General features: G+C 66.6%; 93 protein-coding genes, 3 tRNA genes and 4 pseudogenes (2 of these 100 only partly in view). 32 read left to right on the top strand and 68 right to left on the bottom strand.

The annotated features are described in order from the left end of the window. Positions 1–1712, bottom strand: the 5' portion of a protein-coding gene (locus ACOGXQ_RS14730; protein WP_419944373.1) for a cell wall-binding repeat-containing protein. 562 nt of this gene lie to the left of the window's left edge; the window shows 1712 of its 2274 coding nt (coding positions 1–1712); its start codon is at positions 1710–1712; its stop codon lies off the left edge, out of view. 523 nt (positions 1713–2235) lie between these two features. Here ACOGXQ_RS14730 and ACOGXQ_RS14725 point away from each other — a divergent pair. Further along, on the top strand, positions 2236–4515 hold the full coding sequence (locus tag ACOGXQ_RS14725; RefSeq protein ID WP_419944372.1) for a cell wall-binding repeat-containing protein: 2280 nt from the start codon (positions 2236–2238) through the stop codon (positions 4513–4515). A 481-nt stretch (positions 4516–4996) separates the two neighbouring features. On the opposite strand, the gene ACOGXQ_RS14720 is transcribed toward ACOGXQ_RS14725, so the two are convergent. After that, complete coding sequence (locus tag ACOGXQ_RS14720; protein ID WP_419944371.1) at positions 4997–7411, bottom strand: fibronectin type III domain-containing protein; 2415 nt, start codon at positions 7409–7411, stop codon at positions 4997–4999. 393 nt (positions 7412–7804) lie between these two features. On the opposite strand from ACOGXQ_RS14720, the gene ACOGXQ_RS14715 reads away from it, so the two are divergent. Beyond that, positions 7805–10018 carry a hypothetical protein gene (locus ACOGXQ_RS14715; protein WP_419944370.1) on the top strand — a complete coding sequence of 738 codons (2214 nt, stop codon included), beginning with the start codon at positions 7805–7807 and terminating at the stop codon, positions 10016–10018. A 99-nt stretch (positions 10019–10117) separates the two neighbouring features. On the opposite strand, the gene ACOGXQ_RS14710 is transcribed toward ACOGXQ_RS14715, so the two are convergent. Then, a complete protein-coding gene (locus ACOGXQ_RS14710) occupies positions 10118–13837 on the bottom strand; it encodes a cell wall-binding repeat-containing protein (RefSeq protein WP_419944369.1) in 3720 nt (1239 codons plus the stop codon). Positions 13838–13924: 87 nt separating this feature from the next. Next, positions 13925–17542 (bottom strand): cell wall-binding repeat-containing protein, encoded by a 3618-nt coding sequence (locus ACOGXQ_RS14705; RefSeq protein WP_419944368.1) that lies wholly within the window; start codon positions 17540–17542, stop codon positions 13925–13927. A 219-nt stretch (positions 17543–17761) separates the two neighbouring features. Here ACOGXQ_RS14705 and ACOGXQ_RS14700 point away from each other — a divergent pair, with 219 nt between their 5' ends. The 5 genes from ACOGXQ_RS14700 to ACOGXQ_RS14680 are packed head-to-tail and all read left to right on the top strand — an operon-like array spanning position 17762 to position 22552. Next, complete coding sequence (locus tag ACOGXQ_RS14700) at positions 17762–19117, top strand: SAF domain-containing protein (protein WP_419944367.1); 1356 nt, start codon at positions 17762–17764, stop codon at positions 19115–19117. A 7-nt stretch (positions 19118–19124) separates the two neighbouring features. Further along, the gene (locus ACOGXQ_RS14695) at positions 19125–20030 is read left to right on the top strand and encodes a type II secretion system F family protein (RefSeq protein ID WP_419944366.1); all 906 of its coding nucleotides are present in this window, start codon (positions 19125–19127) and stop codon (positions 20028–20030) included. Positions 20031–20043: 13 nt separating this feature from the next. Further along, the gene (locus ACOGXQ_RS14690; RefSeq protein ID WP_419944365.1) at positions 20044–20853 is read left to right on the top strand and encodes a type II secretion system F family protein; all 810 of its coding nucleotides are present in this window, start codon (positions 20044–20046) and stop codon (positions 20851–20853) included. A gap of 40 nt (positions 20854–20893) precedes the next feature. Then, complete coding sequence (locus ACOGXQ_RS14685) at positions 20894–21391, top strand: hypothetical protein (protein WP_419944364.1); 498 nt, start codon at positions 20894–20896, stop codon at positions 21389–21391. 24 nt (positions 21392–21415) lie between these two features. Continuing rightward, positions 21416–22552 (top strand): hypothetical protein, encoded by a 1137-nt coding sequence (locus ACOGXQ_RS14680; protein ID WP_419944363.1) that lies wholly within the window; start codon positions 21416–21418, stop codon positions 22550–22552. Positions 22553–22621: 69 nt separating this feature from the next. Here ACOGXQ_RS14680 and ACOGXQ_RS14675 read toward each other — a convergent pair whose 3' ends face one another. Continuing rightward, the gene (locus tag ACOGXQ_RS14675) at positions 22622–25354 is read right to left on the bottom strand and encodes a hypothetical protein (protein WP_419944362.1); all 2733 of its coding nucleotides are present in this window, start codon (positions 25352–25354) and stop codon (positions 22622–22624) included. Between the two features lie 14 nt (positions 25355–25368). Here ACOGXQ_RS14675 and ACOGXQ_RS14670 point away from each other — a divergent pair, with 14 nt between their 5' ends. Further along, positions 25369–25920: a hypothetical protein gene (locus tag ACOGXQ_RS14670; RefSeq protein WP_419944361.1), complete on the top strand. Its 552-nt coding sequence runs from the start codon at positions 25369–25371 to the stop codon at positions 25918–25920. A 55-nt stretch (positions 25921–25975) separates the two neighbouring features. On the opposite strand, the gene ACOGXQ_RS14665 is transcribed toward ACOGXQ_RS14670, so the two are convergent. The 8 genes from ACOGXQ_RS14665 to ACOGXQ_RS14630 form a co-directional block, all read right to left on the bottom strand. Beyond that, on the bottom strand, positions 25976–27265 hold the full coding sequence (locus ACOGXQ_RS14665; protein ID WP_419947409.1) for a CpaF family protein: 1290 nt from the start codon (positions 27263–27265) through the stop codon (positions 25976–25978). A 262-nt stretch (positions 27266–27527) separates the two neighbouring features. Further along, positions 27528–28016: a hypothetical protein gene (locus tag ACOGXQ_RS14660; protein ID WP_419944360.1), complete on the bottom strand. Its 489-nt coding sequence runs from the start codon at positions 28014–28016 to the stop codon at positions 27528–27530. 77 nt (positions 28017–28093) lie between these two features. Continuing rightward, positions 28094–30091 carry a hypothetical protein gene (locus ACOGXQ_RS14655; RefSeq protein WP_419944359.1) on the bottom strand — a complete coding sequence of 666 codons (1998 nt, stop codon included), beginning with the start codon at positions 30089–30091 and terminating at the stop codon, positions 28094–28096. Between the two features lie 350 nt (positions 30092–30441). Next, complete coding sequence (locus tag ACOGXQ_RS14650; protein ID WP_419944358.1) at positions 30442–30660, bottom strand: cadherin-like beta sandwich domain-containing protein; 219 nt, start codon at positions 30658–30660, stop codon at positions 30442–30444. A 251-nt stretch (positions 30661–30911) separates the two neighbouring features. Further along, the gene (locus ACOGXQ_RS14645) at positions 30912–32219 is read right to left on the bottom strand and encodes a HipA domain-containing protein (RefSeq protein WP_419944357.1); all 1308 of its coding nucleotides are present in this window, start codon (positions 32217–32219) and stop codon (positions 30912–30914) included. Continuing rightward, positions 32216–32488 (bottom strand): helix-turn-helix domain-containing protein, encoded by a 273-nt coding sequence (locus ACOGXQ_RS14640; protein ID WP_419944356.1) that lies wholly within the window; start codon positions 32486–32488, stop codon positions 32216–32218. Before ACOGXQ_RS14640 ends, ACOGXQ_RS14645 begins: the two co-directional genes overlap by 4 nt. A 95-nt stretch (positions 32489–32583) precedes the next feature. Beyond that, the gene (locus tag ACOGXQ_RS14635; RefSeq protein ID WP_419944355.1) at positions 32584–33033 is read right to left on the bottom strand and encodes a PIN domain-containing protein; all 450 of its coding nucleotides are present in this window, start codon (positions 33031–33033) and stop codon (positions 32584–32586) included. Then, positions 33030–33383, bottom strand: a complete 354-nt coding sequence (locus tag ACOGXQ_RS14630) for a hypothetical protein (RefSeq protein ID WP_419944354.1) — start codon at positions 33381–33383, stop codon at positions 33030–33032. Before ACOGXQ_RS14630 ends, ACOGXQ_RS14635 begins: the two co-directional genes overlap by 4 nt. A 175-nt stretch (positions 33384–33558) precedes the next feature. Between ACOGXQ_RS14630 and ACOGXQ_RS14625 the strand changes: the two genes are divergently transcribed. From ACOGXQ_RS14625 to ACOGXQ_RS14615, 3 genes are all read left to right on the top strand, one after another. Next, the gene (locus ACOGXQ_RS14625) at positions 33559–33816 is read left to right on the top strand and encodes a hypothetical protein (RefSeq protein WP_419944353.1); all 258 of its coding nucleotides are present in this window, start codon (positions 33559–33561) and stop codon (positions 33814–33816) included. A gap of 259 nt (positions 33817–34075) precedes the next feature. Beyond that, positions 34076–34342, top strand: a complete 267-nt coding sequence (locus ACOGXQ_RS14620; RefSeq protein ID WP_419944352.1) for a type II toxin-antitoxin system prevent-host-death family antitoxin — start codon at positions 34076–34078, stop codon at positions 34340–34342. Then, positions 34339–34752 (top strand): type II toxin-antitoxin system VapC family toxin, encoded by a 414-nt coding sequence (locus tag ACOGXQ_RS14615; RefSeq protein ID WP_419944351.1) that lies wholly within the window; start codon positions 34339–34341, stop codon positions 34750–34752. Before ACOGXQ_RS14620 ends, ACOGXQ_RS14615 begins: the two co-directional genes overlap by 4 nt. Before the next feature lie 61 nt (positions 34753–34813). Here the strand turns inward: ACOGXQ_RS14615 and ACOGXQ_RS14610 are convergent, their stop codons facing one another. Then, positions 34814–35377: a hypothetical protein gene (locus ACOGXQ_RS14610; protein ID WP_419944350.1), complete on the bottom strand. Its 564-nt coding sequence runs from the start codon at positions 35375–35377 to the stop codon at positions 34814–34816. A gap of 281 nt (positions 35378–35658) precedes the next feature. Between ACOGXQ_RS14610 and ACOGXQ_RS14605 the strand changes: the two genes are divergently transcribed. Continuing rightward, complete coding sequence (locus ACOGXQ_RS14605; protein ID WP_419944349.1) at positions 35659–35907, top strand: hypothetical protein; 249 nt, start codon at positions 35659–35661, stop codon at positions 35905–35907. Between the two features lie 102 nt (positions 35908–36009). Here ACOGXQ_RS14605 and ACOGXQ_RS14600 read toward each other — a convergent pair whose 3' ends face one another. Beyond that, positions 36010–36198: a hypothetical protein gene (locus ACOGXQ_RS14600; RefSeq protein ID WP_419944348.1), complete on the bottom strand. Its 189-nt coding sequence runs from the start codon at positions 36196–36198 to the stop codon at positions 36010–36012. A gap of 171 nt (positions 36199–36369) precedes the next feature. Continuing rightward, entirely contained in the window at positions 36370–37911 is a 1542-nt protein-coding gene (locus ACOGXQ_RS14595; RefSeq protein ID WP_419944347.1) for an ImmA/IrrE family metallo-endopeptidase, read from the bottom strand. 534 nt (positions 37912–38445) lie between these two features. Here ACOGXQ_RS14595 and ACOGXQ_RS14590 point away from each other — a divergent pair. Then, positions 38446–39117 carry a hypothetical protein gene (locus ACOGXQ_RS14590; RefSeq protein ID WP_419944346.1) on the top strand — a complete coding sequence of 224 codons (672 nt, stop codon included), beginning with the start codon at positions 38446–38448 and terminating at the stop codon, positions 39115–39117. 7 nt (positions 39118–39124) lie between these two features. On the opposite strand, the gene ACOGXQ_RS14585 is transcribed toward ACOGXQ_RS14590, so the two are convergent. Beyond that, positions 39125–44191 (bottom strand): cadherin-like beta sandwich domain-containing protein, encoded by a 5067-nt coding sequence (locus ACOGXQ_RS14585; RefSeq protein ID WP_419944345.1) that lies wholly within the window; start codon positions 44189–44191, stop codon positions 39125–39127. 285 nt (positions 44192–44476) lie between these two features. Continuing rightward, on the bottom strand, positions 44477–45223 hold the full coding sequence (locus ACOGXQ_RS14580) for a hypothetical protein (protein ID WP_419944344.1): 747 nt from the start codon (positions 45221–45223) through the stop codon (positions 44477–44479). Between ACOGXQ_RS14580 and ACOGXQ_RS14575 the strand changes: the two genes are divergently transcribed. Beyond that, positions 45192–46001 carry a hypothetical protein gene (locus ACOGXQ_RS14575; RefSeq protein ID WP_419944343.1) on the top strand — a complete coding sequence of 270 codons (810 nt, stop codon included), beginning with the start codon at positions 45192–45194 and terminating at the stop codon, positions 45999–46001. The genes ACOGXQ_RS14580 and ACOGXQ_RS14575 overlap by 32 nt on opposite strands. 470 nt (positions 46002–46471) lie before the next feature. Here the strand turns inward: ACOGXQ_RS14575 and ACOGXQ_RS14570 are convergent, their stop codons facing one another. Next, on the bottom strand, positions 46472–46867 hold the full coding sequence (locus ACOGXQ_RS14570) for a hypothetical protein (RefSeq protein ID WP_419944342.1): 396 nt from the start codon (positions 46865–46867) through the stop codon (positions 46472–46474). A gap of 88 nt (positions 46868–46955) precedes the next feature. Here ACOGXQ_RS14570 and ACOGXQ_RS14565 point away from each other — a divergent pair, with 88 nt between their 5' ends. Beyond that, entirely contained in the window at positions 46956–48185 is a 1230-nt protein-coding gene (locus tag ACOGXQ_RS14565) for an ATP-binding protein (protein WP_419944341.1), read from the top strand. A 61-nt stretch (positions 48186–48246) separates the two neighbouring features. On the opposite strand, the gene ACOGXQ_RS14560 is transcribed toward ACOGXQ_RS14565, so the two are convergent. The 3 genes from ACOGXQ_RS14560 to ACOGXQ_RS14550 form a co-directional block, all read right to left on the bottom strand. Then, complete coding sequence (locus ACOGXQ_RS14560) at positions 48247–49479, bottom strand: cadherin-like beta sandwich domain-containing protein (protein ID WP_419944340.1); 1233 nt, start codon at positions 49477–49479, stop codon at positions 48247–48249. A gap of 151 nt (positions 49480–49630) precedes the next feature. After that, the gene (locus tag ACOGXQ_RS14555; RefSeq protein WP_419944339.1) at positions 49631–54643 is read right to left on the bottom strand and encodes a cadherin-like beta sandwich domain-containing protein; all 5013 of its coding nucleotides are present in this window, start codon (positions 54641–54643) and stop codon (positions 49631–49633) included. A gap of 285 nt (positions 54644–54928) precedes the next feature. After that, complete coding sequence (locus ACOGXQ_RS14550) at positions 54929–55279, bottom strand: choice-of-anchor R domain-containing protein (RefSeq protein WP_419944338.1); 351 nt, start codon at positions 55277–55279, stop codon at positions 54929–54931. Positions 55280–55335: 56 nt separating this feature from the next. Between ACOGXQ_RS14550 and ACOGXQ_RS14545 the strand changes: the two genes are divergently transcribed. Continuing rightward, the gene (locus ACOGXQ_RS14545; protein WP_419944337.1) at positions 55336–55563 is read left to right on the top strand and encodes a hypothetical protein; all 228 of its coding nucleotides are present in this window, start codon (positions 55336–55338) and stop codon (positions 55561–55563) included. Here the strand turns inward: ACOGXQ_RS14545 and ACOGXQ_RS14540 are convergent. The 5 genes from ACOGXQ_RS14540 to groES form a co-directional block, all read right to left on the bottom strand. After that, on the bottom strand, positions 55460–58822 hold the full coding sequence (locus tag ACOGXQ_RS14540) for a cell wall-binding repeat-containing protein (protein WP_419947408.1): 3363 nt from the start codon (positions 58820–58822) through the stop codon (positions 55460–55462). The genes ACOGXQ_RS14545 and ACOGXQ_RS14540 overlap by 104 nt on opposite strands. Positions 58823–58845: 23 nt before the next feature. Continuing rightward, positions 58846–59529 (bottom strand): hypothetical protein, encoded by a 684-nt coding sequence (locus ACOGXQ_RS14535; protein ID WP_419944336.1) that lies wholly within the window; start codon positions 59527–59529, stop codon positions 58846–58848. A gap of 98 nt (positions 59530–59627) precedes the next feature. Then, positions 59628–59987, bottom strand: coding sequence for a cell wall-binding repeat-containing protein (locus ACOGXQ_RS14530; protein ID WP_419944335.1), 360 nt, complete (start codon positions 59985–59987; stop codon positions 59628–59630). A gap of 147 nt (positions 59988–60134) precedes the next feature. Then, on the bottom strand, positions 60135–61778 hold the full coding sequence (gene groL / locus ACOGXQ_RS14525) for a chaperonin GroEL (RefSeq protein WP_419944334.1): 1644 nt from the start codon (positions 61776–61778) through the stop codon (positions 60135–60137). Between the two features lie 42 nt (positions 61779–61820). Further along, on the bottom strand, positions 61821–62111 hold the full coding sequence (gene groES / locus ACOGXQ_RS14520; RefSeq protein ID WP_419944333.1) for a co-chaperone GroES: 291 nt from the start codon (positions 62109–62111) through the stop codon (positions 61821–61823). A 369-nt stretch (positions 62112–62480) separates the two neighbouring features. On the opposite strand from groES, the gene ACOGXQ_RS14515 reads away from it, so the two are divergent. After that, positions 62481–64325 (top strand): N-6 DNA methylase, encoded by a 1845-nt coding sequence (locus tag ACOGXQ_RS14515; protein WP_419944332.1) that lies wholly within the window; start codon positions 62481–62483, stop codon positions 64323–64325. Between the two features lie 16 nt (positions 64326–64341). Here the strand turns inward: ACOGXQ_RS14515 and tsaD are convergent, their stop codons facing one another. The 6 genes from tsaD to ACOGXQ_RS14485 form a co-directional block, all read right to left on the bottom strand. Continuing rightward, positions 64342–65349, bottom strand: a complete 1008-nt coding sequence (gene tsaD, locus ACOGXQ_RS14510) for a tRNA (adenosine(37)-N6)-threonylcarbamoyltransferase complex transferase subunit TsaD (RefSeq protein ID WP_419944331.1) — start codon at positions 65347–65349, stop codon at positions 64342–64344. Continuing rightward, positions 65346–66050: a ribosomal protein S18-alanine N-acetyltransferase gene (gene rimI, locus ACOGXQ_RS14505; protein ID WP_419944330.1), complete on the bottom strand. Its 705-nt coding sequence runs from the start codon at positions 66048–66050 to the stop codon at positions 65346–65348. The genes tsaD and rimI overlap by 4 nt, the downstream gene beginning before the upstream one ends. Further along, positions 66047–66745, bottom strand: a complete 699-nt coding sequence (gene tsaB / locus ACOGXQ_RS14500; protein ID WP_419944329.1) for a tRNA (adenosine(37)-N6)-threonylcarbamoyltransferase complex dimerization subunit type 1 TsaB — start codon at positions 66743–66745, stop codon at positions 66047–66049. Before tsaB ends, rimI begins: the two co-directional genes overlap by 4 nt. A gap of 57 nt (positions 66746–66802) precedes the next feature. Next, on the bottom strand, positions 66803–67300 hold the full coding sequence (tsaE, locus tag ACOGXQ_RS14495) for a tRNA (adenosine(37)-N6)-threonylcarbamoyltransferase complex ATPase subunit type 1 TsaE (RefSeq protein WP_419944328.1): 498 nt from the start codon (positions 67298–67300) through the stop codon (positions 66803–66805). A gap of 12 nt (positions 67301–67312) precedes the next feature. Beyond that, entirely contained in the window at positions 67313–68503 is a 1191-nt protein-coding gene (gene alr / locus ACOGXQ_RS14490) for an alanine racemase (protein WP_419944327.1), read from the bottom strand. Positions 68504–68577: 74 nt separating this feature from the next. Then, positions 68578–70023 carry an NAD(P)H-hydrate dehydratase gene (locus ACOGXQ_RS14485; RefSeq protein WP_419944326.1) on the bottom strand — a complete coding sequence of 482 codons (1446 nt, stop codon included), beginning with the start codon at positions 70021–70023 and terminating at the stop codon, positions 68578–68580. Between the two features lie 708 nt (positions 70024–70731). Between ACOGXQ_RS14485 and ACOGXQ_RS14480 the strand changes: the two genes are divergently transcribed. The 3 genes and pseudogenes from ACOGXQ_RS14480 to ACOGXQ_RS14470 all read left to right on the top strand — a co-directional run bounded on the left by ACOGXQ_RS14480 (position 70732) and on the right by ACOGXQ_RS14470 (position 71778). Continuing rightward, a complete protein-coding gene (locus ACOGXQ_RS14480) occupies positions 70732–70878 on the top strand; it encodes a hypothetical protein (protein ID WP_419944325.1) in 147 nt (48 codons plus the stop codon). Between the two features lies 1 nt (position 70879). Then, positions 70880–71353 (top strand): annotated as a pseudogene (locus ACOGXQ_RS14475) (IS30 family transposase); the annotation flags it as partial. A 110-nt stretch (positions 71354–71463) separates the two neighbouring features. Further along, the gene (locus tag ACOGXQ_RS14470; RefSeq protein ID WP_419944324.1) at positions 71464–71778 is read left to right on the top strand and encodes an IS30 family transposase; all 315 of its coding nucleotides are present in this window, start codon (positions 71464–71466) and stop codon (positions 71776–71778) included. An 885-nt stretch (positions 71779–72663) separates the two neighbouring features. On the opposite strand, the gene ACOGXQ_RS14465 is transcribed toward ACOGXQ_RS14470, so the two are convergent. Together ACOGXQ_RS14465 and ACOGXQ_RS14460 are read right to left on the bottom strand one after the other, a co-directional pair. Then, positions 72664–73032: a holo-ACP synthase gene (locus ACOGXQ_RS14465; RefSeq protein WP_419944323.1), complete on the bottom strand. Its 369-nt coding sequence runs from the start codon at positions 73030–73032 to the stop codon at positions 72664–72666. 12 nt (positions 73033–73044) lie between these two features. Next, entirely contained in the window at positions 73045–76938 is a 3894-nt protein-coding gene (locus ACOGXQ_RS14460) for an SIS domain-containing protein (protein WP_419944322.1), read from the bottom strand. A 218-nt stretch (positions 76939–77156) separates the two neighbouring features. Here ACOGXQ_RS14460 and ACOGXQ_RS14455 point away from each other — a divergent pair, with 218 nt between their 5' ends. The 3 genes from ACOGXQ_RS14455 (at position 77157) to ACOGXQ_RS14445 (ending at position 79104) form a co-directional block, all read left to right on the top strand. Next, the gene (locus tag ACOGXQ_RS14455; RefSeq protein WP_419944321.1) at positions 77157–77516 is read left to right on the top strand and encodes a hypothetical protein; all 360 of its coding nucleotides are present in this window, start codon (positions 77157–77159) and stop codon (positions 77514–77516) included. 20 nt (positions 77517–77536) lie between these two features. After that, on the top strand, positions 77537–78058 hold the full coding sequence (locus tag ACOGXQ_RS14450; RefSeq protein WP_419944320.1) for a hypothetical protein: 522 nt from the start codon (positions 77537–77539) through the stop codon (positions 78056–78058). 122 nt (positions 78059–78180) lie between these two features. Then, positions 78181–79104 (top strand): catechol 2,3-dioxygenase, encoded by a 924-nt coding sequence (locus ACOGXQ_RS14445; protein WP_419944319.1) that lies wholly within the window; start codon positions 78181–78183, stop codon positions 79102–79104. Here the strand turns inward: ACOGXQ_RS14445 and ACOGXQ_RS14440 are convergent. The 3 genes from ACOGXQ_RS14440 to rplM all read right to left on the bottom strand — a co-directional run bounded on the left by ACOGXQ_RS14440 (position 79095) and on the right by rplM (position 81587). Then, positions 79095–80618, bottom strand: a complete 1524-nt coding sequence (locus tag ACOGXQ_RS14440) for a phosphoglucosamine mutase (RefSeq protein ID WP_419944318.1) — start codon at positions 80616–80618, stop codon at positions 79095–79097. The genes ACOGXQ_RS14445 and ACOGXQ_RS14440 overlap by 10 nt on opposite strands. A 68-nt stretch (positions 80619–80686) precedes the next feature. Then, positions 80687–81079 carry a 30S ribosomal protein S9 gene (gene rpsI / locus ACOGXQ_RS14435; protein ID WP_419944317.1) on the bottom strand — a complete coding sequence of 131 codons (393 nt, stop codon included), beginning with the start codon at positions 81077–81079 and terminating at the stop codon, positions 80687–80689. 61 nt (positions 81080–81140) lie between these two features. Then, a complete protein-coding gene (gene rplM / locus ACOGXQ_RS14430; RefSeq protein ID WP_419944316.1) occupies positions 81141–81587 on the bottom strand; it encodes a 50S ribosomal protein L13 in 447 nt (148 codons plus the stop codon). Positions 81588–81855: 268 nt separating this feature from the next. Here rplM and ACOGXQ_RS14425 point away from each other — a divergent pair, with 268 nt between their 5' ends. Then, on the top strand, positions 81856–82182 hold the full coding sequence (locus ACOGXQ_RS14425; protein ID WP_419944315.1) for a Uma2 family endonuclease: 327 nt from the start codon (positions 81856–81858) through the stop codon (positions 82180–82182). A gap of 69 nt (positions 82183–82251) precedes the next feature. Then, the gene (truA, locus tag ACOGXQ_RS14420) at positions 82252–83037 is read left to right on the top strand and encodes a tRNA pseudouridine(38-40) synthase TruA (protein WP_419944314.1); all 786 of its coding nucleotides are present in this window, start codon (positions 82252–82254) and stop codon (positions 83035–83037) included. Positions 83038–83174: 137 nt separating this feature from the next. Here the strand turns inward: truA and ACOGXQ_RS14415 are convergent, their stop codons facing one another. The 3 genes from ACOGXQ_RS14415 to ACOGXQ_RS14405 form a co-directional block, all read right to left on the bottom strand. Beyond that, positions 83175–86210, bottom strand: a complete 3036-nt coding sequence (locus tag ACOGXQ_RS14415) for an insulinase family protein (protein WP_419944313.1) — start codon at positions 86208–86210, stop codon at positions 83175–83177. A 97-nt stretch (positions 86211–86307) separates the two neighbouring features. Then, on the bottom strand, positions 86308–86661 hold the full coding sequence (locus ACOGXQ_RS14410) for a hypothetical protein (protein WP_419944312.1): 354 nt from the start codon (positions 86659–86661) through the stop codon (positions 86308–86310). A gap of 200 nt (positions 86662–86861) precedes the next feature. After that, positions 86862–87500, bottom strand: a complete 639-nt coding sequence (locus ACOGXQ_RS14405) for a LuxR C-terminal-related transcriptional regulator (protein ID WP_419944311.1) — start codon at positions 87498–87500, stop codon at positions 86862–86864. A gap of 420 nt (positions 87501–87920) precedes the next feature. On the opposite strand from ACOGXQ_RS14405, the gene ACOGXQ_RS14400 reads away from it, so the two are divergent. Further along, a complete protein-coding gene (locus tag ACOGXQ_RS14400; protein ID WP_419944310.1) occupies positions 87921–88538 on the top strand; it encodes a superoxide dismutase in 618 nt (205 codons plus the stop codon). Between the two features lie 157 nt (positions 88539–88695). Further along, positions 88696–89634 carry an acyl-ACP desaturase gene (locus ACOGXQ_RS14395; protein ID WP_419944309.1) on the top strand — a complete coding sequence of 313 codons (939 nt, stop codon included), beginning with the start codon at positions 88696–88698 and terminating at the stop codon, positions 89632–89634. Between the two features lie 228 nt (positions 89635–89862). On the opposite strand, the gene rplK is transcribed toward ACOGXQ_RS14395, so the two are convergent. The 6 genes from rplK to ACOGXQ_RS14365 all read right to left on the bottom strand — a co-directional run bounded on the left by rplK (position 89863) and on the right by ACOGXQ_RS14365 (position 92062). Further along, positions 89863–90315 carry a 50S ribosomal protein L11 gene (rplK, locus tag ACOGXQ_RS14390; RefSeq protein WP_419944308.1) on the bottom strand — a complete coding sequence of 151 codons (453 nt, stop codon included), beginning with the start codon at positions 90313–90315 and terminating at the stop codon, positions 89863–89865. A gap of 34 nt (positions 90316–90349) precedes the next feature. Beyond that, positions 90350–91153, bottom strand: coding sequence for a transcription termination/antitermination protein NusG (gene nusG, locus ACOGXQ_RS14385; RefSeq protein ID WP_419944307.1), 804 nt, complete (start codon positions 91151–91153; stop codon positions 90350–90352). Positions 91154–91173: 20 nt separating this feature from the next. Beyond that, positions 91174–91482 (bottom strand): preprotein translocase subunit SecE, encoded by a 309-nt coding sequence (gene secE, locus ACOGXQ_RS14380; RefSeq protein ID WP_419944306.1) that lies wholly within the window; start codon positions 91480–91482, stop codon positions 91174–91176. 81 nt (positions 91483–91563) lie between these two features. Continuing rightward, a tRNA-Trp gene (locus ACOGXQ_RS14375) sits at positions 91564–91637 on the bottom strand. Positions 91638–91744: 107 nt separating this feature from the next. Then, a tRNA-Met gene (locus tag ACOGXQ_RS14370) sits at positions 91745–91818 on the bottom strand. Positions 91819–91989: 171 nt separating this feature from the next. Further along, a tRNA-Thr gene (locus tag ACOGXQ_RS14365) sits at positions 91990–92062 on the bottom strand. A gap of 85 nt (positions 92063–92147) precedes the next feature. Between ACOGXQ_RS14365 and ACOGXQ_RS14360 the strand changes: the two genes are divergently transcribed. After that, complete coding sequence (locus tag ACOGXQ_RS14360) at positions 92148–92660, top strand: N-acetyltransferase family protein (RefSeq protein ID WP_419944305.1); 513 nt, start codon at positions 92148–92150, stop codon at positions 92658–92660. A gap of 26 nt (positions 92661–92686) precedes the next feature. Here ACOGXQ_RS14360 and ACOGXQ_RS14355 read toward each other — a convergent pair whose 3' ends face one another. Next, complete coding sequence (locus tag ACOGXQ_RS14355) at positions 92687–93601, bottom strand: 1,4-dihydroxy-2-naphthoyl-CoA synthase (protein ID WP_419944304.1); 915 nt, start codon at positions 93599–93601, stop codon at positions 92687–92689. Positions 93602–93779: 178 nt separating this feature from the next. Between ACOGXQ_RS14355 and ACOGXQ_RS14350 the strand changes: the two genes are divergently transcribed. Then, entirely contained in the window at positions 93780–94658 is an 879-nt protein-coding gene (locus ACOGXQ_RS14350) for an LLM class F420-dependent oxidoreductase (protein ID WP_419944303.1), read from the top strand. A 99-nt stretch (positions 94659–94757) separates the two neighbouring features. Here ACOGXQ_RS14350 and ACOGXQ_RS14345 read toward each other — a convergent pair whose 3' ends face one another. The 5 genes and pseudogenes from ACOGXQ_RS14345 to ACOGXQ_RS14325 all read right to left on the bottom strand — a co-directional run bounded on the left by ACOGXQ_RS14345 (position 94758) and on the right by ACOGXQ_RS14325 (position 99195). Next, positions 94758–96035, bottom strand: coding sequence for a rhodanese-like domain-containing protein (locus ACOGXQ_RS14345; protein WP_419944302.1), 1278 nt, complete (start codon positions 96033–96035; stop codon positions 94758–94760). Between the two features lie 169 nt (positions 96036–96204). Beyond that, complete coding sequence (locus ACOGXQ_RS14340; RefSeq protein ID WP_419944301.1) at positions 96205–96849, bottom strand: cysteine dioxygenase; 645 nt, start codon at positions 96847–96849, stop codon at positions 96205–96207. Positions 96850–96870: 21 nt separating this feature from the next. Beyond that, positions 96871–97482, bottom strand: a complete 612-nt coding sequence (locus tag ACOGXQ_RS14335; RefSeq protein WP_419944300.1) for a hypothetical protein — start codon at positions 97480–97482, stop codon at positions 96871–96873. Positions 97483–97529: 47 nt separating this feature from the next. Next, positions 97530–97607: pseudogene (locus tag ACOGXQ_RS14330) on the bottom strand (type II toxin-antitoxin system mRNA interferase toxin, RelE/StbE family); the annotation flags it as partial. A 223-nt stretch (positions 97608–97830) separates the two neighbouring features. Beyond that, on the bottom strand, positions 97831–99195 hold the full coding sequence (locus tag ACOGXQ_RS14325; RefSeq protein WP_419944299.1) for a hypothetical protein: 1365 nt from the start codon (positions 99193–99195) through the stop codon (positions 97831–97833). Here ACOGXQ_RS14325 and ACOGXQ_RS14320 point away from each other — a divergent pair. Then, positions 99194–99238: pseudogene (locus ACOGXQ_RS14320) on the top strand (hypothetical protein); the annotation flags it as partial. The gene ACOGXQ_RS14325 and the pseudogene ACOGXQ_RS14320 sit on opposite strands and share 2 nt — an antisense overlap. A 108-nt stretch (positions 99239–99346) precedes the next feature. Here the strand turns inward: ACOGXQ_RS14320 and ACOGXQ_RS14315 are convergent. Further along, positions 99347–100123, bottom strand: a complete 777-nt coding sequence (locus ACOGXQ_RS14315; RefSeq protein WP_419944298.1) for an enoyl-CoA hydratase-related protein — start codon at positions 100121–100123, stop codon at positions 99347–99349. Between the two features lie 82 nt (positions 100124–100205). Continuing rightward, on the bottom strand, positions 100206–100808 hold the full coding sequence (locus ACOGXQ_RS14310) for a hypothetical protein (RefSeq protein ID WP_419944297.1): 603 nt from the start codon (positions 100806–100808) through the stop codon (positions 100206–100208). 114 nt (positions 100809–100922) lie between these two features. Between ACOGXQ_RS14310 and ACOGXQ_RS14305 the strand changes: the two genes are divergently transcribed. Next, positions 100923–101663 carry a hypothetical protein gene (locus tag ACOGXQ_RS14305; protein ID WP_419944296.1) on the top strand — a complete coding sequence of 247 codons (741 nt, stop codon included), beginning with the start codon at positions 100923–100925 and terminating at the stop codon, positions 101661–101663. Between the two features lie 52 nt (positions 101664–101715). Here ACOGXQ_RS14305 and ACOGXQ_RS14300 read toward each other — a convergent pair whose 3' ends face one another. The 9 genes and pseudogenes from ACOGXQ_RS14300 to ACOGXQ_RS14260 form a co-directional block, all read right to left on the bottom strand. Then, the gene (locus ACOGXQ_RS14300; RefSeq protein ID WP_419947407.1) at positions 101716–102129 is read right to left on the bottom strand and encodes a hypothetical protein; all 414 of its coding nucleotides are present in this window, start codon (positions 102127–102129) and stop codon (positions 101716–101718) included. After that, positions 102123–102530 (bottom strand): hypothetical protein, encoded by a 408-nt coding sequence (locus tag ACOGXQ_RS14295; RefSeq protein ID WP_419944295.1) that lies wholly within the window; start codon positions 102528–102530, stop codon positions 102123–102125. Before ACOGXQ_RS14295 ends, ACOGXQ_RS14300 begins: the two co-directional genes overlap by 7 nt. Further along, positions 102530–102715 carry a hypothetical protein gene (locus ACOGXQ_RS14290; RefSeq protein ID WP_419944294.1) on the bottom strand — a complete coding sequence of 62 codons (186 nt, stop codon included), beginning with the start codon at positions 102713–102715 and terminating at the stop codon, positions 102530–102532. Before ACOGXQ_RS14290 ends, ACOGXQ_RS14295 begins: the two co-directional genes overlap by 1 nt. Before the next feature lie 161 nt (positions 102716–102876). After that, complete coding sequence (locus ACOGXQ_RS14285) at positions 102877–103785, bottom strand: ISL3 family transposase (protein ID WP_419944293.1); 909 nt, start codon at positions 103783–103785, stop codon at positions 102877–102879. 223 nt (positions 103786–104008) lie between these two features. Beyond that, positions 104009–104191: pseudogene (locus ACOGXQ_RS14280) on the bottom strand (hypothetical protein); the annotation flags it as partial. Between the two features lie 449 nt (positions 104192–104640). Then, on the bottom strand, positions 104641–104940 hold the full coding sequence (locus ACOGXQ_RS14275; RefSeq protein ID WP_419944292.1) for an addiction module antidote protein: 300 nt from the start codon (positions 104938–104940) through the stop codon (positions 104641–104643). A gap of 21 nt (positions 104941–104961) precedes the next feature. Further along, positions 104962–105249 (bottom strand): type II toxin-antitoxin system RelE/ParE family toxin, encoded by a 288-nt coding sequence (locus ACOGXQ_RS14270; protein WP_419947406.1) that lies wholly within the window; start codon positions 105247–105249, stop codon positions 104962–104964. Between the two features lie 34 nt (positions 105250–105283). After that, entirely contained in the window at positions 105284–105619 is a 336-nt protein-coding gene (locus ACOGXQ_RS14265) for a hypothetical protein (RefSeq protein ID WP_419944291.1), read from the bottom strand. An 85-nt stretch (positions 105620–105704) separates the two neighbouring features. After that, positions 105705–105881 carry a hypothetical protein gene (locus tag ACOGXQ_RS14260; protein WP_419944290.1) on the bottom strand — a complete coding sequence of 59 codons (177 nt, stop codon included), beginning with the start codon at positions 105879–105881 and terminating at the stop codon, positions 105705–105707. Between the two features lie 220 nt (positions 105882–106101). On the opposite strand from ACOGXQ_RS14260, the gene ACOGXQ_RS14255 reads away from it, so the two are divergent. Continuing rightward, entirely contained in the window at positions 106102–106395 is a 294-nt protein-coding gene (locus tag ACOGXQ_RS14255; RefSeq protein WP_419944289.1) for a hypothetical protein, read from the top strand. Positions 106396–106897: 502 nt separating this feature from the next. Here ACOGXQ_RS14255 and ACOGXQ_RS14250 read toward each other — a convergent pair. The 4 genes from ACOGXQ_RS14250 to ACOGXQ_RS14235 form a co-directional block, all read right to left on the bottom strand. Next, on the bottom strand, positions 106898–107134 hold the full coding sequence (locus tag ACOGXQ_RS14250) for a hypothetical protein (protein ID WP_419944288.1): 237 nt from the start codon (positions 107132–107134) through the stop codon (positions 106898–106900). Positions 107135–107455: 321 nt separating this feature from the next. Continuing rightward, entirely contained in the window at positions 107456–108175 is a 720-nt protein-coding gene (locus tag ACOGXQ_RS14245) for an RDD family protein (RefSeq protein ID WP_419944287.1), read from the bottom strand. Continuing rightward, entirely contained in the window at positions 108172–108891 is a 720-nt protein-coding gene (locus ACOGXQ_RS14240; protein WP_419944286.1) for a hypothetical protein, read from the bottom strand. Before ACOGXQ_RS14240 ends, ACOGXQ_RS14245 begins: the two co-directional genes overlap by 4 nt. 2 nt (positions 108892–108893) lie before the next feature. Continuing rightward, positions 108894–115343: the 3' portion of an Ig-like domain-containing protein gene (locus ACOGXQ_RS14235; RefSeq protein ID WP_419944285.1), read on the bottom strand. Its footprint extends 2298 nt past the window's final position; the window shows 6450 of its 8748 coding nt (coding positions 2299–8748); the start codon falls outside the window, past its right edge; the stop codon is at positions 108894–108896.

Below are 115343 nucleotides of genomic sequence, written 5' to 3'. Positions count from 1 at the left end.
TCCCCGCTGGCAGCCGCCAGCGCCGCCGCCACGCCCACATCAGGCGGCGACCAGCCGTTCGCTATCACGAACGTGACCCCGCCGCCGGCAGCGCCGCCCAGCACACGCCGCGCCGCCGCCGCCGCGGTCGCGACACGATCCGACCCCGACACCCGCCGCACATCAGAACCCCTCGACGCCGCACGAATCTCGCTCAGCACCGCCCGAGGCACCGCCGCCGGGCCGCCCACCACCAGCACCTCAGCCGGCAGCGAATCCCTCAGCAGCCTCCCCACCTCAGCAGGCAGCCCCCCCTCAGCGGCATACACCACCGCGCCGCCCTCACGAGCCGCCAGCACCGACGCCACACCCACATCAGCAGCACTCCACCCATCAGCCACCACCAACGTCGCCACACCCACATCCAGACCGCCGCCACCACCGCCACCAGAAAAACCACCACCAGAACCAGAACCTGCACTGCCGCCAGAAGAACCACCGCCGACACTGCCGGTATTGCCCGGCGGGGTATTGCCCGGCGGGGTATTGCCCGGCGTGCCGTCGCCGGGCATGCCGTCGCCGGGCATGCCGTCGCCGGGCATGCCGTCGCCGACGGAACCACAGGCGCTCAGACCGAGGTTCTGCCCGCTCAGCAGGCTCGTCAATGCATCAGGAATGCACCCCGTCAGACCATTGCCGACCAGTTGGAGCCTCTGGAGCTTGGTCAGGTTGGCAAGCTCGGGCGGAATCGAACCCGTCAGCTCGTTTTGCGACAAGTTGAGCCACATGAGGTTGGTGAGTTCTTCCAGCTCAGTCGGGATCGAACCCGTCAGCTCGTTGATAGACAGATCAAGCTGCTCAAGGTTGGTGAGTTCCTTCAGATCAGTCGGGATCGAACCCGTCAGCTCGTTGTTGCTCAGCGAGATCTGTTGCAGGCTGGTGAGGTCTTTCAGCTCAGTCGGGATCGAACCCGTCAGCTTGTTGGAAGACAGATCAAGCTGCTCAAGGTTGGTGAGGTTCTTCAACTGAGTCGGGATCGAACCCGTCAGCTCGTTGTTGCCCAGCAAGAGCGAGGAATTGAGGTTGATGAGACTGCCCAGCTGGGTCGGAATCGAACCCGACAGACCGTTGAAGGACAGCTTCAGCCGCGTGAGGTTGGTGAGACTGCCCAGCTGGGTCGGAATCGAACCCGACAGATCATTGGAAGACAGATCGAGGCTGGTGAGGTTGGTGAGACTGCCCAGCTGGGTCGGAATCGAACCCGACAGATCATTGGCAGCCAAGCCGAGGTCGGTGAGGTTGGTGAGACTGCCCAGCTCAGTCGGAATCGAACCCGACAGATCATTGGCAGCCAAGGCGAGGCTGGTGAGGTTGGTGAGACTGCCCAGCTGGGTCGGAATCGAACCCGACAGACCGTTGAAGGACAAGTTGAGCTCGGTGAGGTTGGTGAGGCTGCCCAGCTGGGTCGGAATCGTTCCCGACAGATCACTGAACGCCAGGTTGAGTTTGACGACACGGGCGGGGTCGCCTCGGAGGACGACGCCGTCCCAGCCAGCCATATCCACTTCGACGCTCCAGTTCAGCGAGGCTTCGGTGCTGTCGCCGATGAGGGTCGGCTGAGCGGCGAGCAGGTTGTTGCAGTCGGCGATGAGGCCGGTGTTGGCCGTGGAGCCCACCACCGCAGCGGTGCCCGAGCACGTCGGAGGCGACTGCGCCGAGACAGGCCCGCCCATCCCGAGAACCGTCACGGCCGCGGCAATGAACACCGTTGCAGACAACGCCGACAGAGCCGACAGAAGTCCGTGCCTGCGGCTGGCCCCAATGCGGCCGCGGTATCTGGCTGCAACGCTGAGATAGCTTCGCTTGCAGATCTGTGCGCCATAATTGCATGAGATGGCTTCATTTGCAACCATAGTAATCTCACTCCCCCTAGGCTGTGCGCGATTTTAGTCTGCTGCACTGACCCACTCAGCCCGCTCGCTCAGCCCGAATCCACCGTTGGAGCGGGTGCGCGGAGTGTCAGCGGCCGCGGGGCGCGCAGTAATGAACCGGGCAGGCACCGGTTCGTGACGGCGGTGCCCGCGCTGGTGATCGTTGTCGCTCCTGTGCCAGATCTCGGCTTGAGCGGGTCAGTCAGGGCACAGTTGGGTATGGCATGCGCGGACGTCGCCTGTTGTTCGCGCCGGTCAGAGGACCGGCGCACCGCGCGGCGAAACCCGCGACTCACCACTAGTGCCGCGGCACTAGTATCGCAGCATGGGCAAGCATGGGAACATCGGCATAGCTAGCTCAGGCCTCGGCGCGACGCGTGTCCTGCGGGCGGCGCGTGTCCTGCGGGCGGCGCGTGTCCTGCGGGCGGCGCCGGTTCGCCCTCGCAGGTTCCTTGCGGCGTTGCTGTGGCTGCCGGTGGTCGCGGCCGTGCTCGCGCTGCCGGTCGGGAATGCGGGCGCGCAGCTGGAGCCGGACGACTGCGCGGCATCGAGCGATACGACCTGCTCGCTGACCGTGGGCGGCACCGCGGTGTCGGCTTTTCTCCATGCACATCACGATGTCGACTGGTTCGAATTGGAACTCGAGGCGGATGTCGGGTACACGGTCGCGTTCAGTCGCAACCGCCGCCTGCACGGCATATTCGACAGCAGCGGGACGCTGGTTCCCGACACGGATTTGGCTGAATGGTACGGCGAGCCCTTGTCGTACAAGGCAGCCCATCAGATAGTGCTGCCCGATGGAAAGGACATATGGGGTCGCGTGCAGATGACTTTTGTGGTGCCGACGTCGGGTACGTATTACCTCGCCGCCGGCCTGCCTGATCATTGGAAGTGGGACCGCGAAGAAAAAGAACATCAGATCGAGTACGTCCAAGAATTTCCGACGTACTGGCTGAAGGTCATCAGCCTTCCCGACGACTGCTATCAGAGCACGAATACCGCGTGCACTGCCGCGGCCGGCGCTGCCGTGGTGAGGCACTGGGATTATCCCGGAGACATCGACTGGTTCCGCATCAGCCTCTCCGCCGGCACGGCGTATCGGATAACCGTCGAGACGAGGACAGGGGATGCCGAGCGGAACAGCGGCAATCAAAGATGGCTGCCGTTGCTGTACGGCGTCCGCGATGCCGACGGCACCCATATTCCGGGCACCAGAGACGGCGTCGACCATCGCGAGGATGCGCGCTATTGGGAGAGTCCCGTATGGGCCGACTTCACCCCGTCGACGTCAGGGACCTACTACGTGTCCGCTGCAATCTACAAGGCTTGGTCAAGGACGGGCGATAACGACTTGGCGTTCGCGGTGACGGTGGTTGAGCTCGGTGCCGACGGGCAGCCGACGAGCACGCCGGCGATTCCGTGGTCGGGCGCCGAGTCGGCGGGGCAGTCGGGGCAGTCGGCGGGGCAGTCTCAGAGCGGCGAGGGTGCTCCGGAGCGGGATGGGCGTCACGATGAAGAAGGCTCTGAAGGGGAGGCCGGGAACGCAGAGGACGAGGAGGCCGGGAACGCAGAGGACGAGGAGGCCGGGAACGCAGAGGACGAGGAGGCCGGGAACGCAGAGGACGAGGAGGCCGGCGGTGCGGTTGCTGGGACGGCGACGCTGGTGGTGGCGAACGGCTGGAGTCCCGCGGATGTGGGCACGGCTGCTGTGCTGACGGCTCGGACCGAGGCGGCGGCGGTGGTGTTCACGGGGGCGGGTGCGCTGCCTTCGGCGGTGGAGCAGTTGTTGCGGGACGAGCTGCCTGCTGAGGTCGTCATCGTCGGCGGGGAGTCGGTCGTGTCGGACGCGGTGAGCGATCGAGTTCGGGCGGTGTCGCCCGGGTCGGGGGTCGCGAGGGTGACCGGCATCGACCGGGCCGGCACTGCTGCGCGCGCGGCGCGGCGGGTTCTGGGCGATCCCTCCGCTGCGGGAGGCGTTGCGTTTGTCGTGGTGAACGGCTGGTCTCCGCCTGACATCGGCGCCGCGGCGTCGCTGGCGGCGGGCAGCGAGCAGGCGGCCGTGCTGTACACGCGCAGCGGCAGCCTGCCGCCGGCCACGGCTGCGGTGCTGCGCGATTACCGGGCGGAGAGCGTGTTTGTGCTGGGGGGCGTCGATGCGGTCTCGGCCGCGGTCGCGGACGAGATCGCGGAGGCTGCGGGTGTGGCGGTCCCGACGCGGGTGACCGGCACCGACCGCGTGGGGACCGCTGTGCAGGTGGCGCGGCGTGTGCTGCACGGGGCGGTAGCGGCGTCTGAGGAGGTCACGCTGGTGGTGGCCAACGGCTGGTCGTCGCCCGATGTCGGGGTGGCGGCGGCGTTCGCGGCGGCGACCGACAATGCCGCCGTTCTGTACACCGGGAGCGGTGCGCTGCCCGCAGCGACGCAGGCACTCATACGCGCCTACCGGCCCGGCCGTGTCTTCATCGTCGGCGGCGCATCGGCCGTCAGCGCCACCGTGCGCGCAGCGATCGTCGACGCGTCCCCGACCGCCGCGGTGCGGCGCATCGCAGGCGACAACCGGATCGACACCGCCGCCCAAGCAGCCCGGCGAGTACTCGCCGACTGAGAAGCCGCCGCCCAAACCAGCACCCCCATGACAAGACGCAACCCGGCACCAGGCGGACTCGCCGGGGCGCTGGGCGCGGTTTCGGCAAGACCCCCGTTTCTGACCAGTCGGCTAGGAGGCTGGTCGGAAAGCCGCTGTTTCGGCGTTTGTCAGATGCAAACCCGCAGGTCAGGGACTTGCTGTGTCGGCAAGATCCCCTTTTTCCGACCACCCTCCTAGTGTCCCGAGTGAGGAATTCGTTGCACATAGCGGCACCAGCGTCTCGCGCTCGCCGTCGCTCAGCACCACCGGCCGTTACCGTCGAACACCCACCCAGGCTCCGATCATCGACCAAGACCCCATGATGGCGCAACGGACACTAAAACACGACTAACTAGCCACTCGGGACACTAGGAGACTGCTGAGCAATTGCCGAAATCGCCGGTTCACGGACGCCACGCCGCAGAATGCATGATGCCCGGAAGAACACTGCGACACACTGCTAGCCGGCTGTTGCGGTTGTCTCGGCGGTTCGTCGGCGTCGGTCGCTGTCGGTGTCGCGTGTCGGGTTGGAGGAGTTGACCGCCGTTATCCGGATGCTGTAGCTGACCCCCGGGCTCAGTCCTGAGATGGTGTGGCTTGTCGTGCCGAAGTAATGGAGTGGCACCGTGAGGATGGCTTGGCGGGTCGTGTCGTAGTTCTGGCCGGCGGTCTTCCATTGCACGGTGTAGGCATTGATGTCGGGTGTGGTCTGGTACAGCGGGCCGGCCCAGGACACCTCGATGGCGCCGGCGCCGCCCGGGCCGGCTTGGACGTCTTGGGGCACGCGGTTCTTGCAGCCGCCGTCCACCCACGGGTTCTTGGGCGGCGGCCCGCGGTGCTTGAGCGCGGTGACCCACATGGCGCCGCGGCCTTCCTCATGTGAGCAGTAGCCGCCGAAGAGGTGTTTCAAGTGCTCGACGATCTGCCAGATGCCGCCGTCGAGGCGGAGCAGCTTGAGGTCGGCCCACAGTTCGTCGAGGTCGATGCTTCTCATGGTCCCGTGGCTGGTGTAGCGGTCCAGGAACCACTGCGGCATCTCTCCGTTGCTGAGGCTCGTCATGAACGCGCAGGCAGCCTCGCGCCCGAACTCGGGATACCTGCCGCTGCGAGGCAGTTTGTCGCAGCCGTGAACCGTGTACGAGGCGAGGTAATCCGCGACTGCTTCTCCGTGTGAGTAGGAGTCATTCGTGACGGTCCTCCTCTCAAGCATGTACAGCCACAGCGCGGCGATCCCCAGCTTCCGCTGAGGATCGTCGGAATGAATGTGGGGATGCAGCGAGTAGTGATGCCCCAGCTCGTGCAGGATGACATTGTGGGCGTGCCGGTAGTCATGCCTCATCGAGATTGCAGGCGGCACAGAGAAGTAGAGCCCGGCGCCGTGTTTGTACTCGGGGTGGGCCACGGCATGGATCCGAGCCGGCAGCGGGTATTCGTACCATGCTTCGCGCAGCCACGGATTGGCTGCGACACGAGGATCGATGACGTTCTTCTCGATCCAGCTCTTGTACGACAGCGTCCGCGCTGTGCCCTCGAGGACTGCTATCGCAACGTCGTCCGAAATCATGGCGCTGGCACGGACATGGTACTCGGCGCCATATTCGAGGCCGCTGATGGTGTGCTGCTGCATCGTCGAAGGGACTACACGGCGCCGTGTGCTGTCGTATTCCTGATTACCGGCGCGCCACTCGATCCGGATGCCGCCCAACTCGCCGGCAATGAAGGGGTCGATCAACTGCCATGACACATGGATGTCGGCACGCTTGTCGGCACCGGCGAGTGTGAGACCGCTGCGGTCGAATACGTCGTCTTCGGTGTTGCAGCTGTTGCTGGGTCCTTGCAAGGCATGTTGTGCTGCTTGGTGGGTGCTGCTGATGCGGGTGGCGGTGCGCCCGCCGGGCAGCTGGGTCTTGACGGTGTCGCTGAGGGCGTCGGTGCTGCCGATGAGGATGATCTGCTGCGGCGCGAGGTCGACGACTGCGTAATGAGCAGGCTGCCCAGCGTCGTGCGGCGACGCCGCGTACAGCACCACGCTGTCGCCCAGCGCAGCAGCCAGCGCGGCCGCTGTGCCGACGTCGACGGGGGAATGGCCGTTGGCGATGACCGCCGCAGCGACGCACTCGCCCGCTGCCGCATTGGCGACCTCGGCGGCGGTGTGCTCACGCGCAGCGCCGGCGAGGCGCCTGCTGCGAACCTCGGCGCCGGCCGCGGCCACGGCATCGGCACGCAGCCCCGCGGAGACCGCGGCAGTCCCGCCGACCACGAACAGCCTCGAGACCCAATAGTCGCTCAGCAGCGACTCAGCGCCGCCCGCCAGCACGTCGCGGTCCGTGTACAGCACAGCGTCAGCGCCGCCCGCAGCCACCAAGCCCGCAGCCGCGCCCACATCAGCCAGCGACCAGCCGTTGGCCAGCGCGATCTCGACCTCCCCGGCCTCGCCGGGACTTCCCAAGGCCCGCCGTGCTGCCGCAGCAGCAGTCTCGATACGAGTCGCGCCCGACAACCGCTCGACCGTCGCCCCAGACGCCAGCGACATGACCTGCCACCGCAGCGTCTCGGACAGCACCGCAGCACCGCCCACCAGAATCACCCCCGACACACCGCCCTCCACACCGCCGAACACGGCACGCTCCACCACACGCTGCGCGTCCTCGCCCAGAGCATCGGCTCCCGAAGAAAGCACCAACGCATCAGCCTCCCCAGACGCCACCAACATCGCTCCCACACCGATGTCGGACAACGACGACTCGTTGGCCACCGCCAGCACCACACCATCACCGCTGCCCTCACCCTGCGCCGACACAGGCCCCGCAGCCGACCACAACAACCCACCCGCCAACACCACACACACCACAGCCCGCACACGCTTGGCGCGCATCTTCTGACTCGGGGCCGGCGAATACCGTCGCTGCCACAGCCCGCACACGCTTGGCGCGCCTGCGTCAGGGGAGACTCTGCACCATGCACTCGACTGCAGCATCCGCGCCCTCCAGCAATCCAAGCGGGCGATGCCAAGGAGGTTAGCTCCATCGGCCCCGGACACGGCTTCCCGATCATCGCCGGCCTGGCCGCCCACTCATCGAGGTGCGACCGGTCTACGGGATGGCTCGTGCGGTGCTGGCATCAGGATTCGGCGTGCTGAAATTGTCGATATCGTGGAACGTGTGTGTCGATTCCGGCGTGCTCAGACCGGCGCTGCGCTGCCGGGCGCGGGCCGGGATGATTGTTGATGGCGTCGCTTTGATGAGACGTACGTGATCATGAGACGTTCGTGATCAGCGGTTGGGAGTCGGACGGCGACGACGATCCGCAATCGGCGCGTCGCCGCAGTGCGGGCGGCGGATGGGCCTCAGACCCGCTGGGCGATCCTGCGAGCCGACGCGGAACAGACGGCGGATGGGCCTCAGACCCGCTGGGCGATCCTGCGAGCCGACGCGGAACAGACGGCGGATGGGCCTCAGACCCATTGGACGATCCTGCGAGCCGACGCGGAACAGACGGCGGATGGGCCTCAGACCCGCTGGGCGATCCTGCGAGCCGACGCGGAACAGACGGCGGATGGGCCTCAGACCCGCTGGGCGATCCTGCGCACGGGCACAGAGACGCAGACGGGAACAGTTCTCGGAAGGCCGTGCTGTCTGGGCGAGCGAATGCGGTGCGCGATGCAGCGGCGCTGTCGGCGGTGGTCGCTTGGGGCGCAGCGCTGCTGTTGCTGTGGGCGGGAGGCCCGACAGCGCAGTCCGAGGTTGCCTCGCCACCTGGCACGCGGGTCGAGGCCGCCGGGGACGCGGCTGAGGGCGGTGTCGATCCGGCACAGCAGGCAGGACCCTCTCAGCAGGATCCGATCGGGTCGCCCGGCTCGGACCGGACAGCAGCCGATGCCGTCCCACTCTCAGAAACAGCATCCGACGACCGCGCAGACACCAGCCTCAACGAAACGGGATCAGCACCGCCCGATGTCGCCGACCGGACTGGCGCCGAGTCCGCCGACGACGATACGGCCCAAGCCGACAGCACCGACCGGACAGACACCCAGACCGGCAACACCGGCAACACCGACAACACCGACCGGACAGACCGGACCGGCCAGACCGACACCGAGCCTGCCATCACCGAGACCGTGGAACCCGGCGCCGACGATAGGACCCAAGCCGACAGCACCGGCCAAGCCGACCAGACCGACACCGAGCCTGCCATCACCGAGACCGTGGAACCCGGCGCCGACGATAGGACCCAAGCCGACAGCACCGGCCAAGCCGACCAGACCGACACCGAGCCTGCCATCACCGAGACCGTGGAACCCGGCGCCGACGATAGGACCCAAGCCGACAGCACCGGCCAAGCCGACCAGACCGACACCGGGCCTGCCATCACCGAGACCGTGGAACCCGGCGCCGACGATAGGACCCAAGCCGACAGCACCGGCCAGACCGGCACCGAGCCTGCGACCCAAGCCGACAGCACCGGCCAGACCGGCCAGACCGGCACCGGGCCTGCGGCCGCGGATACGGGTGCTGCGCCGGCCGGCGACTCAGAGCTGGCAGCCGACAGATTCGTTTCGCTGTCGGTCGGCTTGCACCACACATGCGGCATTCGCGCTGACGAGACGCTCGCCTGCTGGGGCTGGAACTACTACGGCCAATCATCCCCGCCGCCAGGCAGCTTCACCTCGGTGACCGCAGGCACCAGCTCTGCGTGCGCCATTCGCACCGACAAAACGATCGCCTGCTGGGGCTCGAATGAAGATGGCCAGACGTCGCCGTCTTCGGGCACCTTCACCGCTCCCATCTTCAAAGGCGGAGGGTTCCATTGCGCCATTCGCACCGACAAAACGATCGCCTGCTGGGGCTTGAATGAGTATGGCCAGTCGTCGCCGCCTTCGGGCACCTTCACAGCAATGTCGGCAGGCTTGGGGCATTCGTGCGCCATTCGCACCGACAAAACGATCGCCTGCTGGGGCTCGAATGAAGATGGCCAGACGTCGCCGCCTTCGGGCACCTTCACGTCCGTGTACTCAGGAAACGATCATTCGTGCGCTATTCGCACTGACGGGACGGTCGCCTGCTGGGGCGGGGACACGTATGGCCAGACGTCGCCGCCTTCGGGCACCTTCACGACCATGTCTCTGAGGAGCTTTTACTCGTGCGGCGTCCGCACTGACGGGGCCGCCTTGTGCTGGGGCCGGGACGACTTCGGCGAAGCATCGCCGCCTTCGGATTACTTCGCTGAAGTGTATGCATACGCGCCGTTCGCGTGCGGCGTTCGCACTGACCGGACTGTCGCATGCTGGGGCCTGGACTACGACAACGGGGCGTCCCCGCCGCCAGGCCCGTTTGCCGCAGTGTCCATCGGCGCTCATTCTTGCGGGCTTCGAGATGACGGGACTGTCGCATGCTGGGGACGGGACCGCCACGGTCAAACGTCGCCGCCTTTGGAGGACTCGTGGGCCGGCTGCGTCGACTGCAAGAGCGAAGACCGGCGCTAGCCCAATAGCCGACGCCAAGCCGACGCTGTGCATCTGCATCCGACGGCGCACGACGCTATCCGACGGCGCACGGCGCTATGACATCGGACGGCCTGGTTTCTACGGGGTGCCGAGGATTCTGCGTGCGACGGCGGCGGCGGTTTCGACTCGTGTGGGTCCGCTGAGGCGCGAGATGCGTGCGTCCGGGGCGGCGATGCGGACGTTGTCGCGCATCCGCTCGGAGATGACTTCGCTGCCGCCGACGAGCACGATGCGGCTCGGCGGGTAGTTCCACAGCACCGAGACGGTCTCGTCGGTGAGCTCGCTGCGGTCCGCTTGCGGGGCGAACAGCACATAGGAATCAGGCGTACGCGCGCTCAGCACGGCAGCCATCATGACATCAGGCGGACGCCAGCCGTTCGCCAGCATGAACACCTGCGAGCCCGCAGGACGGCTGCCGGGCAGGCCCAGCGACTCGCGCACCGCGCCGGCCGCGGTGCCGGTGCGATCAGCCCCGGCGACGCGCTCGACGCCCGCATCAGGCACCAACTCAGCGATCTCCTCCTCGATGCCGACATCCACCACCGCCACACCGCCGACCACCACCACCCGCGCCGGACGGTACTCAGCGATCAACTCCGCAGTCGCCCCAGCCAGACTCCCGTCCGCAGCGGTATAGAGAATCGCCGAACGCTCCTCCTGCGCGGACAGCGCAGCCGCCACGCTGATGTCAGGAGAACGCCACCCATTCGCGACGAACAACGTCGCACCGGCACTGCCGGCACCCGGCGCCCCCAGAATCCGACGCGCGATGCCCGCAGCAGTCTCCACCCGCGTAGCGCCCCCGATACGAGAGAAATCAGAACCATCCGACACCCGCCTCGCCGTCGCGAACGCCGTCAAGCTCACCGCAGCAGTCCCCCCGACAGTGACCACCTCAGCAGGCCGATAATCGGCCAGCAAATCACGAGCCGCCTCCGAAAGCCGATCCCCCGCCGTGTAGAACACCGCCGACCCCTCCGTATGAGCACTCAGCGCAGCCGCAGCAGCAATATCAGGCGGACGCCACCCATTCGCCATGATCAGAATCGCCTCACCCGTCACCACATCGCCAACAGGCACCACCGCACCATCAGCCGGCGGCGCCCCGACAACACCCGCAGACACCGCCGACAACGTATACGGACCCCCGAACTCGTCCTCATACACCACCGTCGCCCGCAAGAAATGCCCCAAATCAGCACCCCCAGGCACATACCGCGACTCCAACGGCTCATCCGACTCCGCCTCGCCGTCAACCGCCTCCCACACATCACCATCCTGCGAACGCTCCCACGCCCACGAACTCACCACCACATCGTCATCCTGATCGAACAACTCCGCCGTCAACGGCACCGACACCCGCGGCATCGTCGAAGAAAGCCAGAACTCACCGTCATCATTCTCATCAACCACCGTCACAACAATGTCCAACCGGCTCTGCGCACCCAAAGAATCAGTCGCCACCACCGTCACCGGAATCACCGGCAAACTCTCATGATCCAACAACGCACTCGTCCGCAACTGACCACTCGACACATCAATCGCCAACGGCAAGCCGATCACGTCGTCAGCCATGTCACCCATGTCAGCCATGTCACCCATGTCAGCCATGTCACCCATGTCAGCCATGTCAGTCTCCGACGGCATGCCGGCCAACTCGCTCTCGAGACTGAAGGTCACCGGATCGTCGTCCAGAGCGATGAAGGGCGGTCCGATCAGCGTGCCGACGGACGCATGCTCGGAGATCTCGAACTCTGTCACTTCTTCCTCGACACCCATGCAGCTCACGTCGGCAGAAGGGGCGAGTCCGTGCTCAAGGACATCGAACTCCACCACAGGCCTCACGAACAGCGGCGCCATGTTCGCCGTCGAGGAACCCCGAACCGTGTGGTGCAGGTTGTCGTCGAGGGCGGCGTAGCTGAGATCCGCGTCGAGTTGGAAAAAGTCTCCCGTGTCCAAGGTGCCGCCGTTCAGCGTGATCGGGTCGGCCGGCAGCGAGACGCCGTCGTCGTCCCCCTCGTCCACGACCGTGTAGTCGAAGGTCAGCAGCGTCCGGCCGTCGGCATGGGTCGTCGTGGCATGCGCCGCCTGCCGCAGATTCGGCCCGACCTGCAGCCCCAGGTACGGCACGCCGCCGGCGGTGTCGACGGACACGATGTCGTCGATCGTCACCGTCACGGTGATCACCTCGCCCGTCATGTACGAGACGCTCATGGGCTGAGACGTGATCTCGATGCACACAGCTTGCGCAGATACGGCATCGAAGACCGCGTCGACGAATTCCGTCGGCGACGAAGCGCATTCGCCGTGCAGGAACCACCGATGTGGCTCCACACGGCTCGGCATCGCACTGTTCGGGCCCGTATATCTGCCGATGGGGATCCGCACGGCGCCTATCGACGAGCCGTCGTCGGCGTACACACCGGTCAGGTTGGACAAAGGCAAAGCGAACGCGCCGGAAGTCGCGGCTCCTACGAAGAAAGCGCGTTCGTACTGCTGCAGCACATAGGCCAGCCACTCAGCAGTTCCTTCGGTCCCCGCATCGACTAGCACCACCACAGGCAGATCGTCAAAGTCGCCCGCAAGATGTCCTCCACTGGTCTGAAACCTTGCGAATCTAGATTCCGTACCTGTTTGCGGTCTCCACATCATGCTTCCGACGTCAACCTCGTCCCCGAGAAATGCGGCGGCAATATGCCGCATTCCCGATCGGTTGTTGCTGTAGGTGCCTCGCAAGTCGAGAATCAGCTCGTCGATGGCATCATTCTCTATCTGGTCGCTCAGAATCAGCTGGAACAGAGCAATATCATCCCGGGGGAGACCGTTTTCGTCCAGCTGCCTCGGTGGATGATATACTGTATCGCGTTCCATCGAGTTTACTTTGATGTAGCCGACCTTGCTGGTGCCGCTGTCGGCAACCAAGCCAAAGGCCGCCGGCATGGTGTACTCCATGCCGTTCACGTCGAACGTCAGTGGCTCCTCGTCACGTACAACATCTATGCGGATGTCGATTGGCTCGATGTACCGATCTTCCAGATCCCACCATGGCGGGCAGCCATGGGAGCCGCCGACGGGAATTCGCTCAACTTCGTCTGCCGCGCCGACATCGGTGACAAATCTTGTGATGAAATCGCCCACCTGCAAGCCGGCCATATCAGCCGCTCCCCCTGCGTCCACACTGGCGACATACCACGCGCAATTCAGCCATATCGACGGCGGGTCATAGATTGAGCACGGCCTGCCGTACTCGTCGGCGAATTCGTCCTGCATGCCGAGTTCGACACTCTTGACGGCCCTGCTGATCGTGGCTCTGAATACAATGAGTTCCGGCACGGTCAACCGGTCGGTCTCGATGTCGTCGAAGAACGCCAGCATCGCGTCGGTCGCGACAAGCACCGCTCTGACGGTGTCGAGCACTTGGTCGATCTCGTCGCACACCGCCTCGAACGCTGCATGCGGCGCGTAGCACTCCGGCGCCGTCCCCGATGTCCGCTGATCGAGAGAGGCGTTCTGCACGCCCGAGACTGCGGCTGCGGCAAGCTGGGCAATCTGCTCGGCGCGCTCGTCGGAGGACTCGTCCGGATCGATGTCGAAGTGCTCATCCACAATGAGGTGGAAGGCGACGCACAGCATCAGGAAGTCCTCGGGCACCGTGGTCGTCGAACGGCATTCGGCGGGCACAGTGCTGCGGCTCTGCGGGCTCTGCGCTGCGGCCTGCGTCGGCACTATCACGATGGCGAGCGTTGCGAGAGCGAATGCCGCCAGCGCAGCGAGGCGGCGAGTGGTTCTAAATCTCACGGTGCGGAGAATACCCCCCCCCCCCCGGCGATCGGTCGTTGCCCGCTGCGGCAGGGGGGGGTTCGCTGCGGGTCCATGCTCTGGTTTCTACGGGGTGCCGAGGATTCTGCGTGCGACGGCGGCGGCGGTTTCGACTCGTGTGGGTCCGCTGAGGCGCGAGATGCGTGCGTCCGGGGCGGCGATGCGGACGTTGTCGCGCATCCGCTCGGAGATGACTTCGCTGCCGCCGACGAGCACGATGCGGCTCGGCGGGTAGTTCCCCAGCACCGAGACGGTCTCGTCGGTGAGCTCGCTGCGGTCCGCTTGCGGGGCGAACAGCACATAGGAATCAGGCGTACGCGCGCTCAGCACGGCAGCCATCATGACATCAGGCGGACGCCAGCCGTTCGCCAGCATGAACACCTGCGAGCCCGCAGGACGGCTGCCGGGCAGGCCCAGCGACTCGCGCACCGCGCCGGCCGCGGTGCCGGTGCGATCAGCCCCGGCGACGCGCTCGACGCCCGCATCAGGCACCAACTCAGCGATCTCCTCCTCGATGCCGACATCCACCACCGCCACACCGCCGACCACCACCACCCGCGCCGGACGGTACTCAGCGATCAACTCCGCAGTCGCCCCAGCCAGACTCCCGTCCGCAGCGGTATAGAGAATCGCCGAACGCTCCTCCTGCGCGGACAGCGCAGCCGCCACGCTGATGTCAGGAGAACGCCACCCATTCGCGACGAACAACGTCGCACCGGCACTGCCGGCACCCGGCGCCCCCAGAATCCGACGCGCGATGCCCGCAGCAGTCTCCACCCGCGTAGCGCCCCCGATACGAGAGAAATCAGAACCATCCGACACCCGCCTCGCCGTCGCGAACGCCGTCAAGCTCACCGCAGCAGTCCCCCCGACAGTGACCACCTCAGCAGGCCGATAATCGGCCAGCAAATCACGAGCCGCCTCCGAAAGCCGATCCCCCGCCGTGTAGAACACCGCCGACCCCTCCGTATGAGCACTCAGCGCAGCCGCAGCAGCAATATCAGGCGGACGCCACCCATTCGCCATGATCAGAATCGCCTCACCCGTCACCACATCGCCAACAGGCACCACCGCACCATCAGCCGGCGGCGCCCCGACAACACCCGCAGACACCGCCGACAACGTATACGGACCCCCGAACTCGTCCTCATACACCACCGTCGCCCGCAAGAAATGCCCCAAATCAGCACCCCCAGGCACATACCGCGACTCCAACGGCTCATCCGACTCCGCCTCGCCGTCAACCGCCTCCCACACATCACCATCCTGCGAACGCTCCCACGCCCACGAACTCACCACCACATCGTCATCCTGATCGAACAACTCCGCCGTCAACGGCACCGACACCCGCGGCATCGTCGAAGAAAGCCAGAACTCACCGTCATCATTCTCATCAACCACCGTCACAACAATGTCCAACCGGCTCTGCGCACCCAAAGAATCAGTCGCCACCACCGTCACCGGAATCACCGGCAAACTCTCATGATCCAACAACGCACTCGTCCGCAACTGACCACTCGACACATCAATCGCCAACAGCACTTCCTCCGACTCGCTCTCGAGACCGAAGGTCACCGGATCGAGATCCAAGGCAACAATGGGCCTCCCGACGTCTGTGCCGACAATGGCGTGCTCAGAGACCTCGAACACCTCATCGGGTATCAGCTGCGGCGGCATGTTCGCCGTCGAGGAGCCTCTGACCGTATGGAGCGGGTCATCGTCCAAGGCGCGGTAGCTGAGCATCGCGTCGAAATGGAAGGGGCCTCCTGCTCTGATGGTGCCGCCGTTCAGCGTGATCGGGTCGGCCGGCAGCGAGACGCCGTCGTCGTCCCACTCGTCCACGACCGTGTAGTCGAACGTCAGCAGCGTCCGGCCGTCGGCATGGGTCGTCGTGGCATGCGCCGCCTGCCGCAGATTCGGCCCGACCTGCAGCCCCAGGTACGGCACGCCGCCGGCGGTGTCGACGGACACGATGTCGTCGATCGTCACCGTCACGGTGATCACCTCACCGGTCCTGTACGACACGAACTCGGGCCGCGACGTGATCTCGACCCTTGTGATCGATGGGCGAAAGGTCTCGGTGAGCTCCTCGACGAACTCCGTCGGGCTAGGACAGCCGTCGGAAACGAATTCCCGATCGGGCACCACACCGCCGCTCGGGGTCATGCCGTCCGGACCGGTGTACTTCCCAGCGGTGAGCCGCAGCCCTCCCAACGACGACCCGTCATCGGCGTGCACGGTCCGGGTGAGGGACATGCCGAACAGGCCGGCAGTCTCGATTCCTGCGACGAGAGCACGGTCGTAATGCTGCAGCACATGCGCCAGCCACTCCGAACTTCCCTCGGTCCTCTCATCGACGAGCACCACCACAGGCAGATCGTCGGCGTCACCCGCAAGCTGCTCACCGACCGAGTTCAGGTCAAAGTCGAAGTTGGAGGTGATGGCGGCCCTGAGCCTGGTCGAGCCCAGATCGACGCCGGGCCCGAGCAGCATGCCGGCCATCGACTCCAAGGCGTCGAAGTTGTTGCCGTGCGTGCCTCGCAAGTCGATGTAGAGAAGGTCGATTTCCCGAAGCGTTATCAGCCTGTTCAAGAGCTCCCGGAATCGACGAACATCTCCGGACAACGCGGGATCCCCCATCGAGTGGACTTGAATGAAGCCGACCCTGCGATCGATCTCGCTGACGTCGACGTAGAAGCCGAGCGCCCCCGGCCTGAGGTACTCCACTCCCTCCAAGTCGAACGTCAGGCGCCCTGCCTCGCGCTGCACCTCCAGTCGAACCGCGATGTCGGTGATGTACTGCTCGTCCAGATGCGACCACGGCGTGCAGGAGGACTCTGAGAGCAGGTACGACTGCTCGGCGTGCGTGCCGGCATTGGTGAGGACTGCCCGTATGACATCGCCTGCCTGCAGGCCGGCCATGTCGGCCGCTCCTCCTTCTTCCACACTGGTGACGACCCACCAGCACACCGCCGCATAGACGTCTGTGCATGGCGTGCCGTCCTCGTGTGCGGCTTCGTACTCGAAGCCGAGTCCGACCGACAATTCGCCGGCGAACGGCGAAGCAGTCGTCGCCGCCCACGGCACCGATCTGAGCGGCGGGGGGACGCCGAAGGCAAAGTACCCAACTCTCGTCAAGTACCGCTGATACTCCGGTTCAGGCAGCCAAGCCGTCTCGGGGTCGCCGAAGAACGCCAGCATCGCGTCGGTCGCGGCGACGACCGCTGCGGCGGTGTCGAGCACCTGGTCGATCTCGTCGCACATCGTCTCGAACGCTGCGCGTATCGCCTCGGACGCTGCGATCGGCTCGAAGCACATCGGCGCCGTCCCCGACGTCCGCGGCTCGAGCGACGCGTCTCGCACGCCTTGAGCCGCAGCGGCGGCGAGCTGAGCGACCAGATCGGAGGGCGCATCCCGGTCCAAGTGCAGATCGAGGTCGACGTGCTCGTTCAAGATGCGGTACAAGGCGATGCACAGCAGCACGAAGTCCTCGGGCACCCTGGTCAACGAGGTGCACTCGCGTGTGACTCCTGCAACATCGCGAGGATGGTCGTCGTCTTTGCCCTGCGCGGCGGCCTGCGGCGGCAGCATTGCCAGAGAGATTGCTGCGAGAGCGAACGCCGCCAGCGCGGCGAGACGGCGAGCGGTTCCGGACCTCGCTCCGGATCTCGTTCTGAATCTCACAGCGCAGACGCTAGCCCAAGCATTCGCCGGCCCAAGCAGTCGACACCGACGCGAGCCTCGCCCGAGCCTCGCCGCAGCCTCGCCGCAGCCTCGCCGCACCCCGGCTGGCGTGAAGTCGGCAATCGATGAGTCGTAGCATGATGGCGAGCGGCACCGAGGACGCTCGTCCATCGCACCGGCGGTTCTCACCGGGACGGAATCGAGGAGAAGCACTGCAACGTGAGTGTCGACACCCGAACCCATGGTCCTTCGGTCCCCGCCACAGGGGACGAGCGCGAGACCGAAGGCGCCGACGCGCTCGCTGCGGACGAGCGCAAGCGATTCTCACTGTCGCCGCGGGGGCGCCGCACTGCGCTTGTCGCAGCGGGCCTCGTCGGCATGCTGGTCAGCGTCGCAGGCTTCGTCATCGTGTCGGATGCCTTCGACAGCCGCTCTGAGGTGCTCGTCGCTGCTCGCGACATCACCGTCGGCGAGATCCTCAGCGCTTCCGACTTCACGTCGGACAGCGCGGTCATGGGCGGCATCCCTCACATCCCCTACACAGATGAAGCCCCGTTCAGCTTCGACGGGATGGTCGCGACGCACGACGTCGTGGCCGGCACGCCGATCCTCTTCGACATGGTGATCGCACGTGCAGCAGGCCCTGTCGGCAACCAGCTCGAGCTGCTGGTTCCGCTGGACACTTCGCTGGAGACGACCGAGCTCAGCATCGGCGACACCGTGCTGCTGATCGACCGTGGCCAAGAGCCGTCATTGGAGGACAGCGGCAGGCCTCGGCAGGTCATCCGATCCATGGAACTGCGAGATCTCGACGGCACAAGCCTCCGATTGCTGCTGACGCCTGCCGAGTGGGGAGAGTGGCGCCAGCTGCTTCGGTTCCTGGGGGCGAGCCCGCTGGTGCGCAAAGTGCCGCTCGGCGGCGACACAGACACCTTCGCCGAGGGCCTGAACGAGGTCTGGGCAGACGAATGGGAAGCTGCTGTGGCACGGTTGCAGGAGAGCCGTCCTCCGCCCGGGCCCTTGCCCGGACCGGGCGAGCTGGAGGTGCGGCTGGGTCTCGACACGAGCCTCACGGTCACCGACGTGCGCGACGGCGACCGGGTGCTGCTCATCGACCCCGGCGCTGCGCCCGAACCGGACGACGACGGACGGCCTCGCAGCGTGATCATGGAGATGACGCTCAATAACTACGCCGCCGGCGTCATGCGGATGTTCGTCACCCCTGAGGACTGGATCGCCTGGCGGGCGCTGCCTGTACGCCTCGGCGCGAATCCGATGGTGCTGCCGATTCCGGCGGGAACCGATGTCGACGACATGCGCGCGCGCCTCGATGCAGCGTGGCAGGCGGAATGGACCGGCAACCGGCAGCTGATCCAAGACGGCACTGTGAGGAACCTCGACGAGGCGCTCGAGCTGAGCGGTGCTCAGGCCGAGGCGCCCGACCAAGCTGCTGGGGAGACGCCCGATGCCGGCGAGACCGCCGAGACCGCACCGGGCGGCGCGGAGGGCGGCGGTGTCGAGCCGTCGACCGGCGAGACCGCCGAGACCGCACCGGGCGACGGAGAAGCAGGATGAGCGCAGGATGAACATTGCGATCTCATTCGGCCTGCTGTTCGCCGGCTGCGGCCTGCTGTGCGTGCTTGCGCAGAGCGGCGCCTTGAACCGAGAGTCATCACGCGTCGACAGCGGTTCGCGCAGCCTGCGGTTGTACATGACGCTCGAGGCCCGCAAGCAGCGGCGGCGGCGCGCTCTCGGGACAGTTTCCATTGTGCAGATCATCGCGGGGACCGTGGGCCTCGCGACGGGCTGGCTCTTCACCGGCCTCGCCGGCATGGCAGTCCTGCTCGCCGGCCTCGGCGTCATGCTGCCGCCCTTCTTTGCAGCCCCGAAGCGACGCAGGCACCAGACCCGTGAAGCATTGGCATGGTCCCTGTGGTCCCGCCAGCTCGCCGAACTGGCCCGCGCCGGCTCGGGTCTTGCAGACTCGTTGCGCAGCAGCGTGGAACATGCGCCCATCGAGATTCGCCACACCATCGAGCAGATCTCCGCCAAGGCGCATGTGAGCGGATTGGAGACAGCGCTCGAAGAACTCGGCAGATCCGGTCGCATCTGGGAACCCGAAGTCGCCGCCGGGCTGAAGATGGCTGCCAAGTCGGGCGGTTCAGTCGCCGATCCGCTGCTGGACATGTGCGGACGGATCGCCGACGTGGTCGAACTGCACCGTGCTCGCACCGAAGCCGTCGTGCAGCTGTGGACGCAGACCATCGCCCTGCTGGGTCTCGCCAGCGGGATCGTCACCCTGATGTATCGCAACAACCCCACGTATTTCGAGGTCTATTCGACACCGACAGGCCAGATGGTCTTCGTGCTGATCGCGGGAATGCTGCTGATGTCCATCGGCTTCTTGGTGTTTCACTCCGTGGTGCGCGGGCAGGAATCGGTGCTGATCCCGCCGAAGCGGCGATCGCGGGCACGAGAGCCGATCTAGAGGAGTGTGAGAGATGGGTGCTGCGGGGGCAGGAGTTGCGTTCTTCGCTTGCGTGTTCATGGCGCTCGCGGGCATACGCGGCTGGAGGCGTCCGCCGAGGACGAGACCGCGCGGGCAATCGCTGGCCGAGCTGCTGCCGACGCTGAGCGAAGGCGACGAGCAGCATCTGCGCATGGCCGGCATCCCCACCGCCTATTACGCGTTGCAGCGCACGGGCGGGCTCGCCGGCGGCTTGACGGTCGGCGTCGTGCTGAGCCTCGCGACCAACCGGGGAGTGGTCGGCGCCATCGTCGTGACGCTGCTCACCTCTCTCGTCGGCTGGTTCCTGCCGCTGGTCGGCATGCGCGATACCGCCAAGCGGGCGCGGACGGAAATCGACAGCGTCGTCCGCGTGTGGATAGCTCTCGTGGCTCAGCAGGTGGCGGCCGGCGTGGACCCGACCGCGGCCATGCTCAGCGCTGCGCAGGCGGGCCAGCGCGGCAGTTGGCTGCTGCTGCACCGGTTCCTGCGAGCCGCCTTGCAGGAGACCAAGCCGGCCTGGACGGGGCTGGTCAACATCGTGGAGCGTTACGGCGTGGTCAGCCTGTCGCCGGTCGTATCGGCGCTCGGCTTGGCAGCGGAGCGTGGTACACGGCTGTCCGACGCCATCCTGGTCGCAGCGGAGACGCTGTGGCGCGACAGCATGGCCAGCGAGCGCGAGAAGGCTGCACGCCGAGCGCAGGTGATCGTGGTGCCGGCTACCGGAGTCGCGCTCTCGCTGGCCGTGATCCTGGTGTACCCGCCCTTCGCATCGCTCACCGGCGGCGTGATCACGCCCAGCTGAGTGATCGCGCCCGTCTGATGGCTCTTGTGCTGGAGGCTGCGTGACGGTTCTGGGACGACGAAGCGAACGGCCCCGCGGCGTGCGGCTGCGGCACGCACCCTGCCGCAGCGCCGACAGCCGGGGACTGGTGACTCTGGAATGGCTGCTGATCGTCGGGGCGGTCGCCGGGCTGGCAGCACTGTCGGTGCTGGTGGTCGACCGCGTGCTGGAGGGACCGACGAATGCGGCGACGGAGCCGGTCGCCCGTGTCATCGAAGCCGAAGTGCGGGCGGCGTTCATCGAGGATGCGGCGCGCGCAGCCCATGCGCGTGCGGTGACCAACAGGACGGTCTTCGGAGTCGACCGGCAGATGCCATACCGGGACCAGTGCGCGGCGATGGTCGAGGAGTTCGCCGATGTCATAGATCGGGGCCGGCCGGAATGGCTCCAGGTCCGCTGGTCGGGTTTGGCGGACGGGCGACTGATATCGACCTCGGCTTCGCTGGATCCCGCGGACCTGCGATGCCGCTTGGGGTATCGCGATGAGTTCTTCCGCTAGACGGCCATGCCGATGGTTCCTCGCGTGCGTGTGAGACGGCATCCAGGCCTGCGCCCGGCGCGGCATCGGGGACGGCATCGGGCAAGAAACGAGGCCGGTGCTGTCGTGTCGCTGTGGATGCTGCTGATGGTGCCGGTCGGGATCATGGCTGCACTCGTGGCAATGGCCGGCCCGCAGCGGCTCACTGCGACGTCATCGGCACGGGAGATCAGCAACGATCTCGCGCTGTTCGCCGCGGAGAGCTTCGAGACGACCGACCGCTGGATGGTATCGCTCAGATTCATGCCTGAGATCGTCCCGAACCAGCCGCCGACGCCTCTGACGCCGCCCCTGCCCATGGACTGCCGCATGGACGACCCGGGACCCGACGGACGGTACCAGGACACCTACGAAAGACGCATCGAACAGCACGTTTCTTCGCTCAACGCCGAGATAAATAGACTCGACACAGAGATAGCTGAACTCAACGACGAGATATTGCTACTCGACAATGGGATATTTCAACTCGACAGGATGATCGCCGGAATGCTTCCAACCGATCCGGAGCTTCCCTTGCGGCAGGACGAACGCAGAGATAAACAGGCCGAACTCGACAGCAAACAGGCCGAACTCGACACTGCACAGGCCGAACTCGACACTGCACAGGCCGAAAGGGGCAGTCTGTCGGACATTCAGAGTGATTTCGGGCAAATGCAATCAGAGTGCGAGCGCTTCGTCGAGCGACTCAGCGCCGATCTGGGCAATCTCGGCGTCGACATCGACTCGATGCGCGGCTATTACAACATCTTCGGCGACAAACGCGATCCCGAGCACTGGACACAGCCGCTGTGCAGCATCAGCGATCGTCAAGTAGGGATGGAAGCGGTTCGAGTGGCCGTGGTGGCGACTTGGCACAATGCCGGATGGGCCGCGGCGCAGGTGTGGCCCGAAGGCGCCCGCATGGCCATCGAATCAGTCGGCATAGCGGTGCGCCACATCCCCCAGACACCGCCACCGCCGGGACAAGCACCGCTCGCGCCGCCTGCTCTGGCGTGCCGAGATCTGATCGACGCCGTGACGGTGGGCGGGTTTCCCCGACGCGCTCCGACCTTCGTCCTGAGCGATGCCGGCTGGAGCGAAGACGACTGGCACACCTACCGGCGGATCACGTTCTCGGGCTGAGCCACGCCAGCGATCAGTCCGAACCCCACAAGAGCGCGAAGCCTCGAGCGGCGGCCGGAAGTTCTGCCATCAATCGTTGCGGATTGTGAGGGTCATGCGGCCGAGTTCCCTGCCTGCGTACAGACCGACATTCCGGAGCGCAGCGAGGTCGTCATCGCTGAGATGGAGCGCGGGCGGGGGCATTTCGGCAATCCGGAATACCAGCTCGAGTTCCTCCACGTCGAGATCGGGAACGTCATCGTTGTTCACGACGCTCACCATGACATAAAAGAACTCACTCGTGCACGGGTTCACCGTGTGATGCCACGGCAGATCAGCTGGGCGATAGGCTGGACAGTCATCATCTACAAGATCGTCATCATCTACAAGATTGACTGGAACATCCTCATTGATTGGAACATCCCCGCAGTGCCGCATCGGACTGAATTCTCTCGTATCGCAGAACTGCACATACCGACCGATGTTGCCGCGCTCTGTGTCCTTTTCCGGGTGTTCAAATCCGAGATCGGCATCGACCGCGGGCGTAATCAATGCGAGATCCGTCCGCGGATTGCCCGGCGACGGCAGGGTAACCGAGGTACCGTCGGGGTCGACCACGACTTCTACCACCGTATCGCACGGCAGAGGACTCAAGTCGATGCTCTTCACAAGGTGAAACCGGACGTCGCCCGACGCGATCCGGTTTCCCTCCCTATTCCCTTCAGCAATCTCGGCAGGGGTACTCTGTATGTGCAGTCGATAATCGCCATCTTTTTTGCAAGCGTGTTGTGCAACGATGGGGCTAATAGTATCCAGCTCGTCGTCGTCTTCGACTACGAACAGCTTGCAGGCATCCGGCGGAAATTCCTCCAGATCCAGATCGTCGGGCAGCGAATAGTCGGACACCCAGAAACAGACCAAGAACTCCTCGTCCGGCTCAACCCGACCATCGGGACAAATCGTCACAGCTGCCTGCGATGGCGCAGTGTACAGTCTTGCGGAGAACGAGACATCCTTGGAACCGCTGCAATCGTCGCTTCCGACGTCCATAGTAGAGCTGTTCGCGAAAGCGCGGGCAAAATACGTCCCATAACAAGGGAGCCACTCTGTGGATGACACAACGGGGTACGTGCCTCTTTCAGTGCTGAATCGCCCCACGGAGTTGTCGCCTTCTTCAAAGAAGGATTGTCTGTCAACGGTGTCATGGCAGGGTCCGAATGGATCTATGGTTTCATCGCCATCTTTCCACTGGTCGCTCCAGTGGCTGGGGATAATGTGTATGTTAAAGGTCGAGTCTGGCCCACCGCACGCTAGGTTGGTGGTGGTGCCAGGACCTTCGCAGAGAACCCCGTCCGGGACATTCGGCCTGTAACCGACAGAGACTTGAAACCGGACGATCGAATCCAAGTCGGGTGTCACAATGGGGTCGGGTGCCACAATGGACTCTGATGGCACAACGGAATTAGGCAAGAGCAAGCCGAATATATCGGTTGCTTGAGTCACACAATTGCCTGTAGTGCAGCTATGTGATATTCCTCCACCGAAGGAGTCGATTTCGAACCCATCATCGTCTTTGATCTTACCTTGCTTCATGATGTCGGATTCTACATAACGACCACCTATCAAGGCGGGTTGCGTTGTGAGCAGCAACGTCCAGCCTGACCCGCACGGCATGCGGTCAAGATGCATGTTGAACGCGAGTCCTTGGTTCTCAAGAATGAATATGTCGGTTGCCTTGCGTCCCGCATTGTACAGCGCGTCATGTCTGGCTTGATCAATGACGACACCGGGCGGCAGATCTGGATACCCAAAGAGGTCGTAAGGATCACCTTTTCTCAGTTCTTCTCGATCTTCATAGCCGCCAGGAAGGTGATCGCCATAAACACGCTGAACTCGTCGCTCGAACACGTCCACGCTGACAAATTCAACGGCCTCAGTTGCGCCGATGAATGGTGATTGTTCGTCTGATGGCAAGTTCTGCTTATTGCATGGAATCGGAGACGTCACGGGAGTCTGGACGGGTGTCGGCTGGAGCGGGGAGGGTATGGCGCATTCGCTTGTCACCGAAACTCTCAAGTCGCGGAGCGTGTCGATCTCGCCTTCCAGCCGGAGCAGCGCCTGCTGATCCGTCAACCCGCCGTGATCTCGCTGATACTCGAACTCTTTGATGTTCTCTTCGATCACCCTCAAGTGCTCTTGGCAGTCCAGCGTCGCAGCATCGCTGCGAGCGACATACACCTCAGACCCGCGGCCGCTCACCGACATGGTGGGAAACAGCCCGAAGAACGAGCCGACTCCCCCGTCGGTCTCGCAGCGATGCTCGACAGCAAGCGTCCGGACCGTGGAGCTCCCGCCGTCGCGGATGTCGAGAGCGACGTCGTCATTGATCTGAGGACCGCCGATGCACAGATCCCTCAAGCCGGGGCGGGCATCGAGCATCTCCGCGACCACCTGACCGCACTCCTCCCTCACATCGGACTCGACCGCCTCGCCGCTCTCGATCCGCGCCTCGCCGCTGGCCGCGCACGCCTGCGCCGCCGCGGCGCCCTCCTCAGCAGCAAGCTCGGACGTCAGCTGCGCACGGGCGGCGGCACCCGCCCACAGCACCAGCGACACCAGCAGCATCAAGACAGGCGTCACAAGCAGCAGCTCCAGCGAGATCGAGCCGCACTGTCCACGGCCTGCCCCCCGCCGGAACCAGCAGGTAATCTGAGACTCGCATGCCGAGACGTCGAACGCGTCGCCCTGCGAGGCCGTGCTCGCAGCGGAACCACGACGGCGAAACGCTCGCACTACTGGTCCTGTGGCCAGCGTTGCTGACATCGATTCTCCTGCTCATGGTGCATGCGTTCATCGTCTCCAACGCCCGGGCGCAAGCCGACATCGCTGCATCGGAGGCGCTGCGAGCTGCGTGGCGAGTTCTGGCAGTCGCCGACCTTCACCGCGTGGAGGATCCCGCCAGTCCGGGCGACTATGTGGACTACACAGGCCCCGGAGCAGTGACGGCGGGACTGGAACATGCGGCGCATCCCGACCGGACACGGATGCTCAACGCAGCCGACGACGCGGTGGCGCACATCGCCGCGGACTCGGGCGGATGGCGCTGGTGGACACCGAACGCGGCCCGGATACACAGCAGCTGGTGCGGATATGTCCCTGGGCCGGGGGAACCCTACGACCCCGCCCTCCACCGGCCGGAACCGGGCCACAGCGGCTGGACCCGCATCGTGGTCTCCGGCGAGGTCGTCGGCCCGCTTGCGGTGATGTTCCCGGACCGGTTCGACACCGTGTACGCGGTTGCCCAAGGCCCAGCGCTGCCGGCACCTGTCGAGACCGACCCGGACTCGCCAGACGGCCGGTCGATACCCAACACGCTGCCGCCCTGCTGAATCGACCGCCGAGCCGCTATCGGCGGTCGGCAGCAGCCCCGGCGGCCCCTGCGCCTCAGTCGTCATCGGGCCAGCCCGTCATGTCGAGGCCGCCCTCCACGATCCGCTCGACCACCTCAGGGTTGCGGGGCCGGCCCAGCAGCTCGAGCGGGCCGCCGCGTTCGCGTCGACCGAAAATGTGGTGCATCTGAAAGCGGTCCTCCACCGAGCTGACCACTTCGGCAATCGAGTTCACGCCACGGAAACCGGTTCGCGGATCGCCTCTCAGATGCACCACGAGGTGGATGACCTCGCCGGCCTCCTGAATGAGCGCCGACTGCACGCCCGGTCCCGTGGCGGTGAGGCAGTAGCGCACCAGCCGCGCCAAGGCCTGGCGAGGCGACGAAGCGTGAATCGTCGCCATCGAACCGTCCGAGCCTGTGCCGCAAGCCGACAGGAACGTGGCCGCCTCAGGGCCGCGCAGCTCGCCGACGATCACCCGGTCGGCGCCGGACCGCAACGAGCGCTTCGCCAGTTCCTCCATGGTGATCTCGCCGGAACCGTCGCTGTTGGGCTCGCGGGTCTCCACGGCGAACGTCAGCGGATGGGTCTGATCCAAGAAGAGCTCGAAAGTCTGCTCGAGGGTGCAGACGATCTCGCTCGTGCCGATCTCCGCGAGCAGCGCACGCAGCAGCGTCGTCTTGCCGGCGCCGAGCGCACCGCACACGAGCACGTTGGCGGGGGCGGGCGGGCGCACCGCCGCACGCAGGAACTCTGCGGCCTGCTGTGAGATGGATCCGCTCGCGACCAGGTTCTCCAGCCGTATCTCGCGGTGACGGTGACAGCGCACCGTCAGGAACGGCGTGCCGCAGACCGCCATGGCTGCGAACACCCGCTCGCCGGTGCGCAGGCGCAGATCGAGCAGCGGCGCAGAATTGTCGAAACGGCGGCCCGTCTGGCCGTGCGTGGTCGCCAAGTGCGCGATATAGCGGATCATGTCCGCCTCGTCCTCGAACACCGGCTCGAGGATGTGCTCCTGCTTGCCGCCGGAGAGCGCCAGGACGGCCCGATCCGGGCCGAACACGTAGATGTTCTCGACATCGCCCCGACGCAAGAAACGCTCCATGGGGCCTGCGCCGAGCAGCGCTTCGATCTGGTCGCGCAGCCACTCCAAGTCGTCGTCGGTCAGCATGCGGCCGCTCTGATCGAGCGCATGCGACTCTCGGCGGCGGACCGCGGAGAGCGCGAATGCCTCGTAGCCTCCCGGCTCGGTCTCGCCATCGGCTTCGAGCCTGAACTCTTGGACCTCCGAACGCACCGAACCCCAGATCTCGTCACGAAGCGACATCACGTCACGAAGCGACATCACCACAACGCATCCTCCTGTGCTTGGAACGCTGACCTCGGATTCGTCCAACCCGTCGTCTCACGGAGCGGCATCACCACAACGCATCCTCCCGTGCCGCCCCACAAAAAATAGTGCGTCACAAATAGTGCGTCACAAATAGTGCGTCACAAATAGTGCGTCACACCAATAGTGCGTCACACCAGATGCAGCGTCCGCGCGACGCTACTCGCCGCTTGACGCATCGGGCGACCGTCCTCACGCCCGTCACGCCGGCCGCCGCTCAGCCGGCAGGCCCGAACGTCCACATGCAGTAGCCGATCACAGCCGCCGTGCCCACCGCCAAGCTGGGACCCCATCGCACACGCGCAGCACGGCCGTGCCGCCGCAGCCCCATCAACGCGGACGGCCAAGCGGCGACAGCGCCGGCCATGAGCGCCCACCACGACCAAGCGATTCCCCACCAGCCGGCAAGGAGGCTGTTCACGATGATCAAGCGGACATCGCCATAGCCGACATGTCGAGGCCGTACTCGATAGATCACTTCGAAGAATGCAGCGACCGACAGCATGGCGCCGAGCGCCCACACGAAACGCCAGAGGTCGCCGAGGGCGAGCGCAGCCCCGCCGAGCAGCGCAGCGATGACGGCGCCTGCAGCCCACACTGCTCGGCGGGGAATGATCCCCGAACGCACATCGGTCGACGCCGCATGGACACCGAGGACGACCCAGATGCACGATGCCGCGATGACCAGTACCGCAGCCGCTGCCATACGCAGGCCGATCCTAGAGCGCTGGCAGGTGAGTTGAGCGCAGACCTCGTCCGTGCCTGCCGAGTCGGCGCGGCTGCCTATCGGGCGTTTCGACAGAGTTCCGCGGGGCTGGCGGACAGCGCGATGTCGGCACCCGAAATGTCAGCTGCGCCTATGTCGAGAGACTGCGCCTGCTGTGACGAAGCCGTGAGACCGCCAGAGGCGTCGAGGTAGCCCAGCCACCGGCACGATGCGGTCTCGCCCGCATGCACGGACACCGAAGCAGTGCCCGCAGCGCCATCGGGCACGGCGATCTCGAACGCTCCGTCTGCGCCCGTGGCCGCCCACGCCCAGAAGTCCTCGCCCGCCAGCGAGACCCACACCCCCTCGATGGGGGCGCCGCCGGGACCCGATACCGAGCCCCGAACCCGACTGCTGCCGGGCGAGGCAGCCCGCGGTCCCGAACCCGGCGTCAGGTTGATGAACCGCGAGCGGATCAGCCTTTCCTTGTCGTCGGCACGCAGATCGGCGTCCGGGAAGATGGCGTATCCGGCGAACATCAGCGCCCATGTGTCACACGTCGGAAGCCCTTCGTCGCAGCCAGGCGGATGGGGAAGCCCGAACGCGTGGCCGAGCTCATGCGCGAGGCCTCCCATGAAGCGCCCGATGGGCTGATTGGGGGAATCCTCGAGCCAGCAAGGATTGCCCACATCGCCGTCCTCGCCGACCAGGCCGTCCAAGTCCCAGCGGCCGAGGATGGTGAGGCCTCGGCTGAGGCCCCCCAGTTCGTTGTAGCCCTCCTCCTTGGGACCGCATTCATGCAGCACGTCGGCATAGACGGCCCACACGAAAGTCGTGTCGCCCTCTTTGACGGGCGCGCAGTGCTGCACGCTGTCAATGATCTTCTGCCATGAGTGCCGCCCATAGAAGGCTGCTGGTTCGCTCATCTTGCAGTGCTGGGGCAGATCGCCGTGCAACGCGAAGGTCAAACCCCCGAGTTGCTCACCGAACCACGACTGAATCTCCGTGGCAGCACGAGCAATTCCCTCGCTGTGGTCGGTGCGCGTTTCGCGATCCGACGGCACCGCGTACAGCACCCGCACCGCGAGAGCCACATCCCCCCCGGCATCGTCGCCCGCAACCGGCTCCGAATCCGGCCGCTCACCAACAACCCGGTCACCGTTGCCGAGCGGCTCCGAATCCGGCCGCTCACCAACAACCCGGTCACCGTTGCCGAGCGGTGCCGAATCCGGCCGCTCACCAACAACCCGGTCACCGTTGCCGAGCGGTGCCGAATCGCCGGTGCCGGACTCTGCGTCTGTTTCCGCGGCGGACGGCTGCACCGTCTCGACTACGCCCGGCGCGACGTAGGGTTCGGTGCCTGCTCGGTCGTCAGCGCCGACCGGCGCCGCACTGTCGGTGCCGGACTCGGCGGTTGCTGGATCCTCGATATCGGGCTCTGCTGATCCCGTTTCGCCAACGTCGGCCTCCGTCGGGCCACCGGCGGTCCCGTCCGGGAGCTGAACGGAATCGGTCGAGTCGATTGCTTCCTGGCCGAAGCCGGGCGACCCAGCCACGTCCCGCTCAGACGCTTCCGCCTGCGGCACCTGATCGGCGGCTGCCCCAGCCGCGTCCCCAGCGGTCTCGACCTGCGTGCCCGACGGCGACGCCACCTCAGACTGCGCTGTCGGGCCACCCGACAGCAACAACAGGGCCGCGCCCCAAGCGACCATCGCCACCAGCACCACCGCCACCAGCACCACCGCAGCCCGCACCGCGCCGCCGCGCCGAGACAACACGGCCTTGGACAACACGGCCTTGGACAACACGGCCTTGGACAACACGGCCTTGCGAGAATCGTCCCCGCCCTCGTCGAGGGGCCTGCGCACCGGAGCTCCCAGCGGGTCCGAAGCCCACCCTGCACCCGCGCCGCGCCGCCCCACAGGATCATCCAACGGATCCCACCCAGCACCGCCACCCGCGCCGCGTCGCCCCACAGGATCATCCAACGGATCCCACCCAGCACCGCCACCCGCGCCGCGTCGCCCCGCCGACCGCGGGTCATCGTCGCCGTCCGACGCCCAACCGCCGCTCACGAACGCCTCATCAACGCGGCGCCGTCAACGACCCGCAACGACCTGCAACGACCTGCCCGCCCATACCAGCACCCGGCAACGCTACGCCGATCTGAACACGCCGAAATCGACACACACGTTCCACGATAGCGACGATTCCAGCACGCCGAATCCTGATGCCAGCACCGCACGAATCACCCCGGCTCGGCAGCGACTCGGGTTGTCGGGTCACGGCCGGGGCGGCGATCTGCTTGTGCACTTTCGCAGCAGGTGCCAGACGGAGGCATGCAGTGTGACGTCTCGGCTCATCGCCGATCAGCCGTAGGCGGCCAAAGAGTCGGCCGGCGTCGGCTGATGGTGCGGCCGCCGCATCAGCTGTTGAGCGCGGCGGCTCGCTCGACGGTGACGGTGTACACCGTGACCGTGCCATCGGGTGCCGTCACCGTTGCCGTGATGGTGTTGGCGCCCTCCGCAAGGGCGACTTGGTGGCCGTCGGCGCCAAGGTCGGCGTCGGCGGGCGAGATGACTACGTCGGCTTCCTCATCAAACGCTGCGTAGGTGAGCGTGGCGGAACTCACGGTGGCGGCCACCGTCGCCGAGTAGTCCCTGGTCCCCTGGTCGAAGGTCCCGAAGTCGATACCAAGGTTGCCCAGCTCGACGTCAAGGTCGCCCAGGTCGATACCAAGGTCGACCTCCTGGCGACCCAGTTCAAGTCAGATCGTGACGAAGATCGCCGAACGAACCGGGTTCGCCATTACTGGCTTGCCGGCATCAGTCTTTCGGCTCTGGTTTCGATCTGGCTCGGCGCTGCCGGCGTGATCAGCTGACCGGTGCGAACGGCCTACTGGCCGGCCACGTCCGCCAAGACGGATTCGCTTCGACGGATGATCGCAGCAAGGAGGCGTGTCGCCGTGCCGCTCGACCTCGCTGCGGCCCCCAAGGCGTCCATCTCGGCTTGGAGGTGGGCGGGGGTGTCTCGGGCAATGCGAAGAACCTCGCTGGCGGCCCATTGGGGGTCAACGCCAGTGGCGCGTGCGAACTGCTGCCAGTCGTCGATTCGGGCGCCCTCGCCGACGTGGTAGCCGTCGCCCAGTGCCATAGCAAGGTGAACCTCACTGGCTGCGACATCGGTGTACGGCAGCCACGACGCCGTGTCATACATGGGCGCCAGCCGACAGACGGCGCCGGGAAGGTGCAGCAGAGCGTGATTCTTGGCATGAGCGTCGTTCGCCACGATGAACCAGCAGTACACGAGTCGTGTGAACCATGTCCGAAGATCGGTTCCGCTGTCGGTGCTGTGCGTCGCCAGGAGTCGAGCGACGTCGCCCGCCCCCGGACCGCCGTCTCGCTCGAATCTCTGAGCAGGTGAACGCCCGAACGCTTGGCAGAGGTCCTCTTGATGCACACGCGCAATGGCAGCGCCGCCGGTGGGGAGGGGGGAACGGTCGAAGCGCTCCACGACCAGCGTCTCGACGCCACCGACGAAGGCGACATCGGTACGGACCGCTTCGATTCCCAGCCGTCGTGCGGTTGCGAGCGCGAGGTGCTCGCCGATCGCCTGGCCGGGGTACAGGCGCAGCGACGGCTTGAGTATGTGCGTGGTGGGCTCGTCGCCGATCGCCTTGTGCCATCGCCGCTCGCTGCGCCGCAAGGCAAGTTTCGGCATCGTGCCTGCGAGGCTGAAGCTGGCCAGCGGATCGTCGCGCCAACCACCGAGCAGTGCTCCTTCGCTCATCTCAGCCAGCACCGCGCTGAGGTCAGATTCCGAAATGAACTCCAAAGCGGACCTGTGAGCCGACTCATCGCTGGGTTGCGTGCCGGCGCCCTCCCTCTCGAACTGGACGGCGCCAGCGCATTCGCTGCCAATCGGCGTGCTGAGCAAGTCAAACGGATCGCTCGAGACCGCCCCGACGTGCCGGCGCCATTCCTCACGCTCGACGGCTCGATCCGGCAGCAGCCCGTCGAGCCACCTCTCGACAACCGGCCCGGAATGCGGTCGAACGCTCAACGGCAGCGACAGCGACAGCGGCACGGCATTGGCCCACGCCACATAGTGGGCGTCGTACGACAAGAGGAGCCCGTCGATCCTTCGCACGACCACGGCAGCAGGCTCGCCGCCGACTCGTACGCGCAGCTCGGCAGGCGTCATTCCAGCGGTGCCACTACGTCGCTGTAGCTCAGCCGTGCCGGGTCGACCTCACGCACGACGAGCTCGCAGCCGAGCGCCGTGCAGATCTTCACCAGGCCGTCGAGCTGCATGGTCAGCTTGCCGGCCTCGGCGTCGCACACCAGCTTGCGTGACACCCCAGCTGCGTCGGCGAGTGCTTGCTGCGTCAGTTCCAGTTGTCCCCGGCGATCCGCGACAGCATTCGCCAACGATCCCGGCGTTCGCACCACAAGAGCGGCCAAGGTGGTCATGCCGTCAGTGTACCGATATGCCACTGTACGCTTACATCGATCCAGAAGTCACCGAACGCATACAATCAGTCTCGGTGTAACTGTACGCATACACACTAGCCGTCGGCCGGCACGGCTGCCGGCGCATCGCCCATGTGCTCCCAGGGGTCGATCAACCGCAGGTCGAGGCCTTCGAAGTCGGACACGTTGCGGGTGGCCAGCCCAAGGCGTCGCACGCCAGCGGTGGCGGCTATGAGCGCATCGCCCAACTCCAGGGTGCGACCGGCGCGCCGGGCATTGGCCCGCAATTCCGCGGCGTATTCTGCCTCGGCGGGGCCCACGGGCACGATACGGCGCACCGCCGACGCTATCGATCTGACGGCGCTGGCGATCGCGTCGCGGCGTCGGCCCGGCGCCATGAGCCCGATGCCGTACTCGAGCTCATGCAGCACGATCACCGACAGCCACAGGTTCGGCTCGCTCGACAGGAATGCCACCACGTTGGCGTCGGGTTCGCGCCGGACCGTCTCGGAGACGACGTTGGTGTCGAGCAAAATGCCGTTCACGAGATGTCGCTGCCGCGCCGACCAGCAGATTCGCCAGCATCATCGGCGCCGTGGTCGAAGAACGGGATCGGCCGAATCGAGCGGCGATCGGGGAGTTCGAGCTCGTAGCCCCGCGGCATGTTCTCGACGAGCCAGCGGCCGACATGCACGTCAGGCTCGGCTCGTTCCTGCCAGACATGCTCGGGAACCACCACGAACGTCCTGCGCGTGCCGATGCGCTGGGGCCCGTCCTCTTCCGCGCAGCGCAGAATGTGAGACAGGCGGGCCTTCGCCTCGGCCACCGTCCAGATGCGGTGAGACTCCGTCGCTTCCGCCGACACAACACCCCGCTGCAGCCAGTCGCCCAACACGAACTAGTCCATATTAGACTAGTTGGCCTTGCGGCACGAGCTGCTGAGACGCTCTCTACTGTCCGCAGCGGGCCGCTACCGAAGGGAACCCGCCTTGTCTGAACAAGATCGTTCTCGCCTCTACGCTTGGTGGTGCGAGTAGCTCGCCGAATACCTCATGTCTTGCCTGAGTCCTGTGCCGCTGCCCGATCTCGCCGCCAAGGACGACCTGCGCGAAGTCGAGGACGACGTGGCGCGCGTCGACGCCAGGCTCGCCCAGATCGACGCAAGGGTCGTCAACCTCGATGCCAAGGTCGACCTCCTGGCGACCCAGTTCAAGTCAGATCGTGACGAAGATCGCCGAGTGAGCCGGGTTCGCCACTACTGGCTTGCCGGCATCGGTCTGGCGGCCGTGGTGCCGATCTGGCTGGGCGCTGCCGGCGTGATCAGCTGAACACGCTGGTGCTGGCTCGGGGCGGGCGATGGCGCGGAAGGTGATCGAGAGGCGTCGCTGGGTGCTCCAGACCGACTGCCTGCTCGATTCCGGCGACCGCCGCAACGACGCCCTGCCGGCCGAGAGGTAATTTGCAATCCAAATCACAGCGCAAGTTGTGTCACTCGAGTCGCGTAACGCCCCGGCGCGGTCTGTCAACACGTCATCTGGCTAGACTGTCCGTCTAGCTGAAAACAGCCCAGAGCACTCGGAGACTGTCGTGGCCGACGCAACGCAGGCGTGGCAATTGCAAGATGCCAAGAACCGGTTCAGCGCCGTTGTCGATGCAGCGCTGGGAGGCGAACCCCAGCGTGTGACGCGGCGAGGCCAGCCCGTGGTCGTGGTGGTTGCGGTCGACGAGTTCGAGCGGCTGTGCCGGCTGGACAGCGCAGCCGCGCCGACGCTGGGCCGACTGCTTGCCGCCATGCCGACCGACGACGGCGAATTCGAGCGTCTCGAGCTGGCTCCCAGAGATGCCGAGCTGTGAGCCTCCTGCTGGACACCGACGTCCTCTCAGCGCTGCGTCGTCGTGATCGGAATCCATCGGTTGTCCGTTGGCTGGAGGTCCAGCGCACCGCCGACTTGCATCTCAGCGTCGTGACCATCGGCGAGATCGAGCGCGGCATCACACGCCAGCGAGATCGCGACCCGGCATTCGCCCGCGAACTCGCCGACTGGCTCGACAAGATCCTCACGTGGTACGGCGACCGCGTGCTTGCCGTCGACACCGGCACCGCCCGCCGCTGGGGCCAACTCTCACAGCGGCTCGGCCACACCAGTGCCGACCTCTTGATAGCCGCCACAGCACTCGAGCACGGCCTCACTGTCGTGACGCGCAACACCCGCCATTTCGAGCCGACCGGGGCGAACACCATCAACCCGTTCGAAGCGCCGTAGACACTCCAAGGGCCGACGGTGCCATCGCTGCGTGCATTGCTCAGAAAGGCCGGCCAGTCCCTCAGCCTCGCAGCCACTCCGTGACAGCGACGACTGCTGCGAGCGCTGCCACGATCTCGAAGGGCAGTGCAATGGCGATTCGCCGCAGCCGCCGGTCCAAGGTCGTGCGGTCCGCCTCCCGGTGCGCAGTCGCTTCCTTGCGATCGGCCTCGCGCTGCACCGCCATTGCCTCCCGGTGCGCAGTCGCTTCCTTGCGATCGGCCTCGCGCTGCACCGCCATTGCCTCCCGGTGCGCAGTCGCTTCCTTGCGATCGGCCTCGCGCTGCACCGCCATTGCCTCCCGGTGCGCAGTCGCTTCCTTGCGATCGGCCTCGCGCTGCACCGCCATTGCCTCCCGATCGGCCTCGCGCTGCACCGCCATTGCCTCCCGATCGGCTTCACGCTGCGCGGCCATTCTCAGCTCGAACGCGGAGAACTCTGCTGAGAGCACGGCTTCGAGGTGCCGCTTGGTCACCAGGTCTGCCAGCGGCGCAACCGGCAGGCACGACATCAGGTACTCCGCCAGCGGCTCGTCGGTCTGCTCACGCAGCCAAGCGTAGAGGCGAGAACGATCTTCTTCAGACACGGCGACCTCCCGATGCCGGCAGTGGATTGCCGGGCACCGTAGAGCACCACGGTCCAGCTGCCCAAATGAATTTCAGATCATCTGGATGATTGCCAGACCAATCCTGTAGAGGAATCGATTGGCCAGGCAAATTCATTTTGCGGGTCGAGAGGCGCTGTCGACTGTGCGCTGCGGATCGCTGGGAAACGGAATCCGCTGTGTCTGAACAAGATCGTTCTCGCCTCTACGATTGGTGGTGCGAGCAGACCGACGAGTCGCTTGCCGAATACGTCATGTCCTGCATGAGCCCTGTGCCGCTGCCCGATCTCGCCAACTCCATGCTCATCATGGCGGTGCTGGCCCTCACTGCCTTCGCACTCGCGGCCGCACGCCGAGCATGCGCCACCGGGCCCGACACGACCGAGCCCGCCCCGCAACAAGAACGGCCGCACTCCCATGCCCGTCTGGCGCTCGACCTCGGCGGCCTCGGCTCGGCCATCACCGGCGCCGCTGCGCAACGAGCTCGACCGCTTCATGGGCTATCGTCATGACCTGCCGTACTGCTACCCGTCCACCATGGACAGCGAGTAGCTGACGTCGGTCTCGTCTACCTGCTCGAGATGGCGTTGAACGACTGAGCCTGAACCTGTAGATCACCACGAGCATCGTCCGGCATCGTCCGGCTCCTTGTGGGCCGGGTCCGGAGTCTCTTCATCGGGCCACTCGCCCGCAAGAATGCAGTCGGTCAGCCCGGCTTCCTCCTCTGGCGACAGGAAATCCGGCAGGTACACAAGCCCTGCAGGAGTATTCGCCTGCTGGTCTTCCAGCAGCGACAGCTGCACGTCAAGACAGTGCGTCAGCGGGAGGGGTGGAGCATCCAGAGTCCGTTTGAACTCGGCCCGTGCCCGACCCGCCGCAACCATGTGATGAATGCAGTGATTCACACCGGGACGTCTGCGCCGCTTGTGGGCTCGCGCTGCGGTCCAACGAATTCGCCAGAAACCCAAGCGCGTTCAGAGATCTAGGCGCAGCCTGTGTCGGTCTTCCTCGCGGAGGCGTCCCACGTTGTGCAAGTGCTCTAGCAGCGCGATCTTGCTTACTTCGAGCTGGGCGGCCACCTCACCGAGGCCCTCAGGCGTGTCGATTGGGCTCCCTGCCCACGCAATCGCAGAATCCAGCCGGTCCGGCGGCATCAGGAGCCACGCAGCAAAGGCGTTCGCACGCTGTTCGATCGAGAGTGGGGCCCAAGGGCCACTGGCAACCGCCAAACTCGCCCCGACCGAACGGTCGTGAAGCAGGTGACAGAGCTCGTGGGCCAGCGTGAATCGCCTCGCTTGCGGCATACGTGCTGACCAGTGGCTTCGGTTCACCACGATCCGAGGGGCGTGGTGGGCACTGACGAAGGACACGGCTCGCAATTCCGGATCGTCGAGAGTGATCTCGCCCACCCGAATGCGCCAATCCGCCAACCATGCGTTCAGACTTGAGCTTGAGGCAGCGAACTCACTCCCGAGTTCGTCGAGCAGTTCCTCGGCGAGGTCGTACCCCTGCTGCCAAGGACGCTGCGTTACGTCGATCGGTTCGTCGCACACCAAATCGGCGAGACCATCGTCGGGCGATTCCTCGTAGGACTCAAGCAGCAGTGTCGCCAAGGACACAGCGTCGTCTTCAGTGATCGTCGGACTTGCGGACCCAAAAAGGAGAGGTGCTAGGGACCCTTCCAGCACAATCCCGTTCGAAGCCCTGCGGCCGAACACAGCGTCGACGGCGTGCGACGATCCCAAGTCGCCGATTCGGTCACGCAGAGCGCGCCAACGCGTGACCATCTCCTTCCGCACGTCACCGAACCCCGCAAGCCACGCAGCTCGCTCCTCAGATCGCTTCGGCTGTCGCAGTGCCCGGACGGACTTGACGAGCGACTCGCATCGCTGCGACTCGGGCACTTGGGCGTAGAGCCACTCAGAAGCGCTTTCGAGCATGTCGTGCAGTGCGGCTGCAACTGCGTCCAGTTCGTCGCGCACAACCCCCTCGGTCGCCGTGAAGCCGACGCCTTCAGCGCCGGCGAGTTGGCTGGCCTTCCATGAGACTTCGACTTGGTTCCTGAAGCGCCGGAGATACACATCGGGGAAGATGCCGCCATTGCGAGCTGTTCGCAGGGCATGTCGTTGCTGCCAGGCGAAACATGCCTCCTGTGTGGCCAGTTCACCCCGGAATCCGGTTGAGCTGAGACTCAGCGCCGATGCGATGCTGCCGACTTCCGCCGCAGTAGTGGCAGGCCGTATTGCTGTGGGATGCCGTTCCTCGTGCAGCAAAGCGTCCCAATTCTCAGTCAGCCATTCGAGCAGAGGCAGGAGATACCAGTGGCAAAACTGCAGCGTCTCGCCTTCGTCCACATGGGCGCACAAGTTCACATCGCGGACCCAGATTTGAAACGCTCCCCAGCTCGCAGCCATCTCGGGCGACGCTGCCACGCCCTCATCGGGGTCATGATGAAATGCAATCTTCAAGGCAAACGACGAGGGTTCGCCGAACAGCCTTTCCCAGCGGACGCTCATTGCCGGCGCCTGTCCGCTTGACGCATCGCCCGACGCGTGATGGCCCCAGTTGCCTGCCAGTGATTCTTGATGCTCGGGGGCACTTCGGCGAAGAGGATCGGGTAGCCGTGCCAGAGGTCGCTTTCGAGATCGTGGCACTGCGCGCAAAATGCCTGTCCGCCATCGGTCGCGTATCGCTTCTTGCCGTGGAGCGTGCTGTTCTGCAACAGGCTGACCGGATCTACGTTCCGGGGACACCGCGAACCCCTGCGACCAGGTGCTGCGGGCTTGTGCTTCGGGTTTGGCTCGTAGCGCACCGGTCTCCTCTCAACGCATCGTCACGGTAACGCTAGGCCCACGCGTGTGTCGACGGAATTCGTAAGCCATGGCGCCGCGAGGTGGCTCTGTCCGGGGCAGTTCGATGCCGCGGACCAATCGTTGACGCATCACCTAGTGGTGCGTCGCTGAAATGGCTGGGGCTGAAGCAAGCCCATTCTTACAGGTCAGCGAGTTGCATGATGCCCGGAAGAAAACTGCGACACACCACTAGTGCACGTGGGCTTGCCGGCACGCGAGAGCTTGCCGAAGCACGCTCGCGCGCCCCGAAAGTCGCTGCTGGTGGTGCTGCCGCTGGCCGGGCTCGCCCTGCAGTCAGCAGAGCGGCTCAGCGTGTACCTCAACGCGGCCGCCACCGGCACCAACCCCTTGCGAGCAGCCCGCCACACCTGGCGCCTCGCCGGCATACACCTCGACCAAGGCAGCTTCGCACCCTTGGGGCGCTTGGCGGAATACCTCACGCACGGCGTGGCGCTCGAGGCCGGCTGGTCCCTCAGCCTCGCTCCCCATGCGGTGCTGGGTGCCGTACGGCTCGCCCTCGGCGCCGTCCTGGTGATGTTCTACGACGTTGCCTATCTGGCACCCATCATCGCCGCCGCATTCCTCGTCGCCCGGCTCGCCCTTGCCCGGCTCGCCACCCGGGCGGCCCTCGCAACCGCAGCAGTTCGCCGTTGGGCAGCGTTCAGTGCCGGCTTTGCGACGGTGTTCATCCCGGTGCGGATCCTAGGACTGCGGAGAGGCCGTCACCGTTGCGGTGTGCTCGGCGGTCCACGGCGAGACTGCGCAGCCTGGCTAGTGCTGCGTCAGCAAACGTTTGCGCGGTTGCTGGCGCCATCGCTTCGCCTGCGAGCAGGCCCTCCAGTGATCCCCGCCACAGCGAAGGTTGCTTGACACGGCACTAGCTGCTGGGGCCTTCGATGAAGACTTGGGCCGCCTGCGACACCGGCCGCCCATCCGCAGTGCACACCGCATGCTCGCCGTCACAGCCAGAACCCTTGAACACCGTCACCGACAGCCTGCGATCGTCGCCGACCCTGATGGTGATGTCCCACAGATCGCTGCGCCCCTCCACCCGCTTGGCCCTGACCACACGATGCGGGGACTGCACGAACACCCCACCGCCGTCGCGCATCGTCACATAGCTCACCGCCAACGGCTCACTGAAACTCACCCGCACCACCAGATCAGTGCCCGCACCCGAATGCGCATCGGGCAACTCCTCAAAACTCGCCGTCAACGCCGGCAACCCCGACCCGGACTCGTCCGTTTCGGTCTCGGGCTCGTCGGCCTGCTGCTCATCGGAGCCCAGCTCGCCGGCCTGCTGGCGGGCGACCGGCGACGACGACACCACCGCCGTGACCTCACCGGTCCACGGCGACGCCGACACCTTGCCCCCCAGACTGCGGAACCGTGCGCGGATCTGCACCTTGTAGACAGCGCCCTCCTCAAGGCCGGTGAGCGTGACCGAGGTGGCGTCGCCCTCAGGCCACACATTGCCCCGATGGGTCTCATCGGCCTGCCAATACGACAGATACCCCAGATCCTCCCGAGCCCACATCACCCGATACCCGAACGGCGCCAAACCCGGCGCCCCCCACGACACCGACAACTCCCCCGGCGCACCGCTCGACACCACCACCGAACCGACCTCATCAGGCGCCAACACCCGCTGCTCCAACACCCCCAACGGCTCCTCACCAGACTCCGACTCCCCCTGCCCCTCCACCTCGGACTGCTCCACCTCGGACTGCTCCGCCTCGGACTGCTGTTGAGCCTGCTCCTCGGACTGCTCCACCTCGGACTGCTGCTCCTCGGACTGCTGCTCCTCGGACTGCTGCTCCTCGGACTGCTGCTCCTCGGACTGCTTCTGCACAGCGAGATCTTCACCGGGCACGAATCGCACATCCGGAGGCGGCGACGCCGCGGCCCGCTCGACGGTGACGGTGTACACCGTGGCTGTGCCGTCGGGCGCCGTCACCGTCACCGTGACGGTGTTGGCGCCCTCCGCAAGACCGACCTGGTGACCGTCGGTGACGGTGTCGGCGTCGGCGGGCGAGACGACGACCTCGGCATCGGGGTCGAACGCCTCATAGGTGAGCGTCGCCGAACTCACCGTGGCGGCCACCGTCGCCGAGTAGTCCCTGGTCCCCTGGTCGAACATCCCGAAATCGACACCGCTCAGCGCCAACGACGTCAACAACGTGCTCACCGGCGCATCCACGGTCACGATGCTGTCGCTGCGGCTGTCGGTCACCCACATGGTGTGACCGTCAGACCACACTCCCTGCGGTTGGGTCAGCTCGCCGTTCGTCCCCCGGACGTCGACATCGCGCTGCGGCTGACGATCACCAGTAGCAAGCTCATAGGCGTACAGCTTCGAGTCGTAGAAGTCGGGCACCCACATCGTGACCGTGTCGGACCAGAGGTCGCCCGGAGTGTCGTTGCCGTAGTGGTCGGGAGTATCGCGGCCGAAGTTGGCGAGCCGGACGAGGTCTTTCTCTACGATCCAACGCCCGTTTTCGCGGTCCCATGGCCCAGGAGACATGTCGAAAGCAAACAGCCGGTCGAGGTACCTGTCGGTGACCCACATGGTGTCGCCGTCGGACCACAGGCCCCACCCCCACCGAGCCAATGCGATCGCGATGTCGCTATCGGGCAGACGCTCCCCGGTGGCCAGCGAGTATGCGCGAGCGGTCTTGTCTTTGTGGATGATGATCCAGATCGTCTCTCCGTCGGACCACAGCCCGGTCGGCCAGCGGCCACTCTCGAAGTGGTCGAAGTCGCGGTCGGGCAGACGCTCGAGGGTCTCCAAGTCGAAGGCGAGCAGCGTGTCCGACACTCCGTCGACCGCCCAGAGGACCTCGCCGTCGGACCACACACCGCGCAAGCTCACATCAGTGCCCCCGACCCGGACCGCGCCGCGGCGATAGATGTTCACGGAGTACACCGATTTCGTGGACAGATCAGAGGACACCACGGTGATCGTGATGCGGTTGCTGCCCTGTGCGAGGCTCACTTGGTGGCCGTCGGCGTCGGCGTCGGCGTCGGCGGGGCTGATGGTCACTGTCGCGTTGGCGTCGGTCGCAGCAGCGGTGATGGTGGTCTGAGTGACGTCGTTGTCGACTTGAGCGCTGCAGGGGCAATCACCGGGGGTGAACGTGCCGACGCCGCTGAAGCTGAGCGCGCTGAGCGATGCGTCCGAGGAAAGGGTCGCGACGTTGACCTTGACCACGTTCACGGTGTAGGTCCTGACCTGGACGCCGAGCGTGACGGTGACGGTGACGGTGTTGGAGCCCAGCGACAGGCTGACCTGGTGGCCGTCAGTGTTGCTGTCGGCGTCGGCGGGGCTGACAGTCACCGTCGCGCCGGATTCCGTGGCGGCTGCGGCGACGGTGGTGGCGCTCACGGTGTTGGCGGCCGCGGCATTGTAGCTGTCGACGCCGCTGCGCAGACCGCCGAAGCTGACGTCGGTGAACGAGAGGCTCGCCAGCCGCGCACGCGGTGGCATCGTGTAGGGGTAGACGATGAGGTCCTCGCTGTCGAGCACCCACATGGTGTCGCCGTCGGACCAGATTGCAGCGGGATCGTCGTTGCCGACTCTGCCCAGCGTGCCTATCTCCAGGCTGGTGTGCCGGTCGGCGTCGTCGATGTCGTAGGCGTAGATCCTGTCGTCTTCGTCGTCGAGCACCCACATAACGTCGCCGTCGGACCACACGTCGCGGGGGTTGCTGTTGCCATGGCGCCTTCCGACACCCCTGATCTTCGTGCTCTGATAGCTGCCGGTGGCGAGGTCGATGATCACCACGCGATTGAAATCGCTGTCGGCGATCCACATGGTGGTCCCGTCGGACCAGATGCCCTCAGGATGAGGATTGGCGATTTCCGCTATGTTGAGCGACGGCCGGTTTGGTCTGGTTCCGTTGCGGTCGTAGGCGGGTCGGCGTGCGCCGGTGGCGGGGTCGTAGGCGTAGAGCCCGCCGTAGAGGCCTTCGAGGGCGTAGAGGTGCCTGCCGTCGCCCCACAGGCCTCCTCCTTCGAATCTGCCGTCGTTGAGGTCGTCGCCGTGGATGTCGTGCACGTGGGTGAGCCGGAAGTCGCGGTCGGTCTGGCGTGCGCCGGTGTCGAGGTCGTAGGCGTGGGCCCAGTCGGGGCCGGTGACCCACAAGACGTCGCCGTCGGACCACATCGACGCGACCGGCGTGGTGTCGGGGTCGAGGCGGATGACGCCGTCGGCGTACGCGCGTCCCACGCTGATGGTGTACTGCGCGGTGGCGGACAGGTCAGAGGAGACCACCGTGACAGTGACGGCGGTGCTGGCGCCCGCGGCGAGGCTGACCTGGTGGCCGTCAGTTGCGGTGTCGGCGTCGCCGGGCGTGACGGTGACCGACGCGTGCGGGTCAGCAGGCGTCGCCGCGAGGGTGACCGAGCCGACCGAGCTGTCCACCGCAGCGGCATATGAGTAGGCGTCGGCGCTGAAGGTGCCGATCCCGACAGCGGCGTCGGTGTCGGTCTCGGCCAAGGTGAGCGCGCTCAGCGAAGCGTCGGAAGTGACGGCGGGAGCGTCGACCTGAGTGACGCGCACCGTGTACACCGCCGACACGGTCAGATCCGACGAAGTCACGGTGACGGCGACGTTGTTGACGCCCGCCCCGAGCGCTACCTGATGGCCGTCGCCGGGATCGGAGTTCGCGTCCGCGGGCGTGATGGCGACCGACGCGTCCGCGTCCGCAGGAGTGGCAGTCACCGTGGCAGAAGCGACCGTGGACGGCACCACCGCCGCATACCTGCGGTTGAGAGCGTCGAACGCGCCGATGTCCACACCGCTCAGGCCCAAAGCGCTCAGCGACGCGTCGCCGCCGACCGCGCCGAGCGAAGAGCGCTCCACGGCCACGTTGTAGGTCTCGACCAGCGTCCCGCTGGTGACCGTCACCGTGATCGCGTTCGCGCCCGGCGACAAGTCGACCTGGTGGCCGTCGGTGCTGCTGTCGGCGTCCGCGGGCGCGATGACAACCGACGCTCCCGAGCCCGCAGCGGCCGCAGCAGCGACCGTCGTTTGCGTCGTCGCTGACGGCACCCGCACCGAATAAGAGAACCGGCCCGCAGAGAACACCCCGAAGTCCACGCCGCTCAGCGACAGCGACCGCAGCAGCGCGCTGTCGGGCATCCGGTACGCGAACAGCCTCGACTCGCCGTCGTCGCTCGACTTGCCGCTGTCGGCCACCCACAGCGTCGACCCGTCCGACCACAACGCCGCCGGACGGCCGTTGCCCGCAACGGCCAACGTGTCGAAATCCCCACCAGGACGCCGCGCGCCCGTCGAGAAGTCGTACGCGTACACCTTGTCGTCGGCCATGTCGGCCACCCACAGCGTCGACCCGTCCGACCACAACCCCGTAGGACGGTCATTGCCCGCCGCATCAGGCGAATCGACATCATCATCAGGCCGACGCTCACCGGTGGCGAGATCGTACGCGTACACCCTGCCGTCCCAGTAGTCGGCCACCCACAGCGTCGAGCCGTCCGACCACAGCCCCCGCGGCCAATTGTTGCCGGCCTCGTCCAGCGTCTCGATGCCCAAGAACGGCAGATGAGCACCGGTCGCCAGATCGTACGCGTACACCTTGGCATCAGCGCCGTCGGACACCCACAGCACCGACCCGTCCGACCACATACCCGTCGGATACGTGTTGCCCGCCCCACGCAGCGAATCCACATCATCGCCAGGCCGACGCACGCCAGTCGCGAGATCGTACGCAAACACCTTGTCCTCGACCAGATCAGCCACCCACAACACCGACCCGTCCGACCACAACGCCCCCGGATACTCATTGCCCGCCCCAGCCAACGAGTCAAACTCCGCATCCGGCAACCGAGAAAACGCCGCAGGCTCCTGCGCGCCAACACCACCAGACCCAACCGGCACCAACACCCCAGCCAACACCACAACCACAACCAGCCAAACCACCCGACGAAACCACCACCCCCACAACACACCCAACCCCAACATCACCAACCTCCCCGGCCGTGACACAACAACCCGAGTCTCTACAAAACACGGGGTGACTCACCCACACACTAACCCACCCCACCCCACCCCGCCACCGGGTCGGGGACCGCCTCTGGCTCACCCCCATCAACACCCTCTGGGACTCCCCGCCCGGGCACCGATGAAACTCAGCAACCCCCATGCCAGCCCACGGCAACCCGACAAGATGCGAAGCCGCTCTCAGCACCGCTGTCTCCAGTGGGGCTACAGACCGCCGACCGGCGTGCCGCGAATCTGGAGCATCATGGAACAGCCTGGTAGGGCCGTGGTCAAGCTGTAGCCGTCGGTGTTGCTGCCGGTGGTGAACCGCTGCGCGTGGTCATGGTCGACGAGGGCTTCGGCGGACTTCTCGTATTGGCCGGTGTTGCCGACCAGGACCGGGCCGTCGTTGTCCACAAAGCTCACCGTGGTGGACCCCGCGGCGGTGTGGCCCGACGGCGGGGCGCCGAAGCTGATCGTGACCGATTCGCCGTCGTCGTCGTCGCTGTCGTTGGCGGCCGAAACGGTGAAGGTCGCCTTGGTCGCAGCCACGTCGAAGGTCACCGACGCGGGGATCGCGGAGTGGTCTTCGGCTGTGGCGCCGCCGCCATAGGAGACGCTCAGCGGGACCGTCACCGCTGTCGTGGGCGCCTCGGGGATGACCGCTTCCACGGTGACTGCGGCGCCGCCCTCCACCAAGACCGTGATCTTGAACGAGCTGGAATCGACGGTCGCGTCGAAGGGATGGGCTGTGCTGTCAGTGGACACCAGCGCTCCGGGGATATACGCAAGGATGGAGCGGGCGATCCGCAAGTACGCAACGACAAGCGAGGACTCCCCCGAGGGGCTGCTGCCTCCCGACAGGGAATCTGAGACCGAGGTGTCCGTATCGGCCAAGGTTGCATCCATCAGCAGGCGATCCAAGCGCCGGACCACGCCTTTGCCGAACATCGAGGAATCGCTGGAGATCATGGGGCTCCATGCCCAATCGAGAGGATCGGTTGTCTTGGTGACCGTCGACGAGATTCATTCGGGCGATGTCGAGGAGTTGCGCAGCTTCGCGTCCGACATGCAGCGTCTGATCAAACGCAGGCTGCTGCCGATCGCGTTCGTCGGCGCTGGCCTGCCGAATGTGAGGAATCTGTTCCAGCGCGAGAAGATCACATTCTTCCTGCGATGCCATGATGAGCCGATCGGTTCCTTGAATCAGTCCAGCGTGTTGTCCTTTCTCAGCAACACCTTGACAGACGCCGGTCGCGAGTACACCGCCGATGCTGTGATGGAAATGGCCTCAGCATCCGGCGGATATCCGTACAAGATGCAGCTGATCGGCGACGAGGCATGGAAGATCAGCGGGTCACGAAGCAGAGTCGTGGACAGTGTGATAGCGGATCTCGCCATCCGCGAGGCGTCCAACAAGCTCAGGCAACGGGTCCATGAGTCCCTATGGCACGATCTGCCTCGATCAGACCAAGCAATCTTGAAGGCAGTCGCTCAGCATGGCGGCCTCGTAGCCAGGCGCACGTTAGGCGCATCTCTCCCTCTCGAGTCGTCCCATGTGACTCACAGAATCAAAGAACTCGTCGACATCGGATGCCTCGTTCGTGACGGGCGAGGCCCTATCGGACTCGGGCCTCTCGCGTCGATGCATCTCATCGAAGACATCATGAGCGATGAGAGAGAATCGGCACTGGCCACGACAGCGGAACATGCAGCAGAGCACACTCCGATGCCTGAGCCAAACAGATAAAGGCGCAAGCTCAAGACCGTCAATGCGAGATGCATCCTGCGGAGCGGACACAACGGCAACTGCCGATGGGCGGCCGGTGTCCAAGGCGGCCCAGGTCTTCATCGAAGGCCCCGGCTCTGATCCCGACGGCGACCTCCAATCGGTGTCTTCGATGAGCTCGGCCAGCAGGTCGAATGCGGGAATGCTCTGGTATCGATACCACGCATAAGACGGCGAACTCCACTGGTGGTTGCGAGTGATCGGTCATGATGGCCGGTCTTGGAGTACTGCAACCACCAGTGGAAGTGTCCAGTATGGCAGCGAGGCTGTCACGCGATGAGCGCGCTGTGATCGAGGCGCGCACGGGGGCGGGGGTCAGGCCCGAGGAGACAGCGGCGCTGATCGGTCGTGATCCCTCGACGGTGTATCGGGAGCTGGGCCGCAGGAACCCGTTGCGTGGCGACCAACTGAGTCGAGACTGCGCAGCCTGGCTAGCTGCTGGGGCCTTCGATGAAGACCTGGGCCGCCTGCGACACCGGCCGCCCGTCAGCAGTGCACACCGCATGCTCGCCGTCACAGCCAGAGCCCTTGAACACCGTCACCGACAGCCTGCGATCGTCGCCGACCCTGATGGTGATGTCCCACAGATCGCTGCGCCCCTCCACCCGCTTGGCCCTGACCACACGATGCGGGGACTGCACGAACACCGCCACCCCGTCGCGCATCGTCACATAGCTCACCGCCAACGACGACAACTCCGCGCTGAACAGCACCGGCGGGGTCGGCGGGTCAGCGCGGTTGATCCGAACGTTGTAGGTGCGCGTGTCGTCGCCGTTCGCCGACGTCACCGCCACCGTGTTCAGCCCCTCCACCAAGTCCACCTGCACGCCGACCAACCGAGGGGGGGGGGGGGGCAACCACCGCTCACAGCCGCGCTGTTATCCGCAGTATGGATAATTGACTATCCTTTTGCGCATGACCTACCTGCGGAGGCACATCGACGAGCGCCTCAAGCACCTCATGGACGTCCACCCGGCGTGCCTCGTTGAAGGGATCAGGGGCACCGGCAAGACGTCCAGCGCGCAGCGCCTCGCCCGATCGACGCTGCGCCTGGACGATCCGCCTGTCGCCGCAATGGTCGCCGACGACCCCGAGGCTGCATACGGCTCCCTGCAGCCGCCCGTGCTGCTTGACGAATGGCAGCGAGTGCCCACAGTGTGGGATGCGGTACGGCGATCCATCGACGAGGAACGGTCGCCAGGCCGGTTCATCCTGAGCGGGTCGTCCCGGGCCGCGATGCGCACCGACGTTCATGCAGGCGCCGGACGCATCCTGCCGGTGCGTCTGCGTCCCATGACGCTGTCTGAGCGTCGGGGCACGGCACCGGCGGTGGCGTTCCGCGATCTCGCCGTGCACGGCATCGAGGCAGTCCGAGGCGTCCGCTCGCCGTTCTCGCCCGCCGAACAGGTGGCAGCGACCACCGAGTCCGGCCTGCCGGGCTACCTCGGCATGAGCGCCGCAGACCACCACGAGGCGCTGCGGGCCTACCTCGATTTGGCGGTAGCCAGGGATCTGGCCGAGATCGCGCCGGCGCAGCGGGACATCAGCAAGCTGCGCAACTACGTGCGCGCGTACGGCGCCGCCGTCGGCACGACTGCCGAGCACGCTGCGATCCACAATGCCGCCGGCGTTTCCAAGGCAACCGGCGAGACGTACCACGATCTGCTCGTGCGGCTCGGCCTCGTCGAGGAGCTGACCGGTTGGTCGAACAACCTGCTCAAGCGCCTGACGCGTCGCCCGAAGCGACACCTCGTGGACCCCGCACTCGCGGCCGCCGACCACCACGAGACGGCCGCCGCGCTGGAACTGCGGCGTGACCGGCTCGGACAGCTCTTCGAGAGCGCCGTGGTGTGCCAGATCAGCGCGACCGCGGATGCCCAGGGTCTCGGCTGGCGATTCAGTCATCTGCGATCCGCCGGCGGGGAGCACGAGATCGACCTCGTGGCCGACCTGCCGGGGGGAGACGTGGTGGCATTCGAAGCGAAGCTGTCCCAGACCGTCAGCGCCGCCGAGACGCGCTCGCTCGCTGCGCTGCGTGACCGGCTCGGCGACGGCTTCCGTGCCGGCATCGTGGTGCACCCCGGCGAGTCCGCCTACCGGCTCGGCGACCGGATCGCCGCAGCCCCCCTCGGCGTGCTGGTGTAGACGCCCCGCACAACCTCAACGCACCCGCGGCGGAGCCGCTGCGGGTGCCCGGTGCCGCCCGTCAGCTGTTGTCAGCTGCCGGCGGAACGGTGACGGTCACCGTGTAGGTGCGGACATCGGCGTTGTCGGTGTCGGCGTCGCCGTCGGCGTCATAGGACGAGGTGACCGTGATCGTGTTGTCGCCCGCGCTGAGCGTCACCGAGTTCCCCGTGCCCGTTGTGCCGTCGGCTGCCTCCCACGCGACCGTCACCGCCGCGTCGTCCGCGAACGCCGCCGCCGCGGTCACCGTCGCCGACGTCGCGCCCGCCGCTGCGGTGCCCGCATAGGCGAACGTGCCGGTCTGGAACACCCCGAGCTCCGCACCGGAAACCGACAGCGATTTCAGCGCCGCCGAGACCGGCATGTTGTAGGCGAACACCTTGCCGTCGGAGCTGTTCGCGACCCACATGGTGACGCCGTCGGACCAGATGCCCTGAGCCACCCGCTTCTGCGCGATCTGCGGGGCGAGAGTGATGGTGCGGGAACTCACCCGTTCGCCGCTGTCGACTTCGTAGGCATGTATGCGCATCGTCAATTGGTCGAGCACCCACATGAGGACTCCGTCAGACCACAGCGCCTCGGGATCGGGCGGATAAGCCCACGGGTCAATAGGGAGCGCAAAGTCCTCGTCGGGCAGCAAGCTGCCAGTGTCGATGTCCATGGCGACGACTTTCGACCTGAGGCCGTAGTCGTCGGCCAGCCACAGGGTCTCACCGTCAGACCAGATCCCCTTGACGTTCGAGTTTCCCAGCAGTTGCTGGAGATTGAGTGTGCTGAGGAGCGTGCCGGTGTCCCAATCGAACGCATGGACCCTGCGCCCCCCACTGAGCACCCAGACCGTCGTCCCGTCAGACCACAGGTCGGTCGGGACGTCCGCCCACTGGCCGGCCGAACCGAGCCGCGGAAGCGCCGGAACGAAGTTCTTGTCGCGGTCAGAGGCGAATGGGACGTACTCCTCGGCATCGTCGGCGGTGTTCTGCTGGGCGGCGACGGGCTCTTCCTCGTCGTCCTCTGGTTCGACGAACTCAACCTGCGGCGGCGGCAGCTCGATCTGGGGCGCCTCGGCGTCCTGATCGTCCTGGGTGCCCTGCCCTTCCTGCTGGGAAGACTCGCCGTCGTCCTGTTCGTCGCGCTGTTCGGCCTGCTGCTGGGCGAGCAGTGTCGTCGCTGAGTGCACGGTCGCTGTGGTCTCGTTGGTCCACGGCGACGCTGACACCCTGCCTCGGGCGTCGCGGAACCGCGCCCGCAGCTGCACCTTGTAGGCGGTGCCCTCCTCGAGACCGGTGACGGTCTGCGCCTACCCACACACATGACAAGGGAGCCTCTGACAGGCTCCGCCAAGACTATGAAGAAGCCGTCACCGTTGCGGTGTGCTCGGCGGTCCACGGCGAGACTGCGCAGCCTGGCTAGCTGCTGGGGCCTTCGATGAAGACCTGGGCCGCCTGCGACACCGGCCGCCCATCCGCAGTGCACACCGCATGCTCGCCGTCACAGCCAGAACCCTTGAACACCGTCACCGACAGCCTGCGATCGTCGCCGACCCTGATGGTGATGTCCCACAGATCGCTGCGACCCTCCACCCGCTTGGCCCTGACCACACGATGCGGGGACTGCACGAACACCCCACCGCCGTCGCGCATCGTCACATAGCTCACCGCCAACGGCTCACTGAAACGCACCCGCACCACCAGATCAGTGCCCGCACCCGAATGCGCATCGGGCAACTCCTCAAAACTCGCCGTCAACGCCGGCAACCCCGACCCGGACTCGTCCGTTTCGGTCTCGGGCTCGTCGGCCTGCTGCTCATCGGAGCCCAGCTCGCCGGCCTGCTGGCGGGCGACCGGCGACGACGACACCACCGCCGTGACCTCACCGGTCCACGGCGACGCCGACACCTTGCCCCCCAGACTGCGGAACCGTGCGCGGATCTGCACCTTGTAGACAGCGCCCTCCTCAAGGCCGGTGAGCGTGACCGAGGTGGCGTCGCCCTCAGGCCACACATTGCCCCGATGGGTCTCATCGGCCTGCCAATACGACAGATACCCCAGATCCTCCCGAGCCCACATCACCCGATACCCGAACGGCGCCAAACCCGGCGCCCCCCACGACACCGACAACTCCCCCGGCGCACCGCTCGACACCACCACCGAACCGACCTCATCAGGCGCCAACACCCGCTGCTCCAACACCCCCAACGGCTCCTCACCAGACTCCGACTCCCCCTGCCCCTCCACCTCGGACTGCTCCACCTCGGACTGCTCCGCCTCGGACTGCTCCACCTCGGACTGCTGTTGAGCCTGCTCCTCGGACTGCTCCACCTCGGACTGCTTCTGCACAGCGAGGTCTTCACCGGGCACGAATCGCGCATCCGGAGGCGGCGACGCCGCGGCCCGCTCGACGGTGACGGTGTACACCGTGGCTGTGCCGTCGGGCGCCGTCACCGTCACCGTGACGGTGTTGGCGCCCTCCGCAAGACCGACCTGGTGACCGTCGGTGACGGTGTCGGCGTCGGCGGGCGAGACGACGACCTCGGCCTCGGGGTCGAACGCCTCATAGGTGAGCGTCGCCGAACTCACCGTGGCGGCCACCGTCGCCGAGTAGTCCCTCGTCCCCTGGTCGAACATCCCGAAATCGACACCGCTCAGCGCCAACGACGTCAACAACGTGCTCACCGGCGCATCCACGGTCACGATGCTGTCGCTGAGATGGTCGGTCACCCACATGGTGTGACCGTCAGACCACACTCCCTGCGGGCGGACCACGGCGCCGTTCGGCCCCCGCACCTCCACATCGCGCTGCGGCTGGCGATCGCCGGTGGCTAGCTCATAGGCATACAGCTTCGAATCCCAGTAGTCGGGCACCCACATCGTGACCGTGTCGGACCACGGATCGCCGGGAGTGTCGTTGCCGTGTCTTCCCAGACCGAGGATGTCCTTGGCCCCAACTCGCTGATTGGTGGCCGGATCGACGGCGAAGATCCGCTGGTGCTTCCGGTCGGTGTACCACATGGTCGTTCCGTCCGACCACAGGCCTGCCGGGCGCGCAGGGGTGAACCACGAGATAGTGACGTCGCGATTTGACGTGTACTCCCAGGTGGACAACTCGTAGGCGCGGGCCATTCCGTAGCGAGTGACGGCGACCCACATGATGTCGCCCTCGGACCACAACCCGACCACCGTGTCGTGGCCGCTCTCCAATCCGCCGAAGTCGCGGTCAGGCAGGCGCGCGAGGGTCTCCAAGTCGTAGGCGAACAGCGTGTTCGACTCCTGCTCGGCCGCCCATATGACCTCGCCGTCGGACCACAAGCCGCGCAGGCTCGGGCCAGTGCTTTTCTTCGGCAACCTGTCTGCAGGAGGGCGATGTATGTTCACGGTGTACAGCCGTGTCGTCGACAGGTCCGAGGACACCACGGTGATCGTGAAGCGGCGGTTACCGCCCTCTGCGAGGCCCATCTGGTAGCCGGCATCGCTCTTGGTGTGATAGGGCCAAACGGTCACTGTCGCGTTGGGGTCCGTCGCAGCAGCGGTAATGGTGGTCTGAGTGACGTCGTTGTCGACTTGAGCGTTGCAGGGACACTCATCGGGGTTGAACGTGGAGGCGTCGCTGAAGCTGAGCGTGCTGAGCGATGCGTCCGAGGAAAGAGTCGCGACGTCGTGCTTGACCACGTTCACGGTGTAGGTCCTGACCTGGGTGCCGAGCGTGACGGTGACGGTGACGGTGTTGGAGCCCAGCGACAGGTCGACCTGGTGGCCGTCGGTGTTGCTGTCGGCGTCGGCGGGGCTGACGGTCACCGTCGCGTCGGATTCCGTGGCGGCTGCGGCGACGGTGGTGGCGCTCACGGTGTTGTCGGCCGCGGCCTTGTAGGTGTCGACCCTCGGGCGCAGTCCGCGGAAGCTGACGTCGGTGAACGAGAGGCTCGCCAGCCGCGCACGCGGTGCCATCGGGTAGGGGTAGACGATGAGGTCCTCGCTGTCGAGCACCCACATGGTGTCGCCGTCGGACCAGATGGCAGCGGGATCGTCGTTGCCGACTCTGCCCAGCGTGCCTATCTCGAAGCTGGTCCGGCGGTCGACGTAGTCCCAGTCGTAGGCGTAGGCGTAGATCCTGTCGTCGTCGTCGTCGAGCACCCACATGATCTCGCCGTCTGACCACACATCGCGTGGGGAACGGTTGCCGAAGCGCCCGCCGATGCTGCCGATAGTGCTGAAGGGCCGCCCGCCGTGACGGTAGTTGCCGGTGGTGAGGTCGACGACCAAGATCTGCGAAAACTCGCTGTCGGCGATCCACATGTTGGTCCCGTCGGACCAGATGCCCTCAGGCGCATAATCGGCGATCGGGAACACCACCGGCGACGGCCGGTTTGGTCTGGTTCCGTTGCGGTCGTAGGCGGGTCGGCGTGCGCCGGTGGCGGGGTCGTAGGCGTAGAGCCCGCCGTAGAGGCCTTCGAGGGCGTAGAGGTTCTCGCCGTCGCCCCACAGGCCTCCTCCTTCGAATCTGCCGGCGTTGAGGTCGTCGCCGTGGATGTCGTGCACGTGGGTGAGCCGGAAGTCGCGGTCGGTCTGGCGTGCGCCGGTGTCGAGGTCGTAGGCGTGGACCCAGTCGGGGCCGGTGACCCACAAGACGTCGCCGTCGGACCACATCGACGCGACGGGCGTGGTGTCGGGGTCGAGGCGGATGACGCCGTCGGTGTAGGCGCGTCCCACGCTGATCGTGTACTGCGCGGTGGCGGACAGGTCAGAGGAGACCACCGTGACGGTGACGGCGGTGCTGGCGCCCGCGGCGAGGCTGACCTGGTGGCCGTCAGTTGCGGTGTCGGCGTCGCCGGGTGTGACGGTGACCGACGCGTGCGGGTCAGCAGGCGTCGCCGCGAGGGTGACCGAGCCGACCGAGCTGTCCACCGCAGCGGCATAGGAGTAGGCGTCGGCGCTGAAGGTGCCGATCCCGACTGCGGTGTCGGTGTCGGTCTCGGCCACGGTGAGCGCGCTCAGCGAAGCGTCGTCGGTGACGGCGGGAGCGTCGACCTGGGTGACGCGCACCGTGTAGACCGCCGACACGGTCAGATCCGACGAGGTGACGGTGACGGCGACGTTGTTGGCGCCCGCCCCGAGCGCTACCTGATGGCCGTCGTCGGGATCCGAGTTCGCGTCCGCGGGCGTGATGTTGACCGACGCGTCCGCGTCGGTGGGGGTGGCAGTCACCGTGGCAGAAGCGACCGTGGACGGCACGACTGCCTCGTAGCGGCGATCGGCAGCGTCGAACGTGCCGATGTCCACACCGCTCAGGCTCAAGGCGCTCAGCGACGCGTCGTCGTCGACCGCGCCGAGCGAGGAGCGCTCCACGGCCACGTTGTAGGTCTCGGTCAGCGTCCCGTTGGTGACCGTCACCGTGATGGCATTCGCGCCCGGCGACAAGTCGACCTGGTGGCCGTCGGTGCTGCTGTCGGCGTCCGCGGGCGCGATGACAACCGACGCTCCCGAGCCCGCAGCGGCCGCAGCGGCGACCGTCGTCTGCGTCGTCGCTGACGGCACCCGCACCGAATAAGAGAACCGGCCCGCAGAGAACACCCCGAAGTCCACGCCGCTCAGCGACAGCGACCGCAGCAGCGCGCTGTCGGGCATCCGGTACGCGAACAGCCTCGACTCGCCGTCGTCGCTCGACTTGCCGCTGTCGGCCACCCACAGCGTCGACCCGTCCGACCACAACGCCGCCGGACGGCCGTTGCCCGCAACGGCCAACGTGTCGAAATCCCCACCAGGACGCCGCGCGCCCGTCGAGAAGTCGTACGCGTACACCTTGTCGTCGGCCATGTCGGCCACCCACAGCGTCGACCCGTCCGACCACAACCCCGTAGGACGGTCATTGCCCGCCGCATCAGGCGAATCGACATCATCATCAGGCCGACGCTCACCGGTGGCGAGATCGTACGCGTACACCCTGCCGTCCCAGTAATCGGCCACCCACAGCGTCGAGCCGTCCGACCACAGCCCCCGCGGCCAATTGTTGCCGGCCTCATCCAGCGTCTCGATGCCCAAGAACGGCAGATGAGCACCGGTCGCCAGATCGTACGCGTACACCTTGGCATCAGCGCCGTCGGACACCCACAGCACCGACCCGTCCGACCACATTCCCATCGGATACGTGTTGCCCGCCCCACGCAGCGAATCCACATCATCGCCAGGCCGACGCACGCCAGTCGCGAGATCGTACGCAAACACCTTGTCCTCGACCAGATCAGCCACCCACAGCGTCGCCCCGTCCGACCACAACGCGCTCGGATACTCATTGCCCGCCGCAGCCAGCGTGTCAAGCTCCGCATCCGGCAACCGGGAGAACGCCGCAGGCTCCTGCGCGCCAGCGCCACCAGACCCAACCGGCACCAGCACCCCAGCCGCGACCGCAACCGCAACCAGCCAAACCACCCGACGAAACCACCACCCCCACAACACACCCAACCCCAACATCACCAACCTCCCCGGCCGTGACACAACAACCCGAGTCTCTACAAAACACGGGGTGACTCACCCACACACTAACCCACCCCACCCCACCCCGCCACCGGGTCGGGGACCGCCTCTGGCTCACCCCCATCAACACCCTCTGGGACTCCCCGCCCGGGCACCGATGAAACTCAGCAACCCCCATGCCAGCCCACGGCAACCCGACAAGATGCGAAGCCGCTCTCAGCACCGCTGTCTCCAGTGGGGCTACAGACCGCCGACCGGCGTGCCGCGAATCTGGAGCATCATGGAACAGCCTGGTAGGGCCGTGCAGGAACCGACGGCGGATGCGCTGCGGCGCCACACTTGGCGCTCGATGCCCCAGCCGGGATAGAAGCGGTCCTCTCCGTCGGACCAGGTGAGCGTCCAATGGACGTGCTCGCCGCCGGTCGCGGCGGATTCGACAACGATCCAATAGCTGGTGGAAGCGTCAAGCCTGGTGCCCGACGGCGCGGTGTAGGAGTACTTCTTGGGACCCGAGCCCGCATCGAGCGAGGCGGGCGCAGTGAGCGCGGTCGCGGTGCCGGTGCTGGGTGATGTGCCGCTGACGAGGCTCACCGCCGGGGCGGCGACATCGCTGCCGAGCTCGGTTTCGAGGCGGACGTCCGGTCGCTGTGGTAGCGGCTGAGCTGGGGATCAGCGACCAGCCGATCTATGCGTGGCGCCGCCAGGCGCGCCGTGCCACGCGACTTGATCCGCAGCAGGCCCCAAGAAAACCGCATCAATACTCATCGGCTGCTATTGGTAGACGGGGTCCATGTGGGTGTAGCCGTCTTGGGGCTGGAAGACCCGGATGTAGTCGATGCGGAGCTTGGTTGCGATGGTGCGCAGGCGCGGGCTGATGTTCCGCCACGCGCCGAAGGTGATGTCCATCGGCCGGTGGGATATGCCGAGCTGGGTGAGGACGCTGTCGGGGTCGCCGTCGATGAGGTGCTCGAAGTACCTGTTGCGGGCGTCTGCTTCGAGCGTCTGCCAGTCGTCGGAGAACTTGAACGTGCCGTCGGCGGCGAAGATCGTCGGCTTCCAGCGGAACCAGACGTTCTCGGGCCGCAGCACGACGAAGTCGTCGTGGTAGCCGTCGAGCTTGAAGAAGCTGCGGTACCCGCGCGGCGTCCATTCGAGTCCTTGGGTCATGGTGTGCTCAGCGTCGCCGTTGCAGAAGTCCTCGGTGAGCAGCACCAGCCTCACGGGGTCGTTGTCTGGGTCGCGGCAGTAGTGGACGCGCACCATGGTGCGCAGCGGCGGCGTGTCGGGATGCCTGCTCCACCCATAGGGATTGGTCCAGGTGGCGCTCACCGCCCGGCGGCCTTTGGGGATGTACTCGAACAGGTTCACCACCCCGCCGATCGCGCGCAGGACGGTCTCGTAGTCCTGCGCGTGAGCCCCGTAGTAGTCCAGGAACGTGCCCCGCGTCGTCTGCGCGGGCAGCCCGAGCGAGAAAGACAGGTTGACGTCCTCGTCAAGCGCCTCGTAGTTGAAGCTGTACTTGACCTCCATGTAGCCGTACTTGAAGTTCATCCTGCCCGCAGTGGTCATCCGGGCGTCGCACAGATAGCTGCGGGCCATGTAGAAGCTGCCGTCGGCGATGTCGAAGCACGGCACCCCCTCAGCGTCGACATCGTCACACGGATCGGTGTCGAAGTTCCACGCGGCGAAGCCCCGGTTCAGGTTGTTCATCCGGTTGCGGCACGCACCGTCGGCGTTCGCAGCCGCCGTGTAGTCGAACTCCTCAGCGAACACCAGCGAGTAGTTCTCCCTGGGCTGCACCAGCGTGCCCGGCAGCGCCGCCCGCATCCCCGCAGTAGCAGCAGGAGGCGTCGGCGGCAGGTGCTCCCTGCCGAACAGGCACTGATGGGAGACCGGATTGCGCCCTGGGTAGTCGCCGCAGTCCGGCGCCCGCTGCGAGGGCCGCACCATCACGTCGCGGTACACCTTCAGCGGCGTGCGGAGATCGGTCACCGACAGCCCCACCCGCTGCGGCGGGAAGTCGATCACGTACACATCATCCGCCCAGTGAGTGCTCGAGCTGAGATCGAACGCCTCGGAATGCAGGAACAACTCCCCAGTACCGGCAGAGACCCCGACTGCTGTGTCGGTGCAGTTGCCGTGATGAGCACAACGCGGGTTCGCCGCCTGATAGGACCCCACATCAGGCAGTTCCTCCACCGCGAACCGAAGCGCATGCCTGCTTCCCGAGCGCCGAGCCGCCTCCACCCTGCCGAAGACGCGGTTGCCCTCGATCTGGTTCTGATCGCCGATCCCCCTGACAGCCTTGGACACAGAAGGCCAGACCCTGATCCGAGTGGACATGAAATACTCGTCGTCCACAAACGCCAACTCCGGCACAAACTCGGACGCATCCACGTTGCTCAGGATTCTTCTGGCGGCGGCTGCTGCGGTGTGGACTCGGGTCGCGCCGGTGACTCGGCGTACTTGTGCGTCCGGCGCGGCGGCAACGACGGCGGCGCGGACGCTGTCGGAGACCGCCGCACGGCCGCCGACGATGACCACAGAAGCCGGCCGGTAGCTCGCGATCAGCGCCGGGACCGACCCGGCCAGCACGTCCGCCTCGGTGTACAGAACAGCCGACCGCTGCGTCCGAGCCGCAGTGGCAGCCGCTGTGCCGATGTCAGGCGGCGACCAGCCGTTCGCCAGCACCAGCACCGCCGAGCCCGCCGAGCCCGCCGGATCGCCCAGGATGCTCCGCGCCGTCTGCGCCGCTGTCTCGATGCGGTCCGCCCCCGTCACCCGCGAAACCCCGGCCCCGGGCACAACAGCGGCAATGCCGGCCTCCACCACACCCGACACAGCAGCCGATCCGCCCACGATGACCACACGCGCAGGCAGATACTCGCGCAGCAGCACCCTCACCGCCTCAGGCAGCGCCCCGGGCTGCGTGTACACCACCGCAGAACGCGGCGTACGAGCAGCAAGCGCAGCCGCCGCGCCGATATCAGGCGGCGACCAGCCGCTCGCGACGATCAGCGTGGCCGCCGAAGCGCCGCCCGAGGGGGCGCCCAGAATGCGCCGCGCCGCCTGAACCGACGTGTCGACACGGTCCGCGCCCTCCACCCGGCCCGTCTCAGTCTCCGGCGTCGCAGCACGAATCCGGCTGCGAGTCTCGCGTGACACCGCGGCAATGCCGCCCACAATGACCACCTCCGCCGGCAAAACCTCCCTCAACAGCTCGCGAGTGGGCTCAGACAACGCATCACGCTCGGTGTAGACCACCACCGCATTCCGCAACCGCGCCGCCAGCACCGACGCAACACCCACATCAGGCGGACTCCACCCATTAGCCACCACCAACACCGCCGTACCCACATCGAACTCAGCAGAACCACCGCCCACGTCCGCGCTGGTGCCGGTTTCGGAGTGGAGCAGGATCGGTGCTGTGTTGTCGGCGAGCTCTGAGAGTCCGCTGTAGTCGCTGGGGGCCAGTGCGACGTAGAAGTGCTCTGTCGCGCCGGGGTCGTCTGCTGAGGCAAGATCGTCGTGGAGCTCGACGCGCACGATCCGGTGAGCGCCGGCGGCTGCTGTGCCGCTCCAGTCGAACTTCTCGTAGCCCCACGTGCGGTACAGGCTGCTCGACCCGCCCGAGAACAGCTCCCCGTAGCCGAAGTTGAAGCCCTCCCTCATCGGGTCCTGCTCGCCGAAAGACAGGTCCTTGCTGAACGCAGCATCGCTGCTGGTGACCACCGGGTCGCCGGCCACGAACGCACGCGAGTCGTCCAGCGCGCTGTGCAGCACCCCCACCACCGGCCACGGCTGACCCTCCGATGAGACATTGGACAGCGTGCACTCCATCACCGTGCCCTCATCGGCCTCAGCCGGGCACGACAAGGTGAACTCATCAGTGGACACCGTCACCGTGGAGGCATCCCCCAGCGCCGCCCGCACGAAGTCCACCCGATGCGTGCCCGTCGTGCCGTCCTCCGCGGTGACGGTGAGCGTCACCGCAGTCGTGCCGACGCTCAACGGCACAGACGGACTCTCCTCGCCGCTGGACAGCACGGCGCTGAACACACCCCCGCGGGCCAGCGCCACGCCGGCGCCGTCGTGGGCCGCGGCCATGCTCACCGTCGCACGCTGATGGGACACCTCCGCAGTCAAAGTCGCCTCGGTCACCTCATAGGCCACATTGACCGACTGGGCGGCGTCGCTCGCCGACAGCGCCCGACCCCCCCCCCCGCAGACGCCGACAGGCTCGACAACGCCACATCCGAGCTCTTGGCGTCGTCCTCGGTGACAGTCACGCTCTGCTTGTTGTTGTACAAAAACCCGACACCGTCGCTGCCGTCAGGCCCCAACGCCACATAGAACTGCTCACTGCCCTCAGCAGCCGCGTCGTCGACGACCGCGATACTCACCGTCCGCGAAGTCTCAGGAGGAACCAGCGTGGTCACAGTCGGGGGAGGATCCGCCGGGACGCCGTCCGCGTCGCCATCCCAGTCAAAACGCGAATAGCCCACCAACGTCTCACCGATCCACCAGACACTGCTGTCCAGCTCCACAACCGGACTCAACGACCCAAACCCCACATCCACCGGACTGCCCACCACCAACGCCCTGTCCTCGTCAGCCGACAAATGCAACAACGCCACCACCGGCCACGGCTGAGCCTCCGACGACGAGTTCGCAAGAGTGCACGCCAGCGTCTCACCCTCAGCCACCTCCGCATCACACGTCAACGAAAAACCGTCCTGCGTGACCGTGACCGTGACAGGGACAGTGTCCTCGGCGCCGGCCACAGGGGACAGGACCGCCAACACCAGCCCCGCAACACATGCCAGCGCCAAGACCCCCACGAGCCGGGTCCCAGCACGCCGCCCAGACGGCCCGGAGCGACCTCGCGCTGCATCCAAGTGGAAAGTCACAGGTGTGATCCGGTTGAGAGGTGGTGGTGTCAGTTCTGTTGGCGGAGGATGCTGCGGGCGGCTTGGGCGGCGGTGTGGGTGCGGGTGGCGCCGGTGATGCGGCGGATCTCGGTGTCGGCGGGTGCGGTGTCGTCGATGGCGGTGCGCACATCGTCGGCGACGGCTGCTCTGCCGCCGATGATGATCACGCGGTCGGGCCGGTAGTCGCGTATGAACTCGGCGGTGGCGTCGGGCAGCGAGCCTAGGGCAGTGTACGCGACCGCGGCGTTGTCGGTGGCTGCTGCGTACGCCGCGGCGACGCCGACGTCGGGCGGGGACCAGCCGTTGGCGATCACCAAGGTGACGCCTCCGGGGGTTTCCGCCGCCGCCTCCAGCGTCACGATTCCCACCGAGCCCAGTTGCAAATCCGCAGGTCAGGGGCTTGCGCTTCCAGCCAGACCTGCATATTTCAGCAGCCTGCTAGTGCCGATCCGTGCAGCTCGGCCCGGCACTCGTGAGTCGTCGGGGCAGGGCAGGATTCCCCGCCCCGGACGGATCTACATCATCCCGCCCATGCCGCCGCCCATGGCGGCGGCGGCCGCCGCGGCCGCCGCGGGATCCGGCTCCTCGGGCTTGTCGGTGACCAAGGTCTCGGTGGTGAGCAGCAGCGCCGCTATGGAGGCCGCATTCTGCAACGCCGCACGAGTCACCTTCGCCGGATCGATCACGCCCGCGGCCACCAAGTCCTCGAACTTTCCGGTCTCGGTGTTGAAACCGGCGGCACCGTCGCCCGCCTCGATCTGCTGCACGATCACAGCACCCTCGAAGCCCGCGTTCTGCGCGATCTGGCGACTGGGCGCCTCCAAGGCCCGGAACACCATATTGGCACCGGTGGCCTCGTCGTCGCCCGGCAGTTCCAGCGCGGCGACCGCCGCACGGGCTCGCAGCAGCGCGGTGCCGCCGCCGGGCACGATGCCCTCTTCGATCGCTGCACGGGTCGCCGACACGGCGTCCTCGATGCGGTGCTTCTTCTCCTTGAGCTCGACCTCAGTGGCCGCGCCGACCTGGATCACCGCGACGCCGCCAGCCAGCTTTGCCAGCCGCTCCTGCAGCTTCTCGCGGTCCCAGTCGGAGTCGGTGTCGGTGATCTCGCGCTTGATCTGCGCCACACGGCCCTCGACATCGGCGCTGTCGCCGCCGCCTTCCACGATGGTCGTGTCGTCCTTGGTGATGATCACCTTGCGGGCAGTGCCCAGCAAGTCGAGCGTGGTGTTGTCCAGCTTCAGGCCGACCTCCTCGGAGATGACCTGGCCGCCGGTGAGGATGGCCATGTCGGCCAGCATCGCCTTGCGGCGCTCGCCGAACCCAGGGGCCTTCACCGCAGCCGAGGAGAACGTGCCGCGGATCTTGTTGACCACCAAGGTGGCCAGCGCCTCGCCCTCGACGTCCTCGGCGACAATCACCAAGCTCTTGCCGGTCTGCATGACCTTCTCGAGCACCGGGACCAACTCGGCCACCGAACCGATCTTGCCGTTCACGAACAGCAGATACGGACTGTCGAAGACAGCCTCCTGACGGTCGGGGTCGGTCACGAAGTACGGCGACAGGAAGCCCTTGTCGAACTGCATGCCCTCGGTGAACTCGAGATCGACGCCGAACGTGTTGGACTCCTCCACGGAGATCACGCCGTCCTTGCCGACCTTGTCGAACGCCTCGGCCAAGGTCTCGCCGATAGCGATGTCCGCCGAGGAGATGCCGGCGACGCTGGCGATCTTGCCCTTGTCGGCGGACACGTCAGTGGACATGTCGCCAATGGAGTCGACGGCGGCGGCCACGGCGGCCTCGATGCCCCGCTTGAGCTCCATCGGGTTGGCGCCCGCGGCCACATTGCGCAAGCCCTCGCGCACCATGGCCTGGGCCAGCACCGTTGCCGTGGTGGTGCCGTCGCCGGCGACGTCGTTGGTCTTGGTGGCGACTTCCTTCACGAGCTGGGCGCCCATGTTCTCGAACGGGTCGTCGAGCTCGATCTCGCGGGCGATGCTCACGCCGTCGTTGGTGATCGTCGGCGCTCCGAATGACTTCTCGAGCACGACATTGCGGCCTCTGGGACCCAAGGTCACCTTGACAGCATCGGCCAGCTTGTTGACGCCGGCCTCGAGGCCGCGGCGGGCCTCTTCGCTGAATTTCAGGATCTTCGGCATGTGTTGGTTCTCTTTCTCGTCTTCTCGTCGTGACAGCCGGCGTCAGGCGACAACGGCCAAGACGTCGCGAGCGCTCAGGATGAGCAGGTCCTCGCCGGCCACGGTGATCTCGGTGCCGCCGTACTTGCTGTAGACGACGGTGTCGCCGACGCCGACATCCATCGGGATGATCTCGCCCGACTGATCAGAGCGCTTGCCGGGGCCTACCGCAAGCACCTCGCCCTGCTGGGGCTTTTCCTTGGCGGTGTCGGGGATGACCAAACCGCTGGCGGTGGTCTCCTCCGCATCGCTCGGGCGCACGACGATGCGGTCCTCAAGTGGCTTCAGATTCATGGTCGGATGTGCCTCCTGTGGCTCATTGGGAACACCCGGCGACACTTAGCACTCTCACCGGGCGAGTGCTAACGATACGAGTCCCACTAACCAGCCACAACCTCGCAGCCGCCCGACTTGGGCCCGCTGGAACACTTGGAGCCAGGGCACCGCGTCTTCGCCCATGTGGCGCGCCGCGGCGGCGACGCGGCAATCTGCGCGGCATGGTCAGCACACACGCCGTCGCCACGCGTGCCCGCACCCAGGCGGGTCCCTATGTCACAGGACCTCCGTAGAGTCCGCATGCATGGGACGACGCATGTGTAATCTGGGCCGCAGTCAGGATGCGGGTCCGCGCGCGAAGGGGCTACGCATGAGGGGTCGGTCGCTGTGAGCGTCAGCGGGACCGATACCACTGATGTCCTGTTCGACTACATCACAGGCGAAGAAGTACCGGCCACTGCGGAAGAGCGGGAGGCCGTGCAGGTAATGCGGCGGCGCCTCGTGGAGGACTTCGGGTACCCCAAGGATCACATCAAGAGCCGCCCCCAGCATCGTGTGCGGAAATCGCCCTCGGATGCATCGGGCACCTATCCCGTCGACATAGCGGTCTTCGACTCGCCGTCCAAGCTGGAGGGCGAACTCCGCCTCGTCGTCGAGTGCAAGAGACCGAAACGAAAGGAGGGCCTCGAGCAGCCGAAGCTGTACATGGAGATGTCGGCGGCTTCCGTGGGCGTCTGGTTCAACGGCCAAGACCACCTCTACCTGCGCAAGATCGTGTCACCGGGAGGAGAGCGGTCGTTCGTCGAGATTCCAAGCATCCCCCGCTTCGGCCAGAGCATCGACGACATGGGCAAGCAGTTGCGCCGAGACTTGATGCCCGCGTCGAACCTCAAGGCGGTCTTTGACGACCTGCGCAACCACCTTGCCGGCAACGTCGTGGGCATCACGAGAGAAGTCGCACTCGCAGAGCAGATGCTCAACATCGTCTTCTGCAAGCTCTACGACGAGCGCTACACCGCCCGCGAAGACGTCGTCTCGTTCCGTGCAGGGGTGCAGGAAACCGCCGAGGAGATCGCTCAACGCGTGAATGGACTGTTCGACCGCGTCAAGGATCAGTACACAGATGTATTCGCCGAAGACCACCGTGTATTCGCCGAAGACCACCGCTTGGCCATCGACTCCACGAGCTTGGCCTACGTAGTAGGCGAGCTCCAGAACTACTCACTCATGGGTTCCAGCCGCGATGCTGTCGCCGACGCATTCGAGGTGTTCGTCGGCCCATCTCTGCGTGGTACCGAGGGCCAGTTCTTCACGCCACGAAATGTCGTTCAGATGGTGGTAGAGATGCTCGATCCCAAGCCGGAGGAATCAATCATCGACCCGGCTTGCGGCTCGGGCGGTTTTCTCATTCAAGCGCTCGATGCGGTCTGGGCGAGACTGTCCGAACGAGCGCCAGAACAAGTCTGGGACGACCAGACATTGCTGGAAGAGCGGAACAAGGTAGCGGGACGCCTGCGAGGAATCGACAAAGACACCTTCCTCACGAAAGTCACCAAGGCCTACATGGCGATCATGGGCGACGGCCGCAGCGGCATATTCTGCGAGAACTCGCTGGCAGCGGCTGACACGTGGAGTGACAAATCGCGCGAGCACGTCCGTCTTGGCACCTTCGACATCGTCGTGACGAATCCGCCCTTCGGCAGCAAGATCAAGATCAACGACGCGGACATCATCAGCCAAGAGGACGTGTACCGCGTTTTCAGGTCCAAGTGCGAAGTTGAAGTCGGGGACATCTTGCTGGTGCGAGATGGCACGTATCTGATCGGAACCTCCGCCATGATCACAGGCGCGGACAGCGAACGTCGACTGCTGTTCCAGAGCCATATTCTCAGGCTTCGGCTTCTCAAGCCGCTGGCAGTCACGGAATCGAACCACCCCGAGGACACAACAGCGCACGCGTACCTGCTCTTCGCGGCGCTGAACTCTGAGTTTGTGTCGCAGCAGGTTCGCGCTCTTCAGTTCACCCAAGACATCATCGACACGCTTGGCCAACGGGTCAAGGAACTGCAGTTGCCTGTCCCGCGAGACTCGAAGGAGCGGCAGCGAATCGCCAATGAGACGCAGAGAATCGTCGAGGGGCGTTCGCGACTGCGATCGGACGCGGCGAGCTTGGCACAGGCGATGGCTGCGGGATACGAAGACGAGGCAACGCACTCGTCTTCGATTCGCTGAGCCTGAAGGGCTGAACTCAATCCAAGAAGTTGATGCGGAGGTTGGGGTCGGCGCCGCTGTCTAGGTGGGAGGGGCCGTCGCTGGCCAGCCGGTACCAGGCGGTCGCGGCGATCATGGCGGCGTTGTCAGTGCACATGGCGCGGCTGGGCAGATAGGCGTTGAAACCGTCTTCGGTGCAGATGTCGAGCGTGCGCTCGCGCAGGGCGCTGTTGGCCGCCACGCCCCCCGCGAGACAGATGCCGGCGGCGCCCAGCTCGCGGGCGGCCTTGCGCGCCTTGTGGGTGAGCACATCGGTGACGCAGGCCTGGAACGAGGCCGCCACGTCCGCGGTCTTCACCTCGGGGTGGACTCGCACCCAGTTGATGACCGCTGTCTTGATGCCCGAGAACGAGAAGTCGTAGCCGTCGTCCAGCATCGCCCTCGTGAGCGGGACGGCGGTGGGATCGCCTTGGGTCGCGAGCCGATCGATGACCGGTCCGCCCGGGTAGCCCAGCCCCAAGTAGCGAGCCACCTTGTCGAACGCCTCGCCGGCGGCGTCGTCACGGGTTGCGCCGAGCAGGCGGTAGCGGCCATGGGCTTCGAACGAGATCAGCATCGTGTGCCCGCCCGACACCAGCAGGGTGACGAGCGGGAACTGCACTTCGGCGTCGTGCTCGTCCAGCAGCGCCGCGTACAGGTGGGCTTCGTGGTGGTTGATGCCGATGTAGGGGACATCCCACACGAGGGCCAGCGCCTTGGCGGCGGCCACGCCGACCAGCAGGCTGCCGATGAGGCCGGGGCCGCAGGTTGCCGCCACCGTGTCGACGTCACTGTCGGCGGCGCCGGCTTCCACCAGCGCCTCGGCCACGACCGGGGTGATCAGCGCCTCGTGGGCACGGCCGGCGATCTCGGGGACGACGCCGCCATAGCGGGCGTGCAGGTCGACTTGGCTGCTGACGATGCTGGAACGCACCTCGCGCCCGTTGTCCACCACCGCCGCGGCCGTCTCGTCGCAGGATGTCTCGATGCCCAGGATGGTGGTCATTGCACCCCGATGCCTGTGTTCGATGCGCCCTCGGCCAAGCCGAGAGCCGTGCTCGATGCGCCCTCGGCCAAGCCGAGAGCCGTGCTCGATGCGCCCTCGGCCAAGCCGAGAGCCGTGGCGATGCCGTCCAAGCGCTTGCCGTGCTCATCGCTGCCGATGTCGGCGCACCACATCACCAGTGCGTCCTCCCGCTTGCCGCCAGGGCCGCCGCGGTAGTAGTTCATGCGAATTCCGACCGGGACGTAGCCGAACCAGCGATAGAGCCTCTGCGCCGCAGTGTTCGAGACCCGCACCTCGAGGGACAGCGCGTCGAGGGGGTCGATGCGGCGTGCGGCGCGATGCAGCTCGAGCATCAGGCGCGCGCCGACGCCGCGGCCCTGACAGTCCGGATGCACCGCCACCGAGGTGATGTGGCCCTCATCGGCCACGATCATGAAGCCGCCGTAGCCGATGACCCCGCCGGGACGGCCGCCGGGGCCGGGTTGGCAGGCCACGCGGTACACCCGCTCGCCGCCTCGCTGCAGTTCGTCCAGGTAGAGCGCCATCGACCAGGGCCGCGGGTACACCAGCCGGTCGATGCGACGGATCTCGCGCAGGTGCTTGCGACGCATCTCGGTGATGATCGGCGCTGCGTCGGACGGAGCCCCGAGGCGCCGCCCCCCGGTCGAGGCTGCCGCCCCGGGCGCGGCCGACATGCTCATGATCGCTCCCGCGGCTGCCAGTTGATGCGAGCGTCGGGGGCGCGCAGGTACAGCGGCGAGATCTCCGACGGGCTGACGAACTCCTCGCGCAGCGCCTTGGCATGGGCCAACTCCACCAGCGCGCCCGCATTCGGATGCCGCAGCCCCTCGCGTCCGATCTCTGCTCCGCGCACGGAACCCAGCACATCGGCATAGCGCTGGGCGCCGTCGCCCACGATGAGCGTTTCCGAGCCCAAGGCCATGAGCTGATCCGCCACGTCGGCCGGCTGGTCGACGGCAGGTTCGCTCATGAGCTGGATCCCGCCGGGCGCACGACGGTAAGTGGCGTAGAAGATCTCTCCCCGCCGCGCGTCCACAGTGGAGACGATCAGCCGGTCGCTGAAACGAGCCGGGAACGCCGTCAGGTCGAGACTGGAGACGCCGATCATCGGAATCCGACGGGCATGCGCGATGGCCTTGGCGGTGGCGAGCCCCACTCGCAGCCCGGTGAACAGCCCCGGCCCGACATCCACGGCCACCAGACCGATCCGGGAGAGCTTCATCTGCGCTTGATCGCACAGGAACCGGATGGCGGGTGCGAGCGTCTCGGCGTGCCGACGGTCACGCGTCGTGTGGAACGAGGCGATGATGCCCTCGTGGCCGCCGATGGCCACCCCGACCTGCGGCGTCGCGGTCTCGATGCCGAGTACTAGCACGGCGCTGCCCCCACGCCGTCGAGTACTAGCACGGCGCTGCCCCCACGCCGTCGAGTACTAGCACGGCGCTGCCCCCACGCCGGCAATGCACGCAGTCTCGACGGCAAGCGCTCGACCCTGCCAGCTGCGTCCCACCAGCTCGATGTCGAAGACGCGCACATCGCCGTCCTCGTCGGGATCTGCGAGCCGGATCCGCAGGTGCAGGAAGTCCCGCGGCAGCTCGGGAATGACCACCTCGCCCCATTCGACACAGACCACGGCATCATCGTCGAGCAGCCCGGGCAGATCCAAATCGAGCACCTCGCCGAGGTGCTCCAGCCGATACACGTCGAGATGATGCAGCCGCAGCCGACCTTCGAAACTCTGCGCCAGCGTGAAGGTGGGACTCGTCACCCGCTCGGTGACCCCGAGCGCCGCCGCCAAGCCTTGCGTGAACACCGTTTTGCCCGCACCCAGGTCGCCCGACAGCAGCACCACATCACCGGGTTCGAGCAACGGCTCGAGCGCCGCTGCAACCGCACGCGTTCCGGCGGCGCTGGTCGTTCGAAACCGCATAACAGCGCCTGTTTAGTGGCCTGTGCCGGAATCGCCACCGCGGTCAGCGACGCCCGGCGAGCACTCACTGCCATAGCGGTGGACACGGGGAACACGCAGGGATATCCCAGTGAGCACTTCGTAGGGACTGCGGCCTGACCAATGGGCCAGATCGGTGACGGTGACGCGCTCGTCGCCTTGGCTGCCGATGAGCGTGACCCGGTCGCCGTTGTAGGCGCTGGCGTCTCCGATGTCGACCATTGTCTGGTCCATGCATACGTTGCCCACGATGTGGTGGCGGGTCCCGTCGATGAGCACATTGGCCGGCCCCTGCGCAGGATCGTGCGCCGGACCCGTGCCCAGTGAGCGTGCGTAGCCGTCGGCATATCCCACGGGCAGGGTGATGATGCGGGTTTGCCGCGGCGCGGTCCAGGTGCTGCCGTAGCCGACCGGCGTCCCGGGCGGCACCACTTTGAAGTACACGACCTCGCTGTGCCAGCTCAGCACCGGCTCGGTCGGCAGCGCAGCCGCGATCTCAGGCTTGGGAGCGACGCCGTACAGCAGGATTCCCGGGCGGACACGGTCGAGGTGGGCCTCCGGCAGGCGGGCGATGGCCGCGGACGCTGCCATGTGCCGGACCGGAGTGGGCAGCGAGTGGCGTTCGTAGAAGCCCACCGCCTCGTTGAAGCGGTCGAGCTGGATGCGGGCGTCCGACAGATCGGGTGCGTCGGCGTTTGCGAAGTGGCTGAACACGCCCTCGATGTGAACCGAACGGCAGCGGAGCGACTCAGCGAACAGCTTGTCGGCGTTGTAGTGGTGCACGCCGATGCGCTCCATGCCGGTGTCGATCTTGAGATGCGCCCGGGCGGTGGTGCCCGCGGCCTGCGCCGCCTCGTCGATCTGGCGCAGCTTGTCGATCGACGGCGCGGTGAGGATCAGGTTGTGGGCAAGGAACAGCGGGACCTGGCGTTCGACGGCGCCCCCGAGCACGTGGATGTCGATGGCCACCCCAGCGCTGCGCAATGCCAGTGCTTCCTCGACGTAGGCGACGGCCACGCACGACACTCCGGCCGCCGCCAGCGCCAGCCCAACGTGCGCGATGCCGTGTCCGTAGGCGTTGGCCTTGACCACGGGCACCACCTCGGCGCTGCCGACATGGCGGCGGATCGCCGCCAGATTGCGGTCGAGCGCGCCGAGGTCGATGTCGCACCAGGTAGGACGCATCTGTGATGCATCGGGTTGAAGCAGACGATTCTCTGACGGACCGAGTCGCGGCGACCGCGGCGCCGGCGCCCCAGTCATGAGCAGCTCGATTCCGCGCTGGAGCCAGCCAGACCGGCGCGCGCCACTTCCAGCAGCTCGACTTGGCGCATTGCGGTGAGCGGCGTCATCGCCGCGGTGGCCTCACGGTCGTCACAGGTGGCGGTGCGGCCATGCCAGTGGGCCGCTGCTGCCACCGCCATCGCCGTTCCGTCGGGGTCGTGCTCTGCCGACAGCACTGCCGCGATGACCCCGGTCAGCACATCGCCCGAGCCCGCCGTCGCCAGTCGTGCACTGCCCGAGTTGACCGCGAACACCGCCGGCGGCATTCCCGCAGCCTGCGGGCGGGCCACCAACGTCGTCGGGCCCTTCAGCAGGACGATGGCGTCGAGCGAGGCGGCGGCCTGCCGGACGGCCTCGAAGCGGTCTGGCGCAACACACGACGCGCCCCTCAGGCGTGCGAACTCCCCGTCGTGCGGCGTGAGCACCGTCACCGTGCTGCGGGTCCGCAGGCACTCGGGATGGGTGGCGACGGCCGTGAGCGCATCGGCATCGACCACCAGCGGCAGCGGGCACTCAGAGATGAACTGCGCCATCTGGGCCATCGACGTTGGGTCCGTGCCGACGCCCGGCCCGATGGCGGCGACATCGAAGCGCTCGATTCCCTCCAGCGCCGGTGCAGCCCAGTTGCCAGGTCGCAGATCTCGGGCGACCGCCTCGGTGGGGCGGGCAATGTCACCCGAACGCACACCCGGTGAGCTGATGACCACCATGCCGGCACCCGCCTGCTGTGCTGCGGCGCACACCAGGGCACCGGCCCCCCGCATCTGCGGCGAACCGGCGATGACCCGCACAGATCGGCGCCACTTGTGCGCCGTTGGCTCCAGATCCCCCAACACGGCGCTGGCATCATCGTCGGTGATGAGCCACGCCCCCGCATCGCTGGTGTCGAGACCGATCGGCGCCAAACGCACATCGCCGGCTGCTGCAGTGCCGGGATGCAGCAGCAGACCCGGCTTGAGCGCGCCGAACGTGACCGTCGCCGCCGCGGGCCAGCAGCCGTGGTTCTCGCCCGTGAGCGCGTCGATGCCGGAAGGGATGTCCACCGCCAGCACCGGTACCGCAGGCGGTCGATCGGCGCCCCACGGACCGCGCAGTCCGGTGCCATAGGCCGCGTCGATCACGAGATCGAGCCGGTATGCGCCCGATCCGGTACCGGCCGTGATGACATCCAGTGCTTCGGGCGGCGTCGCGACCCGGCAGCGCACGCCCCACCGCTGCAGCACCGAGGCGGCGACCCGGCCGTCGGCGCCGTTGTTGCCCTTGCCTGCGGCGACCAAGGCCCTGCGCCCGTAGGTTCCGCCCATCAACTTGCGGGCCTCGATGGCCGTCTCGCCGCCGGCGCGTGCAATCAGCACGTCAGTGCCCTCGGGCGCTGCTCTGTCGATCTCGGCCATCTCCGCCGGGGTCACGATCGGCAGCACAGCGTCACCCCCCGCTCATTGGGGCTGCTGGTATGAAAGGTCTCGGAGCCAATGGAGAGGCTTTCCGACACTCAGTCCAGCAGTGCTCCTTCAGCCACCTGCGTGCTCAGACTCTATGTCCTAAAGCTGGTCACGAATACGCAAGCTGTGAGTCGCGATGGCTCTGGCCGCGCGCCGTGAGTGGTGAGCAGCGAACACGAGACCCAGCAGACTTACCGCGAACAGACCAGGATTCTCGGACCCGCCTATGAGGTGACATCAGCCCGGCTTGACTGGCAACCCTGCATCAGGAGGCTGGAGGTCGTCGGACGCAACGCGGACACTGCGCGGTAGCCCCGTGAGCAGGTCGCGGCCAGAGACAGCGACTGAACTCGGCCGTGGCCATTGGCTTAGGTGAACCAGAACAGCTCGAGCGCTCTCTTCGCTCACGACCAGAGATGCATTCTGTCTCATCCAGTCCCGTACGCGCTGCTGCGAAATCGACATCTGCCCAATCTCAATCTCTCAACGTAGATCCACCGCCCTTGGCGGTTGGGTGTCACGCGCCATGGCCGTTCCATCAACAAGCAGCATCAAGCGCGTTGCACCAGCGAGGCACCACGACAACCATAGATGGAATGAGACAGGGCGGACTCCACCGGTGGTTGCGAGTGATCGGTCATGATGACCGGTCTTGCAGTACAGCAACCACCAGTGGAGGTGTCCAGTATGGCAGCGAGGCTGTGCGCGTTGGAGCGCGCCCATGTTGAGGCGATGAGAGCGGCGGGGGCGAGTGTCGATGACATCGCCGGCAAGCTCGGCCGGGGCTTTGATCTGAGCGACTGCAGCTGCGACGCCGACGGCGAGTGTCGATGACATCGCCGGCAAGCTCGGCCGGCATCCGTCGACGGTCTATCGGGAGCTGGGCCGCTGCGGCGGGGTCGAGGGCGCCTACGACGCGCGAGCGGCGCAGGCCGATGCGCAGCTGCGGGCGCAGCGCCCCCGGGCGGCCAAGCTGGAGGCGGACCCGGCGCTGGCGGGCGAGGTGAAGGCCAGGCTGGATATGTGCTGGTCGCCGCACGCGATCAGCGCCGACCTCGCCGACGCGGGTCTGGGGGTGTGCGCGGAGACGATCTGCCGGGTCGTGTACAGCAGCTGCTGGCTCGGCGACGACGCGTGGAAGAGCCTGCCCCGCCAGCGGCGTTGCCGCAAGCCGCGCAGCCCCGGCGCCCGCAGGCCCAGCCCGCTGGACGAGTACCGGCCGATCAGCGAGCGGCCCGCCGCCGCAGCGGACCGCTCCGAGCCGGGCCACTGGGAAGGCGACCTGATCGTCGGCGCGGCGGACAAGACCGCGGCGGCGACGCTGGTGGAGCGCGCCAGCCGCCACACACTGGTCGTGGGGGTGCCCGAGGGGTACAGGGGTACACAGCCCCCGCTGTCGCCGCAGCGGTCACCGCCGCGTTGGCCCCTCAGCCCGCTGCGCTGGTGCGCACCCTCACCCGGGACCAAGGCCGCGAGATGGCCCGCTGGGCCGACATCGGGGCAGCGCTGGGCATCGAGGTGTTATTCTGCGAGCCTCACAGCCCCTGGCAGCGGCCAACCAACGAGCAAACCAACGGGCTGCTGCGACGCTGGCTGCCCAAGAGCACGCCCTTGGACCTCAACCCCCTGCGGCTGTCGATCATCGAGGACAACCTCAACTGGATGCCCCGCCGACTCCACAACTGGCAATCAGCCGCCGACATCTACACTCAACTCAGTCGCAGCCACCGATAGAGCTTGCCCAAGTGTCCCGTCGGCCGGTCAGGCGGTTGATGCGGAGGTGGTTCCCGCAAGGCGTCGGTAGCCGGCTTCACGTTCGTCGGGCATTCGGTTGTCCAAGCTGGTGTGGAGTCTAGTGGTGTTGCAGCGGGTGAGCCATTCGAAGATCGATCGGCGGGCTGTGGCGCGGTCTGGGTATCGGCGTCGGTGGAGGAGTTCCTCGTTTAAGGCTGGAGAAGAACGCATCAGCGACGGCGTTGTCCGCTGAGGAGCCGACGCGTCCCACCGATTCGGCCAGTCCCCGGCCGGCGGCGGTCCCTTGGAGCCGGACGGCGAGGCATCGAGAGAATGGCGGGATCAGAGGTGCCACACCTAATGGCGCCCGTTAGCCGCGGCAGCCGAGCAAGCGCCAATCGGTCATTTCCCAACCCATCGACAATCTCCTAGCTGAGGTGGTGATGACTGAGCCATATCCCGAATTCCGCCAAGACGTGGCTTGGCTCGATACACAGCTGCGATCAGCCCTGGCGACGGCAGGCGCATCAGCTGGGCTGACCCAGCCCGAATCACCAGATGCCATCTTCGACATTCCATGACCAGTGGACATGTAGATGTTCGTTTTCGCACGCATGCTGTACACAGGGCCCCTGCAGAAAACGATCGTACTGGCTTCTGCCTCATCGTCGATATAGTCCCAAAATACATGTGAAATACTGACGGTGCACAGAACCACAGAAGAAGATCTCAGCGCCCGCGAACCCAATGCCCCAGTAGCTCCTCCGTCAAGAAGACCATGAGCACCAAGGGCGTCACGTACTTGCCTAAGGTCACTGGCGCTGACCACTCCAGATAGATGATCGTCGCCAGATCCCACGTCGAAGTCTTCGATCGGCTCCGATCTCATTGCGCCAGCACCATGGCGGCCGCCACCGAGTCGGTGTGGCTGAGTGACACCTGCCAGTCAGCGAGCCCGGCGGCGGCAGCTCGCTTCGCAGCGAGACCATGCAGGACCAGTTCCGGGCGGCCGTCGGGATGGCGAATGACCTCGATGTCGCGGAACTTGCACGCGCCGAGTCCGACGCCCAGCACCTTCATCACCGCCTCCTTGGCGGCGAACCGGGCAGCGAGCCGGGTGTCGGAATCAACGGTTGCCATCGCATACGACAGTTCACCTTCGGTGAACAGGCGCAGACGCATGCCGGTGCGCCGCTCCAGCACGGCTGCGAAACGCCGGACATCCACCAGGTCGAGCCCGATCGCAGTGCTCACGCGCCCACGGTCCTACTCCCCCGGCTCTCCCAGCCAATGCTCGGCCAGCACGTACACCGGGCGGGTCAGCAGATCGAATACGTCGAGGGTCCCGAGCAGGTCGTCCCGGAACCACGGCAGCGTCTCGGTCACGGCATCGGCGAGCGCGCCGTAACGACCGCGGTACCCCATGAGCACCGAGCGCATCGCCGGCGCCGCCAGCCGCTCGACGAATCGGCAATGCAGCAAGGTGAGACCGGTGGTGCTGCCGTCCTTGGTCTCGGGGATGTGAAGCACGGTTCGACCATCGCTGCCGCGGGCTACGGTGACCTCACGCTCGAAGGCCGCCCGGTGCTTGCTGCCGCGCAGCTGCGGGTTGGCAACCGTCCGCGACTCGATGCCGAGCGCGGTGCCGCCGCGATCGGTCAGCCAGATGGTGACCTCGGGACTGCTGGCCGAGCTCACGTCGCCCTCGATGCGGTAGCGCGACCAGCCGGTGACCTCGGCGACGGCTGGATCGAGCGCCGACAGCGTGCGCAGTGCGGCGTACGAGAGCTGATCTCTGGGCGCTCCGGCATCGAGCGCCGCAGCAACCAGCACCGAACTGAGCAGCGTCTCGTCAGCCCGTGACGTGCCCACCGTGACGGTCTTGGCCTGGTGCTTGATGGTGTCAATGGGTCGGGTGAGCTCGTCGATGGCGATGTTCAGCGCGTCGGTGAAGTCGTCGATGACCACCGACGGCCGACCCACCTTGCCGAGATCGACCTGGTACATCTCGAGCGGCGCCAGCCCGGCGGCGTACCGCAGCACGGCACCGAGACGCGCCGCCGTGCCCGCCCGCAGATGACCGTCATAGCTGCCGGCACGCACGCCGTCCCGGAAGCGATTGGCCGGGGGGCGCAGGCGCTCTGCTAGCACGGCGAGCAGGTCTCCCTTGTGGCCCCCGGCCGCGAGCGATGCGTCAGCGCTGCCGGTGGCTGCCAGCAGCGACTCAGTGGCGGCACGCATCTCGCGCAGCGGATCGGCCAGCGCGTCGATCGTCAGCGCCGCCTCGTAGCCGTACAGGTGACCAGCAGCCGTGGCCAGCAGGAAGTCCACCGCCGGGTGCACGGCGGGAACCTCCAGCAGTTCGGCGGCGGCGTCGAAGCGGCCGGTGCCGACGGAGGCCACCACGATGGGCGTCGCACGGTGTGCGCGGTAGATCGCCACTTCCTTCGCAGCATCGTCGGCGACCGAACCGGTGAGGCCCGTCGCACACACCCAGATGAGTGGCTCGCACGAGAGATCGATGTGCTTCTTGTCCTCGGTGCCGTCCTCGGCGACGGCGTGATAGCAGACCTCGGACAGCTTGATTCGGATCTCACGTGACGCGATCCGGTTTGCGCCGTTGCCCACCACGGCCCAGTGGCGGTGGGCGCCCACATGGCGCCGAGCGATCCGGGCGATCTCGTCGTGCGATGCGAGCACAGTTTCGAGTGCGGCGGGCAGTTTGCCGAGTCCATCCAGCAGAGTGCTGATCGCACTCGTCGTCACGTCGTCGTCGGGACGGATGTCAGCGGCGATGGCGGCGGCGAGCAGCGCGCACGCCGCAACCTGTGCGTAGAACGCCTTGGTGGACGCCACCGACATCTCCACATCGCGGCCGTCGGAGGTATAGATCACGCCGTCGGCCCGATCGGTCAGGTCGCTGCCGCGCCGGTTGACGATGGCGACCACGGCGGCGCCCCGGGCACGAGCGAGATCGACGGTGCGATTGGTATCGGTGGTGGTGCCGGACTGGCTGACTGCCACCACCAGCGTGTCGGACAGGTCGGCGTGCAAGCCAAAACCGCTGAACTCGGTTGCCAAGGGCGCGGTCACCTCAACGCTGCGAAGTGTGCGCGACGGTGCCAGCAGGGTCTCGAAGAAATGCGGGAGCGACGACGCTGCCGCCGCCGCCGTGCCTTGGCCGATGGCAACGATGCGACGGATGGAGCCGTCCCGCAGCCGGGACCGAACATCGGCAGGCAGGGCGTCGGGCCCCAGCCGGGCGTGCAGCAGCGGGTCAGCTGCGGCCGTCTCGCCGGGGCCACGCAATGCGGCCGTCTCGCCGGGGCCACGCAATGCGGCCGTCTCGCCGGGGCCACGCAATGTGGCCGTCTCGCCGGGGCCACGCAATGTGGCCGTGTCGATTCGGCCACGCAATGTGGCCGTGTCGATTCGGCCACGCAATGTGGCCGTGTCGATTCGGCCACGCAATGTGGCCCGGAGTGATCGGGGGGCCTCGCCGATCTCCTTGAGCAGGAAGTGCGGGTAGTCGCCCCGGTCGATGTCGCGGGTGGTGACCTCGGCAGTGACAACGTCACCCGCTTCGACTGGCAGCTCGGTGCCGTCGTAGGAGAAGCGTCGCAGAGCAGAAAACTCGGCCGGCGACGGCCCCCCGTCGGCTGAGAGCAGTGGCGTGCCGACCAGCATGATCTGGCCGCGGCTGCCCACGGGGTTCGCCTGGTCAGCCGGCGTCTCGCCGTCGAGGCGCACGTAGGTGCGGCATTCCTCGACCAGGCCGTACGGCTCGCTGGCGACCACATAGGACGGGCCCGTGGTACCCACGTACAGCGCCTGCCCGCTCCCGCGCAGCGCCAGCGCCACCACGTCGGGCACCTCGGAGACATGCGCCGCAATCGCGACCGAACCCTCGAAGCTGCTGACGGCATCAGCGAAGGCTTGCCGGAGCTGCTCAGACCCAGCAGCCGAACGCTTGCCGTTCCAGCCTGCGGCGAGCGCCTGGCGCAGCATCGTCGGGATGACCTTGGCGTCGGTGGTGATCTCGGGCGCAATCGCCAGGCGCTGCTGCGCGATCAGGTCGGCGTAGTTGTCCACGTCGCCGTTGAGCACAGCGGCGACATGCGCGACGTCGCCGCCATCGGACCCAGCGACATGCGGCACGTCGCCGCCATCGGACCCAGCGACATGCGGCACGTCGCCGCCATCGGACCCAGCGACATGCGCGACGTCGCCGCCATCGGACCCAGCGACATGCGGCACGTCGCGGCCATTCGAACCACTCCAGGCGTCAAGAGGGTGCGTGTTGGGCACCGAGACGATGCCGATGCTGGCCCAGCGGGTGTGGCCGAGTACCACAGTCTCGGCGCCATCGGCACACAGCGCCCAGCGCAGCAAGCTGTCCTGACGGATCTGCGCGCGCAGCACCGCCGTGTTGTCGCCAAGTTCCCCGATTTCGGAGGCGGTCTTGTACACGAATGCCAGTCCGCTGCCGGTGTCGCGCGCCGCACCGGCGCCGAATAGCGGGTCGGTAAGCCGACCGCCGTGCGCACGGCGGGCAGTGTCGCCATCGGCGTCGAGGCGAGCGCCTTGGACGAACACCTGCAGCCCGGCCGAGTCGCGCCCTCGTACTTCGAGCCGGTCTAGTGCGGACAACGCAACCTGGATCGACCAGAGCCCACCAACGGCTGCGGGCGGGGGCATGCCGCCCCAGAGCCCGACCACCTCCCGGGCCATCCGCAGGCGGTCTCGACGCAACGCGAACGCGTGATCCTTCGCCTCGCTCAAGCAGGCATTGAGGCGCTCGATGCGGTCGCCCTCGTCACCGGGGAGCACATCGCCAGCATCGACAGCCCGGTCGATGTCGATGATCAGTGCATCCACGTTCGCCAAGACCGTTTCGATGTCGAGCACGCATTTGGCGTCGGAAACCAGCAAGCGCAGGCCGGGCAGCGATCGCAGTGCCTCGTCGGCGTCTCGCAGCGCCGCCGCGGCGGCTTCGAGCTGCTCGGCCATGTCGCGACCGTCAGCGGGCGTGTCTGGGTCGCCCTCGGCTAGTGCCGCAGCAAGCAGGTCCGATGCGTCGTGGAGCTGCGGAACGACCTCGGAGGCCTCCAACGCAACCCGGTCATCGCGGCGGCCGATGACGGCCACAATCCCGCACACAACAGCGAGGGTACCGAGCACCCAACGGCCACTTCGCCGGACGTCTTCCGGCTTGATGCCAGCGAGAGTCGCTGTCCGCTACTTGCGTGTCGCGATGATGCCGCTAGAAGCCTCGATCTCGGCAGCCCAGAGCCGACTGTCCCCCAACAATGCAGGCGGTACGGCCCTCAGCCGTACCTCAGCCGTGACTCCGACCGGCCGGGTGGCAGACTGTGCGCATGGAGTTGAGCGCCGAGGTACGGCAGCGTCTCGAGACGCTCAATGGCGAACTTCTCAACGAGCCTGACTCGCCCGTCGTGAAGTACTTCGCATTGCAGGCCGACTACGACTTCGACGGCGAGTGGATCGCCCTGATCACGTTGCAACTGGAGGAACCCGAGGACAGGGACGAGGCTTGGCCTCACGCTCAACTGGAGCGCCTTCGGGACCGGGTCTGGGATGCCGTCGGTGACATCGTGACTCCAGACTGCCTCTTTCGGACGCCCGAAGAAATGCGAGAGATCGAACATCAGCGGGGCGAGGATCTGTCTGCCGACCCGCCGCCGAGATCCCGGCGAGCTTCGGGACTCGCCAGGTAGCAGCGCTTCATACTCAAGTCATGGCCAAGTCTGAACTTGAAGGCACGTCACTGCTGCAAGTAGCGCGAGATCATCTGCCGACAGGCCGCGGCCGACCACGTCCCGCGCTGCTTCGGCGGGTCATCTCGACTGCGTACTACGCAGGCTTCCATGCGCTCGCGAATGAAGTCACCACGCACGTCGGAAACGAGGAAGCGCAACTCGCGGCGCGACGGTTGATCGCGCACACCAACATCCGGGGTGTTTGCCGCAGCCTCCTGCAGTCGCGCACCATTCCTTGGATGACTGGCGAGCCTGCGTGCCATTCAGATCTTCTGCGATTCGTGACCAGCTTCGAGGCGCTCTATCTGGCCCGTATTCGCGCCGACTACGACCATCGGTACCACTGCACCAAGCGCGACGCCGATGACGCGATCTCGAATGCCCAAGGCGTGATCGATGCACTCGCCGCAGCTGCGACCAGCTGTCGGGAGCAACTCGATTTCGTGGCCATCGCCGTGTTGGCTGACGACCGCAACCGGAAGCACCTGCGCGTCTCGTAAGCGAGGTCGGCGCCGAACGCCTGGAATCTGAGACTCCGAAGAATCTTCGAGGGTCACCGGCGGCGGGAGTGGAGGCTGCGTGATTAGATATGTGAACCTGCTCACACATTGGGGGTATCGCCATGGCAATCACGGGAGTCATGCGAGCTGGCTACGTCCAGATCCGCTCCACCGACATGGAAGGCTCGATCGTCCACTACCGGGATCGCGTCGGCCTCAGCCACGTCGGGACCGGCGATGACGGCCGCGCCTACTTCAAGGCGTACGACGAGTTCGACCATCACAGCGTCATCCTGCGGCCAGCCGAGGAGCCCGGCATGGACTTCATGGGTTTCAAGGTGCGCAACGACGCCGATCTGAGCGAGCTGACCGACAAGCTGTACGCCCACGGCATCGAGGTGGACCACCTCGAGCCCGGCTCACAGCCGGGGCTCGGCCGCGTGGTCAGCTTCCGGATCCCAGCGGGACACACCATCCATCTCTATGCCGAGATGGCCATCGCCGACAAGACGCCTCCGACGCACAACCCCGATGTGTGGGATGAAGAGCCCCGCGGCATGCGGGCCACCCGCATGGACCACTGCCTGCTGTACGGGCCGAACATCGCCGAGACGGTGGAACTGTTCACCGAGGTACTGGGCTTCGAAGTGTCCGAGGTCGTCGTGGCACCGGACGGCTCCTATGTGGCGCCCTTCCTGAGCTGTGCCAGCAAGGCCCACGATGTGGCGTTCGTCGCCGCGGAGGAACCGGGCATCTTCCACCACGTGTCGTTCTTCCTCGAGAGCTGGAACGACGTGGCGCACGCCGGCGACGTCATGAGCCGGTACGACATTCCGGTCGATATCGGCCCGACTCGCCACGGCATCACCCGCGGCCAGACGATCTACTTCTGGGATCCGTCCGGCAACCGCAACGAGGTGTTCGCCGGCGGGTACATCTACTTCCCCGATGTGCCTCAGAGGACCTGGGATGCCGAGCAGCTCGGCAAGGGCGTCTTCTACGTCGACCGCCGGCTCAACGAGGCGTTCCTGAACGTCTACACCTGATCCCGCGCTGCATCGGCGGCGCTGCCCGAACTCACCAGCTCGACGAGAAGGTCCGCGAGGGCCGTCGCGTCGCGCTCCGCTGTCGCTTCGACCATGACCCGGATGACCGGCTCGGTGCCGCTCGGGCGAACCAGCACTCGCACGTCCGGGCCGGCCGCAGCACTCAGCTCGTCGATCGCACGCCGGGTGTGCCCATCCAGAGATCCGGTCGCGGCGGGCACATTGAGCAGCACCTGCGGAGCCTCAACCATGGCTGCGCTCGCCAGTTCGGCGCTCGCCAGCGCCGAGCCACCAGACACCGCGGCACTCGTACGCCCCGGCTGGGCCGCACCGCGGCGAGCCACCAGGTCGGCCAAGTGCACGGCGCTGCGCAGCCCGTCGCCGGTCGTGGCCTCATGGCGGAAGATCAGGTGACCTGACTGCTCGCCTCCCAAGCTGTACCCGCCGGCGTCGAGGACTTCGAGCACGGACCGGTCCCCTACTGCGGTCTCCACGAGGTTGATGCCTGCCACAGCCACGGCCCGGCGCAACCCCAGGTTGGACATCACGGTGACGACGAGCGTGTTGTCGACCAGCAGACCCCGCTCCGCGAGATCCACCGCAAACAGCGCCATCTGGCGGTCGCCGTTGATGAGGCCGCCCTCGCAGTCGACGGCAATCAGCCGGTCGCCGTCGCCGTCGAAGGCGAGCCCGAGATCTGCATCCTGATCGGTCACCGCTGCTTGCAATGCCGCCGGGTGGACCGAACCGCAGCCGTCATTGATGTTGCGACCGTCGGGCCCGCAGAACAGTGCAGTGACCTGCGCACCCAACCGACGCAGCACCGCAGGCGCCAGCAAAGCGCTCGCCCCGTTCGCGCCATCCACGACGAGGTGCAGCCCGTCGAGCATCCGCCCGTCGATGGCGTCGCGCAGCGACGCCTCGTAGTCCGCCAGCACGCGAGATGCGTCGCCGACGGGTGCGGATCCGGCCGCTCCAGAGACCAGCTCACCCCGGCGCGCCACATCTGTGGCCGAAGGGCGATCGCCGTGGATCAATCGCAGATCATCGAGACACTGCGACACAGCCGACTCGGCAGCGTCGTCCAGCTTCGTGCCGCCGGGTCCGAACAGCTTGACGCCGTTGTCATGCCACGGGTTGTGGGAGGCGGAGACCATCGCCCCGGCCGCACCCGCCGCCTCCGCTGCGAATGCCACGACCGGGGTGGGCACGACGCCGAGATCGGAGACATCAGCACCCGTCGCTCGCAGGCCCGCAGCCAGAGCGCGCGAGAGGGCAGGACCCGACTCGCGGGTGTCGCGGCCGATGAGCCATCGGCAACCCCGCGCACCGCCCGACAATGCCCGGTTCGCCGCACGACCGAGTGCATGCACGACGACCTCGTCGATGTCGCTGAACGCCCGCCCTCGAATGCCGTCCGTTCCGAAGGCGATGCGCCGAACGGTACGGGTTCTCGCGCTGACGCCAGTTGTCTCCCGCTCTTGCTCGCTGCGCTCACGGGCCGCTCGGGCCACGGCTTCGCCTCCCGGCTCAGCCTCGGAGGCGGCAACCACGTCTGGCTGAGCTGCTAGCGCTTGGAGTCCTATCGCTTGGAGTATTGCGGCGCCTTGCGGGCCTTCTTCAGCCCGTACTTCTTGGATTCCTTGATCCGAGCGTCGCGGTGCAGCAATCCCGCCGACTTCAGCATCGGCCGCATCTGTGGATCGAGCACGAGCAGCGATCTGGCGATTCCCAGCCGGATCGCACCCGCCTGTCCCGCCACTCCGCCGCCGTCGACCGTGGCGTCCACGTCATAGGTCTCGGTGGTCTCGGTCAGCCGCAGCGGCTCGGTGATGTTCGTGCGGTGCACCGACGAGGTGAAATACTCGTCGAAGGGCCGACCGTTCACTGAGATGCTGCCGCTGCCGGGCCGGAACCTCACCCGGGCAACGGCTCGCTTGCGGCGGCCGGTGGTCTGCGTCAGCGGTACGGGCACGAACTCTGTGTCTTTCTCGTCGGAAATCGCGTAGCGATCGCGATGTCGGGGATCGTCGGTGTCAGCGGGCCATGGCGCCGGGCAGCGGCAGCGCTTGCGGCTGCTGGGCAGCGTGGGGATGGTCGGGGCCGGCGTACACCTTCAGCTTGCGCAGCTGGGCCCGGCCGAGGCGGTTGTGCGGCAGCATGCCCCGGATCGTCCGCCGGACCGCATCGGCGGGCCGGCGAGCCAGCAGATCGCCGTACTTCTCGCTGCGCAGGCCGCCGGGGTAACCCGAATGGCGGTGCACGAGCTTCTTCGTGGCCTTGTCGCCGGTCAGCACCACCTTGTCGGCATTCACCACCACGACGTGGTCGCCGCAGTCGATGTAGGGGGCGAACGCGGGCTTGTGCTTGCCACGCAGGATCTGGGCGACCTCGGTGGCCATCCGGCCCAGGACCATACCGTCAGCATCGACAACGAACCATGCGCGCTCGATCTCGGATGCTTTGGGGGCGTAGGTGCGCACGCTGGAACTCCGCTTGAGGTCGGCCCCGAACTGGGTTCGGTGGGGCGAACGGCCCCGTGAGGCTACCGGCGAGCAGTTGGCACACGTCGGTGCGGAAGCGCTGGATCGTGGCGATGAACTCGAGCTCCGCCGCAGGAGTGGATCGCAGCACCGAGCACAGCTCGATCAGCTGCCAGCAAAGTTGCCGCTCTTGCGTCACCTGCAGCAAAGGAGCGCTGCGGCCGCGAGTAGCATTGCAGCGAGTCACATCCTAGTAGCAGGAAATAGTATGAAAATTTCCAAAGAATGTTCCCAGAAGGATGTCGACACGAAACTGCTGACCGCCGACGACCTGCTGCGGCTCCACAGCGAAGGAGTCCGCGGCGAACTCGTCCGGGGGGCGCTCCACAAGACCATGTCGACAGGACACCGCAACGACGCCATCGTCACGAGACTCATCGCTCGCTTGTCCAACTTCATCGCGCCGCGTGGACTCGGTTCGATGGTGGCCTCCGACTCGGGCGTGTGGCTCGAACGCGATCCCGACACCGCCTCTACCGCAGCCGAGAAGATCCCGCTCGACGCTGTCTTCACGCACCGCAGCCCAGCTGCCTGACGCTTGCCTGCGCAATCGGAGTCCGGACTCGCCTGCTCAGAGTCGGCAGCATGTGACGGCACATGCCCCGTGCGGACAGTGCGGCTGGATCTGGCCTACCGCGGCACGGGCTTCCGCGGCTTCGCGGCCAATGAAGGCGTGCGGACCGTCGCCGGCGACCTCGCCAGCGCGCTGGAGCAGATCACCGGTGAAGCACCCGCACTCGTCGTGGCCGGCCGTACTGATGCGGGCGTCCATGCCACAGCGCAGGTGGTGTCGTTCCGTATCGGCGGCGAGGGACTCCGGCGGATCACTGACGGGACACCGCAGGACACCGGACTCGACCGCCTCGCGTCATCGCTCAACCGCAGAGTCAATCCGGACATCGCGATAACGGCGGCAGCACTTGCCGATGACGATTTCGATGCACGCCGATCAGCGACTGCTCGAGCCTATGAGTACCGCGCCCGCAATGCGGCCCATCCCGATCCCCGCTTCGCGGATCTCGAATGGCATGTGCGCGACCGCCTCGACCTCGATCTCATGAACGCAGCAGCGCGCCACTTTGTCGGCGAGCATGACTTCAGATCGTTCTGCCGACGGCCGAAGGACCGTCCCGGTGCCTCGCTGGTGCGCACCGTCACCCGAGCCCAATGGCATGCTGACGGCGCTCTGCTGCTGTTCGACATCGAGGCAAACGCCTTCTGCCATCAGATGGTGCGTGCAGTCGTCGGGCACTGCGTCGCCGTGGGCCGCGGCGACCGGTCAGCCAAGAACGTTCCTGCTGTGCTTGCAGCACGCGACCGGCATGCCGCGGCGCCGATCGCGCCGCCACATGGACTGACACTGGTCGCGGTCCGCTACACGGACGCCTAGCAGGCTGCTGAAATATGCAGGTCTGGCCGGAAGCGCAAGCCCCTGACCTGCGGGTTTGCAACTGGACACCGCCTGAGAATCGACTTTTTCAGCATCCTGCTAGCGCCGCCGATACAGCGGCCACAGGTTCGAGACAGCTACTGCTCGGAGCGGAACACCTCGATGCGGCTGTCGAGGTTGAAAAACAGCGCTATGTGCTCTTGCACCTCGGCGGCTGTGATCTCCTCGAGTACCGCGCGCCGCTGAGCAGGCGTGCCGACGTTGCTGTCGTCGGCGTGGTGGCGCCGCAAGAGCGGGTTGACGATCAGGGCATTCGTCTCGAGCACGTAGTTGTCCCGCGTCACCGAGATTGCCTGCTGCAAGTCGCGGTCGGCGGGACCGTTGGCAATCAGCTCCGCCAAGGTCGCGGCGATGGCGGCGTGACTCGCCTCGAGTCCATCCGACGGCCCGGAGGCGCTGATGCGTGCCGTCCACTTGCCCGTGGCATCCTCGGGCGAGACGGACGCCGCGACCGAGTAGGTGTCGCCGAGCTGCTCACGCACCTGACCGACCAGCAGGTCATCGATGATCGCCACGGCCACGTCGGCAAGGACAAGCGCCTTCGTGGTGAGCGCCGTTTCCGCACCGAACACCATGTCGAGACCAGTCGAGCCCGAGTCGGCCTCGACTGGAATCGTGATGGGCCGGACCCCGGTCGGGAAGCCCGGGTTGTGGTCGGTGAACGTGTCATCAGGGCCGGCGGGCAGCGTGCCGATGTAGCGCGCCGCCAAGTCCGCCACCGTGGCCCGGTCGATGTCGCCGACAACGGCCACCAAGAGATCGTCCACATCGCTCAGCCGGGCCTGGTAGAGACCGAGCAGAGATTCAGGGGTAGTGGCGTCGATCTGATCCTGAGTGGCAATGAACTGGTACCAAGGACTGCCTTGGAACTGCGCTTCCAGCAACGCCAGCTCGGAGATCCACTGCGGGAAGGTCTCAGCGTTCGCCAGACGGGTTTGCATCGCTTGGATCTGCTCGTTGACCGCCACCTCGGTGATGCGCGGCTCGGTGACGTACAGATGCATCAGCGAGAAGAGTGCCTCGAGGTCGTCCGCCCCCGTAGCGCCCGAGAATCCCTCGGAATGCTGAGCGATGAAGGGACTCACCCGAGCCGTGGTCGTGGCCAAGTACTCGTCGAGCTGCGTGGCGGTCGCGTCGCCGACGCCGCTCGAAGCGACCGCGCCGACAGCATGGCGCACCAAGGCCGAGTCGCCTACCGACAGCGACGACCAGCCGCCCAGGCTCTCCGCCACGACCGTCACTTCGCCGGCGGCGATGTCCGATGGCACGAAGACCACCGTCGCGCCGTTGGGGAACTCCCACTCATAGGCATCGTCGAACAGGCCAAGCGACTGTTCGGCGGTGGGCGCTGCCGGATCCGGCCGTGCCATGAGCGCGTCGATGGCCTCTTGAGCTTCCGGCGGTGCAAGCGGAACGGCCGCGTCCACTGCGGCACGCAGTTCCTCCGCTGTCGGCACATCTGCCGGGTCGGGCCCGATCGACACCACCAGCGGCGGAGCGATCTCCAAGATCCAACGCAGGTGCGCGGTCAGCTCTTCGATCGTGTACGAGTCGAGCAACGCGCTGAGCCGGGCCACCCGCTCCGCCGTCGATGAGATGTCGGCACCGCTCAGGAAATGCCCTGCATAACCGAAGGAGTACTCCCGGTCCTGCCGGGTCTCCTCGCTCTCGAGCTGAAACTCGAGCGAGGTGCGTATCGCGCTCACGGCTTGGTCGAACTCTGCTTGGGCGAAGCCGAAGTGAGCCGCGCCGTGCACCACCGAGATGTAGTCGGTGGTTGCCTGGTTGAGATCAGGGCCTTGGTAGTTCGTGCCATACAGGCGCAAGCCGCGTGCGGCGGGAAATGCGCTGAAATGCGGCTCGGTGGCTTGTGACAGCTGACCGGCTTGGAATGCGGCGTCCAGCCGAATGTCGAGCATGCCGGCGATCAGGTTCTCCATCAACCGAAGCCGCTCGCCCCCGACGGTTCCCGCGGGCCATGCGGGCAGCTGCCAGTCCAGCGAGATGTAGATCGGGCCGTGGTCGGGGTGCGTGACCACATCGGTCACCGGCTCGTCCACGAAATCCGCAATGAACGCAGACCGATCGGGCTGCGGCGGCGCCACCGGCGTGCGCGGCGCCAGCTCCGCGAAGTAGTGCTCCACCAGCGACTCCATCTCGGAGACGGGCAGGTCGCCGACCACCACGACAGCCATGTTGTCCGGGCGGTACCAAGTGTCGTAGAACTCCCGCAAGACCTCCGCTGTCATCACCGCATTGGATTCCTCGCTGCCGCCGATGAGCATGCCCTCATAGACGGTTCCCGAGTAGTAGATGGCGTCGAGGAAGTTCGAGATCCTTCCTGACGCCGACTCGTCGCGCAGGCGGTACTCGTCCTGGACGATCCCTCGCTCAGCATCGACATCGGCGGGCAGGAGCGTGGCCGCTGACGCCCACTCCGACAGCACCGTGAAGCCGAGGCCGATCGCCCCGGGGTGGTCGAGCTTGAAGTCGAGGATGTAGACGGTCTCATCCGGACTGGTGTAGGCGTTCAGATCGGGTCCGAAGTCGGTGCCGAAGTCGCGCAGCACCTGCGTGAGCTCGTTCTTCGAGTACCGCTCGGTTCCGTTGAACATCATGTGTTCCAAGAAGTGAGCGGCACCCTCCGCGCCGTCGGGATCGAGCACAGCCCCCGCATTGACGACCAGATGCATCATCACCGACTTTCCCGGTGAGTCGTTCGAGCGCACGTAGTACGTGAGGCCGTTCGCAAGCTCGCCGATCAGCACCTCCGAGTCGACCGGCAGCGGCGTCGGGTCCGGATCGCCGGGCTCGTAGTCGCTGAACTCGCCCAGATCGACCGGCTCGCCGGCCAGAGGCGCCTCGGACGCATCGGCAGCATCCGGCTCGGACTCGTCCGCAGGCTCGGACTCGTCGGCGGCATCGACGGGTTCCGCTTCGGATTGCGCTTCTGGCGCTTCTGGCGCTTCTGGCACCTCGGTCGCCTCGGTCGCCTCGTCGTCCACTGCATCTGGTTCGGCGATTGCGTCGGGCCCGTCGGGAGCGCACGCAGCCAGCGCCGCAGCGATTGCAAAGATCAGTGCAAGAAGTCGGCACCAAGGGGCTGGATTCATCGGAAGACTCGTCTTTCGTCCGAAGGCATGCGGTACAGGACGGTACTCGCGGATCAGCCGTCAGCGACCTGCATAAGGGCTGAACGCTCAGGCGATCTCACAGCGTTCGCAATCGCTCCAAGAACTGCTCCACAGACCCGGCGCATGCCTCGATGTCCGCCCGGGACATGGCCTCGGACCAGTCCTCGCCGTCGTCAGCCACGATGGCAGGCAGTGCCGTGGCAGCAGCGAGCTGGGAGGCAGTCGCCTTGTCGCGGTGGACCAGCTCAAGCTGGACGGGCGAGTCTGCACACGCCTGCTTCCATGCACGCGAACCCAAGGGGTTCCAGCCATGGGTGATGTCGCACAGAGCGCAGCGGCGACGGCCTGTCAGCTTGGCGAATGCGTACCCGAGCTCGCCTGCCAGACTCCCGTCTGCATCGTAGATGCCCACGAACCGCATGCGTCTCATGTCTCGAAAGCGTCCTCAACAGCTTCCGCCTCACCGGTCGCTGACCGGCCCGCGGGCTTCTCGATGCGGGCTGCGAGCGAACCGGCTCACACCGTTCTGGCCTCGGTCGCCAAGCTGCACCAGTTCTCGAACTGTTCTTGACTGGCGACACGAAACAGGCGTCCAAGTCCCCTGTCGAGAATTGCCGACGCCACGACAGTTCAGGCTGAGTTGTGATCAAGCGTGAGCAGGCCGTGCTGCATGGCGACGACGACTGCGTCAAGCTTGGTCTTGGCGCCGAGCTTGCTGCGCAGGCTGCGGACATGGTTGCGGACGGTGTGCACGCTGATGCCGAGCCCTGTCGCGATGCTGTCGGTGGGGACGCCGACAGCGACAAGGCGCAAGATCTCGGCCTCGCGTCCAGAGAGCACGCTCGGCGCCGCAGGTCGGCCGGTCCCGTCGGAACCCTCCGGCGGAACCTCGGGAGCGACAACTCGGGCTGATGCCCCGGACTGGGTATTGAAGCCAGCGGCCAGACTGGCAGCGGGGCTGTCATCGAACAGGTACACCGACAGCATGTCGCTGGACTGGCCGAGGCCGTTGCCGGGAGAGCCAACGAAGAGGTAGCCGGTGAGAGGAACCGACGAGATCGACATGCCGTTGCGAGACAGCCGAACTGCGATGCCGGCAAGCACCTCGGACAGCGGTCGTCCCGCGACCTCGGATGCGAGCATGCCCGCGATCTGCTCGGCCCTGCGGTTCCAGAACACGACTATGCCGTCAGACGATGCTGCGCATACCCCAAAACGAGCGACGGCAAGCAACTCGAAGAGGTCGTCTCGCCTTACATTGACGCTCAATTCTGCCCCGCGATCGCTGCTTGGATGCCGCGGCGTCAAAGAACCCCGCAGCGCGTTGTATCGCCATTATAGACCTTTGACCTGCCAATACCCATTATTCGGTTCATCACTTGTCACTATTGTTGCGGCAAGCATATGTCAACTCGTCTTGGGTCATGACGGACCGCGTGAGGTCTTGACCCTCGGGGCGTTGTCGGTGCGTTGTCGGGCGGGTTCAGCACAGCAGCAGCGTCGGGGGATGCGGCGACGCCGCTAACCGCGTCAGCGATGCCCTGAGCCAATCCCCGGCCCTGCGTCGCGGAGGACGCCGGTCTGCCGTGCCCCGGGGTCTTGACGACGATCCACGAGTCGAGACAGCGCAGGCGGCAAGCAGTTGAGTGCTGGCATACTCACTTGGGCCTTCGACCGCGTGGTGCTCAGATGACGATTCAGCTTCCTGACCTTCCGTATGCCCCCGATGAACTGGCGCCGCACATCAGTGACCGGACCATCAGCTTCCACTACGGCAAGCACCATGCCGGCTATGTCAACACGGTCAACAACGGAGTTGCCGGAACGCCTGATGAGGCTCGTTCGCTCGAGGATCTGGTGCGCTCGCTGCCGGCGGGCGGGCTGTTCAACGCTGCGGCTCAGACATGGAATCACAACTTCTACTGGCGCTCGATGACGCCGGGCAGAGGCGGCGAGCCTGACGGCAACCTGGCAGCGGCGCTTTCGGCCAGCTTCGGCAGCGTCGACGCTTTCCGAGCCGAGTTCGCAGCCGGGGCGGTCGGGAACTTCGCTTCAGGCTGGGGCTGGCTGGTGTTCGATGCAGCCGCAGCCGACGCTGGCTCTCTGCGCATCGTTCAGACCGATGATGCCCAGACGCCCCTGACCGGCGAACTGACGCCGCTGCTGGTGATCGACGTGTGGGAGCACGCCTACTACCTCGACTACCAGAACGCCCGGGCCGCCTACGTGGATGCCTTCGTCGAGCACCTGATCGACTGGGAATTCGCCTCGGCCAACTACGCAGCGGCCCTGCGCGCTCACGCCTGAAACCTCGACCGAGTCCTCGGCCTGCAGTCATCGGCGTGAGACTGCCGGAGCGAGCGGCGGCCGCCAAAGCTTCGCTCCGCAGCACGCAGGCGGCCGTGGTCTGCGACGTGGATATCGGTCGTTAGGCTGAGCCGCTCATGGTGATTGGCGGTGCCCGATGCATGTAGAGGCCGATATCCAGTCGCTCGCCGATCTTGAGCCGACGGTCGAGCGACTCTTGGCGCGGCACCTGCGGCAGACCAAGGAATGGCATCCCCATGCACTGGTGCCATGGAGCCGGGGAGAGGATTTCGCGCCTGACTACGAATGGTCACCCGACGAGGCGAACCTCACCCCGGAGGCTCGCAGCGCCCTGTTCGTGAATGTGCTCACCGAGGAGAACCTGCCGTACTACTTCCGTGACAGCGAGCGGCTGTTCGGCCGGGAGGGTGCGTGGGGAGAGTGGGTCCGCCGCTGGACGGCCGAAGAAGGGCGGCACGGCCGGGTCATCTACGACTACCTGTCCGTCACCCGCGCGCTCGACCCCGTGGCACTGGAGCGGGCGCGCATGGCGCAGGTGCAATGCGGGCAGGTACCTCAGCCCCCGAGCCTGCTGGAGGGCCTCGCCTACGTGACGTTGCAGGAGTTGGCCACCCGCATCGCGCACTTCAACACCGGGCACCACATCGACGACCCCGCCGGCAAGGCCATCATGCGACGAGTCGCCTTCGATGAGAACCTGCACTTCCTGTTCTACCGGGACGTGATGAGCGCCGCCGTCGAGATAGATCCCTCCGGCGCGGTCGTGGCCATCGCGAACCAAGTGCAGAGCTTCGCCATGCCGGGAGTGGGCATCACCGACTTCGACGCTCATTCGCGCATCATCGCCGAGGCCGGGATCTACGACCTAGCCATCCACCACGACCAGATCCTGCAGCCTGTCGTGCTGCGCGACTGGAATCTGCCGGGGCTGACGGAACTCTCCGGGATGGCCGAGGCAGCTCGCGAACGGCTCATAGCGCTGATCGAGCGGATCGGCCGCGTGGGGCAGCGCCTTGCCGACCGCTATGCGGAAGCGCGAAGCTCGCTGCATCGCAACGCCGCTCTCGCGCGTTAGAGCGTTAGCCCGACAGGCACATTCGCGCTTGCGCGGATGGTGGCCGTGCGAGCGCAGCCCATCATGACGGCGCCAATGATCGCAAGATCGGGACAGACCAGCGGTGATGTGGTGCCCAGCGGTGATGTGGTGCAGCCGCGGGCCCGGCCCGGCAGTGCGGTGCTGACGACGTCCGCCGCCGAATCCACGGTTTCACCGACCACGTTCACCAACGGGGTGCGGGCCGGCTCAGCCGGCGATTTCGATGCCCATCGAGCGTGCGGTGCCGATCACTTGCAGCTTGGCGGCCTCGATGTCGCGGGCGTTGAGGTCGGCCATCTTGGTTCGCGCGATCTCAGCGACCTGGGCGTCGGTGACATACGCGACCGTTTCGCGGCCCGGGTTCCCGGCCGCCTTGGAAAGGCCCGCAGCCTGGCGCAGCAGCACCGACGTCGGCGGGGTCTTGGTCACGAACGCGAACGACCGGTCCTCGAAGATCGTGATCTCGGCGGGCACGATCGTGCCTCGCTGGCTCTCGGTCCTGGCGTTGTAGTCCTTGCAGAAATCCATGATCGCCACGCCGTGCGGACCCAACGCGGTGCCCACCGGCGGCGCGGGCGACGCTTGGCCCGCGGGGATCTGGATCCTGACGACCGCAGCGACACGCTTGCGCCTCGGTGCCCGTGCTGCGCTGTCTGCCATGCTGTGCTCCTGAAACTGCGAGTGCGCCCGCTGCTCAGATCTTCGCGACCTGGACGAAATCGAGCTCAACAGGAGTCTCCCGACCGAAGATGTTCACCAGCACCTTGACCTTCAACTGCTCCTCATTGATCTCGATCACCTGACCCTGGAAGTCCGAGAACGGACCCTCCTTGACGCGCACGCTCTCGCCGATCTCGAAAATCATCGACGGCTTGGTGCGACGCGGCATCTCGGGGCCCTCATCGGGCTCCGCCAAGAACGCCTCGACATCCCTGCGACGCAGCGGCGACGGCTTGCCGCCGGGCCCCGCGTACCCCGTCACGCCCGGCGTGCTGCGAATCATGTGATGCGCCTCGTCGCTGGGACGACAGCGAACCAGCAGATAGCCCGGGAACACCTTCCTCTTGGCGACCACCTTGCGGCCGCCCTTGAACTCAATCACATCCTCCATAGGAATCGCGACCTCATGAATCTGATCCTCCATGTCAAACGACCCGACCCGAGCCTCAAGATTCTGCCTGACCTTCTTCTCATAACCCGACTGCGTATGCACAACGAACCAACGGCCGGGCCGGTCATAAGGCGAGACCCGCTTCGGTTCAGGCTCCGGGGGAACGAGCAACTCATCCTCGGTGAGCACCCCACCAAGAACGCCCTCGCCCGCAGCGGACCCGTCGACGCCCTCAACAGCACCGACGTCGTCAGCGGCCCCGGCCCCTGCCAAGACGGTCGCCGTCCGCGCGCCCAGCAAGCGGCGAGCCGCAGCCATCGGATCGGACCCAGCACCAACACCAACAACAGCATCGGCACCGGCATCGGCATCGGTCAGGTCACTCATGTTCATCAGCCCGGTGTCCGTCAATTCACATCAAAGAGGCGCAGCACAGCCTCGCCAAGAACCCAGTCGAACCCCGCAATCATCGCCGTCAGCACCACGATCGTGACAAAGACGACAACCGAGTAGTTGACCAGCTCAGAACGAGTGGGCCAAATGACCTTCCTCAGCTCGGAGCGAACCTCGCCCACGAACTGAGCAGGACCCGCCCGCTCAGACGACGGCGAAACCGACGACGCCTGGCGCCGCTCACGCCGTCCCGAAGGCGCGCCGTCCGCCGTCACCTCACCCTGACGCTGCAAATGACGGCGAGTCCGTCGGTTCATGGCCATCAGGAATGTCTCCGACTCAAACTGCCACAGATGCCAACATAATCAATCCGCCCAGCTGAAGCTCACCAAGCAACGGAAGCGCAGGGCAGGAGGGACTCGAACCCGCAACCGCCGGTTTTGGAGACCGGTGCTCTACCAAATTGAGCTACTGCCCCCAGCATCGGACGCACCGCGAACGGCACGCACATGACACAGACGCAGGCCGAACGTCCGCCACAACAGACTACCAGCAGCCATCTGAACCGCGTTCTCGAGCTTGCGGTAGCGGGACTGGGACTCGAACCCAGGACCTCACGATTATGAGCCGTGCGCTCTGACCAACTGAGCTATCCCGCCGAAAAAGTGCTGGCGAATCCTACCGATACCAACTCACGCGGCTCCCACCCAGGACCTCACGATGCTGCGCTCATGGCGGCGACCGCAAGCGGCCGCCGCTGCCGTGCGCTCTGACCAACTGAGCTATACCAACTGAGCTATCCCGCCATGGTGTGCCGCAGGGCAGCGGCGAGCCCCGTGCCGGAATCGAACCGGCGACACCAGCCTTACCATGGCTGTGCTCTGCCTACTGAGCTAACGGGGCGACGCTCGTGCGCCATCGCCAGCGATGTGCGCCGAACAGTGTGGGGTCCGGAGTGTATCTGCGGCCCTTCGGTAGCTTCGCTGCCATGCGAACCCGACTGGCCACGATGGCCGATGCCGATGCGATCGCGGAGATCTACAACCGCGAGGTCACCGAGGGCACTGCCACCTTCGACATGGTGCCCCGTTCGTCGACCGAGCAGGCCGCCTGGATGCGGGCGCACTCGGGCGCCTATCCGTGCCTCGTGGCGGTGCCTGACACCGACGACGCGGAGCCCAGCGACACGGTGCAGGGCTGGGCGTGCCTGTCGCCCTACCGCACCCGCCCGGCGTACTCGACCAGCGTCGAGGACTCCGTCTACGTGCATCGCGACCACCACGGTCGCGGCGTCGGCAGCCTGCTGCTCGGCGACCTGATGGCACTCGCCGACGACCACGGCTTTCATGCAGTGTTCGCCCGGATCGCCGACGCCGGCACTGCGTCGGTGGCTTTGCACGCCAAGCACGGCTTCGAGCCCGTCGGTGTCGAGCGAGAGGTAGGCCGCAAGTTCGGGCGTTGGCTCGACGTCACGCTCATGCAGCGCCTGCGCCCCGACTGAGGCTGAGCCGGCAGGCCAAGCCGTGGTCAGAAGTGCCAGGGGAACTGCTTGTATTCGGGGTCTCGCTTCTCGAGGAATGCGTCACGGCCCTCGGCGGCCTCGTCGGTGCCGTAGGCCAGCCGGGTGGCCTCGCCTGCGAACACCTGCTGGCCCACCAGGCCGTCGTCAATCAGGTTGAAGGCGAATTTGGCCATGCGCTGCGCCGTGGGTGAACGGGAGACGATCTCGGCCGCCCACTCCAGCGCCACCGACTCCAAATCCGCGTGGGGCACTACCGCGTTCACGTCGCCCATGTCGAAGCGTTCTTGGGCCGTGTAGGTGCGGCCGAGGAAGAAGATCTCGCGGGCCTTCTTCTGGCCGATCTGGCGAGCCAGGTAGGCCGAGCCGAAGCCGCCGTCGAAGCTGGCCACGTTGGTGTCGGTCTGGCGGAATCGGGCGTGCTCCTTGGAGGCGATCGTCAGGTCGCTCACGACATGCAGGCTGTGGCCGCCGCCCGCAGCCCAGCCGTTCGCCACGCAGATCACCACCTTCGGCATCATGCGGATGAGCCGCTGGCACTCCAGGATGTGCAGGCGGCCGGTTCGAGCCGGGTCAATGTCGTCAGCGGTTTCGCCATCGGCATATCGGTAGCCGTCGCGGCCGCGGATGCGCTGATCGCCGCCCGAGCAGAAGGCCCAGCCGCCGTCGGCGGGCGCAGGCCCGTTGCCGGTGAGCAGGATGCAGCCGACATCAGTCGTCATGCGAGCGTGGTCGAGCGCCCGGTACAGCTCGTCGACGGTGTGCGGGCGGAAGGCGTTGCGCACATCGGGCCGATCGAACGCGATCCTGACCGTGCCGTGCTCGTTGGCGCGGTGGTAGGTGATGTCGCTGAAGTCGAGTCCGTCGACCGCGCTCCAACGCGACGGGTCGAAGATGTCCGAGACGTGTGACAAGAACGGCATAGGAAATCCTGGGCCGGCGGCGTGAGGACAAGTGAGGGCACGGTATTGGATCGAGCCGTGGTTCCCGCCGTTGCGCGGCCCGCGGCCGCCCGGCCCGGCTGCGGGGCTGCGTGCGAGACTGCGGCCCAATCATCGGGAGACTGCCCCCGACCAACGCGCTCACCGAAGGGACAGCGAAATGAAATTCGGACTCAGGTACTGCAACACCGGCAAGTTCGCCACCGACACGGCTCTCGCCACCGAGCTCGTGCAGGCGGGTGAGGCCGCCGGCTTCGAATCCGCGTGGACGGTGGAGCACACGGTCATCCCGTCGGGCTACCAGTCGCAGTACCCCTACAGCCCTGACGGCAAGATGGCCGGCGGCGTCGAAGACCTGCTGCTGCCCGACCCGCTGATGTGGATGGCCTACATGGCGGGAGTCACATCCACCATCAACTTCGGCACCGGCATCCTGATCGTGCCCCAGCACAGCCCGGTGGTGTGCGCCAAGCAGATAGCCACGCTCGACCACATGTCGGGCGGCCGGATGCTGCTGGGCATCGGCGTGGGCTGGATGCGTGAGGAGTTCGAGGCCATCGGCGTCGGCGATCACTTCGACGACCGGGGCCGCCGCACCGACGAGTACGTGGCCGCGATGCGCGAGCTGTGGTCGGCCGAGCGGCCCACGTTCCACGGCGAGTTCGTGAAATTCGACGCTGCGTACTGCCGACCGCAGCCGGTGAACGGCTCGGTGCCGATCATCGTCGGCGGCGACTCGAAGGTGGCGGCGCGGCGGGCCGGACGGCTGGGCGACGGCTACTTCCCCGCCCGGGGAGCACCGTGGGACCTGATCGACCTGGCTCGCCAGACGGCCGCCGAGCACGGCCGTGATCCCGATGCGCTGGAGATCACCGTGCAGCTGCCTGCGGACCTCGACGAGATTGGCGATCTGGCTCGGCGGGGGGTCAGCCGGATCGCCGTGCCGGTGTCGCCGATGGCCGGGCTGCAGACGGTCATCTCCACACCAGACGACGCCGGCGCCTGGGCCGACACCATCGAGCGCTTCGCCGGCCTCTAGCAGGATGCTGAAATATGCAGGTTCAGCCGGGAGCGCAAGTCCCTGACCTGCTGGTTTGTGTTACGCAACCGTCCGAAAATCGACTTTTTCAGCACCCTGCTAGCAGAATCGGAATTCGACGAGATCGTCGCGGGCGTACTGCTCGGGCAGGGCGATCTCCCAATCCAGATAACCCTGCATGGCGGCGCGAGCCACGTCAGCGTCTTCGGGGTCGTAGGGCAGCGGTGGCTGGCGCGAGCGCAGCGCTGCCTCGGCGGCGTCGTTGCCGCCGATGACCAGATCCGGCCCGGCTGTGCTGTCCAGCCAGCCGGGTTCGAGCACCCACGCGTCCCAGCCCATCTGGACGAGCCACGACGCAGTCATGGTGGCACCGATGCCGTCGCTGTCGGCCAGCACGACCCGGGCCCCGCGGGTCATGAGGTACTCGTCGGTGGCCTGCACGAGCTGGCCGCCAGGAGCGCCGACCGCAGCGGCCAGGTGCCCGGCCGCAAACTCCTCAGGTGTGCGCACGTCCATGAAGCAGGTGGTCCGGTTCGGATCGGCCAGCCAGTCGTCGAGCCCGGCGCGATCGATCGTCCGCACATCGCAGCGCTCTGCTACCGCCTGTGCCGCCGCCGCGGCCTCGGCTCGGCCTGCGTCACTCGGCTCGGGGGCCAGCTCGTCGCGGCCGTGTTCCAGCTCGAGACCGGCCAGCTCCCAGCCCATCGTGCCGTCTTTCAGCGCGTACACGGCATTGGGCAGCCCAGCAGAGCGCAGCGACTGCGCACCCATGATGCTGCGGGTACGGCCGGCGCAATTGACGACCACCGTCGTGCCGCCGTCGATCAGGTCCCCCACCCGGCGCACCAGCTCTCCGCCGGGGCAGGACCGGCCGGTCGGGATGCTCATGCGGTTGAACTCCCTACGCGTGCGCGAGTCCAGCACCGCCAGGTCACGGCCGTCGGCCAGCCAGCCAGCCAGCTCCGCTGCGGTCACGTGCGGCGTGCCGAAGTGCTCCTCGACCAGCTCGCCGAACAGCTTCGATGGCACGTTGATACCTGAGTACAGCTCGCCGCCAGCCGCGGCCCATGCGTCGATGCCGACGTCGAGCACTGCCGTGTCGGTGTAGCCGAGCACGGTGAGCTCGAGCGCTACCGCTGCGGCCTCTCCCCCGCCGTCGTCGCACACCAGCACTGGCGTATCCCTCCGAGGGATGCGCGCCGCTGCCTCCAAGCCGACATGGCTCAGCGGCAGATTCGCCGCGTACAGCAGGTGGCGCCGGGTGAACTCGGTGGGCTCGCGGGCATCCACCAGTGCCAGCTCGGTGCCGTCTCCACGCAGCAGCTCCCGGTGCCGCTCCATCAGCTCGCCCGCCGACATCGTGCGTACGTCAGCCATCAATCTCTCCAGCCCTGCACAACCCCCAGAGGCTGAGCCGAACGGCGAAACCGCTGCTCGAGCGGCCGAGGAGCGGAGCGATCAAGAGCGGGAGGGAATCGAGTGACGCAATGGGCAGGCTCTTCAATCCACGCATCAATCCACGCACGCTCTGCGGCGGAGCCGTGTCTCAGGCGACGGCCGTTGTTGGGTAGCCCGGACGTGCCTCGACGATGCTCGACGCATCCGCGAAGACCAGCCACTCGCCTTGCTCGGCATTCCAGTAGCGGCGACCGGTCATGTTCTCCATTGCCAGCCCGTAGCAGTGGAAGTTGGTCGAAGCGCCCTCGATGTGAATCGAGTGGATGTCGTGCCCGAGCATCGCGACGCCGGTGCCGCGTTCGACCAGGGTCTCGCGGGCGACATGCGGTTCGCCCTCACCGGCGCAGCAGTCGTAGAAGCGATTCAGCTCCTGGCCGCGCATGCCCACGATGACCGCCCAGGTGCGGTGCTCGTGCGGCGGCGCCGAGGTGCCGACGCCCACGCTCTGGATATAGAGCGCCAGCGTGCCGTCGTCGTTCTGGGCCAGCCGGTAGTTGAACGAGCCCCGCTCGCCGTCGGGCGGCGGGAAGTCCTCCGGCGGGAACAGGTGCTCGTCGGCAGCCAGCTCCAATAGCCGTTCCTTGATGCGGGCGATGCCGGCGCGGTCAATGCCGCCGTAGGAGCGGCCGTGCGCATCGATCTTGGCGATGTCGTCCATCGCGTCGGCCACGGCGGCTGCGCGGGCTGCAGCCCGATCTGGCGTCTGCTCGTCAGGGACGTTCGATCCGCTCATGAACCCATCTTTTCAAACTTTTCAGAACAGCGTGAGGTACTGATCGACTTCGCCGGCGGTGACGACGCTGTGGTGCGCCAAGAACTCCGCCTTCTTGGTCGCCGCGAAGCAGTCGCGGTACGGATCCTCGGCGGCGTCGCCCAGACCGGCCCCGAGCACCTCGTTGCCGGCGAGTTCCTCGGCGGCGTGCAGCAGCGTGGGCGGCAGCACCGCGATCCCCCTCGCGGCGACCTCCTCGGCCGACATGGCATGCAGGTTGTCCAGATTGGGCTCGCCCGGATCGATGTCGTTGTCGATGCCGTCCAGCCCGCACGCCAGATACGCGGCGGACATCAGGTACGGGTTGGCGGCGCCGTCGCCCAAGCGAATCTCGATCCGGTCAGGCTCGGGGATGCGGATCATCTGGGTGCGGTTGTAGCCCCCGTACGCCGCATAGGCGGGCGCCCAAGTAGCACCAGAGGTCGGCTCGCCCACCCCCATGCGCTTGTAGGAGTTGACGATCGGGCACACCACCGGCACCAGCTTGGCGCACGGCTTCCCGTGCATCTCCACGAACATGGCGTAGATGACTTCCACGCCGTCGGCTTCGGTCTCGGCTCGGATTTCCTCGGTTGCGTCAGTTGCGCTGCTCATGATTCGCTCCCCCGGCGTGCTCAGAATGCGGCCGTCCGCTTGACGGCGATGCCACGCGCGGACTGCTTGTCGAGCTTGCGCAGCTGGCGCTTGGCCGTGTCGGTGTAATCAATCGTCCAGGCCAAGTGCCTTCCTCACGTCGTCCGCCGTGTGAGTCGTCTCTTGGCCCTTGCGGAGCCGTTCCTCCACATCGGGTTCAAGACGAATGGACGTCGGCATGCCGATCACCTCCTACGTCAGCGACGTGTGACTACCTGTATTCACGATATCTCATCGGCCTTATCCCGCAGCCATACGGCTCTTACCCGGCTGATGAGCAGGAACGGCAAATGCAGCCGCGCCGAGCCGTCACCTGACACCAGAACCTGGGACGGGCTGCGGGTCAGTTCTCGCAGTAGGCGGTGGTGGTGGCGCGGTGACCAGCAGCGAACCGGGCGCGAGATCCCCATTGGGGTCATGATCGTTGGCGAGCACATCGATCTCAACGGAGCGGGCCGCGGCGGTCCTTCGCAGCACATCGTTCAACTCGGTCGTCACGTCCCACAAGAACCTCGCTTCTGAGTAAGAAATCGTCAGATCGGAGGAAGAACCCAAGCGAAGTCTGTGATACGCGGCGGCCAATAGGGAACTCTGGACGCCGGTTACATGCAAGGGCATTCCGGGCAACCCACAGTCAGCGATCAGTTCCCGATTGGCCTCGATCGGCTCAGGCGTGATGTGCGGGTAGCCGAGCACGAATATCGAAGCACCCGGAGCGACACGCTTCAGCTCAGCGAGCAGAGCTCTCAGCCGAGCGGGGATCTCGCTGTAGTCACTGAAGAGGTCGTTCCGACCGCAACCGCCCCCTCCTAGCACGCACGCTTCGAGCACTTTGGCGAAGCCGGCATCGTTGCCGCCGATGGTGATGGTGATCATGTCCACGTCGCCCATGGCCTGCGCTCCAGCGAGGGAGACTGACTGGCGTGGTTCCCAGCCATCCGGCACGATCTTCTCGAAGACGACCCCGTGAACATCCCTGCGGAAGTGCAGCCGCGGTACCGCGTGGGAGGGCCGGTTGGATTCGGCGATCAGCACCTCTGTGCTCGTGCCGTCAGGATCGGCCGCGTTGTAGACGTTGAGAGTGGCTGCACCGGTGCATGCGTAGGTGGCGAAAATGACGTTGATGCCGAGGTCGGCGTCGCCGAGCACATCGCGGGCGAACACATTCGGGTACGCCTCGCTCCAGCGGCGGCAGTGCGAGTCGGCGTCGCTCACCCCTGTCTGGTACAGGCCCGTGGGGGGCACCTCACCCGCTTCGCCTGATGAGTAGGAGTCGCCCAATGCGACGTAGTTGACGGCCTTGGCGATGTCGACGTCGAAGGTCGCAGATGGTTCTGCCCCGGCGCTGGCCGACAGGATGTCGGAAGGGTCGGGGTCATAGACGCCATCGCGGTCGCGGTCGACGAACACCCGGATCGTGTCGCGGCCCCGCCGCAGCGCAGGCGCCGCGGCGGCGGGCGTCCGCCAGCGGAACGTGACCTGCCCGCGCCTATCGGTCACACAGGCGCCGGTGCGGCCGGCCGACGGCGCATGTGTGACCGGCGGCGTGACGCAATACACCCGGGCGGTGCTGCTGGGGCCCACCGACACGAACGTCGCCGCCGGCGCGTTCGCGAGCGGCCTCGTGCGCGCTGGCACAACCACGCTGCGGCAGTTGGAGATCACCGAGTCCATGTGGAGTCGGTGGCGCAGCACCTATGGCGGGATGAAGGCCGCCGATGTGAAAGAGCTCAAGGAGCTGCGCGTCGAGAACGCTCGGCTGAAGAAGCTGCTCGCCGAGGCGGAGCTTGGTCAAGGCGATGCTGAAGGATCTCGCGAAGGGAAACTAGCGGCCCTGCCACTGGGGCGGGCGTTTCTCGGCGAACGCCCGGGGACCCTCGATGAAGTCGGCGCTGTTGTTCATGGCGCGCACGGCCTCATAGCGACCCTCATGCGCAGCCCGAACGCCGGCCTCGTTGAGTCCCTGCATGGCCGCTTGCTTCGTCGCGCGGATGGACATCGGCGAGCACTCGAGGATCATCTCGGCCCAGCGGCGCGCGCACGCCAGTGCCTCGCCCTGGGGCACCACCTCGGCCACGATGCCCAACTCCTTGGCCTCGGCCGCGGACACGTGCCGACCCGTGAGCATCATGCTCATCGCGCGCTTCAGCCCGATGTGACGCGGCAGGCGATGCACGCCGCCGGCGAGTGCCGCCAGGCCGACCTTCGGCTCGGGCAGGGCGAGCAGGGCATTCTCGGAGGCCACGATGATGTCGCAGGCCAGCGCGATCTCGAACCCGCCGCCCATGGCCACGCCATTGACCGCCGCGATGACGGGCTTGTCGAGATCCCAGCGTGAGGTCAGGCCCCCGAAGCCCGACGAAGGCATCGCCGAACGGTCGCCGCCCTCGGCTTGGTAGCGCAGGTCGTTGCCCGCCGAGAAGGCCCGGTCGCCTGCCCCGGTGACGATCGCCACCCACAGCTCCGGATCGTTCTGGAACTCGTCGAACAGGTCCGACATCTCGGCGTTGCCGGGCGGGTGCAGTGCATTCATGCGCTCCGGCCGGTTGATCGTGACGACGAACAGGTGCCCGTCGCGCTCCGCATAACAGAAGTCACCCATGCCGGTCGAACCTAGTGGCCAGGCCGTTGTCTCGCTTGGTGTCTCTCAGGAGTGCTGATGCGCACTCGGCAGTGATGTCTCTTCAGTCCGCCGGGGAGTAGATGGAGTGCGCCCCGAACTGGTTCTTCGTGACGGGGGCGCCGGTCTCGGCGAAGTAGGCCGTGCCGCGCACGACCGAGTCGAGGTATGACGGCAGCGGACGGCGGATCATGTGCTCGGCGTAGTGCTCGCGTCGGCCTGCGGGCACGTCGTCACGCAGCAAGGCCACCACCTTGATGCTGAACTCGCTGCGCTCGGCGGACATGTCGCGGATGCGCCAGCGCACCAGCGCAGTGCGGGCGTGGGGAGGACCGAGCACCAAGTCATAGCCCACGCCGTCGAGCCAGTCGCAGAACTCGCGCTGATACTGGACGCCGCTGTAGTAGCAGACGCGATCGCGGCTGCGGGCGCCGTCCCACACCTTCACGTCGTTGCGCTCGCAGAACGGGTGAATGCTGGTGAGGTTGCCGGGCAGGCTGATGGCTGCCCAGACGCCAGATGCCGGCACCGCGACCGGTACGGAGGCGACGATCGGCTCCATCGGCTCGTAGCCGGTGCCGACATGTGCCTTCACGAGTGCTTCATCAGATGGCACCAGGCCGCTGCTGATCGCTTCATCCATGCTGTCATTCACACTGTCATTCACACTGTCATTCTGGCCGTTGCATCGTATGACTGCAGGCGCGCGCCCGGATCACGGCAGTGCCCGCACTAGTCTCGGTGATGGGTCAGCATCCGTGGCCGAAGGGGGGGCACCTGCATGGCAATGGTTCTGGAGAAGATCAACAACTACACCCGGCGGCAGCGCGGCGGATTCGCGCTGCTCTACGGCGGCCTGCTGGCGCTGGTGATGGGAGTCCTGGAACCTGGCGGCGTCATCGTTCAGAGCGCGGATCGGGTGGACTTCGTCGGCCGGATCGACGCCATGACCGATCTCGCCTGGCTGAGTCACCTGACGTCCATCTTCATAGCGATCGCCGCCGTGACGGTCATCGCCGGCCTCATGGTGGTCTGGATCACGGCGCACGAAGAAGGCCTCGACTGCACCGGCACGCGGTACGGCCTGATGATGGCGGGCATCGGCACCGGCATTGCCGTCCTCGGCGAGGGTCTCGACATGATGATGGTGGTAGCGATCGACGACGGGCTCGGCGCCGGTGCGGCGGCGGGGTCAGACGCTGTCATGCAGGTCGCCCTCGCGATGCACTCGGTCAAGGCAGGATTCGCGTTCGTGGCGATCCCGCTGGTGATGCTGGGCGCCGCGTCGATGGCGCTCGGCCTGATGCCGATCCTGCCCAAGGGATTTCACCGCGGCGCTGCGCTCATCACGGCAGTCGTGGGCATCGTGTGGACGGTGCTGTTCTGGGTCATTGCAGCGATCGTCGATTTCGAGGGCTGGGACGTCATCAACGGCATAGGCGCTTTGGTTGCGGTGCTGTGGCTGATGCTGCTGGGCCGGTCCATGATCAGCGGCTCGATGGGCGCGCACAACAACAGTTAGCCCTGATTATTCATGAGAATGCTGGTTGGTGTTCTTTTGGTGTGTTCTGCGTTCAGCTGGACGGTGCTGGGTTGGGGGGTCGGGGTCGGGCGGTTCGACGGGAGCGTGCCGGCTCGATTGCGGCGCGGGTGTGGGTGCGGGGGCGTGCCCGGCGGGAGCCGGGTCGCGGGGTTCGGGCGTGGCGTGGCTGTTCAGCGGAGGTGGGCGGCGGCGAGGAACTCTCGGGCGGCGGGGTGCTGGTGGGGCCGGACGCGGTTGTGTTCGTCGAGGCAGCCGGCGATGTGGTCGGCGAGTTCGGCGCCGTCGGCGATGTCGTGGCGACGATGCCCCAGAACCCCGGATCGGGGGTGAATGTCACCAGCCCCGAAGCGCCGTTCACGGAGAATGTGCCGCCCGGCGCAGGACGGACTTCCACGGTGGCAGCGTCCAAGTTTCCGCCGGAGGGCGCTATGTCGTCGCTCAGCACATCGACCTGCACCGCAGTGCCCAGCGCGCCGTCGACGCAGTGTCCGCGACCGCACAAGGCGCCGTAGCCGGATAGGCCACCAATGGCACAGTCATGTACGCGGTGTGAGCGCCGCCGTCGGGGTTGTCACCGGTGGCGTCGATGACATACGCGCGCGGGGCGGGATCTGTGCCGACCGCCGGTGCCGCCGGCACGGTCCAAGCGACATCGATCTCCCCGTCGGTGTCCGCCGTAGCGTCGGCGAGCGCCGGCACGGTCAATGCGGTACCGCCCAACGACACCGCACGAGCAGCGAAGCTCACCGTCGCACCCGATTCGAAGCCGGCGGCGGCGAGCCGGACCTGCTCGCCTGCGGACACGAACGGCACCCCGCAGCCCGACACTGCGTTAGGGTCCGCCATCAGTCAAGTCGCGTGATTTTCCCCCATGCGCAGGTCTTTGACCTGCGGAAATGCGTGAGCGGATCACGCGACTTAAGACGCGGCGGACCCTTAGCGCGCCGCTGCACCAAGTATCCCGCCGTGTCCGCCGAGGTCTCGGCGGTGTCGCCTGCTTCGTCGCTGGAGCCCGTCGCGGCGTCGCTCATGCTCAACGAATCATCGGCGACATGCTTACCGGCGGCGCTGCCAGCTTGTCCGCCGCCAACTCCGGCCGAGGAGTCAGCGGGGCTGCGCGATCCCGAGCCAGGCGGACCCCGCCGGCTCGGATTCGCCGGCAGCCCCGCCTCGGACAGCGCAGCATCATCCGCTACCCGATCGCGGATGAACTGCACCAGTATCCGCGCAGCACCACGATGACCAGCCAGATTCGGATGAAAGCTGAGCCTTCGTCTTTTGTTGGGATGGGGGCTGCTGGGTTCGGCGGGTTCGGGCTATGAGTGTTCCGCGGGCTTCGAGGTTCGTGTGGTTGGTGAAGCCGTGGGCTTTGCGGCGTAGGACTCGGGTGGGGGTTGTTGGTGCCTTCGATGCGGCTGTTGCTGGGCTGGCCGGTTTGGTGCCAGTCGAGGATCTGGGGATGCCAGGCGAGGAAGGTGTCGACGACGTCGCTGAACTCGGGTATGTCGCCGGTGCGGTAGATGTCGGCGAGCCGGTCGAGCGCTTCGAGGGCGCCTTTGCGGTCCTTGGCGAGATAGAGGCCGTGCAGCTCGCCGAGCGCGTCCCAGGCTGCTTTGAGCCTCGGGTGGGTCTCGAAGAGCGCGTCGAGCCGGGAGCGTTCGTCTGCGCCGAGGGTGTCGGGGCGTTTCATGAGCACGAACCGTGCCCGGAACACCTCGGGGTCGAACGCCGGCTTGGCCCCTTCGGGGCGGCGCTGCACGTCGCGTCGCACCGCGGTCAGCCCGGCTGCGAACCAGCCGATCACGTGGAACCGGTCCAGCACATGGCGGGCGTGGCCGAGCCGCTCGGCGATCGCCGCCGCATAGGACTTGGACCCGTCCGAGACGACGACCTTGACGCCGCGGCGCCAGCGGTGCCCCTGAGCAGCCAGGAAGCCGCTGAGGGCCGCCTCGCTGCGGTGGGGCACCATCGCGGGCACCTCCCCGGTGTCGCCGTTCACCAGCACCGTCACATACCGGTGCCGCTTGCGGATCGAGGTCCCCTCCACCAGCAGCACCCCCGCAGCGCCGGCGGCGGCGACGCGAGCCGACCAGGCCCGCATAGGCGACCACCAGCGCGTTGACCAGCTCCCAGCTCAGCCCATGACGCTTCGCAGCAGTGTTCACCGTCATCTGGCGGGCGTCTTGGACCAGACGCCGCGCCAGACGAGCCGTGACGCGGCCCTCGAACGCCGGACGGGTCTCAGCAAAGCGCCGCCCGCACGGCCCGCACACCATGCGCCGCCGCTCCCACACCAGCGTCACCGGCCGGCCCGACACCTCCAAGTCCCGCACCTCGTCGCCGCGGCGGTCGTGCACCCGCCCGCTCGGCGTCCCGCAATCCGCACAGCACGGGCGGCGCACCGTCGAGCACACCCGCACCACCAGCACCTCGGGCGCGCCGACGATCACCTCCACCACCTCAGTCAGCGACAGCCACAGCCGCACCGACACAACACCACGCCTCATCGAGGCCCCCCAGGGATCGGCGTCAGACACACCGATCCCAGCAGAGCCTCAACCCCTACCCGAGGACCCTCAACCCGACCCCATCCCAACAAAAGACGAAGAGCCCAAAGTGGTCGCCTGATTCTTGGTGCCCATCTCGGCGTCGCGCCCGCTTCATCGTCTCCACGCGGCAACTGCGACCACCACCGTCATCAGGATCGCGATGAACACCGTGACGGGTGGCGCGGCGAGCATCATGACAGTGCCGACCCACAGCAGAGCGACCCAGCGAGCTGTGACCTGGTAGCACGATGACGCAGCCCAGCAGATCGCGGCTCGTAGAAGGTCAGCACGCTATCGAGCATCATCAGACCTGGCTCCGAGACGCGGAACACCCGGGACGGATATGCGGTCCGTCCCGAGTTCTGCTCAGCGGCGGGTTCGGTCCGCTTTCGCGACGGACTATTCCGTCATGCGTCGTGGTGGGCAGGGATCGCGTGGAGTTGGTAATCCATGGCGTCGCAGACCTTCAGCACCGTCGTGAATGCCGGGTTGCCCTCGATGGATAGCGACTTGTACAGGCTCTCGCGTCCGAGTCCGGTATCGGCGGCTATCTGGGCCATCCCCCTGGAGCGCGCGATGTCCCCCATCGCTGCGCTGATGAGTTGAACATCGCCTGTCTCCAGCGCCGCGTTGAGATACGCCAGCCTGTCGTCTTCGCTGGTGAGGTGATCGGCGGCGTCCCAGGGTCTGGTTCGGGTGCGTTTCATGTTCGTCATCATTCTCCTGGTCTAGAGATTTGCTGCCAGTTCAAGGGCGCGTTCGATGTCAGAATCCTGCTTCTTCTTGGTGCCGCCGAAGAGCAGCACTGCCAGATTCTTCCCTTGCTGCTTGTAGTACACCCGATATCCGGGTCCGTGGTCGATGCGCATCTCCGAAACACCGCCGCCGACTGGCTTGACGTCGCCGGGGTTGCCGAGAGACGGACGCCTGATCCGTGCGTTGATGCGCGCTCGAATCTGGGTGTCCGTGAGTCCGTCGAACCAATCTGCGTACTCATCGGTTTGTTCAATCGCGATTTCGATATCGAGACATTACCCATCAGAGTGTATCCTATCGGATACACATTGGGATGCCAGTCGGGCCGCAAAGCTCCGGCGGACCCCAGGGTTCGAGCTTGGCTTCGATCTCGGCTTTGTCTCGGACCCGCTGCTGGCGCTTCGCCTCGCTGGACTCGGTGCCGATCAGCTCAGCGGCCGTCATTGGGGTGTCGTCAGGCGCGGTGACCCAGATGCCCCACAGCTCGCTTGCCGCAGCGTGCTGTCCGGTGTCGGACAGCCAGTCGCGCACCTGGCGCAGACACGCACCGACGGTCTCGGGATGCCAGGAATGCGAGCGCAGCAGCTCCAGCGTTGCCTCAGGGTCGAGCGGTGATGGACCATCCGACATGCGAACAACAGTATCTGTCGATTAGGTCGTCCGGGATGTCGTCGGCTCAGGACACGGGCGCAGCGTGACGTGGTCCGTGCCGCCATCAGTAATCCGGGTCAAGCTTGCTGGAGCAGGTGACGCTCCACCGGTCGGCTTTGCGAGTCGTGTCGACTTCGCCGCTGTAGATCTCGACTGGGGGTCCGAGTCCTCTGCTGCGGACCTGGCACCACAGCGGGCGCAGATTGATCCTGCGCTGAATGCCGCGTATCTGCTGCAGCATCGACCCGACGCGTCGCGAGACTTGTGGCGCATAGTGGGTCGCTGCGTCTGCGAGCAGCTTTGGGTGCAGCAGCCCCCATCCCAACAAAAGACGAAGGCTCGAAATCCAAGGCGCGACGATTGAACTCGCTCACAACAGCAGCAGCGATGAACGCAAAGCCGAACCGCGCCACACACGACGTACGACGGCGTTACGGGTCCACCCCAACTACGACCCGGTGATGCAAGAGGACTACGGCATCCGCGAAGACAGCGAATCAGCAAACAACCGCACAGCCTCAATGCTCCCCGAACGGTGCTCCAATGTGCTCGGACGCAGATCGCTGCTCTTCAAGCTGTATGCCGCGCAGCACAACTACCTCAACACAGCGCTGCTCAACTACGCCAAGCGCACCGGAGCCGACGTGAGCCATTGGTACGGCAACTATCTCGCTCACCTCAGACCAGTCGAAGACCACGGCGACGACAGGGCCGAACCGTCTTCACGTGATGGACCGCTGCCGCTAGCCGCCTAGAAGCTCCGGATCGGACAGACCGGTTCTCCACACGCGCCCCGAACGCGCTGACGACTCGCGGACTCCTGCGGACAAGGCGCTCCTGCACCGATCGAGCCGCGAATCGCCCCAACTAGGCTCCGAAACTCACGGAGCGGCTGAATTCCGCACAGAATTCCGCACACACCCCGCCCTCGGGGACATGTGCGAAATAGCATTTTCGCAGGTCACAGCCTCACGTAACCTCTCCCGCGAACGCGATCGCGCCGACATTGGAACGCGTTTGACTGCTGCGCGGAACGCGATCGCGCTGTGCTCGGGACGCGTTCCGCTGTCAGATTGATGTACGCGCTGGTTGCGCGGCTCGCCGCGTCTGCGCTGGTCAGAGCGTCGCGGCGGCAGTTGCGATTCAGTGTTTCCGTAGGTCACAGCGTTGCGAACTTGGGGGTCTGGGTGCAACCGGGTCAGCGTTGTTGCTGGTCAGAGCGTTGGGACACGAAGGGTGCGTCCGCGTTGGTGCTGGTCAGGGCGTTACGGGACGCGCCGTAGCGAATCTTGCGACTCGGCGGGGCGTGCCGGTGTCGATCGGGTGGTTGTGCTCGCCGTCGAGAGCGCCGGCGTCAGTCGGGGCTTGCTGTGAGAATCGCGGCTGGCACGATGTGTGGATCATCGTCTTGGGGCCGCTGAGGACGTCCATCACATAGTGGCCGATGAACGCTGCTTCGGGGCTGGGCGGTCGCTCGTTGGCGTCGCGTACCAAGTTCGAATGATGTCCGGTCGCGTCAGAGCCGTCCGGTCGCTGCGTTCCCGCCCAGACAACACGGGGCCGCGTCCGACACAGAAGGTCCCAGCGACGGCTGTCTCTGGGTGTTCGGCGAGGGGGCATTGCGCTGGTGCCGGCGGGGTCGGTCTGCGGGCAGTTCGGCTCGCTGGCCGTTCGCAGCCATGGCGGCGGGCTGGTGCGGCGACGGGCGCCGAGGAGGGCCTCGGCAGCTCAACGAAGCGAGTCTGCCGCGTCGCGGCAGGGTCTCCGGGTTGTCTGCGCGGCGATGTCGTCGCGCGGCGGCGCTGCAATTGGCTCTCAGCTGCGCTGGTCGCGTTTGGGGTTCTTGCGGTCAGAGCAGTGGGCGCCGGTTCGATCGGTGGGAGTCGTGTAGTAGTCCGACACAAGTCCCCAGGACTCGGGCTCGGGTTGTGCGGCAGGCTGCGATGCCGGTGCGCTCGGCGGCGGCTTGGGGGGCGGGGGCGGGCCGGCGGGCACCGAGTCCGCTGTCGCCACGACGGTGCCGGCGAGCCTGTCATGCCAGCCCCGGCGTCGGGGGTTCCATGCCGCGGACGCGCCGATGAGCGCCCAGCTGGCGGCGCCTGCGGCGATCGCCGCCCACGCCCGCATGTCGGCGGGCTCGAACATCGACACCGCGACCGCGCACCCCACTGTCGGAGGAACGTGCAGCATCAGGTGCCGTGCCAGGATCTGGCCTGTGCCGGGCTGTGCGCCGCTCTGGTGATTCACGACGGCCATGCCCGCCATCGCTTTGCCGACCGTCGCGCCGTGTCGCACCGTGAGGATCACCTCGTAGGCGGCATGGGCGGCCAGCACCGCTGCGGTCAACACGAACCCCAATAAAGCCGTGTCGACGCTGCTGCCGCTGCCGGGCGAGCCGAACCAAATCAGCACTGCCAGCACGCCCAGGACGATGCTCACAGCGAACATCGCCGCCGCGGCCGCCACCACGTCGATCAGGCGCGCCGCCAAGCGGCGACCCAGCCCCGCCGGCACAAGGCTCTCGCATGCAGTCATCGCAACGTTTCTGTCACCAGAACTGTTGGTGCGTCGGATACGGACGGCCGTGCCCTGCCGGTGAACGCGTGAAAGGTCCCGTCCCCGGACGCCCCTCGCCTGCCCGCGCTGAAGCGCGGCGGGTCGTCAAAGACCGTTCGCAGCGCCCATTCGTGGCCGTCGACGAAACGATGGTTCGACTGGCGGTAGTCGGGCTGGTCCACGCCGACGCTCCAGCACACCACCCGCAGGAAATCGGGCGTGTGCCCGCACGCGAACCCCGGAACGCCCTCGACCTTCTTGGTCCAGCTGTCAACGACTGCCACGAGCCTGAATGTCTCATCGTGGGGGGCTCGAGCCCGACGCGGCACGACGTCGGCGCTCCACTCCCAGCACCACGGTCTCCCCTCGCCGTCCAGCAGGCACAAGAAACCCGCCCCCACACCGATCGCCGCGGAAGGGCGCCCGAACGTACTGGTGACATGCACGTCGCCGCTGTCCCAGTGCAGGCCCCCGATCGACACCAGATCGCAGAACACCGTGCCGCCGCGCTCGCGGTCCTCAGGCCAGCAGCCGTCGCCCTCAGGGCCGATCCGCTGCCCGAACCTGACCACCGCCGGCAGCTCATCAGTGCCCCTGAGGCTGTCGTCGTAGTAATCGAACGACGGACCCCCAAAACATCCCGCCGAGAGCACGGCCACAACCGCCACCAATACCCACAAACGCCCCGCGGTCACCGCTAGGAACCGCCGCCCGGCCCGCACCCAACCACCGTCGATGCACGTCGACAAGCATCGACGCCGCCGCCGCCGTCGAGATGGTCGATCCCGTCGCCGCCGTCGAGGCTGTCGGCGTCGATGCCGCCCCACAACCGGTCATCACCTGCGCCGCCGCGCAGCGTGTCGCTGCCGGGTCCGCCGTGGAGCTCGTCGTCGTGGCCGCCGCCGTTGAGCGTGTCCGCACCGGGACCGCCCCATAGTGTGTCGTTCTGGGCGTTGCCGTCGAGACGGTCGCCGCCGGCGCCGCCGTGGAGGCTGTCAGCTCCCGCGCCGCCGGTGAGCGTGTCCGCGCCGGCGCCGCCCCAGATTGTGTCGTCGCCGTTGCCGCCGCGCAGCATGTCGTCGCCCGGTCCGCCCCAGACGGTGTCATCGCCGGCGTGGCCGTCGAGGATGTCCGCGCCGGGGCCGCCCCAGATCAGATCGTCTCCGCCGCCGCCAGTGACGGTGTCGTCGCCCGGGCCGCCGTCGAGCCGGTCGCTGCCTGAGCTCGCGACCAGCGCGTCGTCGCCGGCGGCACCCCAGACCGTGTCATCTCCGGGGCCTCCGTCGAGAGTGTCAGCCCCGGGGCCTCCCCACACAAGGTCCGCTCCGTCGCCTGCGTTGATGTCGTCATCGCCGAGGCCGCCGACGATGACGTCAGTGCCGCCGATGCCCCGAATCGTGTCACCGCCGCCCAAGCCGCAGATCACATCGTCGCCGGGCGTGCCACGAATCGTGTCAGCCCCTTGAGTGCCGACGATCGTGCAATCAGCCGTGCCGACCATCACCGTCACCTCTGCTTGCGCGCAGCTGCCAAGCGCGTCGCACACCTCATAGGCGAACGAGTCCGAGCCGCCCCCGTCAGAGGCGGTGTAGCTCACCACGACGCGGCCGTCGGGATCCTCGACAGCCGCGGCAGTTCCGCTCGCGGGCACAGCGACGATCTGCAGTGTCGACGGGTCGAGGTCCTCGTTGGGATCGTGATCATTGGAGAGCACATCGACCAGGACCGTCTGGGACACATCAACCCAAGCCCAGTCGTCGGTGGGCTCGGGACCTGATTGCGCGACGACCCTCGACGGCGACAGCACCATTTCGTAGTCGTCGTCGACGACCGTGTCGGCGGTGTCGATGCTGTAGACGGCATCGATCCCAGCACCGCCGCGCACCGTGTCCGCGCCGGCGCCGGCGATGATCCGGTCGTCACCGCCGTTTGCCCAGATGGTGTCCTCGCCGTCGCCGCCGTAGATCCACTCCACCCCGGCGCCGCCCAGGATCACATCGTCGCCGCCCTTCGCGTCGATCACATGAAACGCCCGCCAGTCATCACGATCCGGGACGCAGATCACATCGTCACCGGAGGTGCCCTCGATCAGCGAAACCCCGGCAATGCCGGTGATCGTGCAGCCCGCATCCACAGTGACCGAGAGGCCCGCTTCGACGCCGATTCCCCAGCCGTCGAACACAACATAGGACGTCTCGACTGTGCCCCAGAACCCAGCATCGGGCGTGAACGTCACAGTACCGGTGCTGGCGTTCACCGCGAACGTGCCGCCCACCGCCGGACGCACCGCCACAGTGGCCGCGTCCAAGACGCCCCCAGTGGGCGCCACGTCATTCGCGAGCACGCTGATCTGCACTGCGACGCCCAGCGTCGTCGACGCCGAGTCATCGACCGCGCACGGTGCGGCGGCGGGGTAGGCGACGATCGGCACGATCATGCGGGCGGTGTGGGTGCCTCCGGCGGTGTTGCCGCCGGAGGCGTCCGCTGCGTAGGCGCGCGGCGCGGGATCCGTCGCCGCGTCGGGCGCGGCCGGGACGGCCCATGACACGTCGATCGCTCCGTCGGCGTCGGCGGTCGCGTCGGCTATCTCCGGCGCGCTCAGCGAGGCGGTTCCGAGCGACGCCGCTCGTGCGGTGAAGCTCACTTCGGCGTCCGCCGCGAACCCGCCGGCGGTGAGCCGCACCTGCTCGCCCGGCGAGGCGAACGGCGCGCCGCAGCCCGACACTGTGCTCGTTCGCTCCTGAGTCAGGTATCCCTCGGTGCCGAGCGTCTCTGCCTCTGTGTCTGCTGTGTCTGCGTTTCGGGGCTGCGCGTCTGACTTGGCGTCGGCAACCTGCTCGCCCGAAACCGCTGAGCGGTTGCGCGGTCCCGAGCCCGGAACGCCGCGCCGGCGGGGATTGGCGGGCAGCCCCGCCTCGCTCAGCGCAGCGCCGGCGGCGGTCCGGTCGCGGATGTACTGCTCCAGGATGCGCGCATAGCCACGATGACCCAGCGCATTGGGATGCAAGCTGCCGTCGGAGACTGGCGGGCTCTTGGCGTCGTCGAACTCCAGGCCGTGCACCCACGGCTCGTCGTCGCATGCCGCGTGATCCCTCGAACTCAGATCGGGCCGCGCGTCGGCGGACTCGTCGAGCACGCTCACGTAATGCACCCCCGCCGACGCCGCGGCCGACCGCAACGCGCCATCCATACCCCTCGCCGCGTCGCGCAGGCGAATCGCCTCGGCGGCATCGATCTCGAGATTCGCGGTCAGCACGAACGCGACCGCGTCCCACCAGAACGCGTCCCATCCCGTCGCTTGATGCAGCACCCGGCCGGCGTCGAGCGCCGGGCACATCGCGACCCGCTCCGCGTAGCCCCGAATCGCCCCGACGCACCCATCCGACAACCCGAAGGACAAGAACGCCGAGCTGAGCCCGGTGCGCTGGAAGGAATCGACCATCTCGGGCGTCGCCGACTCACAGCCCTCGAACGCCGGCGTCAGCGCGGGGTAGCCCAGCAGGAACACCGACGCGTCCGGCGCGGCCTCCTTGACGTGCGACAGCGTCGACGCGACCTTGTCCCGGACCTCGTCGAACACCTCCGAGCGGACCGGCCCGCACCCCACCGTCACACATCTCATGATCACACCGGCGAAACCCGCGTCGTTGCCGCCGATCGTCACCGTCACCAAGTCCACCCCGGACCTCTCGTGCTCACCCGCGAGCGACACCGCCTGCCGCGGCTCCCAACGAGGATCACGCTCATGGACCAGCACCCGTCCACGCGGCGACACCAACCGATACACCGGCTCGTCCAATGCCGCCGACGACGACGGCCGATCCGTCAAATGCTGCTCCCGCACCGTCGAGGAACCATCAAGATCAGCCGGATCGAACACATTCAGCGTGATCGCACCAGTGCACGCAAAGATCTCAAGATCAGCATCGATTCCCAAGTCTTCGCCGAGAAACCCCTCTTCGATCAGCGTCGGGTAGGCGAGATCCCAGCGATGGCACTCGCCGTCAGCAGGATTCTCCCCGCTCACGTACATCCCCGGAGCGGGATTGGGGCCGACCTCGCCTGAGGAGTACGAGTCGCCCAATGCGACGTAGTTGACGGCGGCTTTGGCGATCGGCATCGCGATGGTGTCGGAGGGTTCGCGGGCGGGATGGTTCGGGGCACCGTCATGGGTGCCGTCGCCGTTGCGGTCCCACCAGATCCTGATGTCGTCTTGTTGGGGACCAGTAGCGGTCACCGGAGGCGCCCCCACCCGGTAACGCAGCGTGAGCATCCCCTCAGCGTCAGTCACGCAACGGCTCGAAGAACCCGGCGACACCATCCCCAGCACCGGCGACACCACACACATCACCTCGGCTGTGTCGCTGGGCCCCGCATACACAGACGCTCCCACCACAGCGTTCGCGAGCGGCACCCGCACCGGCACCACCGTGCTCAGCGCCGGGTCGTAGGCGAACTCGCCGGTGGGGACCTCCGCCGCCAAGCGCAGCACCGCCCATTGGCCAGCGCGGCCGACGCGGTCGCTGCCCACATCGAGACGTGTGACCTCGAAGTCCTCAGCCAGAGCGAACCGCCCACCGCTGCTGATGCCCTGAACTCGTGACTCAAAGTCCGCCGCGAAGATGTCCGCTTCCTCGCCTGGGTCGCGCACGCCGTTCTTGTTCAGGTCGATCCACACGCGCAACTGGTGCGGCTCGCCAACCGCGCTGTCGGGAATGCGCAAGATATGTGTCGCCTCGGCCTCGACAGAAAGCAGCCCAGTGCCGGTGACCGCAGCCACACAACCGCGGCCCGGCCCGAGCGAATCGGTGGTCGGCGAGACGCCGCCGCGCACGCACCAGCCACTCGACAGCGGTGCCGCGGGTCCGGTGAGGATCTCGACACCGGTGCGGTACCCGCCGATGCCCGCTGTGCCGCCCTCACACGACAGCCCCACGTCCACGAACACATCAGTCAATCCCGAAGAGCCCGGCTGGGCAATGTCGAACACATCGCCCACCACTGCAGACACTCTTGGCTCGACACATGCGGACGCCGTCATGTTCGTGGCGCGCGACGCTGGGTCGTCGTCGGCGATCGTCGCCGTGGCCGCGGTGTTCGCGAGCGTCGCGCCGGATGCGCCGGTGAGCTGCACGATGAACGACTCGATGGACTCCGCGGCGCTGTCGTCGACGAGCGGCACGGTGATTGTTGCGCGGCGGCCGTCGGCGGGCACCGAGACAACCCCCGACACGTGCGCGTAGTCCGACCCCGGCACTGCGGTCCCCGCCTCGGTTTCCCACCACACCGAGAACGCAGACACCTCCGACAGCGGACCGGGCACCGACGGAACTGCTGCGGACAGCGTCAGCACCACGGTGCCGTCGCTCTCGGAGGCTGTCGCCGCCGAGGCGGTCACGTGCCGCCACAGCGGAGACCGGTCCACCCGCACGGTGTAGGCATGGACGACCTCGGGGGTGGCTGTGGTGGCCTCGATCGTGTAAGTCCCTGCCGGCAGCAGCAGTGTGTCCAACCGCGCCGGAGCGCTTCCGCGCCAGCTCGAGTTGCCCTGCGCCCGTCCTAGCTCCGTACCCGTGCTGTCGCTGAGAATCAGGAACGATTCCGGCCTGTTGGGGCCGACCTGCACCGACACCGTCGCCGCCGCATCAAGGGTGAACGTGTGACGGCGCGCGTAGTACGTGTCAGCGCTTTGCGCGTCGCGGAACGACGAGATGCACGTGTTGTCCACTGCGATGATTCCCGACCCCGACGCCGACGGGTTCGCGCCGTCCAGCGTGCCCAGGTCCCGCTCGCATGCATCCGCTGCGGCCCACGACACGCTGGCCGTGTAGCCGCCTGTCGCCCCAGCATCGCTCGTGGTCGCCTCGATCGTGTAGGTGCCCGCCTGCAGCAGCAGATAGCTCAGCCACGAACTGCCGGATCGGAGGTGTCCCGCATGGCGGCCCATCTCGGCCCCCGAACCGTCGGTGAGCACCAGGTACGTTCTCACCGAACCCGGCAATGTGCGGCTCAGACCGACCGACACCGTCGCAGCCGCATCCAGCGTGAACGTGTGACGCCGCGCATAGAACACCTCAGTGCTGTGGGGGTCGCGCAGCGCAGAAGTGCAATCGGAGTCGACAGCGACGATCCCCGCACCCGACAGCGACGGCGTTGCCGCATCGACGGTCCCCAGGTGCTCGACGCACGAGTCCGCGGGCCACCACGACACACCTATCAAGTAGCCGCCCGTGTCGCCCGCGGCGACGGTTGTCGCCTCGATCGTGTACGTCCCCGCATCGAGAAGCAGGCGTTCAAGCCCGGCGCCTCCGCCGATGTAGTGCCCGGCAGTACGGCCCACCTCGGCCCCGGAGCCGTCGGTGAGCACCAGGTACGTTCTCACCGAACCCGGCGATGTGCGGCTCAGATGCACCGACACGGTCGCCGCGGTGTCGAGCGTGAACGTGTGACGACGCGCGTAGAACACATCGGTGCTGTGCAGGTCGCGCAGCGACGACTCACAGCCGGAGTCCTGGGCGATCACGCCCGTCGCAGATGCGCTCGGCGCCGATGCGTCCAAGGTGCCCAAGCCGCGCACGCACGGGTCTGCTGCGAACCACTCCACCGAGGCAGTGTAGGGGCCGACGCTTCCGGCGTCGGTCTTGGTGGCCTCAACGGTGTATGTGCCAGCGGGCAGCCGGAATGCCCGCTGTGCCGGCTGGGGTCGAACGTTCCGGCCGCCTGATGTGCCTTTGGCGCGTCCGATCTCGGTCCCGGAGCTGTCGCTCAGGATCAGAGACGAGGCTGGCCCCGCGGGCCCGACCTGCACCGACACCGTCGCAGCCGCGTCCAGCCTGAACGAATGGCGACGCGCGTAGAAGGTCGCTTCGCTGTCGGGCTCGCGCAGCGACGACTTGCAGCTGCCGTCCACCGCGATGATGCCCAAACCCGACAACGACGGCATCGCAGCGCCGAGTGACCCCAGGTCACGCCGACAGTCGTCTGCCGGCGCCCACGAAACTTCCACCGTGTAGGGGCCGACAGCACCGGGATCAAACTTGGTGGCCTCGACGGTGTATGTGCCGGCCGGCAGCAGATAATGCTCCAGCCGAGCCGGCTGTCGATAGCTGCGCGACGACGAACCCCTGTCGCGTCCGATCTCGCTGCC

The organism is Candidatus Poriferisodalis sp. (assembly GCF_965208485.1).
Lineage (GTDB): Bacteria > Actinomycetota > Acidimicrobiia > Acidimicrobiales > Poriferisodalaceae > Poriferisodalis.
Note: the sequence above shows the minus strand (reverse complement) of the source record. Positions and strands in the feature narration are given on the sequence as shown.

What these genes read in the sequence shown, in the direction of transcription:
- ACOGXQ_RS14725 (WP_419944372.1), top strand. Translation starts at nt 2,236, where the DNA reads ATGGGCAAGCATGGGAACATCGGCATAGCTAGCTCAGGCCTCGGCGCG.
- ACOGXQ_RS14720 (WP_419944371.1), bottom strand. Translation starts at nt 7,411, where the DNA reads ATGCGCGCCAAGCGTGTGCGGGCTGTGGTGTGTGTGGTGTTGGCGGGT.
- ACOGXQ_RS14695 (WP_419944366.1), top strand. Translation starts at nt 19,125, where the DNA reads ATGAACATTGCGATCTCATTCGGCCTGCTGTTCGCCGGCTGCGGCCTG.
- ACOGXQ_RS14690 (WP_419944365.1), top strand. Translation starts at nt 20,044, where the DNA reads ATGGGTGCTGCGGGGGCAGGAGTTGCGTTCTTCGCTTGCGTGTTCATG.
- ACOGXQ_RS14675 (WP_419944362.1), bottom strand. Translation starts at nt 25,354, where the DNA reads ATGTCAGCAACGCTGGCCACAGGACCAGTAGTGCGAGCGTTTCGCCGT.
- ACOGXQ_RS14670 (WP_419944361.1), top strand. Translation starts at nt 25,369, where the DNA reads ATGGTGCATGCGTTCATCGTCTCCAACGCCCGGGCGCAAGCCGACATC.
- ACOGXQ_RS14665 (WP_419947409.1), bottom strand. Translation starts at nt 27,265, where the DNA reads ATGTCGCTTCGTGACGTGATGTCGCTTCGTGACGAGATCTGGGGTTCG.
- ACOGXQ_RS14660 (WP_419944360.1), bottom strand. Translation starts at nt 28,016, where the DNA reads ATGGCAGCGGCTGCGGTACTGGTCATCGCGGCATCGTGCATCTGGGTC.
- ACOGXQ_RS14645 (WP_419944357.1), bottom strand. Translation starts at nt 32,219, where the DNA reads ATGACGCCTGCCGAGCTGCGCGTACGAGTCGGCGGCGAGCCTGCTGCC.
- ACOGXQ_RS14640 (WP_419944356.1), bottom strand. Translation starts at nt 32,488, where the DNA reads ATGACCACCTTGGCCGCTCTTGTGGTGCGAACGCCGGGATCGTTGGCG.
- ACOGXQ_RS14605 (WP_419944349.1), top strand. Translation starts at nt 35,659, where the DNA reads ATGAGCCCTGTGCCGCTGCCCGATCTCGCCAACTCCATGCTCATCATG.
- ACOGXQ_RS14595 (WP_419944347.1), bottom strand. Translation starts at nt 37,911, where the DNA reads ATGAGCGTCCGCTGGGAAAGGCTGTTCGGCGAACCCTCGTCGTTTGCC.
- ACOGXQ_RS14580 (WP_419944344.1), bottom strand. Translation starts at nt 45,223, where the DNA reads ATGATCTCCAGCGATTCCTCGATGTTCGGCAAAGGCGTGGTCCGGCGC.
- ACOGXQ_RS14565 (WP_419944341.1), top strand. Translation starts at nt 46,956, where the DNA reads ATGACCTACCTGCGGAGGCACATCGACGAGCGCCTCAAGCACCTCATG.
- groL (WP_419944334.1), bottom strand. Translation starts at nt 61,778, where the DNA reads ATGCCGAAGATCCTGAAATTCAGCGAAGAGGCCCGCCGCGGCCTCGAG.
- groES (WP_419944333.1), bottom strand. Translation starts at nt 62,111, where the DNA reads ATGAATCTGAAGCCACTTGAGGACCGCATCGTCGTGCGCCCGAGCGAT.
- tsaD (WP_419944331.1), bottom strand. Translation starts at nt 65,349, where the DNA reads ATGACCACCATCCTGGGCATCGAGACATCCTGCGACGAGACGGCCGCG.
- rimI (WP_419944330.1), bottom strand. Translation starts at nt 66,050, where the DNA reads ATGAGCATGTCGGCCGCGCCCGGGGCGGCAGCCTCGACCGGGGGGCGG.
- tsaE (WP_419944328.1), bottom strand. Translation starts at nt 67,300, where the DNA reads ATGCGGTTTCGAACGACCAGCGCCGCCGGAACGCGTGCGGTTGCAGCG.
- alr (WP_419944327.1), bottom strand. Translation starts at nt 68,503, where the DNA reads ATGCGTCCTACCTGGTGCGACATCGACCTCGGCGCGCTCGACCGCAAT.
- ACOGXQ_RS14480 (WP_419944325.1), top strand. Translation starts at nt 70,732, where the DNA reads ATGGCAGCGAGGCTGTGCGCGTTGGAGCGCGCCCATGTTGAGGCGATG.
- ACOGXQ_RS14455 (WP_419944321.1), top strand. Translation starts at nt 77,157, where the DNA reads ATGGAGTTGAGCGCCGAGGTACGGCAGCGTCTCGAGACGCTCAATGGC.
- ACOGXQ_RS14450 (WP_419944320.1), top strand. Translation starts at nt 77,537, where the DNA reads ATGGCCAAGTCTGAACTTGAAGGCACGTCACTGCTGCAAGTAGCGCGA.
- ACOGXQ_RS14445 (WP_419944319.1), top strand. Translation starts at nt 78,181, where the DNA reads ATGGCAATCACGGGAGTCATGCGAGCTGGCTACGTCCAGATCCGCTCC.
- ACOGXQ_RS14425 (WP_419944315.1), top strand. Translation starts at nt 81,856, where the DNA reads ATGAAAATTTCCAAAGAATGTTCCCAGAAGGATGTCGACACGAAACTG.
- ACOGXQ_RS14415 (WP_419944313.1), bottom strand. Translation starts at nt 86,210, where the DNA reads ATGAATCCAGCCCCTTGGTGCCGACTTCTTGCACTGATCTTTGCAATC.
- ACOGXQ_RS14410 (WP_419944312.1), bottom strand. Translation starts at nt 86,661, where the DNA reads ATGAGACGCATGCGGTTCGTGGGCATCTACGATGCAGACGGGAGTCTG.
- ACOGXQ_RS14400 (WP_419944310.1), top strand. Translation starts at nt 87,921, where the DNA reads ATGACGATTCAGCTTCCTGACCTTCCGTATGCCCCCGATGAACTGGCG.
- ACOGXQ_RS14395 (WP_419944309.1), top strand. Translation starts at nt 88,696, where the DNA reads ATGCATGTAGAGGCCGATATCCAGTCGCTCGCCGATCTTGAGCCGACG.
- rplK (WP_419944308.1), bottom strand. Translation starts at nt 90,315, where the DNA reads ATGGCAGACAGCGCAGCACGGGCACCGAGGCGCAAGCGTGTCGCTGCG.
- nusG (WP_419944307.1), bottom strand. Translation starts at nt 91,153, where the DNA reads ATGAGTGACCTGACCGATGCCGATGCCGGTGCCGATGCTGTTGTTGGT.
- secE (WP_419944306.1), bottom strand. Translation starts at nt 91,482, where the DNA reads ATGGCCATGAACCGACGGACTCGCCGTCATTTGCAGCGTCAGGGTGAG.
- ACOGXQ_RS14360 (WP_419944305.1), top strand. Translation starts at nt 92,148, where the DNA reads ATGCGAACCCGACTGGCCACGATGGCCGATGCCGATGCGATCGCGGAG.
- ACOGXQ_RS14355 (WP_419944304.1), bottom strand. Translation starts at nt 93,601, where the DNA reads ATGCCGTTCTTGTCACACGTCTCGGACATCTTCGACCCGTCGCGTTGG.
- ACOGXQ_RS14350 (WP_419944303.1), top strand. Translation starts at nt 93,780, where the DNA reads ATGAAATTCGGACTCAGGTACTGCAACACCGGCAAGTTCGCCACCGAC.
- ACOGXQ_RS14345 (WP_419944302.1), bottom strand. Translation starts at nt 96,035, where the DNA reads ATGGCTGACGTACGCACGATGTCGGCGGGCGAGCTGATGGAGCGGCAC.
- ACOGXQ_RS14340 (WP_419944301.1), bottom strand. Translation starts at nt 96,849, where the DNA reads ATGAGCGGATCGAACGTCCCTGACGAGCAGACGCCAGATCGGGCTGCA.
- ACOGXQ_RS14335 (WP_419944300.1), bottom strand. Translation starts at nt 97,482, where the DNA reads ATGAGCAGCGCAACTGACGCAACCGAGGAAATCCGAGCCGAGACCGAA.
- ACOGXQ_RS14325 (WP_419944299.1), bottom strand. Translation starts at nt 99,195, where the DNA reads ATGGACTCGGTGATCTCCAACTGCCGCAGCGTGGTTGTGCCAGCGCGC.
- ACOGXQ_RS14315 (WP_419944298.1), bottom strand. Translation starts at nt 100,123, where the DNA reads ATGGGTGACTTCTGTTATGCGGAGCGCGACGGGCACCTGTTCGTCGTC.
- ACOGXQ_RS14305 (WP_419944296.1), top strand. Translation starts at nt 100,923, where the DNA reads ATGGCAATGGTTCTGGAGAAGATCAACAACTACACCCGGCGGCAGCGC.
- ACOGXQ_RS14295 (WP_419944295.1), bottom strand. Translation starts at nt 102,530, where the DNA reads ATGGCGGACCCTAACGCAGTGTCGGGCTGCGGGGTGCCGTTCGTGTCC.
- ACOGXQ_RS14290 (WP_419944294.1), bottom strand. Translation starts at nt 102,715, where the DNA reads ATGAGCGACGCCGCGACGGGCTCCAGCGACGAAGCAGGCGACACCGCC.
- ACOGXQ_RS14285 (WP_419944293.1), bottom strand. Translation starts at nt 103,785, where the DNA reads ATGCGGGCCTGGTCGGCTCGCGTCGCCGCCGCCGGCGCTGCGGGGGTG.
- ACOGXQ_RS14275 (WP_419944292.1), bottom strand. Translation starts at nt 104,940, where the DNA reads ATGAAACGCACCCGAACCAGACCCTGGGACGCCGCCGATCACCTCACC.
- ACOGXQ_RS14265 (WP_419944291.1), bottom strand. Translation starts at nt 105,619, where the DNA reads ATGTCGGATGGTCCATCACCGCTCGACCCTGAGGCAACGCTGGAGCTG.
- ACOGXQ_RS14260 (WP_419944290.1), bottom strand. Translation starts at nt 105,881, where the DNA reads ATGCTGCAGCAGATACGCGGCATTCAGCGCAGGATCAATCTGCGCCCG.
- ACOGXQ_RS14255 (WP_419944289.1), top strand. Translation starts at nt 106,102, where the DNA reads ATGCAAGAGGACTACGGCATCCGCGAAGACAGCGAATCAGCAAACAAC.
- ACOGXQ_RS14245 (WP_419944287.1), bottom strand. Translation starts at nt 108,175, where the DNA reads ATGACTGCATGCGAGAGCCTTGTGCCGGCGGGGCTGGGTCGCCGCTTG.